The organism is Ruficoccus amylovorans (assembly GCF_014230085.1).
Taxonomy (GTDB): domain Bacteria; phylum Verrucomicrobiota; class Verrucomicrobiia; order Opitutales; family Cerasicoccaceae; genus Ruficoccus; species Ruficoccus amylovorans.
Window position 1 is genome coordinate 115,344 of the sequence record NZ_JACHVB010000060.1, and the last position, 89,489, is coordinate 204,832.

The window sequence follows — 89,489 nt, forward strand, 5'->3', positions numbered from 1 at the left end:
CGGCACGGGCGGCGTTGTCACGCCCGTTCTGGCATCAGGTGGCGGCAGGACCGGGTCCGGCACCTGTGACTCTGCGGATCCCTTTTTTCAGGAATGCGCCACGAGCTATTTTGCCCACACGACTCAGGGGTCACGTTAGCTTGGTTCTTGGTCAAATATTCTCACCGCAGATGCGCAAAGGCGCAGAGCGGTTCTGCCATTTATGGCGCATTTTATACTTTTTTGTAGCCAATCAATTATTCAAAGGACTTGGCTAACAGCTCCTAGTTCTGCTGCTTAAGGATGCGTTCGAGGATTTCGGTCATGTCTTCGACCGATTCCAGCACCTTGCGGGCGACGAAGATCGGCTGCTTCGCCTGCAAGGCTAATACCATCGAATCGCTGGGGCGGGCATCGACTTCGAGCACCTTTTTGCCCAACTCATTTTCCATCGAGAGGATGAGGCGGGCAAAGAAAGTGCCGTCGTCCACGTCGTTGATGATCACCCGGCGCAGTTGCACACCCAGGCCGGTGAAAATGCTCGTCACCAGATCGTGCGTGAGGGGACGCTCCTTTTTGACGTTGTTGATCGTCATGGAGATGGCGTTCCCGATGCCTTGGTCAACATAGATGACGAAGGTTTTCTCCGGGCAGCCCAGGAAAATCGCGCAGCCGTTCGAGGTCGGCATCACACCCTTGATCGTTACTTCCACCACATCGGTGCTCATGTCTCCCAATGTCGCAGATAAAGCCCTTCCCCGCAAGTGCTTTTCCCGATTCCCACGGCAACACAGGCCGTGCCAGAAGCACGGTTCACTGGCCTCTGGCTGTAGGCATGCGGTCAGTTTCGGCTCACAGGGAACAGCCCTCCCCCCGCCCTCTTCGACGGCAACGAACGGCACCGACGTTCTCATTTGCACCCGGCATGTATTTTATTCTTGGTCGCGGGCGGGTGGAAGCGTTCAATGCCCACCGAAGAATCACCTATGAGCCGCTCATGCAAAACGCCCCGCCCAAACCTGTATCTGGTGGGTTTCATGGGTACCGGCAAGACCACCGTCGGCCGGACGCTGGCGCGGCGGCTCAGGATGGAGTTCATCGACTCGGACCACGTGATCGAGGAGCAGGCCGGGCAGCCCATCCCCGAGATTTTCGCGGAAAAGGGCGAGGCTCATTTCCGGGGACTGGAACGAGCCTTTATCGAGTCCGGGCACCCCGCCAGCGGTTGCATCGTAGCCTGCGGGGGCGGGCTCGTCACCCAGCCGGGCATGGCCGAGGCCCTGCGCGCGCGGGGCGTGGTCGTCTGCCTCTTCGCCTCCCCCAAGACGATCCTCAAGCGCACCTCCTCCAATTCCAACCGCCCCCTGCTCAACGTGCCCGACCCCGAAGGCCGCATCCGCGAACTGCTCGCCCAGCGCGAACCGGCCTACCTCAACGCCGGTACCTGCATCTACACCGACGAACGCCCCTTCGCTGACGTTATCAGCCACCTGGAGCGTTTCTACCGCCGGGCCGCCAACGAATACGCCCGCAAACACTGAAACACCACAGGGCAGCCCGTTTCCCGCCGGCTCTGGCATGCAAAAGGATTTTAAACGGAAAGGTCGGGAAGTACAAAAGCGGGGGCACAAGGCGAACGCCAGCCGTCTGACCTGACGTCAACTGCCGTTATCCCATGTCGCAGGTCCAGGGCCATACCCCAGCCGCTCAGGCAAAATGCGAGCCCATCAGGTCGATCAGGGGCCGGGGCGGGCGGACAGGCTCGCCCTGCGGGTTGATAAAGCCGTGGCGGGACCAGCCGGTGGCCAGCAGTTCGTCGTGGCGGAGCACTTCGTAGTCGCAGTGGATTTTGACCAGCGGCTTTTCCTTGATCGTGACGCGCACGCTCAGCCGGTCGTCAAAAAAGGCCGGGCGGCGATAGCGGACATTGATTTCCAGCACCGGCAGGAAGAAGCCCTCCTCCTCCAGTTGCTTGTAGGGGTAGCCGATGATGTCGAGCATCTCGACCCGCGCGGCCTCGAACCAGGTCAGGTAATTGCCGTGGTAAACGAGGCCCATTTTATCGGTTTCGGCGTAGCGGACGCGGATGCTGGTTTGTGTCTGAATCATGTGGCTGCTCTTGCTATCGGGAAAAAGCTGGTTTAAGCCGTGTGGCTTGTCCGAAGAAAAAACAAGCCCAACTCTCACCTCCGGGGCAAGCGTGGAAAGCGCCCCCGGCACATCCGGCCGCTCCTCCGGCCGGGCCTTGCGCGTGCTCGGAGCCGTTTTTCACTGGATCGGCTGGTGGGCGATCTTCACCTTTTCCTTTATCCTGGCCGGAGGGATCATCGGCGGGGGGATTTTTCTCACCATCGGCCTGCTGACCCATCCCGAGCTGGAAACCAGCTACCGGCTGAGCAAGGGTTTCCTCAACGGAGCCGAGTACTTCGGCATCTGGGCCGGGGGCATGGGCATCGTCCTGTGCTGGATCAAGGCGCACCGGGAGGGTCGTTTTCTGTGAAATTCGCCGACCGCCTGAAAATTTTTGCCGTCGGCTTCACCGTCGGTATGGTGCTCCTGTTCTTTATCCTGAGCAAGCGCCAGGGCGACCGCAACGAGTTGACCGCCCCCCGGACCGCCGAGGAAGTCCAGCTCGAAGCCGTGCCGGGCATCCTCCATGCCTACCGGGACCGCCGGGTGGCCATGGACTCGAAGTTCATCACCGAGCAGCACCGCGAGCCGCTGCCGGACAATCGCTGGAAGCGCACCCTCATCCTGCGCGGGATGGACCCCGAACAGGTCGTGCGGGTCGTGGAATTCACCCACGAGGAAGCCGGGTACGACCTGGTGGACCGGGTCGTAGTCATGGCCCCCGACCGGCTGACCGTCACGCTGCCCGCAGGCGTATCCCCGCCTCAACTGGCAGAGGCCGTCCACCCCTGGGGCTACCGCCTGACGGAGAAAACCGCCGACGGCACAGGCGTGCTTGTGGCGATCGGGGGCAATTCCCTCGCCGACTACCGGCAGGCCGTCGAACGCCTGCAATCCCTCTCCGACCTCACGACCGACGTGCAGCCCGTCATTTACGGCGAAGCCGAGCCCTTCGCTGGGGAGTCATTGTAACCGGTGGCGTCCGCGTAGAGCGTTATTGCACAGGCATCGCAAGTGCAGGCTAAAATGCTGGTCCAAGTACGGGGCTTGGGGGCGCAGAGAGCCCCAAAATTCAATGTAAGAACTTCGCTCACGGTAGCCTAGCGGATTTCCAGCGAGTAGGGCAGTCGGGCATAGAGGCCCTTGGGGTCATTGAAGCTGCGGACGACGGCCAGTTCGGCCTCCAGGCGTTTCATGGCCTGGGTCAAGAGGTCGCCCCGGCCCTTTACGACCGGCGCCTGCTCGCCGGTCTGCTGGAGAAACTCCTCCAGCGCCTGCGAGAAGTTCTTCCGCTCCGGAATCTGGGTCACGGTGTAGTCGTCGGCCACGCCCGCCTGACCGGCGGCGTAGCGAATGGCGTCCCCAAGGCCGCCAATCTCGTCCACCAGGCCGATGCCGACCGCGTCCGTGCCGGACCAGACCCGGCCCTGCGCGATGCGGCGCACCTGCTCGTCGGAAAGGTCGCGCCCCTCGGCCACCTTGTCGATAAAGGCGTCGTAGAGGAAATCCGTGTATTGCTGGACCAGTGCCATTTCCTGCTCCGTCTTTGGGCGGGAAACCGTGTAAAGGTCGGCGTAGGTCGAGGTTTTTACCCCGTCAAAGGTGATTCCGTGCTCGCTGGCCAGGCCCTCCAGGTTGAAAAACAGCCCGAAGACCCCGATTGAGCCGGTGATCGTCGTCGGTTCGGCAAAAATCCGGTCTCCGTAGGCGGAAATCCAGTACCCGCCGCTGGCGGCGAGCGAGCCCATCGAGACGATGACCGGCTTTTCCTCCGCCGCCTCGCGCATTTCGCGCTGGATGACTTCCGAGGCCAGGGCGCTGCCGCCGGGGCTGTTCACCCGCAGGACAATGGCAGCCACGTCGGGGTTAGTCCGCAGGTAGCGCAAATCCCGCGCCAACCGGTCGCCGCCGACCTGCCCGCGCATGCCCTCGCCGTCCACGATGTCGCCCTCGGCGTAAACCACCGCCACCTGGTTACCGCCGTAGCGGTAGCCGCCGGAAAAGCCCTCGATGCGGACGTAATCGGCCAGCCCGATCTGCCGGAACGACTCCAAGTCCGGATCGTAACCGACCTTTTCCTCCAGCAGCCCGATCACCTCGTCCATGTAGGCCACGCGGTCGGCCAGGTCAGCCGACAGGGCCATTTCCCCGGTAAAAAAGCCCTTTTCGTCGCTGAGAGCCCGCAACTGCACGGGGTCGAGCCCGCGTCCCTGCGCAACGTCGCCCAGGATGTCGCCCCAGATGTCGTTGAGCAGCTCGGTTGTCTGCAAGCGGTCGGGCTCGCTCATTTTCGAGCCGGTGAACATCTCCACCGCCGACTTGTATTTGCCCACCCGGGTCGTCTGCACGCCGATGCCGTACTTTTTAAAGGCGTCACCGAAGTAGATCATCTCGCTGGCCAGACCGTTGAGGCTGAGCAGGCCGAAGGGGTGCAGGATGACCTCGTCCGCCACCGACATCAGGTAATAGTCGCGCATGGTCGGATCGACCGCGTAGGCGTAAACAGGTTTGCCCGAGGCTTTGAAAGTTTCGACTGCCTCGCGCACTTCCCGTAGCGCGGCAATGCCGGAGCCGTAGTTCTCGGGGATGAGGCTGCCGTAGAGAAAAAGGGCCTCAATCCGCTCGTCGCGGGCGGCGCGCTCGATCCCGTCCACCACCTCCAGCAGCGACAGGCGCGGCACCTCCGGCCCGTAAACGGCCTGATCCACCACGTCGCCCAGATTCGTTTCGGGCGGGGAGTCGGAGATATTCATCCAAAGATCAACCACGAGCACCGCGCTGCCGGGCACCGAGGGGCGGGGCTTGTTCGCCGAAACCAGCGCGAACATAATCATGAGGAAAAATCCGCCCATGATGCACACGCCCAGGGCGATGGAGAGCGCGGTGAGGTTTGCCGCAACCATCTTCAGAAAGGCTTTCATGGCGGCTCATTATGCAAGCTCCCCCCTCCCCCACAAGCGCTAACCGGTGCGCAAACGCTCGGCGTTTGATCCGGTTGAGGTGGGGACCGACTGAGCCAGCCATCGCTACACCGTCAGAAAGGCTGCCCCCTACAACAGGAACCACTGGAGATGAGCGCCGACAGCTACCACGGAGACCAGAAGTGTGTCCGTACGGTGACAGAAACCGGACAATCCTTGCAAGTTGCGGATCGGGCATTGCCGAACCGGCAGGATATCTGCTTAGGTAGCCCCCGCATGAAGGATCCCCGACTAGAACCCAGCGAACTCACCACCAACCGCAAGGCCCTCCTCGTCAACCTGGACCAGAATGTTTACGGCACTTTCGCCGAAATCGGGGCCGGGCAGGAGGTGGCGCGCCACTTTTTCAAAGCTGGCGGTGCCGCCGGTACCATTGCCAAGAGCATGTCGGCCTACGACATGAAGTTCAGCGACGAAATCTACGGCAAGGCCAGCCGCTATGTCTCGCGGGACCGGCTGAGCCAGATGCTCGACCACGAGTACAGCCTGCTCATTAACCGGCTCAGCGAAAGCCGCGGCGACAACACCACCTTTTTCGTCTTCGCCAACACCGTCGCCGCCGCCAGCTACAACAACAACAAGAACTGCCACGGCTGGATGGGCATGCGCTACCAGATTTCCCCCAACAGCCCGCCCAGCGACATCATCATCCACGTGCGCATGTGGGACAAGACCGGCTCCGCCCAACAGGAGGCCCTCGGTATCGCCGGGGTCAACTTTATCTGGGCCGCACTCGTCTATTACAAGGAGATGGGCGAGTTCATCCCCTCCCTCATCGACAACCTCGGCAACGAACGGCTGGAAGTGGACATGCTGGAGTTCCACGGGCCGGACTTCGAGCAGGTGGAGAACCGCGTCGTCTCCCTCCAACTCGTCGAGCACGGCTTGACCAACGCCGTCATGTTCGGCTCCGATGGCTCCGTCCTCCAGCCCTCCGAGTTCCTTTATAAAAAATCACTCCTGGTCGAACGCGGCTCCTTCCGCCCGATCACCCATGTCAACACGGACATGCTCAAGTGCGCCGGGGCGCAGTTCATGCAGGAGGACTCCGTCCAGGGCGAGCCCGTCGTCGCCCTGCTCGAAATCACCATGAAAAACCTCCTGGCCGGGGGCACCGACATCGACTACGAGGACTTCCTCGCCCGTGCCGACGCCATCAACTGCCTCGGCTACCATGTATTGGTTTCCAACTACATGGAGTACTACCGGCTCAGCGCCTACTTCCGGCGCTACACCCAGAAGATGATCGGCATCGTACTGGGTATCAATCACCTGCAGGAAATTTTCAACGAGGAGTACTACGAAGACCTCGACGGAGGCATCCTCGAATCCTTTGGCCGCCTCTTCAAGGCCAACGTCAAGCTCTACGTCTATCCGATGAAGGGCAACAGCTACAACAGCTACATCAGCGGCTCCGAAGCCAAGGAAAAGCTCCTCGACAGCGGGGCCAACGGCTTTGCCGACGAGATGCTCATCACCGCCGACAACCTCAAGGTCAAAAGCAAGCTGCGGCACCTGTATTCGTACCTGATCGAAAACCACTTCATCGAGCCGGTCATCGGCGCCGCCCCCGGCCACCTCGACATTTTCTCCCGCAACGTCCTGCGCCAGATCACGGAAAAGAACCCCGCGTGGGAAAAATCAGTTCCGCCCCGCGTGGCCGAACTGATCAAGTCCCGCGGCCTCTGGGGCTACGGCCAGTGCGACCTCCCCGAAAAAGAGACCGGGAAGTAAGTTTCCCCGCCGGGCGGCTTGCCGCCAAACGCGTTGCTTGTCGGGCCACGCCAGGAAACACATAGCGCGGTCTGGAAAAGTCCGTCCCCCCTCCCACGCCCCGAAACTGTCACCCGTGCGCTGAGGATTGCGCTTGCCATGCGGCGGCGCGGGATGCACTCCTTTGGGCCATGAGCAAAGTCATCATTGTCGGAGCCGGCGGGGTGGGCAAAGTGGTCGCGCACAAGTGCGCCCAGGCCGAAGACATTTTTACGGACATCCTCCTGGCCTCGCGCACGGTGGAAAAGTGTGAACGCATCGCCGAGGAGATCGCCCACATGCGCGGGCGCGTCCTGCGCACCTGCGCTCTCGACGCCGACAATGTCAGCGCGGTCACCCGCCTGCTCGAAACCGAAAAGCCCGACCTGCTCATCAACGTCGCCCTGCCCTATCAGGATCTCCCCCTGATGGACGCCTGCCTCGCCGCCGGGGTGGACTACATGGACACCGCCAACTACGAGCCGCTGGACAACCCCAAGTTCGAGTACAAATACCAGTGGGCCTACCGCGAACGCTTCAAGGAAGCCAATGTCATGGCGCTGCTCGGCTCGGGCTTCGACCCCGGCGTGACGAACGTCTTCTGCGCCTACGCCCAGAAGCACCTCTTCGACGAAATCCACACCGTGGACATTGTCGATGTCAACGCCGGCAACCACGGCCTGCCCTTTGCCACGAACTTTAACCCCGAGATCAACATCCGCGAGATCACCCAGGAGGGCCGCTACTGGGAAGAGGGCGAGTACAAGGCCGTCTCGCCCATGTCCGTCAAGTGCGACTACCACTTCCCCGCCGGGATCGGCAGCCAGCCCCTTTACCTCCTCTACCACGAGGAGCTGGAGTCCCTCGCGCTCAACCTCAAGGGCCTCAAGCGCATCCGCTTCTGGATGGGCTTTTCGGAAAATTACCTCAACCACCTCAAGGTGCTTGAAAATGTCGGCATGACCTCGCACGAGCCGGTCGTCTTCGAGGGCAAAAAGATTTCGCCGGTCGCCTTTCTGCGCTCCGTCCTGCCCGACCCGGCCAGCCTGGCCGAACGCTACACGGGCAAGATCTGCATCGGCTGCGACATCACCGGCGTCAAGAACGGCCAGACCAAGCGCTACTTTGTCCACAGCATCCTCGACCACGTCGAGACCTACACCGACACCCGCAGCCAGGCCATCAGCTACTCCACCGGCGTGCCCGCCGTCACCGGCGCGGCCATGGTCGTGACCGGCAAGTGGCGCAAGGACGGCGTGTACAACATGGAGGAATGCGACCCCGATCCCTTCCTCGAACTGATGCCCAAGCTCGGCATCCCCTGGGACGTGACCGAACTCGACCCCGCCGGAGCCATCAAGTAGGAACCTTGGGGACTCTAAATTAATGTGGCCACAAAGGGCACAAAGAAGACACGAAGGGCGCAAAGCGTTTCCGCGCCTGAGGCCTGTGTGGCTTTGAGACTTTGTGGTTAACATATCGCTTCTAGCTGAGTTCATGCGCCACTTCACCCATTTCGATCCGTCCCGCGTACCCTCCCCCAGCTACGTGGTGGACCTGCGCGCGCTGGAGAAGAACTGCCAGCTCCTCGGCGAGGTCCAGCGACGCACCGGCTGCAAGATCCTGCTCGCGCTTAAGGGCTACGCCGCCTTTTCCACCTTTGATGTGATCCGCCCGTACCTGGCCGGGATCACCGCCAGCGGGCTGCACGAGGCCCTGCTGGGGCAGGAGTTCTTCGGCGGAGAGATCCACGCCTACTCCCCCGCCTTCAAGGAGGCCGAAGTCGAGCACCTGGCCCGCTTCGCGCACTCGCTTTCGTTCAACTCGCTCGGCCAGTGGCGGCGGATGCGCCCGCTCATCGAGGCGGCGAAAAACCCGCCCAGTTGCGGGCTGCGCGTCAACCCCGAGTACGCCGAGGTCGAAGTGGAGATTTACAACCCCTGCGCGCAGGGGTCGCGGCTGGGGATCACCGCCGCCGCCCTCGAAGGCGAAGACCTCACCGGGCTGGAGGGGCTGCACTTCCACACCATGTGCGAGCAGAACGCCGACGTCCTCGCCCGCACACTTCCGCACTTCGAGGAAAAGTTCGGCCACCTCATTCCCCGGATGAAGTGGGTCAACTTCGGCGGCGGACACCACATCACGCGGGCCGACTACGACGTGGACCTGCTCTGCCGGCTCGTATCAGATTTCCATGACAAGTACGGCGTCCAGGTCTATCTGGAGCCGGGCGAAGCCATCGCGCTGGGCACGGGCGTGCTCGTCGCCACCGTGGTCGACATCGTGGACAACGCCGGGCCGGTCGCCATCCTCGACACCTCCGCCACCTGCCACATGCCCGACACGCTGGAGATGCCCTACCGCGCCGAGATCGTCGGGGCCGGGCTCCCCGGCGAGCATCCGCACACCTACCGCCTCGGTGGCCCCAGTTGCCTGGCCGGGGACATCATTGGCAGCTACTCCTTTGCCGAGCCGCTCCAGCCCGGCCAGCGCCTCGTCTTCCTCGACATGGCGCACTACACGATGGTCAAGAACACGACCTTCAACGGCGTCCCTCTGCCCGCCATCTGCACCTGGTCCCCCGACAGCGACAAGATCACTGTGGCCAAAACCTTCGGCTACGCCGACTACCGCAACCGCCTCTCCTAAGCGGGTTGCACCCGCTGGCAATGAGGGGGCGTTGCCCCCTACGGAGCCAGAAAGGCTCCTACCCCAGTGCGTGTCCGCACAGGACATTGAGGGGCTCTGCCCCTACGCCGCCAGAAAGGCGGCTATCCCAAGACTGGCAGTCTGTACAAGCCTCTCCTCTTAAAACGATATCCCTATCGTTAAGCCGTGGCTTAAGCACACTGGCCTCGGGTCTTTCCGGACAGGCCTAGAGGGCGGTGGTGTCTATTCTTCGACCACGGTACGCGCGCGCTGGTTGCTGGGGCGGTAATTGGGGGACCAGACCCGGTAGCCGGGGATGGTAATCGTACCGCCCTCCTTGAAAATCGCTTCCTGCAGCTCGATTTCGCGTTCGATGATGGCGGCGCGCTTTTTGTCGATCTGCTCGGTCTGGATGCTGAGCTGGGCAAGTTCCTGCTTGCGGCGTTCGATGTCCGCGAGAATGGCCCGCTGCTCATCAGTGAGGCTGGCACCGACGGCGGCCTGGCGCGCGGCGATCTCGGCCTGCTGCTTGCGGGTCGCCTCCAGTTGGGCCTGAATCTGCTGCATCTTGCCCGCGATGTCAGAAGCTTCCCGTTCGGCGGCTTCTCGGGCGAGGGCTTCCTGCCGGAGCTTTTCGTTGAGCGCCTTCAGCCGGGCCTGACGGGCGGCCTCCTCCTGCTCGGCCTTGAGAGCGGCCATGCGCTCGGCCTCAGCCAGCGCCTTGGCCGCGGCGGCGGCCTCCCGCTTCGCATAGGCTTGATGGCTGGCCTCCAAATCGGCCAGTTCCTGCTGTTGGGCAAGGACTTCCTGCCGGGCGGCGTGGTTGACATTAATCAGTACGACGACGCCGATGAGCGCCGCCACCAGGGCGAGCGAAAGGATAATAACGGCTTGTTTCATGGGTTTGCAGGCGGGGGAATTGCAGTCAGGTTATGCAATAAGTCAGCAAACACACAGGAATGTTTCCTGAGGGGCACAAACAGCCTGAAGCATACCCCCCGGCCAAGGCGAGGCCAATCGCGGCCCCGTCTCCACCGCTAGCTGGTTGCCGACACCCGCCGCCAGCGATGCCAGAGCAGTCCCAAACCGATCAGCACGAGCCCCGAACTCCAGGCGCGCCAATCCACCCAGAAGGCCAGAAACACACAACTGGCCAGTCCCGCATAACCAATCAGGCGCGGGTAAAGCGTTTGCTCCGGCCTGAGCCGGAGAGCGGCCAGGTTACAGATCGAGTAGTACACCAGCACCGTGAACGTGCTGAAGGACCAGGCCAGCTTGATGTCGCCCAGGCCGACCAACATACAGATCAGCACCGCCACGCCTACCACCGCAGCGGCAGGCTGCCCGGCGGCTCCGACTCGTCCGAACCGCCCCGGCATATCGCCCCGCAGGCCCATGGCGTAGAGAATCCGCGAGAGCCCGAGCACGAGGTTCAGCAGCACACCCAGCAGGGCCGTCACCTCGCCCACCCGCCACAGAGCCGGATAGGGCGCACCCCGAAGCTGCGCCCAGGCCACCCCGAGGTAGAGCAACGCCGAGGCCCCAAGCGTGAGAAACATTGCCAACGGGATGTTTTTGCGCGGGTCGCGGATCTCGCCCCCCATCGTGGCAATACGTCCGTAGCCGGTGTAACCGACAAAAATCAAAGCACAGACTTCGAAAAAGCTAAAAACATCGCCACCCGCCGGGGTCGTCCCGGGCGCCGCCATCCGCACCCCGCCCAAGACAAAAGCCAGCAGCGCGAGCAGGGTGAGCGACACGATCACGAGGTTGACGAGGCTCGTCCGGCGCAGCCCCCCGAGGATGACAGCCGTCATAAGCACAATCACCCCCAGCGCCACGGGGATTTGCCAGGGCACGTCGGCGAAACGCCGGGCAATCGCCAGCGCGGCAGTCGCCGCCGAGGCGCTCTTGGCCAGCAGAAACATCCACCCGGCCGTAAATCCGAGCGCGGGCGTGAGCAGGCGGTAGCCGTACTCGTAGGTGCCGCCAGCCACCGGGTAGTTCGCGGCGAGCTGGGCGCTGTTGAGTCCGTTACAGGTTGCCACGAGGGCGGCCACGAGGATGGCCGCGAGAACGTAGAGGCCGGTCATTTCCACTCCCAGGGCAATAACGACAAAAACCCCTGTCCCGAGGATCGACCCCAGACCGATCAGAACGGCCCCGGCCACGCCCAGTTCGCGTTTCAACTCACTGCTTGCCATCTTTCGCACAGTGCTCGCCCCCGGTCCCGAGTCAACCCGTTCGGCGCATAGGGAGGCTGTTGTTACCGAACCGTAACACTTCCTTCTCCCCCGGGGTAAAAAAAACGGCCCCCTGACGGGAGCCGTGAAGAAAACTGAAAGCTTTTGAAAAAGCCGAAGCCGAGCTGGGCGCGGAGCTTAGTAGCTCTTGCCGATGACGCGTTCCTTACCGGCAAGGGTGCCGTTGTCCTTGCCGTTGGAGTGGAAGACGCCGAAGACCACGCCGCGGTAGTTGTTTTCGGTGACCAGTTCGGGGTCTTCGCCGCGGTTGTTGATGCCGCGGGCGATCCAGCCGTTTTCGGTCTTGCGAACGAGCTGGTGGCCGACGAGATCGCCGTTGCGGTCGCGGTACACGACCATCATTCCGGCGCTCAGGCTGCTGAAGGAGGCGCGGTCGATCATCAGGATGCTCTTGCTGTCGTAGTAGGGGAGCATGGACTTGCCGTCGGCGGGGATGGCGGTCCAGTTGTCATTCATGGCGGCGACGGCCAAGGCGTCGGAGTAGGCCTGGGAGGGGGCGACGCTGGAGGCGAGCTTTACATCGGCGCGGACGGAGTTGGCGGCGAAGGCGATCAGGGCCACCAGAGCGAAGAAAATCGAAGTTGTTACAGGTGCTTTCGTTTTCATGCCTGCATCATCCCATATTTTCGCGTTTTCCGGCATTAGTCCTCCGACTGATCCTCTTTCGGGGCACACGGCAATCATACGCCATAAACGCTGTATCGGTGATCGGGTTGGCGCTGTATCCGCCCTAAGGTCTTCACTGTATTAAGGACTTTTCTTGCCAACCGACGGAAATCCCCGTAAATGCCTCTCATGCGTTACGGGCTCAGTATTTGTGCGGTTTGCGCGTTAACACTGACCGGCTGTGTGACGGACTCGGGCGGCCAGGCAAACCAGGCTCCAAGCTCCACCGTCAGCCCCAGCAGTGCCCGTTCCGCCGCCTACAAGGTGGAGCGTCTGGGCAACGGACGGATGGCCGCGCAGGGCTCCGGCATGTCGATGGCCCCCCTCTACGGTGACAACACCGTGGTCGTCTTCGATCCGATTGCCTTCGACGACCTCCAACCGGGCATGGTCGTGCTCTACGAGGCCAGTGACGGACGCCTGCTCTGCCACGCGCTTTCGCGCAAAATCGGGCAGACCTGGGAAGTCGAGGGTATCAACAACCCCGACATCGACCCGGAGCGCGTCCACGCCGATAATCTCAAGGGCGTCGTGTACGCGACCTTCCACAGTTGGGAAGCCGCCTCGACCGTCAACAGCCGTTAAACGCGCCGGAAAAGTTCCAAATCCGCTTGCCTTCGGGCGGATGGCGGCATGACCTGTCCTTTTTCTCTCACGTGATTGCCTACGCCGAATTCTCCACCCTCATGCTCGTCCTGCTGCTGGTCGTCGGTCTGGCAGCCCTGTGCTTCGGAGGCGACTGGCTCGCCCGTGGCGCGGCCTCGCTGGCCCTGCTGTGGAAGATCAACCCGGTCGTGGTCGGGCTCACCATCGTGGCCATCGCCACCTCCATGCCCGAGCTGATTACCGCCCTGATGGCGACCAGGCAGGGCAGCGACAGCCTCGCCCTGGGCAATATCATCGGGAGCAACCTGGGTAACATCGGTCTGATTCTCGGCATCGCCGCGATCATCGCCCCGGTCAAGATCCAGTGGCGGCTGATCCGGCAGGAAGTACCCATCCTCTTTGTCGCCACCCTGCTGTTTACCCTGCTATGCCTGACCGGTTATTTGTTCAACGGACGGCTGGGACGGATCGAAGGGGCGGTGTTGCTGGTCGGTGCGGTCGCCTATCTCGTCTTTCTGGTCATTCAAGCCCGGAAGGCCCGCGACGACATCCAGAAGGAGTTTGAGGAGGAAACCGGCGAACCGGTCAAGAGCATCTGGGGCTGCCTGGGCTTCATCGTGCTGGGCGGGTTCGCCCTGTGGCTCGGGGCGGAACTGCTGATCGGCAGCAGTGTGGAGCTGGCTGTGCGCATGCACATCAGCGAGGCCCTCATTGGCCTGACCGTGGTGGCCATCGGCACCAGCCTGCCCGAACTGGCGGCCTCCGTCGCCGCTGCCCTTCGCGGCCAGAGCGACATCGTGACCGGAAACATCGTCGGCTCGAATATTTTCAACATGCTCCTGGTCGGTGGCGGCGTTTCCACCCTCTTCCCGATTCGGATTGACGGGCAGCTCTTCCTGCTCGAATACCCGGCCATGATCCTCATCACCGTGCTGCTGTGGCTGGCGTTCTACACCGGACGCACCGTCACCCGCCGCGAGGGCGTGTGCTTCGTGCTGCTCTACGTCATCATCCTGACCGTCTCGGGCATGACCCAGTAATACCCCTGCCGCCTGCTCCCCCCTGCTGAGCGACCGCCACAGGCCTGGCGAAATGGCGAAAACCGCTCCGTTGAGCCAATCCCTGCGGGGAAAGGCAACCATCGATATTTATTGGTCAGGATTGCAGCCCGGCGTTGACCCCCGGCTGATCTGCGGGCACATTGCCGCCCATGGCCGAGGATACACGCAAACAAGTACTGGTTTTCAGGCACGGACAAACCGAGTGGAGCCTCAATGGCAAACACACCTCGATCAGCGACATCGAGTTGACCGACGAAGGGCATCGGGGCGCTGTCGCCCTGCGCCCGCTGGTGCAGCAGTGGAAGTTCTCGCTCGTGCTCTCCAGCCCGCTCAAGCGCGCCCGCGAGACCTGCGAACTGGCCGGGTTGGGCGACCTGATGGAGATCGACCCCGATCTGATGGAGTGGAACTACGGCCAGTACGAGGGCCTCACCACAGAAGAAATCCGCCGTAAAGTTCCCGGCTGGGGCATTTTCACCCATCCGGTGCCCGGCGGGGAGACCCCCGGCGAAGTCGCCGCCCGCTGCGACCGCGTTATCAACCGCATCCTCGATGCCGCCGGCGACGTGGCCATTTTCGCGCACGGACACTACCTGCGGGTCTTCGCCGCCCGCTGGCTCAAGCTTGCCCCGGAGCAGGGGCAACACTTCGTCCTCGACACCAGCTCGCTCAACCGCCTCGGCTATGAACACGAGACCCGCGCCATCCTTACTTGGAACGCCACCATCGGCGGCTAGGGCGTTCAAAAAATACTGTAGCCACAGTATTTGAATGGCTAAATGGCTAGTGTCCCGTTAGCTTAGTTCCTGATAAAAATATTTTCACCGCAGAGGCGCAAAGACGCAGAGCGACCTCTGTATCCACGAAGTTTTTTGTGCTTCTTGTGCCTTTTTGTGGCCATTAACATTTGTTAAGAACTTAGCTAACACGACACTAGAGCGTTTTAAAAAATACTGTAGCCACAATAATTGAATGGTTAAATTGTTAATTGTTGGATGCGAAACGTAGAAAACAACAATTAGCCATTTAACTATTTAACCATTCCTCCTAATACGCGTACTCGACCGTTTCTCCCGAATCGGTGATGACTTCGAGGGTGCCGCCATCAGCTTCGATGACGAGATCCTCGTAGCTTTCGCCGTTCACCGGTTCGAGGGGCATAACGTACTGCTTCTCAACGAGCGTCGGATAGGCGACTTCGGTTGCCCCCTCTTCGAGCAGGTAGAGCTGCCCGGCCGCCCCCACCTGGCGCAGGTTGTTGGTGATGGTCTTTTCGCGGCTGGTTTCACGGACCTTGTTGAAGGCCGGGATGGCCATCGCCGCGAATACCCCGGTGCTGGCCATCAGGGTGCTGCTGTCGCCAAAGCCCGCGCTGACCGTCGGCCAACGCGCGTCGCTGAAGATCGAATCGGGCCGAATCACAGTGACGGCGGCTGCTCCGGCTTCGGCCTTGTCGAGACTCAGCACCGGGAAGACAAACTCGTACAGGCCGAGCACCCCCGCAGCCTGCGGGAACTGCTCTACGATGTTGTCGCGCAGGGCGATGAAGGTCTGGAAAGCTTCCTGGGAAACAAAAGTCAGGCCGTTGCCCTCAGTGGGGAGACCCTTGACCGCCGCCTGATAGGCAGGCGTGTCCGCGAGACGGGCTTTGCCGCTCCGGCATTCGTCAAAGAAGGCCCGGCTGCTGGCTATGGTCAGGTCGCCCGTGGCGGTATCGAGGATGACGACCACGGTCGGCAGCGGCAGGCCGGTGGGAGCGGAGGCTTCGTCCTGGTAAATCACCAGGTCACCCTCCTCGGTTCGGGTCATCGTGCCCTCACTGACATTCATCTCGATCGGGATAACACCTTCGGATACGAGCCAGCTCATACCCTTTAGCTGCACAAAAAACTCCGTCTGCGGCACAGAGATCGACTCCTCCGCCATCGGGAGCGCCATTTCACTCATCTCGCCGAAACGGACCACCGTAGTCACAACCGTGTCGGACTTATCGAGGGCATCGCCGATGGTCAGCGTGCTCGCCGGGCTGACGGGCTTGCCGAGGATGCTGGCGGCGGCCTGATCGCCATTGCCGGGCATGAAAGCCTCCGCTCCGTCACGGACGACCTGCGCGATGACGCGGCCCCGGATGTCCTGAGTCACAAAAATGTCCGCGTCTGCCGGAGCCAGCGCGAGGGCGTCAAAGGCATGCGGTTGTTCCCCGAAAAGAGCGAACAGGCCCTTGGCCCCACCGGGGAGGTAAACGACACTCTTGTTGCGGAACGTCGTCCCTTCAGAGTAGGAACTGGCCCCGATGGCGGAAAGTTCGGAAATCCCAAGGATTTCGACCGCCTGGTCGTAAGGGAACATCGCGGCCATCATCATGCCCATGTCCGTCGGGGAATGCGCGGCCATCCCGCCCATGAACGCGTTGAGCTGGCCCCCCAGTTCCTGGAAAGCCGTTCCGAAGTCCTTGAAATAGAAGAAATTGCCTCCCAAATCGAGATCCTTCCCGACCGCCTCGAACGCAGGCGAACGGCTTTCCTTCGGTACCAGCGGAAAGGAGTCGGTATCCGCTTTCTCCGGCTCCTCCTTTGGAGCACAGGCGGACAGGGAGAGGAGAACAGCAAGCAGGCTCAGGCCAGAGAGGACGGTTTTCATGGGAACGATGATGACATCGGGATACGGTCCGGGCAAGCCTTACGCGCCGGAAACCGGTTAATTGGTCATTTTCCAGCGGTCATTTATCATTGGGCATTGGAGGGGGGAGCGCGACAGCCGGGGGCGGAGGCGGCGGCTGCTGACAAGCGCTAAAAACGTCCCGCCTCCACGGTGATTACGAAGGGGTCGGGCACAAAAAAGGCGGGCCCGTCAAATCAGGCCCGCCAGGGAAAGTTTGTTGATGTTCGTCCGAAATCAGTCGATCTGGATAACTTCGGCCTCTTCGACGATGACCTGATCACCCGAGGGCTGGATCACATCCACGCTGCGCTCCTGAATGTAGACCCCCACCACGTTGACCGGGATACGGACCTCGGAAAAACCGGGAGCAGAAACGAAAAGGCTGCCAGAACCGGGCATTCCGCCCTCGATCGGGACACTCACGGACATGGCACCGGCGGGGATCGCCACCTCGGGCATAACCACGCTCTGCGGGATGTCGGTCGTCACATCAATGGGCAGGCCGCCCTGCGGGGCCGCGAAGTCGATCTTGACCACGAGCACTTCACGCTGCCCGGAGGAGAGCGAAAGGCTGCTATGGCTGACGCTCAGCTTGGCCGGGTCCACCTGGAAGTTGCCCACAGAGAGCAGCCCCGAACCGGTGGAGATCTCCACGCGGTAGGTGTCACCCGCCGGAAGCGGCGGCACCACGAAACTGAGCGAAGTCGGCGAGTAGTAGGTGGTTTCGGCTTCAAAGCCCCCGATCACGACCTTGTCGGACTTGCTGAAGCCGCGGCCGACGACCGGGATGCTTGAGCCGACCGGCCCGCGATAGGCCTCCAGGGTGATGACGTAGCGGTTGGTCAGGGCGAGGGTGTACACCTTGCCGCTCTGGGCCTGCTTGTCCTTGAGGTCGCCCTTGAAGTCGGTCTGGTAGTCCAGGATGAAGTAGTAGCGGGCAGCGTTGCGGCCCTCGGGCATGGCGAAGTTGTATTTGTAAATGTCCTTGCCGATGTCGCTCTGCTGCATCGGGCGGGCTTCGCCATCAATGACGACATAGGGCTTGAAGCTGCCCTTGACCAGCGAGTTGTCCATATTGTCCACGGACATGCTGATCTCATAGATCCCCGAGGGGTTCTGCGGGACCGGGTTGCTGGTCAGATTCGTGATGGACGGGCCGCAGCCGGCGAGGAGCGCCGCCAGCCCAAGCAACGGGAGGAAAAAAAACTTTGCCTTGCTCATGGGTTCAGGAAGCGCATAGCCAATAGACCTTTTTGTGAGCCTGCAAGCAAAACCCTCGGAACGCCGCCCCCTCGGCCTGTACGTCCACGTGCCTTTCTGCGCGCGGGCCTGCGACTTCTGCGCCTTTTACCAGGAGGCCCCGCGCCGGGGCGACATCGACCGCTACCTCGCCGGCATCGACCGCGAAGCCGCTTCCGCCCTGACCGGACAACCGGTGGAGACGATCTTCTGGGGCGGTGGAACCCCCGGCCTGCTCCCGGCCCGCGACCTGCGCCGCCTGGGGGAAACACTTCTCAAGCACCTGCCAGAGCCCCCACGCGAATGGTCGGTCGAGCTGGCCCCCTCCGCCGTCAAGCCCGACAAGGCCGCCGCCCTGCGCGAACTCGGGGTCAACCGCGTCTCCATGGGCGTGCAGAGTTTTGACGACGAGTTGCTGGACAAACTGGGCCGCCAACACCACGCCAATCAGATTTACCAGGCCTGGGAAACGCTCCGCGCCGCCGGGTTCGATAATATCAACCTCGACCTGATGTTCGCCCTGCCCGGCCAGAGCCGCGAGCAGTGGCTGGCCGCCCTGCGCGAAGCCATCCGCCTCGGCCCCGAGCACATCTCGACCTATTGCCTCACCTTCGAGGAGGACACCGCGCTGTGGGTCAAGCTCAGCCAGGGAAAAATCCGCCGCGACATCCCCCAGGAGGCGGATTTCTACACCCTGAGCTGGGAAACGCTGGCCGAAGCCGGGTACGCCCAGTACGAGGTTTCCAACTTCGCCCGCCCCGGCCACGAATGTATCCACAATATCAATACGTGGCGAATGACGGAGTGGCTCGGGCTCGGCCCCTCCGCCGCCTCGCAGTACGGAGGCTGCCGCTACGCCAACGTGGCCGACCTCGACAAATGGCTGGCGGGCGTGGACGCCGGTCAGCCCGCCCGGGTGGACGAAGTGGATCTGACCCCGGCCATCCTTGCCACCGACACGCTCATCTTCGGCCTGCGCATGAACGCCGGGGTGGACCTCGCCCGGCTCGAACGTGACTGGCCCGGCCTTGACCTCTCCCCCGTCCGCCCCTGGGCTCGCGAACTGGCCGACGAGGGCCTGGCACTGCTTGAAGGCGACACCCTGCTCCTCACCCCCGCAGGCCGCCTTCTGGCCGACCGCGTCGGGGCCTCGGCACTCGAACTGCTGGAAGGTTAGGGTCTGGAATGCGGGCGATTTTTCCCAATGGAGGTTGAGCTGGGCCTGTGATTGTGAAAGGGTCAGGCCCTTCCGGCGGAAACGAGAAACCGATGAAAACCGACTTTGCACGCGCCTGCGAAAAACTAATGGGCATGGACGAGCGCACATGGGAACGCCACGCCAACCCGTGGAGCGTGTACTCGCGCTTCACGGTGATGCCCCTGCTCACGTTGGCAATCGTATCGCGAGTCTGGATCGGGGGCTGGGCCTGGTTGGCCACGGCGGTGGTCCTCCTGTGGATCTGGCTGAATCCACGCCTTTTCCCCGCCTGCAGCCGTAAGAGCGGCTGGGCGGTCGAGGTGACACGGGGTGAGCGCCTTTATCTGGCGCGACAACGGCAGCCCATCCCACCCCATCACGCGCAGGCGGCCCGGTTGCTCCAGATGCTTTCGGTCGCGGGCCTGCCCATTTGGGTTTACGGCCTGTACACGCTAAACACATGGGCGCTCGTGCTCGGGAATGTCTGCATCATCGCATTCAAGGCATGGTTTGCGGACCGCATGGTCTGGCTCCACCGCGACATGCAGATGGGCGGGTAATATCGCTCCCGGCTTTTGGTCAAAATGTTCGACCCGCCTGTCAACACACGCGGCGAACCGCCGGGCCCTCTGGCGAAAAATAATCATCGCTAAGCCCGGTCCCGGCTTTGTAGGTAAACGCTGGCGGCTCGACCGCATTCTTCCCCACGGAGGATGTTTGCCTTTCCCTGAAAACAATTTCCCAGACTCGGACGATGCTCACTTCCTGGCTAAAGCGTTACCAAATCGACGGCTTCCTGCTGGTACTGATCGGCACGGTGGTGCTGGCCAGCGTCTTGCCCGCCCGGGGCGTGGGCGACACGATTTTCCGGCACCTGACCACGGCGGCCATTGCCCTGCTTTTTTTCATGCACGGGGCCAAGCTCTCCCGCAAGGCGCTGCTGGGCGGCATCGGGCACTGGCGGCTGCATGTCACCATCCTGTACTCGACTTTCGTGCTCTTTCCGCTGCTGGGAATGGCCGCCAAGGGACTGGTGCCGACCGCAATCCCGCAGGACATTTACCTCGGTTTCCTTTACCTGTGCGCCCTGCCCGCCACCGTCCAGTCGGCCATCGCCTTTACCTCCATCGCGCGCGGGAACATCCCGGCGGCGGTTTGCGCCGCCTCGGCCTCCAGCATCCTGGGGGTGTTTGTCTCGCCCATCCTCGTCGGCCTGCTGATGGAGACGCAGGGCGACGGCGGCTCGATGGACACCCTCGGGGCAATCCGCTCGATCTGCCTCCAACTCATGCTGCCCTTCGTGGTCGGGCACCTGTGCCGACCGTTGATCAAGGACTTTATCCACAAGTACAAAAAGTACATCAACGTGACTGACCGCACCTCCATCGTGCTGGTCGTCTATACGGCCTTCAGCGAAGCCGTCGTCGGGGGTATCTGGAAGCAGATCGACCTCTACGGCATCGGGGTGATCGTGGTCGTCTCCTGCGTGTTGCTGGCCATCGTGCTGACGATCAACGTCTATGCAGCCCGCTGGCTCGGGTTCTCTAAAGAGGACGAAATCACCATCGTCTTCTGCGGCTCCAAAAAGAGCCTGGCTAACGGCGTGCCTATGGCCAACGTGCTCTTCCCCGCCACCACGGTGGGGCTGATGGTCCTGCCGCTGATGATCTTCCACCAGATCCAGCTCATGGTCTGCGCCGTCATGGCGGCCCGCTACGCCAAGTCCCCCAACCGCCCGCCCGAACCACTGACCGAGCTGAAGCCGGAATAAGGCCCTAAATAGCTTTGAGGATTAATGCGAGAGGGTGTTTTTTGAAAAAAAAACACCCTCTCGCGCTCTCCCCAAAAAACTTTTGAGAGGGAACTTCGTTCCTTGTGAAAGAGCGGTCAGGAGGAGATCCCTCAGCCAGCGGTGCCGTCCTTGCGCTGGTGGAGCCCGACCTGGTTGCCGTCGGGGTCGAGGAAGCCCGCCATGAAGCAGACCGGCGTCTCCATCGGGCCGTAAAGGATGCTCACCCCCTTGGCCTTGAGTTCCTCCACTGCGGCAGGCACATCGTCCACCGCCAGGTAAACCATCCCGCCCGGCTTGGGATCGCGGTTTTCGAGAAGCTTGGGTGGGTAGAGCGAGAGCGTAACGCTGCCGATTTCAAACTCGGCCCATTGAAACTCCTCCCCCATCTCGACCATGCCCGGCGTCAAACCGACCACATCGCGATAAAACTCAACGCTACGGGCCACATCGGAAACCTCGTAACAGACAAAATCGACGGCGATGACTTTCATTTTAAAAATGTGAACATTTTTTCACCATAATTCAAGCCAAAAAGATCGGTAATCTGACACCAGGTCCATCATTCTTTTCTGGCAATGCGGAATCACTCTTCACCGGCCTTGCAGGCGAGACTTCCCCGGCTCGTCGGCCGGTTCGAACCAGGCGGCGTTCCGGCATGGGCCCGGCAGTTGCCAGACTTCGCGCTTGCGGGTGTCAGCCACGCACAGGCAGTGGTCGTGGCGGTAGAGCGGCGCATCCGGTTCGCTCCCGGCGGAGCGCTTGACCCGGCGCGTCAGGCACACCGCCAGGTAGCGCCCGTCGCGGGTCGCCACCGGCGGGCGGGCATAGCGAATGTCCGGATGAGCGTTGGCGGCGAGCGCCAGCACGCGCTCGGCCCGGCCCTCGGCGAGCGAGTAGTGAAAAAGATCCCCGCTGCTCTCACTGAACCAGAAACCCTCGCCACTGGCATCCCAGAGCGGGTGGTGGCCCCGCGGATGAAGCGGCACAAGACGGTCGGCGGCCAGATCCCAGAGGACAATACCCGAGCCTCCGAGCAGAATTTTGTCACCACTTGGGTGATAACACCCGCCGCGTCCCTCCGGCAGCCCTGAGCCGGCAAGTTTTCGCAACCGCTTGCCCGAATATTCGACCACCTGATACCCCTCAACCCCGTAAAATAGCACCTCCTTGCGCGTCGGGTGAATGTCGAGCGGGAGAAAAGCGTCACGCGGCAGTGACACAAGGAGCGTCTTCATTTTCCCGAGGTCGAATATCCCAAGCTGATGCTGGATATTCACACCCTCGCCAGGCATGTCGGTGGCCACGAGGCCAAGGAGGGCGTCGTGCCGGGGCAGGTAGCGCAGCAGCCACAAAGTCCACTGGTTGAGCCCGAGCCGGAAGAGCCGACTGCCCGTTCCCTGCTCCAGATGCCAGGCGCGAAGTTCGCTGAAATCCTTCTGCTGGCGGCCCTGCGGAGAGGCGTAGCCGTAGGCCATGCGCCGTACCGGATCGACCGCCACCGGACAATCCACCAGCCCGACCTCGCCCAGGTCCGCCGGTTCGGCGAAATCCGTCTCCGAACACAGCAGACGGGAGCCGGCCTGCCAGAGCAGTTTTGCCCCCACCGGGCGCGGCGACACGGCCTGCCACTCGGAACCAAGCAGCAGGGGTAACTTCGTCGCGGGCATGCTTCCACCGTGCAGAATGCCGGAGCCGAAGTCAAACCGTGACAGCGACTTGCCCACTTTCAGGCCCGGTTTTTAGACAAAAACGACACCTCACGGTCAACAAACAGTTTTCTCATTTGCCAGGATGTCGGGCATCGGGCAATGAAGCAGGATGCTGGAGCGAGTCTTCCACCTGAACCACAACGGCACAAACGTCCGGCGAGAGCTGATCGCGGGCCTGACCACTTTCGCCGCGATGGCCTACATCCTCGCGCTCAACCCCGCCATTCTGGTCAGTGGCGGAGCGACCGGCATGGAGCTCAAAGGGCTGATAACCGTCACCGCGCTGGCCGCCGCCGCCGGTTGCTTCCTCATGGCGGCCATGACCAACTACCCCATCGCACAGGCTCCCGGCATGGGGATCAACAGCTATTTCGCCTCCATCATCGTCGTCCACATGGGCATCCCCTGGGAGGGAGCACTGGCCATGGTTTTCTGGAACGGCGTGCTCTTCTTCGCGCTCTCCATCACCGGCCTGCGCACGCGGATCGTCCACGCCCTGCCCCGCCCCATTCACATCGGTATCCAGAGCGGAATCGGTTTTTTCATCGCCTTTATCGGCTTAAAGAACTCCGGACTGGTGGTGGGCTCGCCCATCACACTGGTGGCCGAGGGCGACCTGCTCTCGCCCGGTCCGCTGGTCGCGCTGGCCGGGCTGGCACTCATCGTCGTGCTGACCCGCTTCCGCGTTGCCGGGTCCATCATCCTCGTCGTCCTCCTGCTCACCGTGGCCGGGTTGTTCATCCCCACCGGGGAAAGCACGCTAACGGCCCAACCCACGGGCCTGTTTTCCATGCCTGCAGGCATCGGCCAGACCTTCCTCGCACTGGACTGGCTCTATCCTTTCCGCCACTTCGAGGCGGCGCTGCCGGTCATCTTCACGCTGTTGCTGCTGGACCTGTTCGACTCGATCGGAACCCTCGTCGGGCTGGCCCGGCAATCCGGCCTGATGGACAAAGACGGTCACATGCCCAAGCTCGGGCGCGCCCTCAGCGCGGACGCCGCCGCCACGGTGATCGGCGCGCTGCTGGGGACCTCCACCACCACGGCCTACCTGGAGTCGGCCACCGGCATGCAGGCCGGAGGGCGCACCGGGCTGACCGCTGTCGTGACCGGACTATGCTTTTTGGTAGCGTTGTTTTTCACGCCTGTCATCAGCATCATCCCAACGGCGGCGACCGCCCCGGCCCTGATCTTTGTCGGGCTGCTCATGGCCCGTTGCTTGAGCGACCTCGACCACGACAACATGCTCGAAACCGCCCCGGCGGTCTTCACCGCGCTGCTGATTCCCCTGTGCTACAGCATCACCGGCGGGATCGCCCTCGGGCTGCTCCTGTACTGCGCAGCCATGATCCTGAGCGGACGCGGGCGCAAGCTCTCCTGGCTGACCTACGCGCTGGCGGGCGTGTTTATCCTGTTCTTTGTCCTCGGACAAAAGGCATGAGCGCGACCTTTCGCTTCAACTAGCCTTACCTTTTCGGCATCCGTATATCACCAACAGCCGACACCTCAGAAACTGTCGGCGGGCGGGCTTCCCAGGTTGAACGCGGCGATGAGGGCGGCCTTACAGACCAGCGCCACCCGCCAAACCAGACGCGCAAGCACGCCGCGGGGCCGCCTCTCGTGGAGGCTCCGCTTGTGGGAAATAGCTCTGGTTGATCGTCGCATGGCCGTTCTGGTATGGGAAAAACGGGCCACAGAAGCGATTTCCGGGCCAGAAGCAACCGAAAAACGTAAAAAATCCGGCTAGAGCCTTGCCGACTGGCACCGAACCGGCTTAGTTCAGGCGACTTTCACGCCACCCCTTTTCTCCGCTGTCATGACAGAACCGATCCTGAGCTACTGCGGCGTCACCAAGCGCTACGAACGGGGCAAGCCCGTGCTCGAGAGCCTGGACCTGGACGTGCAGGAGGGAGATTTTGTGTCCATCATCGGCCCCAGCGGCTGCGGCAAGTCCACCCTGCTGCGCCTGACCGCCGGGCTCAGCCCTTTGTCAGAGGGGCAGATCGTCTTCCGCGACGGAGAACCGGCCCGGCGGAATCTGGGATTTATTTTTCAAGACGCGACGCTGCTGCCGTGGCTGGATGTCCGCCGCAACGTCGAGATGCCGCTCAAGCTGGCGAGCCGCCCCCGCGCCGAGCGAGAGGGAGCTGCTCGCGAGGTCCTTGGCCTGGTCGGGCTCCGGGCCGTCAGCGACCGCTTCCCGCGCCAGCTCTCCGGCGGGATGAAAATGCGCGTCTCGCTGGCCCGGGGATTGGTGCAAAAGCCCTCGCTCCTGCTGCTCGACGAGCCCTTCGGCGCGCTCGACGCCATCACCCGCAACCAGCTCAACGCCGAGCTGTTGGCCCTGCGCGGTCAGTCGCCTTTTACCGCGCTCTTCGTCACCCACTCAGTCAACGAGGCGGTCTTTCTCTCCAACCGCATCGTCGTGCTCTCCGCCAACCCCGGCCGCATCGCCCACACCGTCGAGGTGCCTTTCGCCTACCCGCGAGCGGCCTCCCTGCGCGAAGACCCGGCCTTTCACCGGCTGTGCGCCGAACTGATGCACGCGCTGGCCGAAGCCGCCCCCGCCCGATGAAACGCTCCCTGCACTGGATTCTGCCACTGGGCACCGGAATGGTCATTCTGGGGCTGTGGTGGGCCGTCACCACGATTTGGGCGGAGCAGTTGATCTACTTTCCCGGCCCCTGGGCAGTGGTCGAAGCGGTCTGGAGCGAGCGGGCCGAACTGCTGCCGGCCACCTGGAAAACACTCTGGATGGCGCTGGCGGGCTTCGCGGCGGCTACGGCGGGCGGGAGCATCCTGGCACTGGCGCTGGCCTCGACCCGGCCCGTACGCCAATCGCTCTACCCCTGGGTGCTGGCCCTGCAAATGGTGCCCGTTGTCATCATGATCCCGATTTTCCAGATCTGGTTCTCCTACGACTCGGTTAAAACCATCGTCAGCATGACGTTCATGATCAGCTTCTTCCCCATCGTGGCCAACACGACGATGGGCCTGGTCTCGACCGACCGACGCCTACGCGAGCTATTCCTGACCTGGCACGCCCGCCCCTGGCAGGAGTTCCTGTATCTGCGCATTCCCTTCGCGTTGCCCTACTTCCTGACCGGTCTGAAAATCGCCGCCGTGCTCGCGCCGGTCGGGGTCATCACCGGCGACATGCTGGCCGGGACCTCCGAGGGCACCAGCGGCCTCGGCTTTCTCCTCTATAAATACCGCTCGGAGTTCCGTCCCGACGCGGTCTTCGCGGTCGCCCTGCTCTCGGCGCTGCTGGGCTTTCTCTTCGCCGCCGCCATCCAGGCCCTGAGCTGGCTGCTCCTGCACCGCTGGCACGACTCGGCCACCGGGAAAGAATAAAGGGGGGAACGCGGCGCTGCCGCCCTGCCGTCAGCTAGAGCTCAATGTCGTCCCGGCGGTTAACGCCCTCCGAACGCGGCAGGCCGAGAACCTCGCGCCGCAGGCTGGCCCAACGCGCCTCCCCGGCCAAGGCCCCGTCCGCCAGCAAGTCCGCCAGCGGCGCGACGACAAAGGCCCGCTCCCGCCAACGCGGATGTGGCAGCACCAGCCCCGGCTCGTCGAGGCATTCGTCAGCGTAAAACAGCAGGTCGATGTCGAGCGTGCGCGGGCCGTTGGGGATGTCCCGCTCGCGGCCGTGTTCGCGCTCGATTTGCAGGCAGGCAAGCAGCAACTCCCGCGGAGCGAGCGTCGTTTCCACCGCCGCCACCTGATTCAAAAACAGCGGCTGGTCCGCGTAGCCGACCGGCTCGGTCTCGTACACGGGCGAGGCCCCCAGCAAGCGCGTGCCCGGCAGCGCAGCCAACGCCCGGCGGGCCGAGGCCAACAGTTGCGCCCGGTCGCCGAGATTCGAGCCCAGCCCGAGAATAGCCTGGCGGGCGGCGTTCATTCGCCGCGCTCCCGCACGACCGTCACCGAGACCCGGCCTCCGAAGTTCTCAATCGGGGCCTCGGGCTTGACCACGGTCAATTCCACCGCGCAGACCAGCGGAAAACGTTCCAGAATCAGCGCCGAAGCTGTCTCGGCCACCGCCTCCAGCGTGTCGAAAGCCGGGCCGCTCAGCACTTCGCGAACGACGGCGATCACTTCGACGTAGTTGACCGTGTCGGCCAGCGCATCGCTGCGACCGACCTTACCCAAGGGCAGGGAAAGCTTGGCGTGCGCGGTGAAGTTTTGCCCGTTCTCACGCTCGTGCGCGTACACGCCGTGGAAGCCGAAAGCCTCGATACCGTCGATCTGAATGCTGTCCATTTCGGCCTCTTACTCATGCCCCCGCTCGGGAGAGTGGCGAGTCATTTCTCGAAATTTAAGCCCGCCGCAATGGCATCGGCCATGAGCAGCGTCTGGCGGGCGCGGGCCACATCGTGCACGCGAACCATCCGGCAGCCCTGCGCCACGCCCCAGACGTGCGTGACCTGCGTCCCGTCCTCGCGTTCGCCGATCTCGCGGTCGAGCACCAGCCCGATGGTGGACTTGCGCGAAGTCCCCAGTAGCACCGGACAACCCAACGCGCAGACCCGTTCCAGACGCCGCAGCACTTCGAGGTTATGCGGGGGCTTTTTTCCAAACCCGAAACCCGGGTCGAGCCAGCACTGCGCGACAGGAAGTCCCGCCGTCCGCACCTGCCCGAGGCTCACGCGCAGGTCGAGGAGGACGTCTTCCCAAAAATCATCATAGATCGGCGCGGGCCGGTTGTGCATGAGGACGACCGGGCACCGCAACCGACCAGCAGCCTGCGCCATCGGTGACAAGGGCAGCCCGACCAGCGGCTCCCCGGCCCTCACAGCCTCTCGCCAGCGCGCCCACTCCTGCTCGTCGAGTCCGTGACGCACGCCCCAGATGTCGTTAATCATGTCCACCCCGGCGTGGATGGCCGCCTCGGCCACCTCGGCCTTGTAGGTGTCAACCGAGAGCGGCAGGTCGGGAAACTCCCGGCGCAGGGCCTCGATCACCGGAAGGATGCGTCCGACCTCCTCCGCCGCCACGACCGGCGGCGCGCCCGGACGGGTGGACTCCCCGCCCACGTCGATCACATCCGCCCCCGCCCCGGCCATGAGGGCCGCCTGCTCCAGCGCCCGCTCGACGGTAGCGAAACTGCCACCGTCCGAAAACGAGTCGGGCGTGACATTGAGAATGCCCATCAGCAGCGTCCGAGCGCCCGCCGAGGGCAGCGGACGCCCGTGCGGGCTTTGCCAGGTAAGAGGAAGATGGCTCATTGCGGGAGAGAGGCGTGGTACAACTCCACCATGCGTGAAAACGCCGCCGGGGCAACCGCATTGCGCCGCCAGAGCGGTTTCCCGTCGAGGCCAAGGATTTCCCGTACCGATACCGGACCGGTCGCGGCGTTAATCACGCCCACGGCCTGAGCTTGCTCCAGCACCGACAGCGGCCACTCGCCTTCGCGCACCTCCACGCCCGCGCCCTGAGCCAACTCAAGCAGGTGCCCCCGGTGGACGCCTGCCAGCAGGCCAGTGTCCAGGGACGGTGTGCAGAGCGCTCCATCCTGTATCCAAAAAATATTACAGGTCACGCCCTCGCAGATACTCCCCCGCACATCAAGCATCAGCCCCTGCTCGCCGGGCTCGCCGTTGGCCTGTAATTCGCGCCAGGCGAAGAGGCTGTTCAGCCAGGCCAGGCTCTTGCCCCGGGGGCGCTGCTCGCCGCTGTCGCGCCGGGTCTCCAGCAGGCGCAAGCGGATGCCCTCCGGCGGAGGCGCGGGCGGCAGGGGGCGCAGCGTGAGCATGTCCCAGGGCTCGCGGTACGGTCCGGCGGGCAGGCCGAAACCGGCGCTCCCGGCGGACACGGTGTAGCGTAGCACGGCGTCACCGCCACCCGAGGCGGCCAGCAACTCGGCCACCGCCCGCTCAAGCCGGGGCAGGTCGGCTACCAGAAGTGTATCCGTATTTTCAATACACAGCGGCTCCAGCGTCCGCCACAGCCGCTCCCGGTGCCGCTCCAGCAGAAAGCACCGCCCGCCCCAGGTGCGGAAGGTCTCGAACGCGCCCGCCCCATAGAGCAGACCGTGGTCGTCCGCCGGGATATGGGCCTCATGGGCCTCCCTCAGTTCGCCGCGAAAGATCAGCATGTCGCCTCCTCCAGCGCCGCCCACAGGGCCCGCGCCTTGTTTAAAGATTCCTCAAACTCACGCTCCGGCACGGAGTCGGCGACGACGCCCGCCCCGGCCTGCACATGCGCCTGCCCCCGACCGGCCAGCAGCGTGCGAATGACGATGTTCAGCTCGAAATCGCCGTTGTAGCCGAACCAGCCGACCGACCCCGTATAAAAACCGCGCCGCACCGGCTCCAGCTCCTCGATGATCTGCATGGTGCGGACCTTGGGCGCGCCGGTGATCGTCCCGCCGGGAAAAGCCGAGGCCACCACGTCCACTTCGTCGCGTTCCGGGGCGAGTTCCCCGACCACATGCGAAACGATGTGCTGCACGTGCGAATAGCCCTCCGCCACCATGTAATCGCGCACACGCACGCTGCCGTAACGGCAGACCCGGCCCAGGTCGTTGCGGATCAGATCGACCAGCATGAGGTGTTCGGCCCGCTCTTTGGGGTGGGCGAGCAGTTCCCCGCGCAGGGCCGCGTCACTGTCGCCACAGGCTCCGCGCGGGCGGGTCCCGGCGATGGGGCGCGCCTCGACGCAGCCGTTGACCGACTTGACCAGCAACTCCGGCGAGCCGCAGACCAGCGTCCACTCCCCCGCAGGCACGTAGGCCATGTAGGGCGAGGGATTGATCCGGCGCAGCGCATCGTAAACCGCCGCCGGGTGAGCCGTCAGGGGGCGGGTTTCGCGCAGCGAGAGGTTGACCTGATAGGTGTCGCCCGCGCCGATGTATGCCTGCACCCGCCGGACCGCCGCCGTGTAGGCCGCCCGGTCCAGCGACAGGGTACGCATGGCCGGAGCAGGGGCGGCGACTGGCGGGCCGGAGGAATCGCCCCCCGCCGTCTCCGACACTGCCGACGGCAAGGCCGCCGCCCGTTCGGATGCTCTTTCTTCGCAAGCGGTCTGAAAATCCTTCACCAGCGCCGCGCAACGCTCGCGGGCAACTTCGAAACGCTCCCGCAAGTGGCCCGAAGCGCTATCCACCACCGGACTTTCCGCCACCACGACCGCATACGCCGTCCCCGTCTCGCGGTCGAAAACCAGCACCTCGTCCGCCACCGACAACACCGCCGGGGGCAGCCCGAGATCGTCTTCCGCGCGGGCCGGGAGATTTTCGATTTCCCGCGCCAGGTCGTAGGACAGCGCCCCGACCAGCCCCCCGGTAAACGGCGGCAATCCCGGCCAACGCGGAGCCCGGTGCTTTTTTAAGAACGCCCGCAGCGCAGCCAGTACGCCCGGCCCCGTTCCCGCCGGGCGGGACAGCTCCGGCCAGGCCAACGGCTTCGGCCGGGGAATAAAGTAGGTGTAGCGCCCGCCCCGGGCACTCTCCAGCAGGACGGCGCCCGTCCCGGCCAGCAGCGGTTCCCAGCGCTCCGGCAGGCGGACCCCGCCGACACGGCGTACGTACGGCAAGCGTTCATACTCCCCGGCCGCGGTCTCCCACTGTTGCAGACTCACCAACTCCATAGACTCGAAAACAGACCACGACAAAATCCGGCATTGATCTTGTCAGCAAGCCCTACATGGCGCAAGATGCCACGCCATTATGGGAAAACAATACAACAAAGTTATAAAGCGCAAACGTCTCCTCGCCTACAAGGCCCGCAAAAAGGCTGCCGCCAAGGCCGCCATCCCCTCCAAGGCCAAAGCGTGAAGCGTTTGCTGTCCATCAGCCTGACCTGCCTGTTGGCGACTTTCGCCGCAGCGCAGGCAAAGGATTTTCCACAGATCGACTACGTCAAGAGCCGCCATGTGGAGGCGGAAACGTTTAAGCGGATCTCCGAATATTTTGACGGTAAGGAAAACCAGGGCGACAAGATCGTCCTGCGTACGGATCCCTCCGTACGCGAGGGCTGGTACCTCGTCCTGATGCTCGACGGTGACGCCGACCAGTACCCCGCCGGGACGCGCGTCGGCCTGAAAGTTCTCCTGCCCGGGCAGAAAGAGGAAGTGGTCAAGGCGACCAGTCTGCCCACTCCGATCCCCTCCTCCAGCGAAATCTGGATCGGCCTGACCGGCAAGGACGAACCCGCCAATGGCAAGCCCCCTGTGGCCTGGATGGTTGTCATCTATAGCCCGCAGGGCAAAGTGTACTCGGCCTACAAAAGCTACCTGTGGGAAAAGCCCGACGAGGAAGCCAAGCCCGCCCAACAATAACCGGGGCCCCGCATGAAGTGGACCCCGTGGCGGACTCTTCCGTCAACCACCCGATTTTCCGCCCCCGTGCTGCGCGAGCTGCTCGACGGCGGACAGGCTTTTCGCTGGTACGAAACCGGCGGCGTCTGGCAAGGCGCCTGGGGTACCGATCTGGCCCGGCTACGCCTCAGCGCAGAGGGTATGCTGGAATGGTCCGGCCCGCAGACCGCCGGCAAGCGTACCGGGGAAGCCCTCCGCCACTACCTCGCGCTCGACGCCGACTGGGACCACGCGATGGACACCCTGCCCTGGCGCAGCGACCCCGTACTCGCAGCCGCCATGAAACAATGGCCCGGCCTGCGCATCCTTCGCCAGCCACTGGCCGAGACTCTGATGGTTTTCCTCTGCTCCTCCACCAAGCAGATCGTCCAGATCAAGCAGATCTGCGCCGACCTCGCCGACACCTTCGGTGAACCGCTGACCGACGCGGATGGACACCGCCAGCTACCCACTTGGGAAGCGATTCACGCGGCAGACGAAGACCGCCTGCGCGCCTGCCGCCTCGGCTACCGAGCCCGCTATCTGAAGGGAACTGCCGCCATCCTGACTGCTCGGCCCGGATGGCTCGACACGATCCCCGCCCTGCCCTACGCACAGGCGAAAGCCGAATTGATGGCCCTCCCGGGCGTGGGGGCGAAAATCGCCGACTGCGTGCTGCTCTTCGGGGCAGGCATGCTGGAAGCCTTTCCCGTCGATACCTGGATTCTCAAGGTCATGGCTCAGCACTATCGCCTGCACGGGTGGAAGCCCGACCACGTGGCCACCTTCGGACGCACGCATTTCGGGGCGCTGGCTGGAGCTGCCCAGCAATTTCTCTTTTCCGATGCGCGACTGCGCCGGGACAGCTAGAGCATTTTCCCACTCCAAGACTCGTAGAGAAATCCCGGATCAACCGCTCCCCTTGCCGGTTATGTTCTGAAGCGCCTTCATTCCCTGGAGCACACGGAATTTACCGTGATGGCCCTTGGCAAGCTCCTCGAAACGCCGGGCGTTGCTGTTGTTTTTCTCGTCTTCATCGGCGCCCAGAAACAGGACCACATTCACCGGCGGATCGCTCCTGTCCTGGTTGGCGTAATATTCGCGTTCGAGATTATGAAGGAACTGGTCGATCTCCTCCTCACTGTAAACATCGGAGGGAGGACGGGCTGTCCTTGGCTCAAGCTCGCGAACAATGGTGCCAATCCACTGGACAACCCGTTCGGGCTGGCCGGCTTTTTTACGCTTCTCGTTCTCGTTTTTAAGCCATTCCTGGGCTTTCACTACCGCAGCGTCCCAGGCGGCCTGCTTTTTTTCGTCCCAGCCTTGATCCTTGTAATATTGCGCCCGTTCCTCGGTCGTCATGCCGCGACCATGATGCTGCCAGCCGGCCACCAGGATATTAATGGTGTCGCTGCCCTGTTCCATCGCGATCTGAACGGCTCTCAGCCACTGGGAGGCATCATCGGTCAGGGGTTCCAGGGTCTTGTTCTGGATGGAAACGTTGCTCGACAGCTTGCCGACGCTGGCGAAGTCCTTGTTGATCGGCTTGATCCACTCCTTGAAAAGTTCCTTGTTCTGGCGGGTGGCGGGCAGAAGCTTGTCCGAGTAGATCTGGACCTTGCTGCCGTCGTAGAACATGGCGTTGAAAAGCGTCCCGGAGGAAAGCTTGCTCACCATGGCGGAAATTTCATCCTTAATGATGTTGTAGGCGGGCAGCCCGCCCTTCTGGTCCTCAAGCATGTAGCGGGAGGCATCGACGATGAACATCACGCGCTCGCCAGTGGACTTGATCCCGAAGAAATCGACCGCCGACTTACTGAAGTCGATCCCGCCGCCGCCGAAATCGTCTCCGACGCGACCGGCTCCGTAGTTACCGCCGACGGCGACCTTCGTATCGACGGTGGGCATGCTCACGCTCAGGTCGGGCAGGTTGATCGACGAGATATTCGTCACGGTGATTTTCTGTACCGGACGGGAGCTTTTTTTCTGCTGCTGCTGAAGGCGCACCTGCTGCTGGAGCTTCTGGGGCTCGATCTTCTCGGGCGGGGGCGGCGCCTCCATTTCCGGCTCATCCGGAATCAGCGCGGTATAAATCGTGTAACTGCCCAGGCCGATGATAAGAATAAGGTGAACAATCAGGCTGACGCCGATCACCTCGATCAGGGGCAGGTTAATTTTGCGTCGTTTCTTCATGCGGGGGCAGATTCGGGGCTGTCGGGCAAGGAGGTGTGGTTACTCGGCGGCAAAGGAAACATACTTGATCTGGGCGGCGGCGCAAGCGTTCAGCACATCGATGGAGCGCTGGTGCAGCGAGGCCGGGGCCGCCACAATCGTGACCGAGGTCTGGATCTCGGAGCGGTCAGCCGAGGTTTTGAGCCGTTTGAGGGTGTTGACCAGCTCGGGCATGGTGCGGCTGTTGATGCTGTCCATAGGCGCGCCGTTGAGGTAGACGTCGCCACTGGGCATGATATCGACCACATGCTCGTTGGGCAGTTCGACGTTCTTGGGCGGGGGCACGTTGGCGGGCAGCCGCAGGCCCAGGTCGGCCTCCTCCTGGAAGTTGGTCGTGACCATGAAGAAGGCCAGCAGCAGGAACACCACGTCGATCATCGGCGTCAGGTCGGTCTTGTCCTCTTCGGCGAGGGGGGAAGCGCGTCTTTTTCTAGCCATGGTCAGGCATCCTGGAGGGTAGCGAAAATGATGTCGAAAACGCCGTTTTCGGCACAGGTTCTCATGATGGTCTGGATGTACTCGTGAGGGGTGTTAGCGTCCGCGCGCACGTAGACGCGGAAGCCCGGAACCTCCTCATTTTCCACCCGGATGCGTTCGGAGAGCTCATCGAGCGTGACCGGCATCATGCCAACATAGGCGTCACCGTTTTCAACCACTGTGACTTCCAGGCGGTTGCTGTTGTCGTCTGGGACAACGGCGCGGTCCGCCTCCGGCATCATGATCTCGATCTTGTTCGTAATCTCCGCCGCCACGACCATGAAGAACACGATCAGGAGAAACACCACGTCGATCATCGGCGTGATGTCCATGGGCTGATCGGGCGTATCTGGGCGATGGGTTTTCATCGGTCAGGGGCAGTCAGTGGGAAAGGCTCAGGAGGTGTGGCGGCGGATGCCCTTCATCATGCGGTGGAAGAGGTCACCGACCTGCTTGTCCACCCGGGAAGAGATCTTGCCGTACACGTTCTTGAAGAAGATGTAGAAGAACATCGCCGGCACCGCCACAATCAGGCCGGTGGCCGTGGTGATGAGCGCTTCGGAGATGTTGTCGGCCAGCGCCTGCGGTTGACCCATACCCTGGGCGGCGATGGCGCGGAAGGCCTTGATCATACCCGAAACCGTCCCGAGCAGACCGACCATCGGTGAGAGGGTCGCCACCAGCGAAAGCATGTTGATCATGACAAAGGGCGCGGCCAGTTCCTCGGTCGAGGACTCCTCCATCGCCTCCTTCATCGACTCCGGGTCGATGTGCTGGCCGTCGATGCGATCCAGCCCGGCGCTGATGATATTCGTCAGGACGGCAGGATTGTCTTCGCAAATCTTACGGGCGCCGTCGAAGTCCAGGCTCTCCATGGCCGGAGCCAGCTTCTGGGCCAGGTCCGGGCGCAGGAAGGGCTTTTCGCGGATCATGAGCAGGTTGTAAATAATCAGGCCCACCCCGCTGATCGAAAGCACAAGCAGGATGTACATGGCCCAACCACCGGCCTGGAACAAGCCCCACAGGGACATGCTGACGCCCACATCGTCCTCGGCCTCGACAGTCTGTTCGGTCTGCGCGGCAGGCGGCTCATCCTGAGCCAGGACGGGAACCGGCGCGGCGAAAAACGCGGCCAGCCCCAGCGAGAGCATGAGTATGAATTTCTTAAGGTCGTGCATACGGGTAGGGTTTTGTGGTTGAAAGAAAAGTGTCAGGTTAAATGAATCCCGGCGCAGGCTTTAACTTCCCTGCGCGGGCAGCTTGGCCAATTGTTCGCGGCTTTTTTCACCCCAGGGGGTGCTGCCGTAGAAAAGATCAACTTCGCCGTAAATCTCGCGGGCGACATCGTTGCGGCCTATCTTCTGGTAAAGGGTACCGGAGCAATAAAACAGCTCGGGGGTCCAGGGATAGCTGATGTCCGCGGTGACAACGCCCTGGCTGATATTGCCCATGGCCAGCTCGGTATTATCGGCGGCCATAGCCAGACGGCCCTGCACGAGCTTGAGCAGGGAAAAGGCGCGCTCCTCAGGCTCGATTTCCCCGGCTTTTTCGACGAAAAGTTCAGCCGTCTGGCTGCGTCCGGTTTCCAGGTTGCAGTAGGCTGTCCAGAGAATGGCCTCCTTCTGCACCCGCGTGTCCGGAATATCCTGAATGCGCTGGTAGAGGAAAAGGGCCTCGGAAACATTGCCCGTCTCGCGCAACTGATTGGCAAAGCGCATGATCTTGGGCAGGAGCGCCTCGTATTTCTTGCTCAGCGGGATGCGGTTGAGCAGCTTGAGGGCTTCATCGGTCTTGCCCGCATCCACCAGCCGCTCCGTCAGGATAAAGGCGTAGTCGATGTACTGCGGGGGCAGCTTGGTCAGGGGCAGGTACGCCATCAGTGCGGATGCCTCGTCCAGGTCGCTACTGCGCACCAGCGCAAAGGTGAAACGGTCCACCACCGAGTGGATATTGATATTATCGGGCGGGATTTGCAGGTAGCGCACCAACGGATAGACGTACTCGCGCATGGAGCCCACAGCGCGGTCATAATCGCCCGCGTTGATAATATCGACGTGGTCCTCGTACTCGCGTGGCGGGGTGTAAAGGATCGACAGACCGGGGGTGTTCAGCGGCAGGATGATTTCCTGGCTGTCCTTCGGATTGTACCGGAAGATCAGCTCGCCGTTCTCCTCACCCATGAGGTAGAGCTTGTTGTTGGCGCCACCGGTGCGGTTAACCACAGGCACGGGCGTATTGCCGTACTTGCTAAGGTTGTCCTGGCCCTGCGCGGGCAGGACGGAGGCGAACACCAGGAGGGCCAGAGCGTATTTGAGGGAAGTCATCACAGGGCCGACCTCGCTTGTTTGATTTGATCGTAATAGGCGGAGCCCTCCAGGGAGGGGTTGGCGAGAAACTCGTCGTAGGTGCGGCGCGCGTCATCGCGGCGGCCCATGCTTTCGAGCGCCTGCCCGCTTTGGTAATAGGCACCGGAAGCCCACTCGGGGAAGCCGGAATAGCCGATATAGACCCGTTCGAAAAACGCCTGGGCCGAGGGCCAGTCCTGCTCCTCCATGTAGGTCAATCCGGTCTTGTAAAGAGCCTCGGCCTGCGGTTCGCCGCGCCACTCGCGGCGGGCGATGACCTCCTGGTACTTTTCGCGGGCCCGGTCGAGGTCGCCCTGCTTGCGCAAGGCATCGGCCTCGCCCATGACGGCCAGCACGATCCCGGCCGCACCGGGGAACTGGTCCTGTGCCTCGCGGTAAAAGTTGACCGCCTCGTAGGTCTGGCCGTTGGCCATGCTCAGGGCGCCGAGGGCGAGGTAGGCGTTGAGAAGGCTTTCGTGCGATTCCGGATGCGCCTCGATCACGGTCAGATAGGCTTGCCGGGCGAGCTGCCGATCGAAGTCCTCGGCCTTGCCGCCGATCCAGATCAGCGTCTCGGGACTGGCGAAGCGCAGTTCCTGATCGGTGTAAATGTGGCCGCCGTCGGCGGGAGCCCCCATGTTGTCGAGTGTCATGGCCAGACGCATGGCCAGGGTCATTTCCTGGTTGAGCATCGCCTTGTCATAGGCGCGCCGGAGCGTGACGGCGGGGGATTCCTTGGGGAAGGCTTCATTCGTGCGGCGGGCCTGGGCCAGCCACTCGTCCACCGGAGTCATGTCCTGCGCCAGTCCCTCGCGGAACTTTTTCGGGTAAAAGGCCTCCTGAATGGACATGCTGATGTCCGGGTTCTGCTTGAAATAGTCGAAGAGAAACTGCCGGTCCAGGATGATCTTTTCGCGGAAGGCGGTGTCGCTCTTGAGCTTTTCGAGGAAGGCGAGGTTGGCGTCGATTTCCGCGCGGTTCTCGTCGTATTTTTGTCCGTAAACCTTGAGGATCAGGTCGATACCATAAGAGTTCGGATCGTTCCCGAAGCGCATAACCCCGTCGAGATAGGCATCAAGCATGTCTTGCGGACGGCCCTGAAGCTCACGCGCCCGGCCCAGCTCGAAGAGCGCGCCGGTGAAGTCCCCCTCCTCGCGGTAGGTGTTCATGTAGTCTTGAAAATTGACAACCATCTCATCGTAGCGGTGGTTGGCCTCGTAAAGCTTGCCCTTCTGGAAATAGGCGTTGCGGATGAAGCTCGGGCTGGTGGTGAACTTCTCGACGTTGCTGTAGTGCTTGAGAGCCCGGTCCACATTGCCGGTGGCCGCGTAGATGTCCCCCAGGAAGTACTCGACCTCGCCGCGAAGGCTGGTCTTGGGGTACTTTTTGACAAATTCGATAAAGTCCTTTTCGGCCTCCGGGTACTGCTCCAGCCCAAAGTAGCAAATGCCCCGGCGGTAGAGCGAATCCTCCGCGTAGGCGCCGGTGTTGTAGTGCTGGAGGATCACGCTGAACTGCTTGATCGCGTCCTCGTAGTTGCCCATAAAGATGTCGCCCAGTCCGACCCAGTAGTGGCAACCTTCGGCCATCATGCCCTTGGGGTGCTTCTGCAGGTAGCCTTCGAAGACGTTTATCATGTCGCCGAAACGCTCGAGCTTCACGTAAGTGGATCCCATCAGGAACACCACTTGTCCGGCATAGGCCGACTCAGGGTTTTCGGCCAGGAAGCCCTTGGCCAGGTCGAAAAACTCGTCATACTGCCCCTTCTCCAGGTAGAACTGGCAGAGCTTCACAATAATGTCGTCGGCATACTTGTGCCAGGACTTGTTGCTAACGTAACTCTCGCCCATCGCGATGACCTCATCGGTGAGCTTGAGCTCAGTCGCCGCACTGAAGGCCGCGTAGAGAAAGTCCTGGGCGGCAGCGTGCTCGGGGTACTCCTGCACCAGTTCCTTGTAGGCAAAAAAGGATTCCCAGTCCCGGCCCGTGAGCAGGTAGGTCCGCGCGATACGTACTTTCAGGTCCGCCGTGTAGTCGTCCAATTTCTTGAGCGCGTCGAGTTGCGCCTGGGTGTTGGCCACCTGGGTTTCCAGCTCGACCAGTTGGTCGCCACCGCCGGTGCTGCTCGTGATCTTGAGCAGTTCGTACTGCGAGCGCAGGTCGGCGAGGTAAGACTCCTGCCAGTCCACAATTTCCTGCACGGTCAGCACCATCCGGTACATGAGCATGGCCTCGTTGAAGCGCTGGAGCTTGGAAAGCTTGTCCCCGGCGTCGAGCAGGGCGACGTTGAGCTGGAGGCTGTAGCGGGCGGGCGATTCGTTAACCAGGTACGGCAGGAGTGTCATCGTCTCCTTGAACTTACCCTGGGCGATATAAGCCTCCATCAGGGCGGCGGCGGCCTTGGACTGGTCGTCCACCGTGCGGCCTTCGCGCAGGTAGAGAGCGAACCAGTTCTGCCCGGCGGCCCAGTTTTTCGCGATGTAGAAGCAGGCTACAATCTTGCGCAAGGCATCCTGGCGTTGCTCGGAGTTCAGGCGCATCTCCAGGGGCGGAGTCAATAGCTTGGCGTAAACCTCACCAGCCTCGTTGAATTTCTGCTGCCCCCGGTAAGCGTCGGCCATGGCAAAATTGGCGTTGACCGAGTAAGTGCCGTTCGGGAACTCTTTTTCCAGGCGCTGAAACCACTTGATCGCCTCGTTCAGATACGTGGTATTATCCTCTTCGCTGTACTGCACGAGGTAGCCCAACCCGAGGTAGAAATAGACCCCGTTGAGACTCTTGCGCATTTCCTCGCCTTCGCCTTCGAAGCGTTTGACCATCTCCATCAGGTACGGGCGCGCCCCCAGATAGTCCCGAGCCTCGATCAATGACCCGGTCTCCCGCTGGAGCTCGCTGAGAGTCATGCGAGACGTATCCACGCTCTGTCCCCAGCACAGCGACTGGAGGCAAACGAGGATCAGAAATATAGGAAAGCAAGGGTTGAATCGAATACGGGCCTTACGGATCACGTCATCAAATCGGTCGGGGGTAAAAGCATTGGAAACATCCAGCCAAGGAGATTTCAAAGCATATTGCCAGAAAAAAGCTTGGTCAGAGATAGTATCACCTGAGGGAAGGACTTAACCTATAAAAATGCGCTCAAGTCAACAGGCAAGCCCCACAAACAGCCTAAAGAAGCAAAGCCAACCCTTCACACCCGCCGTCACAGGAGAAGAAACAGCCCCCCTCAACCAACACCCGCAACCGAACACATGCTGAACGCAAAACTGCACTTGTCAGGAAGCACGACGGTAGCCAAAGTTTGCCCATCCTACTACATCGGTACATTTTCAGATCTGTCCTGGTGGCGACCGTCATGGCCGTCGCCATGTTCGTGTTCGTGCTGGTCGCCGGTAATGCGATCAAGGAAGTCCTCGGGCTTTTGGCCTCGGGTCGGGTGAGCTGGGGGCAGTTCTTCTATATCATGATGATCCTCATCCCCCGGGTCATCCCCTACGCCTTCCCGCTGGGCATTCTCACCGGCGTACTGCTGGTCCTCGGCCGACTCTCGGCCCAGGGCGAAATCCTTGCCATGAAGGCCGCCGGTATCAGCCTGTACCGCATCGCCGCCCCGATCTTCCTTATCGCCATCGGCGGCACGGTTTTCGCCGTGGCCATCGCCTTTTACTACGCCCCCATGGCCGACACCCTCTACAAGCGCACCCTGGCCAACATCGTGCGCGAGGACCCGCTGCGCTTTTTCCAGACCCGTACCTTCGTGAAGGAGTTTCCCGGCTTCGTCTTCTACTTCGACTCGCGCGACGGCCCCACCGTCCACAACCTGCGCGTCTGGGTCATCGACGAAAGCAACCGCATGACCCGCTACCTCCAGAGCGACAGCGGCGTCATCACCTTCGATGCCGAGACCGACTCCATCAAGCTGACCGTTGACGCCGCCGCCGCCGAAAACCGCAGCGGCAGCGATGTCGAGGACGCCGGGGGCCTGCACACCGTCACCTTCGGCGACTCCAGTTTCAGCATCCCGCTGGACGGACTCTTCGGCTCCAGCAACCAGGAGCGCAAGCTCTCCTACCTCAACCTGAACGAGTTGCTGGGCAAGCGCCAGCAGTACCTCGATAACACCGAGGGCCTCCCCGCCGAGGAGCAGGCCTCCCTCGTAAACAAGGTGCAGACCGCTATCCAGAAAAAGGCCGCCATGGGCGTGGCTGTGCTCTCCCTGTGCGCCATCGCCATCCCCCTCGGCATCAAGGCCAGTCGCTCCGAAACCTACGCCAATCTCGCCATCGCCCTCGGCCTTGCCCTGACCTATTTCTTCCTCCTGGTCATCGTCTCCTGGCTGGAAAAAAAGCCCGAATTACGGCCCGACCTCCTGATCTGGCTCCCCAATTTGCTCTATCAGGGACTCGGTTTTTACCTGCTCAACCGCGTCAACAAACACTGAGCCCGCGCAAAAGACGCGCCAAAGCGAAAGTTTTCCCTTGCCTTCGGCTGGGAATCCGCTTTTATCCAGCGCTTTTTCCCATGTCTGAAGAGAAATCACAGAGCAAGACACCGCAAGGACTCGACTTCAACGACGTTGATATCCTCAAGCGCTACGTCACCGACACCGGCAAGATCCTTCCGCGCCGCATCACCGGCCTGACGGCCCTCCAGCAGCGCCGCATCACCAAGGCGATCAAGCGCGCGCGCAATCTCTTGTTGATGAAGTAGTTCTCCGCCTCGGGCGGCACTTTTTTGTCATGCCGACCGCGAGCATACTCGGCGAATCGGACGATCATGTCCGCATGGCCGCACGCCTCCTGCGAGAAGGCGAACTCGTAGCCCTGCCTACGGAGACCGTTTACGGACTGGCAGGGAATGCCCGGCTCGAAACCACCGTCCGGAGCATTTTCACCGTTAAGGGACGCCCCTTAATCGACCCGCTGATCGTGCATGTGCACGATTTTTCGCAGGTCGAGGAGCTTTGCGCCGACGTCCCGCCGATCGCCCACCAATTGGCGGAGGCATTCTGGCCCGGCCCCCTTACCCTGATCCTTCCAAAGGCCCCGCAGGTCAGCGACCTGCTCACGGCAGGCCATCCGACCGTCGCGGTCCGCATGCCCGCTCACCCGCTGGCCCGACGCATCCTCCAGGCGGCCGATGTCCCCCTGGCCGCGCCCAGCGCCAACCCCTTTGGCTACATCAGCCCCACCTGTGCTGAACACGTGCAGGAATCGCTCGGCGAACGCATCGGCTGGATCGTGGACGGCGGCCCCTGCCAGAAGGGCATCGAATCGACTATCATCGACGTCTCCACCCCCGGTGAAATCCGTCTGCTGCGCCCCGGCCCGCTGACCGGCGAGCAAATTTCGGAGGCCCTGAACGGTTTACCTGTCACCACCCCGGCCGCCACGTCCAGCGACAAACCTGTCGCCCCCGGCATGCTGACGCGCCACTACAGCCCTCATACGCCACTGACCCTCGTCCCCAACGGCCAACTCCCCCCTGCCATCCCCCCGACCGCGCCCGAAGGCTCCAGCGCCTGGCTGGCCACCGCCCGCCCGCGCGCGGACGCGTCCTCCCCCGCCTATACCCGCTACTGGTTCAGTGAAACGGGCGCACTGGAGGATATTTCCCAATCCCTTTTCGGCATGCTGCGCAAGCTCGACCAAGCCGGCCATTCCCATATCTACGTCGAACTTCCCCCCTCCGACGGCCTCGGCCTCTCCCTCATCGACCGCCTCAACCGCGCCGCCGCGCGTTAGAGCACGCTCCAAGTAGATTTGCAGGTTATGCGAGAGGGTGTTTTCTGAAAAAAACACCCTCTCGCGCTCTCCCCAAAAAACTTTTGAGACGGAACCTCGTTTCTTCGCAAGAACGGTAGCCGCTAAACACCGAGGAGGTGTACGCCACAAAAAAAGCGGCGAGGCCGAAACCTCACCGCTTTATAAAACAGCGTTACCAGTCGAAACTCAGACCTGGCCGTCGTCATCCGCCGGGGTGGCAATTGGGGCACGCTTGGTCTTTTTGCCCTTACCCTCCACCTGGACATCCTCGCCATCGTCCGTGTGATAATAATCCTGGTATGATTTATCGTAGTAGTTGGCGTAGTAGTAACTCGCCACTGCCACGCTGATCTGGTTGAGCACCGCGCCAAAGACCGGGGTGTTCGACTCGATAATACGGCGCAGGTTAGCCTTGGCCGTGCGGCGCTTCACCGCGTTGAATTTGATCACATAAATGATACCATCAGCATGCGGCAGGATGGTCAGCACGTCACTGACAGCACCGATGGGCGGCGAGTCGATAATGATCCGGTCGTAGCGCGAACGCAGCTCGTGCAGCATTTCCTCGTAACGCGGGCTGTTAAGAATCTGCGTCGGATTCTTCGCCTTCCCCCCGGCCATGAGCACGTCAAGGTTCGGGTAAAGTTCGCTCACAATGGCCTCGTCGAGTGAAAGCTCATTGTTGAAGTACTGGATGATCCCCTTCTGCTCGCCATCGATTTCGAGCGACTTGCCCACATTCGGCATGCGAAGGTCACCGTCTACGATGAGGGTCTTTTCGCCGTGAATGGCGAAGGTCAACGCAAGGTTGGTCGTGACAAAGGACTTACCTTCACTGGGCGAGGTACTGGTCGAGACGATAACCTTGGCATTTCGGCTGGCCTCGTTGATCTTGAGGGCGGAGTGGATGGCTCGGAAGGATTCCGTCACCCGTCGGTCCACATTGGCCGCCACCGCGCGCGCCTTTTCCAATGAATTGAGACGCTTGATGCGAGGAACAATACCGATCAAGGGCAGGCCCACAGCCGTTTCAACGTCGAAAGCCGACTTGATGCGGTCATCGAGGAACGCGATCACAAAGACAAAACCGAGACCGAGCGCAATCCCACCGAAGACCCCGAGGGCCAGATTCATCGGGACATTCGGCTTGGCCGGTTCGGGGGTAGGGAGAGCCTTTTCGACAATACGGGCATTCGGCAGGATGAGCGGGATATTATTCCGCTCCTGCTCCAGACGATAGACGATCTGGGAAAGCACACCGACGTTAACCTCAAGGTCCTGCTCCAACGACTGGTAACCAACCGCCAAACGCTGCAGTTGCTTAATATCGTCTTCCTTCTCGGCCAGACGTTTCTGGGCCTGCTCGTATGCGTTTTTGCCTTCCAGGTACTCGACGCGGATCTCTTGAACCGCAGAATTGATGGCCGCATCAAGCTCTTGCTTCGTCTGTTCGTGGCCGCGGACAGCCTGCTCCAACGCCGGCCACTTGGGACCGTAGCGCTTGCGCATGGAGGACAATTCAACCTCCTGTGTGCTGAGCTGCGCAAGCAGATTTGAAATGCGCTGGCGCATCGAGATGAAAGGCAAATCCCAAAGCTGTTTTCCTTCGGCCACATACTCCTGAACCAGTTGCCACCGGCTCTCACGGGTGTCCAGTTCAGCCTTGGCCTCAGTCACCAGTTGATTGAGCTGGAAAATTTCCTGGGTCTCGATGTTTTCATCGGGTTTGAGAGATGTGCGGTTCGCCTTCTCGCGATATTCAACCAGCTTTTCGCGGATCGAATCCACCTCGGCCCGCTGCTTATCAGCACGGATGCGCAGGTCTTCCACCGCGCGCATGGACGATTCCACGTTCAGGCGCACATTGTAGGTGATGTACTCGTCAGCGTAGTAATTAGCGGCCATAGCGGCCATTTCCGGGTCCGGGTGGTAAAAGCCGATCCGGATCAGCAAAGTCGAGCGAATGCCGTCCACGCGCTTGTTTTCATAGAGCTTCTCCACCAGAGTGGGCTCACGAGAGGTAAAGCGGATCTCGTCAAGAAAAGGAGCCATGAAGCGCTCGCGGTCCTCATCCTTGAAGCGGTTGGCAACGGCCTCCGCCATAGCGATAGTATTGAGAATACCAACCTGCGTCATGAAGTCGTCCACCCCCAGGATGCGGTTTTCCTCAATGTCCATCTTACCCAGAACATTCGGTGCGTCACGCAGGAGCTGCACCTGGGCCTGCGAGTAGTAAATGTCAGTGGTATTGAGCGTGTAGAGCAGCGTGCCTACGAAAACGATGAAGAACGTCACCAGAAAATGCCAGATGCGTTCGCGCAGGATCATCAGGTAGTCCTTGATCCCCCGCTGCGGCGTTGCCTGCTGGCCTCCTCCATAACCACCACCGCCTGCGCCGTAGTTGTAACCACCATAGCTGTAGCCACCATAATAACCACCGCCGTAGTTGGAGTACCCCTGGCCGGAGCCATAGCCACCATATCCGCCACCACCGTAGCCGCTGCCCGATTGGGATTTGTCGTCGCTCATACTGCGAAGAAATTTCTAAAGTTTAAATAATGCGCTCGGCCACGATGACGTGGTCGCCATTTTTCAGCTTGATGTCGGAAACTTCCGGACTTTCGAGAATATCGTCAAAATCGACGGTAATAACCTCGGTTTTCCCCTCCGGATTGACCCGGCGAATCTTGATATTACCACGACGGGCCAGACGGGTCAGGCCCCCAGCACTGTTGATCGCCTCACTCAGCGTCAATTCCCGCTCCGGCGGGATCGGAACCGGGCCGGGCCTGTTAACCATGCCATGAACATAGATGAAGCGTTCCGTGTACTGGAGAACAAGGATCGTTACATGGGGATTAATCAGATAATCGCCTTTGTAGGCCTGAGTAACGAGCTTCTGTGCGTTATCAACCGTCATCCCGCCAATGACCAACTCCCCAACCAAGGGCAGGGAAACCGTGCCATCCGCCGAAAGGCGGGTCTGAACCTGAAGTTCAGGCTCCTGAAAGACATCCACCTGAACAACATCCAAAGGCTGAAGAACGTAATTACCGGCCACAACCCCCGCAGATACACCGGTAGCACCCAAAGGGCTAGTAGCTGGTGCAGTCGCGCCCCCACCGGAAGAATCTCCCCCTGTGCCGGAAGCACCTTCATTTTGAGCGGAGAGAAATGGGACGAGGAAACAGACGAGCGGCAGCAACAGTGTGACGCGCAATAGAGAGCTCATGATAGATTCGCGGGTTTTATAGACAAGTTACGGGAAGGAACCGATAGGACCTTCCCGCAACCAAAAAGTTCAGCCAGATTGGCTAATTAGTAGCGAATGACCGCCTGGAGATTGACAATATTGTTGTCGTAGGTGAGTCCAGCACGGTTGGAGTCATTCTTAAAGTAGGAGTAACCCAAGCTCAGGCTGATGATCGGGTCCGGAGTCCAGGTAACCGAAGCACCAGCGATATAGGTATTGTCCTCACGACCGGCATTGGTACCGGCACCAGTCTGGTTCTGATATTCGGTGTTGTAATAGTCGAAGTCAGCCTGGGCTGAAACATAGGGGGTGATGGCGTAACGAGCGCCCACACCAACACCAATCTCGTCGATCGAGGTACCCTGACCGCCGACACCGAAGTCCTTGCCGATATCGAGAAGGAGGGTCAGCTTTTCCGAGTAGTTATAGCTGAAGGTGGAATCCATGGCGAAACGCCCGTCATTGCTGACACCGCTACCGTCACGGAGCTGGTAACCGATGTTCAGCTTGGCATTGAGCTTCGGCAGGACTTCGCCCGTGAGCGCCAGATTAAAGAAGTAGTCGCTGTAATGGCGGGCCGGCTGTGTAGAGGTACCTTGCGTATCTGTGTAGCGGTAGCGGAACCCAGGACCGATGCTCCACTTCGGAGTCACACGATAGAAAAAGTCCACCGGTACAGAGTACGAATCATAGTTCGAGTAGGCGTCTCCAAAAGTAGCGTTATTGGTGTACTCGACGCGATTCCAGGCAAAGCCGCCAGCCATCCAGTACTTCTGGGAGAAATCATACTGGCCATTTGCATAAGCGTTGTAAAGGTCGCGCTTAACGAGGTTGGCCTGAGTGGCGAGGTTACCCGGAATCAGCGTGTTCTGGGTATTTTGCTGGGTCTGAACGTAGGAGAACCCGGCCTCGGTCGAAAGCGGACCGTTCGCGTAGCTGCCATCAATATAGAGGTTGGCGCGCTGGGTATTCAGGCTATCAAACCGATTATAAAAATAGAAGTCTTCGCGGAACATGACGCGGAGATTCGCCATGCTGTTGCGCCCGACGTTCATCTCAACGCCGGGGCCGAGGATGAAGAGGAAGTCGTCCTCTGTGTTCGGCGAGTTAAAAACATTCGTCTGGAAGCGTCCGGCAACCAGGCCGTTAAAGAATACGTCAACCGTATCGGCGACGGTTACGAGTGGAGCCGCTTGCGCCGAAGTACCACCCGCGAGGAGGGCAGCAACTCCGATTAGGGCTGAGAGTGTAGATTGTTTTTTCATAGACGGTTTGCAGCAGGTAGTGTGATTTAGGTGTTAGGAGCCACTTGTACCCGACAGGTTGTTGAAAACCTTAGAGCAAAGCAAGACTAACTATGCCAAATATAATTTGAACAGATATATCCCCCGGTTTGCCACACTCTAACTGACGAGTCAAGAGAGTTCTACACCCGGAGACGAGTCAAAAAAACCCTATTCGCGCCAATGATTAGTAAAATCCGCATTGATTTTCATGAAACGTTACCAAAGATGACCTGTCCCCTTATCTCAATCCATCTCTTCCAATAAAAAACTGAACGGTGATCTCCGGACGCCGCCTCCACCATGGCCAGACAATCTTCCAAAGCATCCTCCCGGAATAACCGCAAAACCATCCTGCTTGGACTCGCCCTGCGACAACGTGGCCCCAGCGGCAAATGGCGCATCCGCTTTCTATGGGGGCGGATCTTCGGCATTCTGGCCCTGCTGGTTATTGCGGGATACCTGGCCGGAGCCACCGCCATCTACTTCTATTTCAAGGAAAACAAGGGCTACAAGGGGGTTTCCTTTGGCCAAGTCATGGCCCTGCCCTTCAATATGGAGAAGTTCCAGCAACAGCGCGGGGATTACGAAATCCAGGAGGCCAAAAACTACCTCAAGGAAAACGACGTACGTAAAGCCTACTTCTACCTGCGCTCGGGCGTAGCCCACAACCCGACCAACCTGGAAGGACGCACCCTGCTCTCCGAATTCGCCCTTCTGGCCAAGCGCCAACCCGAGGAGGCCATTAGCCTGATGCGCGGCGGTATCCCCTACGCCGGTAACGACAAGGACTACCTCAAACGCTACATCCAACTGCTCCTGCGCTATCAGCAGGACCAGGAAGTGATGGATGTCGCCGACACCATTTTGAGCAAAAACCCGGATGCGGAAGTCCAGCGCCTGCTCGCTCTGGCTGCCGCTACCGCCCACTACTACCGCGGCGACTTCGACCAGGCCGAGGACTACATCCGCCAGTACGACCTCGACAACGACCTCGAAGGCACCCTGCTCTCCGCCCGCATCAGTTGGGACCGGGGACAGCAACAGGCCGCGATTTCCAAGCTGGAAACCTCCATCGGCAAATATCCCAACGACGAACCGGTTTACGCCCTGCTCAGCCGCTTCTACCGCGACATGGGAGCCCACGCCAAGGCACGTCGCTACGCGGTTTTGCGTAACATCAACGCCCCGTTGAGCGTCACCCCCCGGATCGACCTGCTCTACAGCCTGGATAACACCGACAAGCCCGAACGCGCCGACCGCGAGGCCGAAGCCATCCTCGCCCAGTTCGGGGATGACGACAAGGCCCTCATCGCCCTGGCCAACTACGCCACCGACTCCGGCCGCGTCGATCTGGCCCGCCGCATTTACGAAACCGCCCTGGAAAACGACTTCAACATCGCCCCCTTCGCCCTCCTGCTGGTCGAGGCCCATATCACCGGCGGCGACTACCAGGGCGCCATCGACTTCACCGAGGAGCTCTCCAAGGAAAAGCCCGAGTGGATGGAGCGCAACATGGGCGTGTTTAACAGCCTGCGCTCGGTCGCTTACCACGGCATCGGCAACAAGGACTACAGCGACATGTACCTGGAGCAGTTCCTCAAGCAGGGCAACGTCCGCGTGGATACGCTGATCGCCGTCTCTCGCCGCTTCACCGAAATGGGCGGCAAGGAGCAGGCACGGAAGATTCTGGTCAAGGCCATCCACGACAACTCCGACAATCAGGCCGCCCTCTCCCGCCTGATCGAGCTGGAGATCGACATGGGCAACTCCGCCCAGCTCGGCACTTACCTGAAAAAGCTTCTGCAAATGCGCCGCCCCTCGGTGGAACTCCTCCAAAAGGCCTATCGCAGCCTCGGGAGCGACCGGTTCATCTTCACTCAGGACCGCGAGACCCTGCTCATCGAGCTCGATACGATCATCCACCCCGACAAGCAGCGCCCGAGCTGAGCCAACCGGCAGCCCCCCGCCAGCAAGGGCCGGGCCGATACCGGCAGCGCATTTCCAATAAAGGTCTATTTCGTCCAAAACTGCGGCTTAATCTTGGACAAGTATTGGGGCTGCGCGCCCCAAACCTGCGGCAGGACAGAGTCCTGCACCTGTGATCCTGCGGATCACTCCTTTTTGTGCGGGGCGATGGTCTTCTTCAAACCGCTACCGAGAGCAGGCATTTCCTTCTTAATCTTCCCCCAAAACGGACTTCAATCCTCATCCTCGTCGTCAGCTCGCACGCGCACCGTGGCCGAGAGGATACGCTTTTCGTCCACTTCAAGGATGGTGACTTCGAGCGGGGGCTCGTCGATCTCGAAGCTCTCGCCCGCGTCGGGCATGCGCCCAAGCTCGTCCGTAATCCAGCCGCCGAAAGTCGAGACCTCGGTGTCGCCCACGTCGATGTTGAGCGCTTCCTCCAGATCATGCAGGGGCGTGAGACCATCCACATGGAAGGCCTCCTTGCCCATCGGGCGGACCATGGCGGCCTCGTTGACATCGAACTCGTCCTGAATGTCTCCGACCAGCACTTCGAGAATCCCCTCCAGGGTAATCAGCCCCAGCGTACCGCCAAACTCGTCCTTGACCACGGCCATGTGGAATTTCTGCTGGAGCATCGTTTCCATGGCATTTTCCAGCGGGTCGGACTGGCTGAAAGCAGGCATATGGCGACGGATGCGCAGCAGATCCGAGATCTGCCCCTTGCGACGGAAGATGTCCTTGATATGGATCAGCCCGATGCAGTGGTCGAGATCCTCCTCGCACAGCGGGAAACGCGTATGACCGCTCTCGCGGCCCATGGCCAGGTTCTCATCCACCGGGAGCGTGATGTCCATGTACTTGACCTGGTTGCGCGGCAGCAGCACGTCCGAGACTTCCAGGTCGCGGATGCGCAGTGCGTTGCGCAGGAGGTTGCGGATGCGCGGGCTCAGGGTAATGTCTTCCTCACCCAGCGCCCGGATCTGCACCTCGTAATCGAGCACGTTGAAGTCTTCCTTCAGCTTGAGCTGGAAGGGCTGGAGAATGAGCCCGGCGACCTTGCGCAGCAGGCGCGACCAGGGTGAGACCAGCGTGACAAACCCAAGGATGAACCACGAGGAGAAGCGCAGCGAGTCCTTCGGATGGGCCATGGCAATGGCGCGCGGCACCAGAAAACCGAAGATGCTCGTGAGCGAGACCGTGAGCACGAAGGTGAAAAAGATCAGCAGGATCTTGCCCGGCTGAACGGAAAACCACTCGATCTTCCCGATGAGGAAAAAGATCGTCGGCACCAGCACCAGCCCGAGCCCGACCGTGGTCAGGAGCACGCCGAAGCGCAGCACCTGGGCGATCTGGCCGCCACGATCCAGCAGCAGGGCCACCCGGCGGCTCTTGCGCAGGCGCTCCATCTCCTCGTCGTCCAGCAGGCTGTAACGCAGCTTGACCATGCTGATCTCACAGACGACCAGCATCGCGTTAATAAACAGCAGAAGGAGGAGAAAAACTCCGTACAACAGGATATCGATGGCGGTCAGGTTCACCGTCGCTCGAGCGCCCCTTTCACGGATGCGGCCTGCGGGCCGGCCAGAATCTCTTCCAGAGCCGACAGCAGCCGTTGGTTTTCCTCAGCCGTCCCCACCGTTACCCGCAGGTATTGCGAGAGGCCGTAGCCGTGCAGCGGGCGGACAATGATCCCCTGCGCCTCCAGCAGCTCAAAGACGGTCCGCGAATCGGCCACGCCCATGAGCACGAAGTTCGCCCGGCTCGGCGGGCACTCCAGCCCGAGACGCTCCAGCCCCTCGGTCAGTTGCCGCAGTCCGGCGGCATTGGAGGCGCGCGAGCGAGCCACGAACTCGTGGTCGTCGAGCGCCGCCAAGGCGGCCGCCTGGCCCACGCCGGTGCTGTTGAAGGGCTGGCGCACCTGATTCAGAAGCGCGATCAGCTCGGGGTCGCCGTAGCCGTAGCCCACGCGCAGCGAGGCCAGGCCGTAGATCTTGGAAAAGGTCCGGGTGCAGAAAACCTTGTGCCCCTCGTCGATGAGCGGACGCAGGTCCACCGGGTTTTCCAGGTACTCGGCGTAGGCTTCGTCGAAGCAGAAAATCACGTGCGGCGGCAGTTGCCGGATAAAGGACTTGAGGTCGTCCGGGTCGGTCAGGGTGCCGGTCGGGTTGTTCGGGCAGGGCAGGAAGATGATCTTCGTGCGGTCGGTCACGGCGCCCGCCATGGCGTCGAGGTCGTGCGCCAGGTTGGGCATCGGCACGGAGACGGGTTTCGCCCCGAAAAGCAGCGCCGCCAGCTTGTACACGATAAAGGCGTACTCACCGAAAATAATCTCGTCGCCGGGGCCCGCGAACGCCTGCGCCAGCAGCACCATGACTTCGTTCGAGCCGGTGCCGACAAAGATCTGCTCCGGCTTGAGCCCGCGCACCTCGGCCAGCTTCTGGCGCAGCGCGAGTGCCCCGCCATCCGGATACAGGTGGGCGTGCCGCATGGCCTGGGCCGCGGCTTCAACCGCCTTGGGCGAGGGGCCCAGGGCGTTTTCATTGGAGGCGAGCTTGAGCACGCCGCTGGGGTCGAGGCCGAATTCGCGTGCCACGTCCTCAATCGGCCGACCCGGCTCATAAACCGGCAGGGAGAGCACTCCCGGCCTGACCAATTCACGGTATTTCATTTGAAAAAGACCCCCTAGGCTGTCATACCTCCTCCCGCTTGCAATCTTATAATATGCGCGAGCACAGACCACGCCAATCGTACCCCGAATAAAAACCGCAGGGCGATATATCCGCCCTGTTGTTTTAAATATTACTGGAAACGTCCCCGTCGTTACCCCCTGACAACCCACCCGCCACCAACCTTTTAGCCCTTTAACCTCATACCCGCCATGAAAATTGCCCTGACTGGAGCCTCCGGCCTGGCCGGTTTCAACACCGCCCGCGCCGCCCGCGCCCGCAACCACGAAGTCCACGCCTTTTACCACTCGCGCCAGCCGGAACTGCCCGGGCTGGAGCTGCACCAGATCGACCTCTCCGAGCCGGAGAACGTCGTTGGGCCGTTGCTGGAGATTTTTCCCGACGTGATTATCCACGCCGCCGCCGTCTCCAGCCCCGCCGACTGCGACGCCGACCCCGCCCGCGCCGAGAAGCTCAACGTCGCCCTGCCCCGCCGACTGGCGCAGGTCGCCCATCACCTCGGCTGCCGCCTCATCCACCTCTCGACCGACATGGTCTTCGACGGGCAGCAGGGCACCCCCTACCGCTCGACCGACCTGCCGATCCCGATGGGCCTCTACGGCCAGCTCAAGCTCCTGGCCGAGCGCGAAGTCCTCGAACACGGCGTGGACGAGGCCACTGTCCTGCGCATCCCCATCCTCACCGGCAACAGCCCCTCGGGCAACCGCTCCGTCCACGAAAAGCTCTTCCACGCCTGGGCCGCCGGAAAGCGCCCCACCCTCTACACCGACGAAATCCGCCAGCCCCTCTCCGCCGCCAATCTCGGCGAACTCCTCGTCGAGCTGTGCGAACGCCGCAACCTGCACGGCATCTTCCACTGGGCCGGGAACGAAACCGTCACCCGCTACGAAATGGGCCGCCGCATCCTGGAGCGCTTCGGCCTGCCCGAAGACCTCATCGAGCCCGTCACCTGCGACGACGCCAGCCGACCGACCGACCTGCGCTTCGAACTGGCCCCGCTCGTGGGCAAGCTCAAGACCGTCCCCCTCTCCTACGAGTTCCAGCTCGACGAAATGCTCGTCCCCGCCGACTGCCGCGACTGGTACGAACAAGCCAGCGGCCGCTCCGCCGCCCCCGTCCGGCTCAAGAAGGGCGTGGATTTTTGATCAGAAGAGATTAACCACAAAGACACAAAGGCGCAAAGTGAGCCAATAATCGGTACCACAGGGATTCACGAGAGCGGTAACGAGATAAAGCTCAAGAAGCCGAAACACTGCCGCCTCCGCCGCTTCCTTTGTGCCTTTGCGTCTTTGCGGTTAAATCACATTCCCCCGATGCACATTCTGCCCACACGCACCGCCTCAGCCGCCGCCAACATGGCCACGGACCTGATGCTACTGGATGCGTATCCAATAATGGATACACCGCGCTTTCGGCACTACGGGTGGAGCGGCCCGGCGTGGAGCTTCGGGCTGTCGCAGGCGTTTAACCAAACCCACGAGCACATCCTCGCCCGAGGTGCCCAACTCGTACGCCGCCCCACCGGCGGCGGCCTCGTCGGGCACCTCGACGACTGGACCTACGCCCTCGTCGTCCCGCCGGGCGGTCGCGGCTACCGCGACGGCCCCGCCGCGCTCTACCGGCTGGTCCACGAGCAAATCGCCGCCGCCTTTGCCGCGCAGGGGCTGGCCTGCGGCCTGCACACGGTCAAAAGCGCCGACGGCCTGCACGCGGTCTGCTTCGAACAACCCGAGCAACATGACCTCACCCTCCCCGGCGGCGAAAAAATCGCCGGAGCCGCCCAGAAGCGCACCCGCAACGGCCTCCTCGTGCAGGGCAGCATCACCCGCCGCCTGCCCGTATCCATAAACTGGATACAGTTTGCCGACGACTTCACCGGCGCCCTGTCACAGCTTTTCAATACGACCCCGACGCCCACCCCCTGGCCCGACTGGGACGAACAACGCCTCGCCCGCGAAACCGCCCGCTTCGCCTCCGATGCGTGGACCAGGAAACGTTCACACTAGCTGTTTTTCCTGGGCTTGTGCAGCCCGGACCCGCCCCCGGTTGCACCCGGAAGCGATGAGGGACGCTACCCCTTCGGCACTGCGTGCCTACTCCAAGGTATGCGCTCATAAAATGGTGGCGACCCAGTTTTGATACTCCTCAGCGTTTGTTGAAAAGAGCCGTGCTTTTTTCAACAAACGCTGACGCGATACGCAGTATCGAAAGTGCAGGCTATGCCTGCTGCGGGTCTGGGCTGCACAAGCCCAGTATCCCCCCTCCCTCCCTATCTCTATCCCAACCGGAGGACGGCAACGTTTTCGATGTGGCGGGTTTGCGGAAAGAGGTCGAAGGGCTGGACTTCCTCCAGGGTGTAGCCGCCGGTGAGGAGCATTTTCAGGTCGCGGGCCTGGGTGGAGGGGTCGCAGGAAACATAGACCACGCGGCGCGGGCCGAGCGCGAGCAGTTGCCGGATAAAGGCTTCGTCGCAACCGGCACGGGGCGGGTCGATAATCATGGCGGTTTCGTCGCCGGGGAAGTTGATGGCGGAAAAGATCGACTCGGCCTCGCCGATGTAGAACTCGGCGTTCTTAATGCCGTTGATGGCGGCGTTGGCGTTGGCCCACTTTACCGCACTGGCGTTGACCTCGACCCCGGCCACGCGCTCGAAGCGCCGCGCCCCGCACAGCGCGAAGACCCCGACCCCGCAGTAGGCGTCTACCAGGTAACGCACACCGTCGATACAGGCGCGCTCCATCACAAAGTCCACCAACTCGGGCAGGATAAAAGGGTTGTTCTGGAAAAAATCGCCCGCCAGAAATTGAAACACAACCGGCCCGATTTTCTCGGTCACGGAGGCGTTGTTGTCCGTGGTCACGCCATCCAGCGTGTGCCGCAACAGGAGCGTACCGCCTTTTTTCAGCTTGGCCGAACGCTCCCGGATACGCTTGCGCTCGGTCGGCAGGGCCTCGTTGATCGCCTCAGTGGCAATGGGGCAAGCGGGTACATCGACGATGCGGTTGCGCTGCCCCTGATGGAGAAACCCGATGGGCATCTCGCGCTTCGGCGTGGCGGCTTCGCCGGGCTTTGGCTTAAAGGGCTTCGGGTAGTGCGGGGTCAGCTTGGAGCGGTAGTGGTACTCGCGCGGGGAGCCGTGGGTCGGGTTGACCGGATGGGTAATCCCGGCCAGGCGCACGAGCAGTTCCGAGACTTGCTGGCGCTTCCACTCACGCTGCGCGGCGTAACTCATGTGCTGGTACTGGCAACCGCCACAGGTTCCGAACAGCGGGCAAAGCGGGTCCACCCGCTCGGGCGAAGGCTCGATAATTTCCAGCAGGTCGGCGTCGGAGTGCTGTTTGTGGTTGCGGTAAACACGCACGCGCACGCGCTCGCCGGGGAGCGCGAAGGGCACCATCACGACCCAGCCGTTGACGCGCCCGAGGCCGGAGCCGAGGTTCGTCAGTGTGTCCACGCGCAGTTCCAGCTCCTCGTGATAGGCGAAGGGCTCGGGCTTGAAGTTCTTCGGGGCCTGAGGCGAAGTCATAACAGTCAGGGTCGGTTATATTCACGCCCGCCCCCGCCGCGTCAAAGCAAATGCAGCAGCAGCAGGACAGAGTCCTGCACCTGTGATCCTCCGGATCACTGATGCCTCCGCTCGGAGCTGCGGCATGGAATGCGGCTCTTGCCGCCAACACAAACGAACTTCCCCTCCCCCCGGTTTCCCAGACTACTGAGTAAAATCTGGACCCCACCTTATCGTTGCGTCAAATTACACGGTCTAGCCATTTCCGACGTTTTCCCAAGCTATGCCCGTGACCGAAATCACCTCGCGCCAGAACCCCCGGCTCAAACAAACCATGCGCCTGCACGAACGCAAGGGCCGCGCCGCCGCCGGACAATTTCTCGTCGAGGGACGGCTGGAGCTGGAGCGCGCCCTCCGGGCCGGGCTCACCTGCGCCGAGAGCTGGCAATGCCCGGAGCAGGCCGGGTACGATTCCGCGTTGGCCGGGCAACTGGCCACGGCAGCGGCGGAAACCTTCCGTGTTCCCAAGTCGGTTTTTGAAAAACTCTCCCGCCGTGAAAATCCGGACGGGCTGGCCGCTGTCTTTACCGCGCCCGAAATCGCCCCCGACGCCCTCACCCTCAAGCCCGCCCCGCTTATCGTCGTGCTAGAGGGTGTGGAAAAGCCGGGCAACCTCGGCGCAATCATCCGCAGCGCCGAAATTGCCGGGGCCGACGCCGTCATCGTCAGCGGTGGGGCCGACCTCTATAACCCGCACGTCATCCGCAATTCGCGCGGGCTGGTCTTCACCTTTCCCGTGTTGGCAATGGAACCCGAGGCCGCCCACGCCTGGCTGGCCGCCCACGGAATCAAGCTCTACGCCACCACCCCGGCAGCCACGCTCCCGCACTGGAGCGCGGACCTCGCCGCCCCCTGCGCGCTGCTCATGGGCAGCGAGGCCGAGGGGCTGAGCCCGTTCTGGCTGGAAAAGGCCGACGCATGTATCCAGATTCCACTACAGGGAAGCGGTGACTCGCTCAACGTCTCCGTCAGCGCCGCCGTCGTCCTCTTCGAGTCCGTCCGCCAACGCCAGAGCAGGACATAGTCCTGCACCTGTGATCCTTCGGATCACGGATGCCTTTGCCTGGGGCAAAGGCATGGGAGCGGATACATTTTCCGCTCTCATCATCTGGACGCGAAAGTCTAACGAGACGCGGCTTCGGTCGCGTCAACCATACCCGAGCGAGAGTTTTCCAAGGGTGACGCCGATAGCCAATCAATGTGCAGGCGATAAGAATAGTTCGTATCGTCCCACGAGATATCTTTTCCGTTAACCACCAGATGCTGCAACTGCGGCTTGGGCGATTTCACTCTCATATCGGATCGAAAAAGGATAACCGCATAATCCAAGGGCTCCTCCCCAGTAAACTGAATCCACTCTGCCCCCATAGGCAGCAAATCAGGTCCCGATCGGTCGACACCCGAAACGACTTTAATCTCCCCGAACTCAAAGGGGATGGCCTGTATTTCCCGCTCTTCGTAGCGATGCCCATGAAAAAAAGCTCCTCCCCAGTAGCTGAGTACGCAAAGGAGAAAAACGGCGATAAATTTACCCACTTTCTTCATGACATCCAATCCTCAACCAGTTCATCCAAACCCGCTTCGGTCGAGACTTCGGACGCGTAGCCGAGGTCGCGACGGGCGGCGGAGATGTCGTACCAGTGGTCCTTGGACAGCTCGACCGCGACGAAGCGCGTCATGGCCGGTTCGCCCGGCAGGCGGAATTTTTCGTAAATCCACTCCAGCGCCCGGCCCGCGCGGTAGGCCGTGCGGGCGGAGATGCGGCGCTTGACGACCGGCTCGCCCAAGCGCGAGAGCAAGTTGTTGATCCAGTCCCACAGGACGACCGGCTCGCCCTGTGAGAGAAAATACGCCCGCCCGGCGGCGGTGCCCTTTTCCAGCGCGTCAAAGGCCAGTTCGTGAGCGAGGGCGGCGTTTTTGACATGGGTGATGTCCACCCGGTTCGTGCCGTCGCCGACGATGCGCAGGCGACCCCGGCGGGCGCGGTCCACCAGACGCGGGACAATGTGCGGGTCGCCCACGCCCCAGATCAGATGCGGGCGCAGGGCGCAGGTCAACAGGCCGTCATGGCCGCTGGCGGCGAGGACTTCGCGTTCGGCTTGCGCCTTGGTTTCGGGGTAGGGGCAGAGCCAGTTTTTCCCGTAGGGCAGCGACTCGTCCGCGCCGGAAAACGCCTCCCCGGTAAAGACCACGCTCGGCGTGCTCGTATAGACAAGCCGTCCCACGCCGTGGCGCACGCAGGCGGCGAGCACGTGGCGCGTGCCCAAGACATTGGCGCTGAAGTACTCCTCACGCGGGCCCCAGACTCCGGCCTTGGCCGCGACGTGGAAGACCGCCTCTGTCCCGGCCACCGCCCGGTCCACCGCCGTCGCGTCGGCGATGTCGCCCCGAACAATCTCGACGCCGCGCTTCTCCAGCTCCGGTTGAGCCGAGCGCCCAAGCACGCGGACCTCCAGTCCGCGCGCCAGCAGCCGCTCCACCACATGGCGGCCGAGAAAGCCGCCGCCTCCCGTGACCAGTACCTTCATAGGGGCGACGGTGGGGAGTGCGGGCTTGCTTGCCAACCTTTTTTCCCAAGCATGGAGCGGATATGGAGAAATCCGCCCGTCCCCTGCCCCGCTGGCCCTTTGCGCTGGCCGTCGCCGTGCTCGCGCTGCTGCCGCTGCTGCCCGCGCTGGAAAACGGCTTCGTCTGGGACGACGAGATGAATCTCACCGCCAACGAGCACTTTCGCGGGCTCGGGGCAGAGCACCTGCGCTGGATGGCCACGAACTTCCACGGCGGGCACTACCAGCCGCTGACCTGGCTCTCCTACGCGCTCAACCACGCCGCCGGCGGCCTGCACCCGCGCGGCTACATCGCGGTCAACCTCGCCCTGCACGCGCTCAACGCCGCGCTTGTTTTTATCCTCTTCACGCACCTGCTCCCTCGCGACGGCCACGAACGCCGACGCCTGGCCTGGGCCGTGCTCGGGGCGCTCTTTTACGCCCTGCATCCGCTGCGGGTCGAGTCCGCCGTCTGGGTGACGGAGCGCCGCGACGTGCTATCGCTGTTCTTTCTGCTACTGAGTCTGCTGGCCTGGCTGCGGGCGCAGGACGGGTCGCACCGGCGAGGGCTTTTTTACGCCTTGAGCCTGCTCACCTTCGCGGCCTCACTGCTCTCGAAAGCCTGGGGCATCGTTTTTCCCGCCGTGCTGCTGATCCTGTATTGGCGGCCGCTCCATCGGCATAGCTGGAAAAAAATCGCGCTGGAGCTGGCCCCTTTCGCCGTGCTCGCGGTCGGCTTCGCCCTGCTGGCCGCCGCCGCCCAATCCGAGGAGGCCATGGCCTCTCTCGATGCCCACGGCTGGGACGCCCGGCTCATGCAGGCGGCCTGGAGCCCGGCTTTTTATCTAGAAAAAACCGCCCTCCCACTCGACCTTTCCCCCCTCTACCTGCTGCGGGGCGACTTCAACCCGTGGTCCCCGGCCATGATCGCCGGGGCCGCCGTCACGGTCGTAATCACGGGGACGTTGATCCTGCGGGCGAGGCGCTTTCCCGCCCTGCTGGCCGGTTGGCTGGTCTTTCTCGTGCTGCTGGCCCCCATCTCCGGACTGGCGCAGAGCGGCTCCCAACTCGCCGCCGACCGCTACACCTACCTGGCCGGTATCGTGCCCGCGCTCGGCCTGGCCGCCGCCGGGCTGTGGGCCAGCCGCCGCTGGCCGCAGCAGAAGAAGCTCTTCGCCGTGGGCATGGTCGTGGTGGTGGCGCTACTGACCTTTGCCACCACGCGCCAGACGCAGGTCTGGGAGAGCGCCGACACCCTCTGGAGCCAGGCCATCGAGGCCGACGAAACCAACTACGTCGCCTACTTCAACCGTGCCACGACCGGCAAACTCGGCGGCTACGAAGGCGCACTGGCCGACCTCGACCGGGCCATCGAACTCGACCCCGGCTACGCCGCCGCCTACGCCCGGCGCGGGGAGATCCGCGTCAACGCCCGGCAGGACGCCGCCGCCCGCGCCGATCTCGACACGGCGATTTCCCTCAACCCGGCTCCCGCCCAGCCCTACAACAACCGGGGCATCCTCAACCTGCGGGCCGGAAAAACCGCCAAGGCTGAAGCCGACTTCGGAGACGCGCTGGAGCGTGACCCGGAGCTTTACGAAGCCTATGTCAACCGGGGCCTGCTTTATCACCAGCAGGGCAAATCCACCGCCGCGCTGGCCGACTACGGCGCCGCCCTCGCGCTCCGCCCCGACGTGTGGCAGGTGTATTTTAACCGGGGTCTACTCCTGGCCGAGACCGGCCAGACCGAGGCGGCCATTGAAGATTTTACCCACGCGCTCTCACTCAACCCCGACTTTGCCGGAACATACGAGCAGCGGGCCTTACTCTATAGAAAGCTGGGGCAGACCAAAGCTGCCGAGGCTGACCTCGCAGCCGTCCGTCGCCTGACAACCCTGCCCTGACCCACCCAGTTCTCTTTCATGCGATTACTTCCCTCTCACCTGATACTCGCGCTCGCCTGCGCTTCGACTCTGCCCACGCTCCACGCCGTCCAGGATCTGGGCGGCGGATTCTGTCTCAACGACAACTCCGCCCAAGTCGAGACAACCGCAACCACGACCGAACTCGCCAACCGCCTCGGCTCAGTGGTCTTTCCGGGGGAGGAAAAAATCATGCTGACGATTATCGGCCTCACCGAGGCCGACAAGGCAACGGCGAAGTCCGAAGCCGCCCTCGGCCAGCGACAACGAAAAATCTCTGCCATGCTGACCGGCAGCCCCTTGAACGAGGTGCAAAAAGTCGCCTTGGGAAAAGAGACGAAAGCCCACTTGGCCGCGCTCGGGCTGAATACCTTCAGTTGCTATACGGCCGGCAGCGGGCAGAATGCCGCCACCCTGTTTGTCAGTAACGACGAAGCCCGGCTACAGGCGCTCTGCGCACCGATGGCCTTCGGTACCAGCCCGCAGACCGCGACCAGCACTCCGCTCAGTACGATTGAGCACTTCGCGAGCGCGCTCGGACTCACGGAAGAAGCGAAAAAGTCATCCGCCCCAAAGTCCACCGACATCCGCCCTGGCACCGCGATCAGTCAAGGTACCGGAACCCCTGATACGACTAAAGCGCTTTTGAAAACTTCTTCGCCAGAGTGAGGCGGTGAATCTTGGCATTGTGGCGCACGTCCACCGGGAAGCGTTGCTCGAAAAAGACCCGTTTGACCGGAGACGTAACCGGGTGCGTGGCGGCGACGGCGAGGATTTTTTTCTCAAAGGCTTGACGGGCGCTGGGCGTGGAGGGGAATTTCCCCGGCTCGGGCTCGATCACGATGGCCGGGACCTGCTTGCCGGGCTGGCCCAGCCCGATGAGCGCGCTGCGGTAAACGTCCGGTTGCCGGTTGAAAATCGCCTCGCAGCAGTCCGTGTAAAGGTCGCCCTGCGCCGTGCGCACGCGCTCGGCCTTACGCCCGCAGAACCAGAGCCGCCCGCGCTCGTCGAAGTAGCCCAGATCGCCCATGCGGTGCCAGATTTTGGCCGGGTCGGCGGGGTCGCTGAGCTTGGCGGCGGCGGTAGCGTCAGGCCGGGCCTCGTAGCTCCTGGTCACGCTCGGGCCGCAGACGGTGATTTCGCCGATCTCGCCCGGCGGCAGGCAAAGCGCGTCCGACATTTGCGCCAGCGGCTCGTCAGTCAGGCGGATAATCCGCGCCTGCATTTCCGGAAAAACCGCCCCCACGCAGGTGCCGCGCCCTTCGTCAGTAAGGGGCTGGGTCTCTTCAAGAACTTCGCGCCCACTGATGGTGGCCACGGGGAGCGCCTCGGTCGCACCGTAGGGGGTATTGATCTCGCCCGCGGGCAGGAGCGGCTTCATCCGGCGGATCAGCCCCGGCGGGACCGGTGCCCCGGCCATCTGGATGCGCCGGACGGAGGGCAAGGTCTTGCCCTCGCGCTCGCAGTAGCGGGCGATCAGGCTCCACAAAGCAGGCGAGCCAAAGCTGTTCGTGACCCCAGCCTTCTGAATGGCCTCGACGATCTTGGCCGGATCGGCGGCGGCGGGCCGGGAGGGATCCATTTCAGGGACCACGGTACACATCCCCAGCGCGGGGTTGAAAAGCGCGAAAACCGGCAGCAGGGTCAGGTCCACCTCGCCCGGCTCGACCCGGTACTGGTTTTTCAAAAGCCGCACCTGCGCCTCGAACATCCCATGCTCGTAGCGGACGCCCTTGGCCGGCCCGGTCGAGCCGGAGGTAAACAAAATCGCCGCCAGGTCGGACGGGGCGGCAACCGCTACTTGCGCATCCGCACTTCTCCCGGTCTCCTTCGCACCGGAGAGCGCCCCGGCAAGCAAGGTCCGCCAGCTCCGGGAGCCGACGGTGATTTTTGAGCGAAAGCGATAGCCACGAAGCAAGAGCGGTGAGAGCCAGGTCGCCGCCGGGATGCCCACCAGCGCCTCGGGCTTACTCTGGCGCACGCAGGCGCGGAAATGCCCCCAGCCCATGCCGGGATCGATCACCACGGGCACAGCCCCGAGCTTGAACAGGGCAAAAACGGTAACAATCAGGTCGAAGCCGGGCTTGACCATCAACAGCACCCGCGTGCCACGGTCAATTCCGCGGGCACGGAGATGAGCAGCCGCCACACGGACACACGCCTTCAGTTGACCGAAGGAAACAGCGTCGAAGCGCAGCTCACCCTCGCGCCGATGCGGCAACTTGACCGCAGGCGCATCCGGGGCAGTCTCGGCAGCCAGCGCCAGATAGCGAGCGACATTGGCGTTGCCAATTGCCATCGGCGGGGCCTCGGGCCGTCAGGAGCCGGGCTTAGTAATCAGCGACGACGATCGTGCCCCAAAGGAGGCTCAGATTGTCACCGGAGATGTTCTTGCGCGGGTAGAGCTCGTCCGTGTGAACGTTGAAATTATCGTCCCGGAGCTTTTTGTAGGAACCGGGCTCGTAGCTGACGAAGCCGGCGGCATTAAAATCCTGATTTGCGCGGGCGTAGGCGGGGTGAACGCCTTCCGGCACGTTGCTGCAGCCAGAGAAAACCAGCGCGAACAGGGCGGAAGTACCAACGAGGAGGGAAGCAGAAGACTTTTTCATGTACTTAGTGTGAAAGGTCAGTTGACGTGAATTTAGGTAACACTTCAAGTATAAATTTTCCGTCTAAATTGCGCCAAAGCCTTAATTTCCGCTTCTGGCCGTGCTTTTCGGGACCGTCACGCTGCGGATCACCCAACTGATCTGCTGAATGGTGTAGGGCTTCTGGATCGTTCCGGTAAAGCCGTATTGGGCGGGATTGAGCAGGACAGGGTTATTCGTGTAACCGCTGGTGACGATGCTCCTGAGGTGCGGATAACGGGGCTTGAGCCGCTCGACCACCCCGCACGCACCGAGGCCACCGGGGACGGTCAGGTCCGCGATCAGGACATCGTAGGGATTCCCGGCCTGCTCCGCCTCCTCGAAGAGACGGACGGCTTCCTCCCCATCGGCGGCAAAGGCGACCTCGTAGCCCAGGTGCGTGAGCATGTCTCCGGCAATTTGCCGGATCATCTTCTCATCGTCCATGAGCAGGATGCGCCCCTTGCCGTGGTAGAGCTTCTGGTCCGGCTCCTCCACCTGGACGGCCCCGCTGGGCAGAGCGGGCAGGTAAAAGACAAAGGTCGTGCCGACGTCCGGGGTAGAATCAACCAGGATATGCCCATCGTGGTTTTTGACGATGGAGTAGCTCGTGGCCAGGCCGAGGCCGGAACCGGTCTTCTTCGTCGTGAAGTACGGGTCGAAGATGCGGGCCAGGTTTTCGGGCGGAATGCCCGGCCCGTTGTCAGCGACGACGATTTTTACATAAAACCCCGGCTCAAGCGGGATCGACGGCTCGGCCCCCAGCTCGGTGTTTTCGGCCCGGATCTCAATGCGCCCGCCCTTTTTCATCGCCTGGGTGGCGTTGATGAGGAGGTTGTTAATGACCTGGGCGATCTGCCCCTCATCCACCTCGACCGCCCAGAGGTCGGCGGGCACATTGAGCTGGCAGCGGCAGTTCGAGCCGCTCAGGATGAAACCCGAAGACTCGCGGATGAGGTCATGCAGCGAGGTCCGCGTCTTGACCGGCACCCCGCCCTTGGAAAAGGTCAGCAACTGCTGGGTCAGATCCCGTGCGCGCATGGCTGCCTTTTCCGCCGACTTGAGGATGGAAAAGAGCTGGTCACCCTGCTCGCAGCGGTTGCGGGCCAGCGAGATGTTACCGAGAATCCCGGTCAGGATGTTGTTAAAGTCGTGGGCAATCCCCCCGGACAGCAGCGCGATGGACTCCATGCGCTGGTTTTTCTGGAGTTCGCGCTCCAGGCGCACCTGATTGGTGATGTCGGAAAAAACCAGCACGCAACCGGTGATCCGCCCTCGCCCATCGAGAATTGGCGAGAGCAGGAAGTTCACTTTGCGCTCGATCCCCTCGGCGGTAACCAGCAGCCGGTCGGCCAGCGGCCCGACGGCCTGCCCGCTGCGGAAAACCCGCTCCAGCGGCAAGGGATTCTCCGTCTTTTCTTCGGCGTCGAGCAGCCGGAAAATCTCCTTCAACGGACGTCCCCGCACCGACTCCAAGCGGCGGCCGATCAGGCGTTCGCCCTCGCGGTTAACGAAGTCCACCGCACCGTGCACATCCGTGGTGATGACCCCCTCCCCGATGGAACTGAGGGTGACGGAGAGCTTCTCCCGGTCCAGATCGCGCCGGGCCTGCTCCGAGCGGCTGTCCGAGAGGTCGCGCAGCACAACGGCCCATTCGGACGACTCCCTCTGCGGCTCCAGTAGTTGCGCCTCGACCCAGATTTCGCCGCCGTCGGGACGGGCAAAAAGCAGTTCGCGGCTCCAGGGTTGGCGGCGGGAGAGCGCGGCAGCAATTTCTGCCAGCGCGGTACAGGAGGACGCCCCCAGGTTGAGGGCGTTTTCGAGCGGTCCCTGCTCCAATCCGGTCAGACGGGCCCAGGCCGGATTAACGTAGTCCACGGCAAAGCCCACCTCCGCTTCCACGGAGTGTCTGACGATAGCGATAGCGACATCCAGGCGATCCGCCAGCAGACGGAGCGTTTCATATCCAGGATCTCTTGGCATGAATGCAGGTATGTTGGCCGCGCCCGGTCAAGAGGTTACAGGTTTGAACGGGAGCGGCGGAGGAGACCACGCGGTGGCTTCCGTCAGCTAATAAATTAATACTCGGCAAGAGTGCCAGAAGAAAAACCGTCTGCATATGCAAAAAAGAAGGCCCGCAACCCTCCCAACTCCGAAGGCCGATGAGACTTGACCCGGCGGGCCGGGCTTTCATGCTGGTCCGCTTATGGCCACCGATAACGCCTCCACCCCCACGATGGACACCCTGATCGCCCTGTGCAAACGGCGCGGTTTCGTTTTCCCGTCTTCGGACATCTACGGCGGCTACAACGGCTTTTTCGACTTCGGGCCGCTCGGCGTCGAGGTGAAGAACAACATCAAGCAGGCCTGGTGGAAGGACTTCGTCCACCGCCGCGACGACATCGTCGGCCTCGACTCCACCATCATCATGCACCCGAAGATCTGGGTCGCCTCCGGCCACGTCGGCGGCTTCTCCGACCCGATGGTGGACTGTAAGGAGACCAAGCTGCGCTACCGTGCCGACCAGCTCTTTTTCCAGGAGTTCACCTTCACGCCCGACGGGGAGGGTGACGCCATGAACCACTTCGTCGTCGTAGTGGAAGCCGACGACATGAACACCGCCCTGGCCGAGCGCGCCTCCAAGGTCGCCCGCCTCCTGGGCAAGCAGGCCGAGGGCAAGGTCCGGGCCGCCCCTGCCGACGGTGCCGCCGTGATCGAGTTCACCGAGTCCACCGCCGAGCAGCGCGAAGCCGCCTTCGGCCCCGACGCGACCACCGCCGGCACCCTGACCGAGCCGCGCGACTTTAACCTCATGTTCGAGACGAAGGTCGGCCCGCTGGCAGACAAGTCCGCCACCGCCTACCTGCGCCCCGAAACCGCTCAGGGGATTTTTGCCAATTACCGCAACATCGTGGACACGGGCCGGGTCAAGGTGCCCTTCGGCATCGCCCAGGTCGGCAAGGCCTTCCGCAACGAGATCACCCCGCGCAACTTCCTCTTCCGCTCGCGTGAATTCGAGCAGATGGAGATCGAATACTTCATCCAGCCCGACGCCGACTGGAAGACTCTCCACCGCGAGTGGATTGACAAGTGCATTGACTGGCTCGTCTCCATCGGCCTGCCCCGCGAGGGCATCGGCGAGGATGTCCACCCCGCCCACAAGCTTTCCCACTACTCCAAGGGCACGACCGACCTGACCTTCCGCTTCCCGCACGGGGTGCAGGAGCTGTGGGGCATCGCCTGCCGCGGCGACTTCGACCTGACCCAGCATCAGGAGCACTCCGGCAAGTCGATGGAGTACTTCGACGAGCAGCAGAAACAGAAGTACATCCCGCACGTGATCGAGCCTTCGCTCGGCGTGGACCGGACCTTCCTGGCCGTGCTCGCGGCCGCCTACTGCGAGGACGAGATCCCCAACGACAAGGGCACGCCCGAAAAGCGCAGCGTGATGAAGTTCCATCCGCGCATCGCCCCCTACAAGGTCGCCGTCTTCCCGCTGGTCAAGAACAAGCCCGAGCTGGTCGAGCACGCCCGCAAACTCTACGAGCGCCTGCAAAACCGCTGGAATGTCTTCTGGGACGTGTCCGGGGCCATCGGCCGCCGCTACCGCCGCCAGGACGAGATCGGCACGCCCTTCTGCGTCACGGTGGACTTCGATACCATCGAGCAGGGCACCGGCGTCACCGTCCGCGACCGCGACACCACCCAGCAGATCCGCCTCTCCGAAGACGAGTTGTTCAACTACCTCTCCGAGAAGATCGACGGGTAAGGAAAAGGCAACCCCTTCCTTACCAGCTAACCCCATCTGACTTGCCACAGATTTAGTGTTGACATTGTGCATTTTACATCTAATTTGTTAGATGTGGCCCGAGATATCAAACACCTTTACCGCCCCAAAATCCCACAATATCAGTTGCATGATACCCACATAGCAAAGTGGAGCATTCCAACATTATCTGAGGGACACGTACCTTTCCCTAAGAAGCTGATACGATGCATGCACCGCATACTGACTTGGGATGGTGCGCTCCAAGACATGTCGGTGCTATTGGCGGTAATTGACTATATCCGCCCCGATAAAAACGCTGTCCCAAGCATCGAATATGTCGCTTATGTATCAGGCCTCAGCATCAAAGAGACATCTGAAAGCTTAAAAAGATTATCTCAAAATGGCCTCATAACGATCGAAGAAGTTAATGATCGTTTAAAGATAGATACTACCCCCCTATTGCGTGCTATTGAATTGGCGGCAGAAGCCTACGACACAAAGCCAACAGATACCTGCGAAGAGAAAGCATGGCAATGAGGTGGAAATACCACATCGATAAGCGAGCTATCAGCGACCTAGAGAAGTTAGGAACACCTGCAGCAGAGCGTATCTTCAGTTATCTGGAAAAAAGAATGGCAACAGACACGGATCCTAGACGCTTTGGCAAACCCCTCAAAGGTGGGCTGAAGGGGCTCTGGCGCTACCGCGTCGGTGATTATCGTATTATCAGCCAAATCAAGGACGACGAGATGATGGTTCTAATCATAAAGGTCGGACACCGTCGAAACATCTACGGCTAGCCATCCCAGTAAATCCAGCTTGCAGAAAGTCCAATTTCGTGCGATTTTTTATGTATGTTGACCGTACAACTTAATTCCAGAGCCGAAGCGCAATTGCAGCGTCTTGCCAAGAAATCAGGCCGTACGGTAGACGAATATGCCCGCGAAGCGCTTCTCCAGCACTTGGAAGATTTGGACGACATCCGCGAAGCGACCGAACGCTTAAAAGAGCCAAGTCAAATATTTTCCCTTGAAGAGGCCAAGCGCCAACTCAGTCTATAATACTTGCCCAGAAGAGGAGGCCAGGTGCCGAGTCCTCTTTATACTGCTCCAGCGGGTGTAACCCGCCGCCAGTCCACCAGTTCCAGCCGGGGGGAGCGGTGGCCGTTCCAGACGTTCCAGGTGAAGCGGACGGCAAGGTCGATGGGCTGGCCGGTGGGGGGCGGATTGGTGGCCCCGTTCCAGGCGATGCCCTTGATCTGGCGGCCGTTGCCGCCGGTCAGTTCGAAGCGCAGGTGCTTTTGGGCAAAGACTTCCGGGCGGCGCGAAAGGACCGCACCCTTGAGGCCGAGCACGGGCTCGGGGTTTTCCTGCCCGTAGGGGCGGAGGCGGTCGAGTTCGCCCAGCAGGCGCTCGCCGAGGTCGCCGGGCTTGATCCAGGCGTCGATGGTCAGACTGGGCTCGGGCGGGGCTTCGGAAAAAAGCTTACCCACGGCCTCATTAAAGGCGGCCCGGAACTCCGGCAGGCGGTCTTTGGCGAGGGTGATGCCCACCGCCATGCGGTGGCCGCCCCACTCCTCCAGCAGGCCGTCGCAACCGTGCAAAATCTCCTGCAAATCTACTTCGGGGATGCTCCGGCCCGAGCCGCGCAGCAGGTCGCCGTCCTGACTCAGGACAATGGCGGGCCGGTAAAAGCGGCGGGCCAGACGGCCAGCGACAATCCCGACCACCCCCGGGTGCCAGTCGGCCCCGGCGGCGACGAGCCCGGCGGGAATATTCTCCTCGGAAAAATCCGCCACGGCGGCGTCGAAAACATCGCGCTCGATGGCCTGGCGTTCGCGGTTGAGCGCGTCGAGTTCGGTGGCGGCGGCAACGGCACGGCCCCGTGATTCGCTTAAAAGCATTTCCACCGGCAGGGCGGCGTCGGCCAGACGGCCTCCGGCATTGAGGCGCGGCCCGAGGCGGTAGGCAACGTCGGCGGCACAGATCGGGTGCTCCTTGACCAGCCCCGAAACCTCCAGCAGCGCGGACAGACCGGTCCGGCGGCCCGAGGCGAGCTGTTGCAGCCCTTCGCGGGCAAAGATGCGGTTCTCGCCGCGCAGGGGGACGAGGTCCGAGATCGTGCCCAGCGCCACCAGGTCGAGCGAATACTTGAGCTTGAGGTCGAAGGCGCGCGGGTCGTTGAGCTGGCGCAGGCGCTTGACCAGCGCGTGCACGAGCTTGAAGACCAACCCGGCGGTGCACAATTCGCGGGCGGCCTCGTCGCCGGGGCCGGGGTAGAGCTTCGGGTTGACCAGCAGGCAGTCGGCGGGAACGGCTTCCTTGGACTCGTGGTGATCGACGATGATAACGTCAATCCCCCGGGCCCGCAGGCGGGCCACCTCGGCCACGGAATTGGTGCCGCAGTCCAGCGCCACCAGCAGGTCCGGCGGGGTACCGGTCAGGACGCGGTCGAGCATGGACTCGCTCAGGCCGTATCCCTCCTCCAGCCGCCGGGGAACCCGGTAAACCGGATCGGCCCCGAAGTGACGCAGCATGCTGACCAGCAGCGCGGTGCTGGTCATGCCGTCCACATCGTAGTCGCCGATGACGAGAATGTCCTCGCCCTCCCGAATTGCGACCAGCAGCCGCTCGACCGCCTCGGAGATGAAGCTCAACTCCTCGGGGTCGCGCAGGTGGCGCAGGCGCGGATCAAGGAAGGCGGCGGACGGTCCGGTCCGCTCCAGCCGGGCGGCCAGGAGCGCGGCCAGCACGCCGTCCACCCCGTGCTCCGAACGCAGCAGGCGCACTGCCGATTCCGGAGGCGGGGTGAAAGACCAGCGCATGGACAAGGGGATCAGGACTTGGCCTCGGACTCGGCGTCGCGGGCCCGGCGGGTGGTCGTTTCCCACTCGTAGGTCGGGCGCGTCAGGTGGCGTTCGGTCACGTGCTTGCGGTTGCCTTTGTGCCACCAGTAGAAGACCGGGCTGGCGATGAAGATCGACGAGAACGTACCGGTGATAATCCCGATGATGAAGATCAGCGCGAAGTCCGTGACCACGCCCGCTCCAAAGATGTACAGCGCGAGCGCCGCCAGCAGGGTGGTGACGGAGGTCAGCAGGGTACGCGAGAGGGTGCGGTTGATAGCGTAGTTGCAGACATCGAACAGCGTCATGTCCGGGCGCAGGTCCAGCTCCTCACGGATACGGTCGAAGACGACGATGGTGTCGTTGATCGAGTAACCGACGATCATGAGGATCGCCGCCACCATCGGGGCGGTAAACTGCCCGCTGCCAATCCCGAAAAACTGCCCCACGATGACAAAGATCCCGATCGACATGAGCACGTCGTGGACAGTCGAAACCACGGCCCCGACCCCGTAACCGAGTTCGAAGCGCAGCGCCACGTACAGGAGGATACCGGCCAATGAAACCAGGATCGAGAGAATGGCGTTGAAGGTAATTTCGTCGCTGACGGTCGCCCCGACCGCGCTCTCGCTGACCTTGACCAGTTGCGCATCGGGGAAAGCTTTTTGCATGGCGGCAACCACCTGGTCAACGCGCCCTTCCTCCAGGTCCACCTGGAGCTTAAGCCGTTCCTTATCGCTGCCGAGCATGCTGAGGTAGCCGGGCTGGATTTCGCCCAGATCGGGATTGGCATCGGCCAACTGCTCGATCTCGGTCAGGCCTGGCTTGCTGGCCTGCTCGAAATCCATCGTCACTTCGACGCCGCCCCGGAAGTCGATCCCGAGAATGTGCTCGCGGTGCGTCCAAATAACAACCACCCCGGCCAGCACGATCAGCCACGAGCAGATGAAGGCCGGACGGCGGTAGGCCAGGAAAGTGAACTTCGCCTTTTCCAGCAGGCTGAAGGGCGAAACCGACTTGAGCAGATTCAGGCTGACAAGTATTTCCAGCATGAAGCGGCTCACCACCAGCGCACCGAACATGGAGGCGCCGATACCGATGGCCAGCGTCACCCCGAAGCCCTTGACCGGACCAGCCCCGAGCCAGATCAGGATGGCGGCGGTCAACAGCGTGGTGATGTTCGCGTCAATAATGGTCGAAAAGGCCTTGGCATAACCGCCGGCGAGGGCGTTTTTCATGTTCTTGCCCGCCGAAAGCTCTTCGCGCATACGCTCGAAGATGAGGATGTTCGCGTCCACGGCCATCCCGATGGTGAGCACGAGCGCGGCCACCCCCGGCAGGGTCAGGGTGCCCCCGACGCTCATGAGAACGCCGAGCACGACGATGACGGACAGTCCGACCGATGCGACCGAGACGATACCCGCCAGCAGGTAGTAAAGGATCATGAAGACCACGACCGCTCCGGCACCCAGCAGGGCGGCCTCGATGGAGGAGTCGCGGGCGTCGGCGGCCAGCGTCGGGCTGACGACGTACTTTTCACCCACCTCCAGTTCGAACTTGAGCGGGTTGTTGAGGACATTGGCCAGTTCCTGGGCCTCAAGCTGGGTAAAGGTGCCGGTGATGCGGGCGGAGCCGCCGGTGATGGGCTGGCCGTTGTTCAGGCCGAGGGCGCTGTAGAGCTTGCCGTCGAGCACGATGGCCATCTTGCCCGAGCCAAGGGCGTTGCGGGCCTTGTCCTCGGCCGCAATCTTGCGGGTCATGTCCGCGAAGACATCGCCGCCGTCGCTGGTCATGTTAAGGAGAATCTCGTAGCCACCGTACTGGCCCTGGATCGGGAAGGCACGGTCCACGATTTCGCCGGTGGCCTCGGGGATGATTTTGACAAAGTAATGCTCCTCAATCGGGTTGCCCTCGCGGTCGGTGTCTTCGATGACCATCTCCTCGAAGCCGAGCGGAGCCTGCACGCCGGGACCGGGCACGATGTCGCGGTGCACGAGGCGGAACTCCAGGTGGGCCGGTTTCTTGAGTGCGTCGGCGGCTTCGGGGTTCTTTTCCAGGTCGAGTCCGGGCAGTTGGACTTCGATCTGGTTATTACCGACCGGGCGGATGATCGGCTCGGCCACGCCCAGGCCGTTGACACGGCTCTCCATGATGCGGACGGCCTCCTTGAGCTGGGCGCTGGCGACCTGATCGTTCTCGGGCTGGTCCTTGAGCTTGAGCGTGAAGGCCACGCCCCCGGCCAGATCGAGGCCCTTGCGGAGCTTGCCGCGGGACTCCTCGTAGAGGACGTTCATGATGACGTCGTTGCGCTTGTCCTGATTCTTGACCAGCACGAGGTCAACATCCGGGTAGAACTTGTGGTAGAGGTCCACCTTCTCGGCCTTGGCCTGTTCCTTGATCGCCAGAAACAGCGGCGTGGTGTCGTTCACCCGCTCCTCGGCCCGCTCAAGAAAGGCCTGGTAGTCGGCCTGGTTGGCGGTGGCGCGGGTCAGGATGAACTCGTCAAAGTCCTTGTCCTCCATCGGGAGGAGGTTGAGCACGGCCCAACCGACGATAACAACGCTGAGGATCAGTTTCCAGATGATGGAACTTTTCATGGGGAAAGAAGGTGGCGGAGCGTTTTCTTACTTGGCCTGCTCGGCCGGGACGGTCGGCTGGATGTCCTTGCCCTCGTCGCCGGGGGCCAGCACGCTGGTGACGAAGTTCTTGGCCAGTTCAGCCTTGGTGCCGTCCACCAGCTTGATCACAAGGCGGTCGCTCTTGACGTTGGAGATGGTGGCGTAGAGCCCTCCGTTGGTCACGATGCGGTCGCCGATCTTGAGGGCTTCGATGCGCTTCTGGTGCTCCTTCTGCTTCTTGCGCTGCGGGGCGATGACCAGAAAGTACATCCCGCCGAACATCAGAATGAGAATCAGAAAGGTACCCCCCATGCCGCCGCCGGGTTGATCGGTGGCCGCCTGGGCAAGTGCGGTAATAAATGCGGTTGTGCTCATGATTTAAATTCAGGAAAACCGTCGAGGTAAGAGCAGCGCCCCCCAAAAGGCAAGAGGATTGTCAAGCCCTCCGGCCTCTCCCGGCCAATGGCCAAACGCCCCCGCAGCCGGAACGGACGAAGCCGCGACGATAGAGACGAACCGCGCCTGCTCCCCCGCCCCGCACGCCCGGCGACCTTCACGCACCGCAGCAGCACAGGCGCGGGACGGGATTGGCGGGACGGATTCTGTCACTCCCCGGCCCCGCCGAAACCGGAAGTTTACACTTCCGAGTGCCTGCGGCCTTGATTCGCCGGAGAAATTGCACTAGCGGATGGGCTTGCAAAACGGTGAGCAGGATAACTGGTCGGCCTCATCGGCCGACGCCTACTACGGCTTTTCACGCTGGGGAAAGGGACACTTCTCCGTCGATCCCGACGGGGCGCTCTGCGTCCACCCCATGGCTGACGCGCGCAAGATCCGCCTGACGGACGTGCTCGAAGAGGCCCGCCAGATGGGCCTCTCGGCCCCGCTGACCATCCGCGTGCAGGATTTACTGCGGCGGCGGGTCGTCGAGCTGAACGAGGCCTTTGGCGCCGCCATCGAGGCCGAACAGTATGAGGGGCGCTATCAGGGGGTCTTCCCGATCAAGGTCAACCAGTTGCGTGAGGTCGTGGACGAAATCCTCGACGCGGGCAAGCCGTGGCACTTCGGCCTGGAGGCCGGGAGCAAGCCCGAGCTGCTCATCGCCCTGGCCATGCTCCAGACCAAAAACGCCCTGCTCGTGTGCAACGGCTACAAGGACGCCGACTACATCCGCCTGGCCATGCTCGGCACCCGCCTGGGCAAAAAAGTCGTCGTCGTGATCGAGCAGCCCTCCGAGGCGGACATGATTATCCAGCTCTCGCGCGAGACGGGTGTGACCCCGATCATCGGCCTGCGCCTCAAGCTCAGCACCACCGGCGAGGGCCGCTGGTCCACCTCCAGCGGCGACCACGCCAAGTTCGGCCTCTCGGCCCCGGAGCTGGTCTCGGTCGTCAAAAAACTCCGCCGGGCCGGGCTCAAGGATTTTATCCAGCTCGTGCATTTCCACATCGGCTCGCAGGTGCCGAGCATCATTACCTTGAAAAAAGCCGTGGTCGAAGCCGCCCGCTTCTACTGCGAACTGCACCGCATGGGGCTGCCCATGAAGTACCTGGACTGCGGCGGCGGCCTCGGGATCGACTACGACGGCTCGCGCAGTAACTTTGACAGCTCGGCCAACTACTCCCTCCAGGAGTACGCCCGCGACATGGTGTTCAACATCAAGAGCGTGTGCGAAAGCTCCGAGGTGCCCGTGCCCGACATCGTGACCGAGAGCGGCCGGGCACTCGTTGCCCTGCACTCGATCCTGATCGTCGAGGTGGTTGACAACATCGCCAAAAACGACGAGCCCGCCGACATCTCCAAGCGCAAACGCAAGCCCCGCGAGCCGCAAGTGCTCAAGGACTTGCGCGAAATCCTCGACGGCGACGAACACTGGACCCCGCTGGAGCGTTTTCATGACGCCCAGCAAAAAAAGGAGGAGGCGCAGTCACTGTTCAGCCTCGGCTACCTCGACCTGGAAAGCCGCGCCGAGACCGAGCGCCTCTACTGGGAAATCTGTCGCCGCCTGCGCACCGCCACCAGCGTGCGCGGCTACGTGCCCGAGGAACTGGCCGAACTCAACGCCACCCTGGCCGAGCAGTACGTGTGCAACTTTTCCGTCTTCCAGTCCCTGCTCGACCACTGGGCACTGGACCAGCTCTTTCCCATCGCCCCGATCCACCGGCTCGACGAGGAGCCGACCGTCGAGGCCACGCTGGTGGACATCACCTGCGACTCCGACGGCAAGGTGAACCAGTTCATCGACCTGGAGGACGTCAAGCAGTCCCTGCGTCTGCACCCGCTCGAACCCGGCAAGCCCTACCACCTGGGCGTGTTCCTGGTCGGGGCCTATCAGGACATCATGGGCGACCTGCACAACCTCTTCGGCCGCGTCAACGAGGTCCACGTCTTCCTCGAAGACGACGAGGAGGACGGCTACTACATCGAGGAAACCATCAGCGGCTTCACCACCGACGAGGTGCTCGGCTTCATCCAGCACAAGGGCTCGGACCTCATCCGCCAGATGAAAAAGCAGATCGACCGCGCCACCCGCAACGACCAGGTCAAGCCCCGCGAAGGCGTCCGCATGCTCAGCCTCTACACCGACCTCATCGGCGAAAAGACTTACCTCAAATCACCGGGCCAGCAGAAAGCCCGCCGCCGCCGCAAGGGGAGTTGATTCTTTTTTTGGGGAAAATCCGTAGATTGGGAAATTTGTAAGTTCGTAGATTCGCGGGCCGGGGGCGCTGAGTGGGCTTGAATGCCGAGTGGATTTGAATCCCACCTGCAAACGTCGTCCCTTTACGAACCTGTAAATTTATAAATTTACGAATTCCCCAAAAATCCTCCCTCCACGGACGGGCTTGCTTTTGCGGGGCGGATGCGGTATCCGGCTGGCATGAAATTCCTCCCCGCCGCCCTGGCCGCGCTTCTGGCGCTGGCTGCCCCCGCTTTTTCCCAGACCGCGCCTGACGCCGACAAAACGGCCCCGGCCAAGGCCCAGCCCGCCGACAGCGAACCCGCCGACAGCCTCGTCAACGATGGCGAGATGCGCCCCTATCTGGGAGGCTGGCTCGGCGAGTACGGCGGTATCTGCGCCTACACCAACGAAGGCCCCAAGCCGGCGGAAGTCTCCGTTCAGGTAAACATCCGGCAGACGATGGAACCTTCTCACATCAGAATTGACACCCCCGCAGACGGAAGCGCTCCCATCATTACCATTTTCATCAACAACTCCCCCACCGCCACCGACGAGCGCATGAAAGTCACGGCGGAAACGCTGGAAATGGCCCCCAAGTACGCCGACCCGGTCTCCTTCGAGGCCAAGCGCATCACCGGCGGCTTTGGCGGCACCGAATCGCTCATCGACGGCGAAATCAAGATCTACCGCATCTCCCTCAACGCCGCCCCCAAGCCCGTCGAAACCTACCGCTTCCGCATCGGCGAGGAGTGAACGGGGAAACGGGCGAACCACGTCTTTCGGCTTTTTATTTTCTGGCCACAGAGCACACAGAGAAGGCACTGAGTGCACAGAGAGGTCGCTCTTTGATTTCTCCCTCTGCGTCTTTGCGCCTCTGCGGTTAAAAAAACAAAAAGTATCCGGGCCGCAGAAACGGAGCGTGCCCGGCACTCGGGCCTATCGGCGACATTCTCCAGCCGTCGCTTTAATCGGCCTTGGGCTTGATGGCCACGTAAGCGCCGAAGCAGGAGTTCTTGTGTAAAACATCGACCTGGGCGAAGCCGACTCGCCGCAGCAGCTCGATTTGAAACGTCATGCCCCGGGGCGAATCCTCGGCCTCGATGTAGTCGAACACCTTTTGCCGGTACTCCTCGCCCCCAAGTGAGCGCAGGTAGTCGCCGTAACGCGCCCACATGGCGGCGTGAACCTGCGGGTCGTCGTGGAAAAATATGTCGCTGACAAAGAGCGCCCCACCCGGGGCCAGCAGATCATAGATCTTTTGAAAGGCCCGGAGCCAGTCCTCGTCGTCGCGCAGGTGGTGGAGCACGGCGGCGGCCACGATCAGGTCGTAATGCCCGGCGGGCAGATCCAGTTCGCGCAGGTCCCCGCAAAAGGTCCGCACCTCCCCCGATTCCTCGGCCCGGACCCGCTCGGCGGCCCGCTCCAGCATGCGGTCGCTCAGGTCGAGCAGGTCGCAGTCCAGCCCCGGCCGGGACCGCAAAATTTTAATCGTGTTGTTGCCTGCCCCGCAGCCGATGTCCAGCAGCGTCCGCGCGCCGGGGACGATCTTCGGCGCGAGGTCCGAAATCAGGTCGAGCATGAGCGGGGCGTCAATCACCGCCTGCTGGCCGGTTTCGAGGTTGGAGAAGCGCTCCACGTCGTTGTCGAAGCGTTCCTTGATCTGCGCGTTGGTAGATTTTTTGTCGAGTGGTGTGCTCATGGGTAAATGGCTAAATGGTTAAAATGGCTAATTGCTATTTTTTACGTCCCCTCGGCCCCACAATAGGTATTCAGAGATCCAAAGAATAAAGCCTCTGCGCGCTCAGTGCCTCCTCTGTGTGCTCTGTGGCCAGAAATATTAAAACCAAAGCGGCAAGCTCAGCCCCACCCCCGCTAGACCGAGGCGGCGCGGCGCTTGCGGGCCTGCGCGTAGAGAACCACCCCGAGCCCGAAGGCGAAGGTCAGCACCGAGTAAAACGTCCCCCGGCTCAGCCCGAGGATCAGGCTGATCCCCTCGTCCGGCTCGCGGAACAGCTCGCTGATGACCCGGCCCACCGCGTACACCATGAAAAATTCGCCCAGCAGGGAGCCGGGGGCGCGCTTTTTCGGGTCGGTCAGCCAGAAACGCGCCTGAAGGTAAACCAGCAGGACCAGCCCCTCGAAAAACGCCTCATAGAGCTGCGAAGGATGCCGGGGGGGGATCAGCACCAGCGGTGTGCCCTCGGGCATGCTTTTGGGAAAAATAAAGGCCCAGGGCACTTCGGCGATTTTGCCCCACAACTCGCCGTTGATAAAATTCGCCACCCGCCCGAAAAGGATGCCCGCCGGGGCCAGGGTGACGGTGATGTCCGCGATTTTCCAAAAACTCTGCCCCACTTTTCTGGAAAACAGCAGCACCCCCAGGTAAATCCCGACAAAGCCGCCGTGACTGGCCATGCCCCCCTCCCAGACTTTGAAGAACGAGAGCGGGTTGCTGAAAAACGCCCCCGGCGTGTAGAGCAGCATGTACCCGAGCCGCCCGCCCACCAGCGTGCCGATGATGATGTAGGTCATCAGGCTCATCTGCTGCTCGGGATTCAGGGGCGAGCGACCGCGCTTGAAGTACAGGCGCAGCAGCAACGCCCCCACGACGAAGCCCATCACATAAGCCAACCCGTACCAGCGCACGCCCGGCAGGGGCATCCACTCGGGGAAATGGATCAGGATCGGGTCAAAATCGCAGACCGGATATTGCAGCTCGGCGGCGTCCATAAAGCCAAGCACCATGACGCCCGCCCGCGCCCGCGTCCAACTCTTTTAGCCGGAAGATTCGAAGGGCTGGATTTACCGCTTCAGCCGGGCGCCGGTGTAGAGCTCTCTGAACGTGTCCGGCTTGGAGATATTTTCCCGCAACGCCTGCTGAAGCGCATCGGAATTGGCAAATTCGCCCTTTAACATCAGCAGGGACAGATTCAGATGATCGCCGTTCCGGTCGAGCTTACCCAGGAGATAGACTTTTTCGTTCTTCTTGAACGTACCATCGTTGAGCCCTTGCAGTTGCAGGTAGCGCACACCGTCAAACTCGACCGGCCACGCACGGTAACACTGCGTTTTCTCGGCATAACCGGTCGTGGCCACCACGTACTCGGTGGCTGAGAGCTGCGAGACCACGGCCGTGATGGAGTTGGCCGGGTCATCGGGCTGGACCAGCGTCCAGGTGCCAAGGAGAGCGGGATCGACGGGAACATTGGCCTCTTCTGCCAACGGCACTTCATAGACGCAACCTCCCAGCAGGAGGGCTACTCCCAGCCCAAGCGCGGCCAGGAGGGAAACGAAACGCGTTTTCATCGGTTTTTCAGGGTTGGATAAAGAGAATCGTACGGATCGGCGCCGTTCAGGGCCAGCCGTCCTTAAAGGCATACGCAAGGAGCCAACAGCCGGTCAGGAAAAGCGCGACACAGCCAAGCAGGACCAGAACCAAAAGCACAAGGACAAGATATGCCCCCGCCGGGCGAGAGTCAAGCAGGCGTCACGCCTCATGCTGGCGGTTCCCGGTCGAAGCCCCACTGTCGGAGGCCTCCTGAGGGGCGGAGTGGCCGTTCTCGGCCTCCTCGTCCTCGTGGCGCTGGCGGGCAAGCTCGCGCATGTCCACGGCCATGTCGTCCTTTTCAAAGATTTCCTGCCCGAGAATGTGCTCGATGATGTCCTCCATCGTGATGACCCCGGCGGTCGAGCCGAACTCGTCCACCACCACCGCGAGCTGCTGATGACTGGAGAGGAACTTCTCCAGTGCGTGCGCGCCACTGGCGTTTTCCTGCACAAAGATCGTGGAGTGCATGATCTCGGACAGCCGCTTGCCGTCCTCGTCGTTGGCCTTGGCCTTGAGCAGGTCGCGGCGGCGCACGAGGCCAACGATGTTGTCGATGTTGCCCTCGTACACCGGCATGCGGGCAAACGGAACGTTCGGGTGCTCGGCGAAGACCTCGCCCACGGTCTCGTCCTTATCGAAGGCGAGCACGACCGTGCGCGGAGTCATCTCGTCGATGACGCGGATCTCGTCCAGCTTGAGGGCGTTGGAAATAATCAGGCTCTCGTCCTCGGTCAGCGAGCCCTCCTTGGCGCTTTTTTCGGCTAGCAGGCGGATTTCCTCGTCGCCGATTTCCTCCACATTCTTGCGCCCTGCAATGAGCAGGATGAACCAACTGCACAGGCCCGAAATCGGCCGCATCGCCACGCGAACCGCGTGCAGCGGCATGACCATGTGCGGCTGCATCGCCGGGCGGTAAAGCACGCCGAGGTTTTTCGGCAAAATCTCCGAAAGCAGCAGGATGCTCACGGTCATGCCCAGGGGGATGACGTACTTGGCCGTCGGGCTCGCGCTGCCCCAGATGCTGGCCGCGAGCACGCCGCAGATGGTCGCCCCGAGGGTGTTGGCCACAGTATTGAGCGAGAGGATCGCCGAGGAGGTTTCCTCGATGTTCTGCTTGAAGGTCTCAAGCATCTCGCCCTTGCGCCGGTTGCGGGCCTTGAGCGTCTCGATCTCGGCCGCGGTGGTACTGAGAATCATAGCCTCCAGCAGCGAGCAGAAGGCGGAAACGCCCAGCGTGAAGATGACTGCCAACCAGAACGCAGTCATCGCGAGAAAACCGCTCCGGGGCGGCTACCAGGAAAAGGATCGTCGTCGTCCATGATGTGCGAAGCGGCAATCGGGGCGCGCCGTTGCGCTGGCCACCCGGCTGGGTCGCCTTCCGTGCTGGAACCGTGATTGCATCTTCATCGAGAGGTGGCGGGCGGGAAAAATATTTTTCTCAGCCTTTTGCCGTTACAAGTGATAGTAAGATAAGAGTCCCGGTCGCGGGCAAGCAAACATTTAACCGTTTACAGTTTTACAAATCCTTAGTAGCTAAAAGCCTTGACCGTTCTTGGAAGCCGGTCGTACCATCCACACTATTGATACCCTCTGCCATGTTCAAAAAAGTCAACCTGCTTGTTCCTGCCCTTCTAATTTCAGTCTTCGCCACCGGCTGCTCAACTTTTGAGAAAGGCTCTCCCGAGGCCGTCGAGGTGCAGAGCTTCCCCCCCGGAGCTAACGTGTACGTAAACGGTGACCTCGTCGGTCAGACCCCGTACACCGTCGAGCTGGGGCGCAAATCCACCGCCACCGTCGAGGTCGAGAAAGACGGCTATCGCACCAAGACCGTCAGTGTCGCCCCGATCGAAAACGAAAACTCGCGGGATGTGGTGCAGTTCGGCCTGCTCCACGAAGTCGGCTACTACCAGAGCCTCTCCCCCAACCCCATTTCCGTCCAGCTCGTCCCGAACGAGATCCCGACCTCCCGCAGCGCCGACCAGTACGGCGAAATGCTTGAACTGATCAGCGTGGTTGACCAGCAGCGCGAAAGCGGTCAGATCGACCCCGTCGAGCACAAGTACAAGGTCGAAAAGATCATTGAATTCTATACAGAGTAAGTTGTTGCTTGTTGTTATACCCCCGCGAAACCCGGCCCTTGTGGCCGGGTTTCGCATTTCTGGGGGTCAGGATATTTTTAACCTTTCCAGCCGGGCAACGGTGCGCCACGCTCACCTCCATGAGTGACATTCCCAGCGAGCTGAAGTACACCGAAGACCACGAATGGATTCTCGTCCAGGAGGACGGAACGGCCCTGATTGGCATCACCGATCATGCCCAGGAAAGTCTGGGGGACATCACCTTCGTTGACCTGCCCCAGGCCGGGGACAGCTTCGCCCAGGGCGAGACCTTCGGCGCGGTCGAATCGGTCAAGGCCGCCTCGGACCTGTACATGCCCGTTTCCGGCGAAATCATCGAGTCCAACCCGGACCTCGACGCCGCTCCCGAGTCCGTCAACAACGACCCCTATGGCGCCGCCTGGATGATCAAGGTCAAGGTCAGCGATCCCTCCGAGCTGGACAAGCTCCTCAACGCCGCCGCCTACGAAGCGATCCTGTAGGCAGCATTTTTCCGGCAAGCTCATTGCAGGAGTATTGGACAGTCGCCTTCCACGGAACGGGAAGGGGGGACAAGCGCATCTCTGCGCGCCGGGGCGTCTCCATGCTTACGTGCGGTCACTCATTGCGGGTATCCCTGCGAATACCGTACCGTCGCCCGAAATCACATATTGGTAAAATTTCTGGAAAGTGGGACGGCTTCCGTCCAGCTCTCTTCCAATTCGAGTGTTACGATCCGACGAATCGAACGTGAAGAGGTGCCGACCTGTATCTCGTAACTTCCAGCGTCGGCACGCCACTGTTTGCCGTCTGCATCAAAATAGGCGAGATCCCTTGGAGACAGCATAAGGACCACGGTTTTCATTTCACCGGGCTTGAGCGCAACTTTTCTAAAGCCCTTCAGTTGGCGAACGGGTTTGTCAACCCGCGGCTTTGGGTCGTGCACATAGAGTTGCACCACCTCTTCTCCGGCACGGTTGCCGGTGTTGGCCACCTGAATGTGGACTTCAACTGTGCCATCGGCTTTCAAGCTCGCCTGGGAAAGGGCGATCTCACCGATATCAAAGGTGGTATAGGATAAGCCGTGTCCGAAAGGAAAGAGCGGCTCGATCCCCGCTTTATCAAAGTGACGGTAGCCAACATAGATACCCTCTTCGTACTTGGCCACACTTTCATTTTTCGAGTAATCGCCCGTCCCTGGAAAATTGCCATAATCCGGGTAATCGCTACGCTTGAGCGCCAGTGTGACGGGGAGCTTACCGGAGGGATTGACCTCACCGAAGAGGATGCGTGCGATGGCCGCTCCGCCGTTTTCGCCCGGAAGCCAGGCTTCGAGCACGGCCGGGACAGCATCAACCCATTCAGACATGTCGACTGGCCCGCCATTGTTCAGGACCACCACGGTGTTCTGATTAGCTGCGGCAATTGCGCGGATCTGTTCAGTCTGTCCCATCGGAAGGTTCATCGTACTGCGATCAATCGCCTCGCCCTCGGTTTTCAGCGTGGATGCACATACGATGGCGATATCAGCCTCTCGCGCACCAGTTACCGCCTCGGTTGCGCCCGCTGGAGCCGGCGGCATCCACTCGAGTCTGGCGAGCATCTTGTTCCGCTTGTAAAGGTATTCGAGCTCAAGCTTATAGACTTCTCCAGACTGTAGCGGGATGTCTACAAACATCAAGCGCTCACGGGAAGCCCAATTACGCTGGCGCTCGAGCACGGTTTTGCCATCGATTTTCAACTGGAAACCGTCATCGGCCATAAAGCCGAAATAGTAAACCCCAGAAACAGGCACCGAAAGATCCGTCGTCCATCGGACGCTATACCTCTTGAGGGGGATGCCCATCTTTTGGGCAGTAATGCCTTCGAAGTCGATTTCAGGTTCAACACGGGTCAGAACAGGCTCCCCCTGATAATTCATATTCTCGAAATACTCCGCCCTGAAGCCGGAGTCGTCCGTTCCCGGCACTCTCACATAGTTGCCGGCCAATAATGTCGGTTGACGGAAAGGGTAGTAGTGGACTTTAATGGAATTACCCGCTTCCTGCTCAATACCATCGAGTATCTGAACGGTTTTAAACGGCTCTACCCTGGGGCTGCCCTCGGCGCCAATCATCAGGTCCTTGGCTGGCTGGCCGATTACGGCGATGGAACGGACTTTCTTTCGCCCAATGGGCAATACCCCCCTCTCGTTCTTGAGCAAGACGATGCTTTTTTCTGCGACTTCCTGGGCCAGTTGACTGTGTTCAGGTGCGTTTATGCGGGAGTTATCCGGCTCATGCACATGGTCGAGCAAGCCAACACGAATAATCGTCCTGAGCATGCTCTTGGCCGAGGCGTCTATGGCCTCTTGCGTGACAATCCCATTCCGTAAAGCGGTTTTGATCTCAGCGGGCGTGGCGTATTTGCCATCCGGCATTTCCAGATTGTTCCCAGCCTGCACCGAAGCGACATCATGAACCGCATGCCAATCGGAGATAACGACGCCATCAAAGCCCCAACCTTTCCGAAGGACATCCGTAAGCAGATAAGAATTTTCCGAAGCCTGAACACCGTTAACCTTGTTGTAGGAACTCATGACGGTCCAGGCACCCGCTTCCTGCACGGAGGCCCGGAAAGCTGGTAAATAGATTTCACGCAGAGCCCGCTCACTGACCTGGACATCCACAAAACTACGATCTGTTTCCTCGTTGTTCGCCGCAAAGTGCTTGGCGCAGGCTGCCACGCCGTTTGACTGCAAGCCCCGGATGTAGGGCACAGCCATGAGTGCAGTCAGGTAAGGGTCTTCGCTGAAATATTCCCCGTTGCGTCCGCCCAACGGTGAGCGGTGGATATTAATGGCTGGCCCGAGCAGAATTTGTGAACCGGGTCCCTTGTTCAGTGTTTCGACGGCCAAGGTCTCCCCAATACGGCGCAACAGCTCGGCATCCCAGCTTGAGGCCATGGTAACACCAGAGGGAAAAGCTGTAGCTGGTCCACGCGTCTCTTTCGCTCCACCCCGGACACCTTGCCCGGCATCCACCATCGTCATCGAAGGCACTCCGAGACGTGGAATCGGTGTCGAACCGAAACTACTACCCGCCATCAGTGATAGTTTTTCATCCTCCGTCAGTCTGTCGAACAAATCATCCACACGATCATTGAGGGGGGCGTCAGGGTCCTTATAAACTGGGGTTTTTCCGGATACAAGACCCAAACTCGCCACAAATGCCATAGCAGCGATTACTACGCAGGGCTTGACGTGTTTATTTAAGGACGAGGGTATAGTCGTAATCATCGTAAATTGATTGAAAATTGACTCAATAGTGACGCTGATCTACTCCCAAACAGCATAGCGCGGGACGATCAGAGTTCTGGCGATTCCGGTCCCCTCCCATTCAATCTTGGCGCTCTCCAGCATGATGAGCGGTTCTCACAAAGGATCCCCACAGGGGCTGAAAGTTAAGCAACGGCAAGGGCGGCACTGGGGCAGATTCTCGCATGACGATATAGAAACAGCTTCTTGAGGATAACAAGGAAGGCATTACAGGTCCAGTCACGGAATAACGTGACTGCTGCGGACCCATGCAAAGGCAATAGCAGGGCTATGTTTTAAAACTTCGAAAACGAGTAGCCACAGTGAACTTTTCAGACTAGAGCATTTTCGCTTTAATCTGTCGCCTGAGGCTGAGCTGCTTTTGAGTTCCGGCAAGGCGCTTTCATGGGAGGTTGGGCTATCAGCCCTGCCCCCATGAAAGGAACGCCGCCAAGGCTCAAAATCTGCCAGTCCTTCGGATGGGGCCTGTCTTGAAGCCCGCAGCCGCCTGGCGAGGCTTCAAGACATTTCCCCACCTCAGACGACAGATTAAAACGAAAGTTCTCTAGGTACGTCAGAAGCGTTGCTAAGTCCTGCGAAGAGAATACCGTACTTGAGCCTCTTGCTAGCGGAAAAGCAGGATCGGCACGCGACAGCGGCGCAACAGGTCGCTGGTCGTGCTGCCGATGAGCAACTGCCGGATGCGGCTGTGCCCGTAGGCCCCCATGACCAGCAGGTCCGCGTCAACGTCCACCACGTAGTCCTCGATCGAATCCTCGACATTGCCGGTCAACACCTGGGCGTGGACATCGAAGCCGGCGGCCCGCAGCTTCGGCTCAGCCTTGGCCAGATGGCCCGAAGCCTCACCCTTACCGTGACCTTCACCCACGCTGATCAGGTGCAGTTCGAGCCCCTTGAGGAGCTTACTCTGAGCCATCCATTCGAGGGCCTTGAGGCAACTTTCCCCGCCGTCATAGGCGAAGACCACCCGTTTGACCTCGCGGTACTCGCGGTTGGTTACGAGGCAGGGCATTTTGCTGGCGCGAACCACGCGTTCCATGTTGTGCCCGAGGTGTTCCATCGCAGCCTCGGCGTTCTCACCGCGCTTGCCCAGGATAACCAGACCGGCCTCCTGCTCCTCGTAGTCCTGAATCGCATCGACCAGGATGCCGACCTCATGGTGGAACTCGACCGGACAGTTCACTCCCGCATCGGCGAAAATCTTCAGGCCGTACTCCTTGATCATTCCGGCCTTCTGCTTCTCGATCTCGTCAAGCTGCCCCATCACCGCGGTATAGGGCGAGGCCCCAAGGCTGGCCCCAAGGTCCATCAGGAACGGAGCCTCATACTGGTGAAGGTTCGAGACGTAGAGCATATCCACCCTCGCTCCGGTCCGTCCGGCTACCCAGGCAGCATAACGGCAAGCCGTTCCGGAATAAGCGGATCCATCCGTACACAACAGCAATCGCTTCATAGGGGTAAGATAAGTTAATAACGCGCAGGAGACAAGTGCTTTGCAACGATATGCCGCCCCATTTCCACGCCTGAAACCACCTTCGACATGGCCTCAACGCCGGGTCAAAGGGCCTTCGTGGGCAGCCCCGATCTGTAATCAACATTCAAGAAAACCGGCACGCCGCAGCCCCATCCGGGACCGGGCCGAGGTCAGTCCTCCTGCCGGGGCAGGTGCCCCTTGCGGAAAGAGTCTTCCTCCTTTTGCAAATGGCGGCGCAGCAGGCCCATTGCGGCGAACACCTTGAGGGCGCCGAGAAAGAGTCCCAGCGCCATCAGGGGCCCGAGCAGGTTATTGAATTCGAAAGGCTGAGCGATTGTCGCGAGGAGTGAGAGCATGGAGGCTAAGCTTGAACAACCGTTCCGCTGGGCACAACTCCCTTTTTCATCACGATAAGCACGCCGTCACGCACGTAAACCGAACCCTCTTGCCAGTTGTCGGGCTTGCCCGCCGGGTCGAGCACGACGTTGTCGCCGATGCGGGCGTTTTTGTCGATGATGGCGTTGCGAATGCGGCAGTTGCGCCCGATCCCGAGCGGCAACTGGTGCCGGGCGGCCTCCTCGGGGGATTCCATCCAGTCCGCCCCCATCATGACGACGTTTTCCAGGTCGCAGTTCTCACGCACCACTCCTCGGACGCCAAGCACCACACGGCGCATACGGCCGGTATCGACCAGACCGCCACCAGCGGAAAGCACGTGGTCCAGGTGGCAGTTATTAAACTTGGACGCAGGCAGGTAGCGGGCGCGGGTATAGACGGGGCGCTCCGGATCAAAGAAATTGAAGGGCGGCACATTGTCAGTCAGCGCCAGGTTGGCGTCGAAGAACGAGCGCACGGTCCCGATGTCCTCCCAGTACCCGTCGAACAGGTAGCTGACCAGCTTCTTCTTGCCCAGCAGGCTGGGGATGATCTCCTTGCCGAAGTCGGTCTGGTCGGTTTGCAGGGCCTCGTACATGACCTTCTTGCTAAAGACGTAGATCCCCATCGAGGCCAGGCACACATCCCCCTTACCCTTGGACTCACTCAGGGATTCGCGCAGGCGCTCGCTGATCAGCAGGCCATCGATCACGGCGGGATCGGTCGGCTTTTCCACAAATTCCTGGATCGTGTAGTCATCCGAAACCTTCATCACGCCCAGGCCGGTAACTTCGCTCTTGAGCACGGGCTTGGCGGCGATGGTGATGTCGGCCTTGGTCTCCAGGTGGTGCTCGACGATCTTGCGGAAGTCCATCCGGTAAAGCTGGTCGCCGGAGAGGATGAGGAAAAGGTCTTCGTCGTTGGCCCCGTAGTGGTGGAGGTTCTGGCGCACGGCGTCCGCCGTGCCCTGATACCAGTTTTCGCCGTTCTCGGTCTGTTCGGCCGAAAGAATGTCCACGAAACCGCCGCCAAAGGGGTCGAACTGGTAGGAGGACTGGATGTGGTTGTGCAGCGAGGCGGTGTTGAACTGCGTGAGGATGTGAATCTGGTTGTAGCCCGAGTTCAGGCAATTGCTGATCGGGATGTCCACCAGCCGGTATTTGCCCGCCAGAGGCACAGCCGGTTTGCAACGTTCCTGGGTGAGGGGGTACAGACGCGTGCCGCGTCCGCCACCCATGATTACACAAATGACTTTTCTCTTCATGGCAGGGCAGTAGATAGGGGTTGGCTTGATGGATACGAACGGAGCCGGGATCGTCAACTTCCGCTGGTAAAATGGCTTGCAGTCAAATTGCTTGAAAAAAACGGCGATTTCCAGATTCTTTTGAGGACCAGCCGAATTAATTAGTGAATCGTCCGCCACCGCGGAACCAAACGGACGAGCCGGCTCTCTCTAAAACCTTTTTAGCTATCATATGTGCGGAATCGTAGGTTACGTCGGCAAGCATGCCGCCAGCTCCATTTTGGTCGAAGGACTCAAGCACCTCGAATACCGGGGCTATGACTCCTCGGGCCTCGCGCTGTCCGAGGGCAACGACATCGAAGTCATCAAAAAGACCGGCCGGGTGGCCGTGCTGGCTGGGCTGGCGCAGAAGCGCGCCTCCAAGGCCCGGATGGGCATCAGCCATACCCGCTGGGCCACCCACGGCGGTGTGACCGACGAGAACGCCCACCCCCACCTGAGCTGGGACGGCAAGATCGCCCTCGTCCACAACGGCGTGATCGAAAACTACCAGGCGCTGCGGACCTTTCTGGAGGGCGAAGGCGCCACCTTCCGCTCCGAGACCGACTCCGAGGCGCTGGCCAACCTCATCGCCTACCACTACGCCCGCCGCGACAAAAACGACGCTGCCCACAACCCGCTGGTAAGCGCCGTGCGCCAGAGCCTGCTCCACGTCGAGGGCACCTACGGCATCGCCGTCATCTGCTCCGAGCTGCCGGACGAGATCGTCGGCGCGCGCAAGGGCTCCCCCCTGTGCATCGGCGTCGGCCAAGGCGAGAACCTCATCGCCAGCGACGTGGCCGCCTTCGTCGGGCGCACGCAGAACGTCGTTTACCTCGACGACGGGCAGATTGTCCACCTCACCCGCGACGACTTTACCATCACCACCATCGGCGAGGAGACCGTCAGCCCGGTCATCAACCAGATCGACTGGAAGATCGAGGAAGCCGAGCTGGGCAGCTTTACCCACTTCATGGAGAAGGAAATCTTCGAGCAGCCCCAGGCGCTCGAAAACGCCATGCGCGGCCGCTTCTCCGACGACGAGTCCACCGCCAAGTTCGGCGGGCTCAACCTCGACGCCCGCGAGTGGCGGCAGATCGACCGCATCGTCTTCTGCGGCTGCGGCACCGCCTGGCACGCCTGCCTCGTGGCCGAGTACCTGATCGAGCGCTACGCCCGCATCCCGGTCGAAGTCGAGTACGCCAGCGAATTCCGCTACCGCAACGCCCCGCTGGACAAAAACGCCCTCTTTTTCGTAGTCAGCCAGAGCGGCGAGACCATTGACACCCTCGAAGCGCTTCGCGAGGCCCAGCGCAAGGGCTTCCGCGTGCTCGGGATCACCAACGGCGTCGGCGCGACCATCGCCCGCGAATCCGACGGCGGCGTTTACCAGCACTCCGGCCCTGAGATCGGCGTCGCCTCGACCAAGGCCTTTACCGCCCAGCTCCTCATCTCGGGCATGCTCAGTCTCTACCTCGGGCGCATGCGCGACCTGTCCTTCGGCGACGGGCGCGAGATGGTCCAGGCTTTCAAGTCCGTCCCCGGCCTCGTCAGCCAGATCCTTGACCAGGCCGACAAGATCAAGGCCATCGCCGAGCGTTACGCCGACCATCAGGACTTCCTCTTCCTCGGACGGCAGAGCATGTTCCCCATCGCGCTGGAGGGGGCGCTCAAGCTCAAGGAGATTTCCTACATCCACGCCGAAGGCTACCCGGCAGCCGAAATGAAACACGGCCCCATCGCCCTCATCAGCGAACAATGCCCGAGCGTCGTCCTCTCGCCACACGGAGACACCCTGCAAAAAGTCCTCTCCAACATCGCGGAAACCCGCGCCCGCAAGGGCCGCGTCATCGCCATCACCAGCGCGGGCAAGGACTTCCCCGAGACGGCGGCGGACGACATCATCCGCATCCCCTCGGCCCACAGTTGCGTCATGCCCATCCTGGCCACCATCCCGCTCCAGCTCCTGGCCTACCACATCGCCTGCAAACGCGGCTGCGACGTGGACAAGCCGCGCAACCTGGCCAAAAGCGTGACGGTGGAGTAAATTTCCTATAACAAAAAGAGATTGGGGAATCCTTATCTCTTTTACGGCAATGCTCAAGACCCAGCGACTGTCGGTCAACTACGTCGGGAACAAGCGTACGTGTCGCCAAACACTTATCATTGAGCTACATAGTCAAGGACTCAATGACCGTCAAATAGCCGATCACCTGAACGGATTGAATATTACCTCACCTACAGGGAAAAGGTACTATCCTGAGCTTGTATTCGCTGTTCGTAAAAAGCTAAAGGCACGCCAGCAGAGACTTGAGGAATCAAAGCTATCCATTGGGAAAATGGACATTTGTAAATTAATTGTAAAAAATAAAGAAATGCGATAAATTTTCAAAAAAACCCAAAATCCGGAATCGAGGCCTATAAATACTAGTAAAAGGGCCCAACAATGACTTCGGATAGTATACGCAATGCAACCAGATTATTCCTAAACAGTAGGATAGAAGACTATTCAAATTGCATAGCTCTCACCTTAACGATGAAACAGCATTCAGGGGGCTTTAAATTAGACGAAGTGCGTGCCAGCAAGAACTTTAGGCACTTCATGAATATACTAAATAAGAAGACATTTGGCAAGGCTTTTCAACGTTTCGGGAAACGAATATCAGTCGTACCAGTGATGGAAAACTCAGAAAACGAACGTCTGCACTTTCATGCCTTACTTCAATGCCCTGATAAATACTCTTCGACTGCGGGCCAGGCCATTTTTGCGCTAAAAGCACAGTCTTTATGGAAAAAGACACACTTTGGATATGACCAAACGTCCAGTCGGTTGGCGGCCGACGAAGGCTGGACAGGTTACATAACCAAACTCAAAGGACAAGCCGATCAGATAGACTGGGAAAATTTCCACTGGAATTGACGGGTATAAACCCCTTTTCCATTTCCGAGTAGCATATCAAGGAGGGCGGATGCCAACATCTAGGGAATAAAAAGGTGCGGAGGGCGAGAGGGTGCTTAAGCATGGCGGTTTGCGAGAACCAACATGTCAACAAGAAGCTACCGTCGCCTCCGCGTGGAGGATCGTCCCATTATTTATCGCATGCGTAAAGCCGGAAAGAGTCAGCGCGAGATCGCCCATTTTCTGGGGTTTTCTCAATCGAGCATCAGCAAGGAGCTGAGTCGTAATCGGGGGCTGCGCGGGTATCGTCCTGGACAAGCGCATGCCAAGGCGCTTGGGCGTCAGCAGTGCAAGCGTCGTCGTCACCGCGTGATCGAGGGAGAGTTGGAGGCCCTCGTGCGGGAGCGGATTGAGTGCAAGCACAGCCCCGAGCAGATCAGCGGAGCTCTGCGGCGGCAGGGGCGTCCGGCGCCTTCGCGTACGAGCATCTACACGTTTATCCAGGCTGACCGTGATCGCGGGGGCACGCTTTACCGGCACCTGCGCATCAACGGCAAACGCCGCTACCGGCACAAGAACAAAGCCAGCCGCCACAAGCTCCCGGCCCGCGTGGACATTGAGCTGCGGCCTGCGATCGTGCAGCGGCGCGAGCGTTACGGCGACTGGGAGGCGGACCTCATCGCCGGTTGCCGGGGTGGAGGCTACCTGCTGAGTCTTTACGAGCGCAAGAGCCGCTATGGGCGGCTGGCGCTGCTGCAAAGCAAAGATGCCAACGAGACCGCTGAGGCCATTATCGGCGTCCTGCAAGGCTACCGCGTGCACACCATCACCTATGACAACGGGCTGGAGTTCGCCGGACACCGGCGCGTCAGTGAGGCCCTCGGCGCAGCCGGATTCTTTTGCAAGCCCTACCACTCATGGGAAAAAGGCGGCGTCGAGAACTTCAACGGACTCGTCCGACAATACTTCCCCAAGGGCACAAACTTCCTCGATGTGGGCGAGCCTAGGCTCGCCCACATCGAAGCCCAACTCAACCAACGCCCACGCAAAACCCTACACTTCCTTTCTCCCAACAACCTCAAACTACACTTCGCCGCTTGACCACCTCAACCCAGCACAAAAATGATTCCTTAGAAGTTGGAATCCGCG

Annotated in this window: 81 protein-coding genes; 37 read left to right on the forward strand and 44 right to left on the reverse strand. The window is 61.4% G+C overall.

The genetic code is table 11. From position 1 onward, the window contains the following. Nucleotides 1-263: 263 nt before the first annotated feature. Complete coding sequence (locus H5P28_RS17385; protein ID WP_185676960.1) at nucleotides 264-707, reverse strand: bifunctional nuclease family protein; 444 nt, start codon at nucleotides 705-707, stop codon at nucleotides 264-266. Between the two features lie 258 nt (nucleotides 708-965). Between H5P28_RS17385 and H5P28_RS17390 the strand changes: the two genes are divergently transcribed. Then, a complete protein-coding gene (locus H5P28_RS17390; RefSeq protein WP_185676961.1) occupies nucleotides 966-1,520 on the forward strand; it encodes a shikimate kinase in 555 nt (184 codons plus the stop codon). A gap of 166 nt (nucleotides 1,521-1,686) precedes the next feature. Here the strand turns inward: H5P28_RS17390 and H5P28_RS17395 are convergent, their stop codons facing one another. Continuing rightward, nucleotides 1,687-2,088 carry an acyl-CoA thioesterase gene (locus tag H5P28_RS17395; protein ID WP_185676962.1) on the reverse strand — a complete coding sequence of 134 codons (402 nt, stop codon included), beginning with the start codon at nucleotides 2,086-2,088 and terminating at the stop codon, nucleotides 1,687-1,689. Between the two features lie 46 nt (nucleotides 2,089-2,134). On the opposite strand from H5P28_RS17395, the gene H5P28_RS17400 reads away from it, so the two are divergent. Then, nucleotides 2,135-2,479 carry a hypothetical protein gene (locus tag H5P28_RS17400; RefSeq protein WP_185676963.1) on the forward strand — a complete coding sequence of 115 codons (345 nt, stop codon included), beginning with the start codon at nucleotides 2,135-2,137 and terminating at the stop codon, nucleotides 2,477-2,479. After that, the gene (locus H5P28_RS17405) at nucleotides 2,476-3,081 is read left to right on the forward strand and encodes a hypothetical protein (protein WP_185676964.1); all 606 of its coding nucleotides are present in this window, start codon (nucleotides 2,476-2,478) and stop codon (nucleotides 3,079-3,081) included. The genes H5P28_RS17400 and H5P28_RS17405 overlap by 4 nt, the downstream gene beginning before the upstream one ends. A gap of 128 nt (nucleotides 3,082-3,209) precedes the next feature. Here the strand turns inward: H5P28_RS17405 and sppA are convergent, their stop codons facing one another. Next, nucleotides 3,210-5,030, reverse strand: a complete 1,821-nt coding sequence (sppA, locus tag H5P28_RS17410) for a signal peptide peptidase SppA (protein WP_221773472.1) — start codon at nucleotides 5,028-5,030, stop codon at nucleotides 3,210-3,212. A 276-nt stretch (nucleotides 5,031-5,306) separates the two neighbouring features. On the opposite strand from sppA, the gene H5P28_RS17415 reads away from it, so the two are divergent. The 3 genes from H5P28_RS17415 to nspC all read left to right on the forward strand — a co-directional run bounded on the left by H5P28_RS17415 (nucleotide 5,307) and on the right by nspC (nucleotide 9,491). Continuing rightward, entirely contained in the window at nucleotides 5,307-6,824 is a 1,518-nt protein-coding gene (locus H5P28_RS17415) for a TonB-dependent receptor (protein WP_185676965.1), read from the forward strand. Nucleotides 6,825-6,994: 170 nt separating this feature from the next. Then, complete coding sequence (locus H5P28_RS17420; protein ID WP_185676966.1) at nucleotides 6,995-8,206, forward strand: saccharopine dehydrogenase family protein; 1,212 nt, start codon at nucleotides 6,995-6,997, stop codon at nucleotides 8,204-8,206. Between the two features lie 133 nt (nucleotides 8,207-8,339). Further along, nucleotides 8,340-9,491: a carboxynorspermidine decarboxylase gene (gene nspC, locus H5P28_RS17425; protein ID WP_185676967.1), complete on the forward strand. Its 1,152-nt coding sequence runs from the start codon at nucleotides 8,340-8,342 to the stop codon at nucleotides 9,489-9,491. Nucleotides 9,492-9,734: 243 nt separating this feature from the next. Here nspC and H5P28_RS17430 read toward each other — a convergent pair whose 3' ends face one another. From H5P28_RS17430 to H5P28_RS17440, 3 genes are all read right to left on the reverse strand, one after another. Next, nucleotides 9,735-10,391, reverse strand: coding sequence for a hypothetical protein (locus H5P28_RS17430; RefSeq protein ID WP_185676968.1), 657 nt, complete (start codon nucleotides 10,389-10,391; stop codon nucleotides 9,735-9,737). 137 nt (nucleotides 10,392-10,528) lie between these two features. Next, nucleotides 10,529-11,695 (reverse strand): APC family permease, encoded by a 1,167-nt coding sequence (locus H5P28_RS17435; RefSeq protein WP_185676969.1) that lies wholly within the window; start codon nucleotides 11,693-11,695, stop codon nucleotides 10,529-10,531. Nucleotides 11,696-11,872: 177 nt separating this feature from the next. Then, complete coding sequence (locus H5P28_RS17440) at nucleotides 11,873-12,361, reverse strand: S24/S26 family peptidase (protein ID WP_185676970.1); 489 nt, start codon at nucleotides 12,359-12,361, stop codon at nucleotides 11,873-11,875. Between the two features lie 180 nt (nucleotides 12,362-12,541). Here H5P28_RS17440 and H5P28_RS17445 point away from each other — a divergent pair, with 180 nt between their 5' ends. The 3 genes from H5P28_RS17445 (at nucleotide 12,542) to H5P28_RS17455 (ending at nucleotide 14,825) form a co-directional block, all read left to right on the forward strand. Continuing rightward, nucleotides 12,542-13,006, forward strand: a complete 465-nt coding sequence (locus tag H5P28_RS17445; protein WP_185676971.1) for a S24/S26 family peptidase — start codon at nucleotides 12,542-12,544, stop codon at nucleotides 13,004-13,006. A 71-nt stretch (nucleotides 13,007-13,077) separates the two neighbouring features. After that, complete coding sequence (locus H5P28_RS17450) at nucleotides 13,078-14,067, forward strand: calcium/sodium antiporter (protein WP_185676972.1); 990 nt, start codon at nucleotides 13,078-13,080, stop codon at nucleotides 14,065-14,067. Between the two features lie 170 nt (nucleotides 14,068-14,237). Beyond that, a complete protein-coding gene (locus H5P28_RS17455; protein WP_185676973.1) occupies nucleotides 14,238-14,825 on the forward strand; it encodes a histidine phosphatase family protein in 588 nt (195 codons plus the stop codon). A 310-nt stretch (nucleotides 14,826-15,135) separates the two neighbouring features. Here the strand turns inward: H5P28_RS17455 and H5P28_RS17460 are convergent, their stop codons facing one another. Together H5P28_RS17460 and H5P28_RS17465 are read right to left on the reverse strand one after the other, a co-directional pair. Then, nucleotides 15,136-16,728 carry a hypothetical protein gene (locus H5P28_RS17460; protein ID WP_185676974.1) on the reverse strand — a complete coding sequence of 531 codons (1,593 nt, stop codon included), beginning with the start codon at nucleotides 16,726-16,728 and terminating at the stop codon, nucleotides 15,136-15,138. Nucleotides 16,729-16,983: 255 nt separating this feature from the next. Further along, a complete protein-coding gene (locus tag H5P28_RS17465; RefSeq protein WP_185676975.1) occupies nucleotides 16,984-17,970 on the reverse strand; it encodes an IPT/TIG domain-containing protein in 987 nt (328 codons plus the stop codon). 34 nt (nucleotides 17,971-18,004) lie between these two features. Here H5P28_RS17465 and hemW point away from each other — a divergent pair, with 34 nt between their 5' ends. The 3 genes from hemW to H5P28_RS17480 all read left to right on the forward strand — a co-directional run bounded on the left by hemW (nucleotide 18,005) and on the right by H5P28_RS17480 (nucleotide 20,957). Then, nucleotides 18,005-19,165 (forward strand): radical SAM family heme chaperone HemW, encoded by a 1,161-nt coding sequence (gene hemW / locus H5P28_RS17470; RefSeq protein ID WP_185676976.1) that lies wholly within the window; start codon nucleotides 18,005-18,007, stop codon nucleotides 19,163-19,165. 92 nt (nucleotides 19,166-19,257) lie between these two features. Beyond that, nucleotides 19,258-19,746, forward strand: a complete 489-nt coding sequence (locus H5P28_RS17475) for a DUF6653 family protein (protein ID WP_185676977.1) — start codon at nucleotides 19,258-19,260, stop codon at nucleotides 19,744-19,746. A gap of 194 nt (nucleotides 19,747-19,940) precedes the next feature. Continuing rightward, a complete protein-coding gene (locus H5P28_RS17480; protein WP_185676978.1) occupies nucleotides 19,941-20,957 on the forward strand; it encodes a bile acid:sodium symporter family protein in 1,017 nt (338 codons plus the stop codon). 131 nt (nucleotides 20,958-21,088) lie between these two features. On the opposite strand, the gene H5P28_RS17485 is transcribed toward H5P28_RS17480, so the two are convergent. Continuing rightward, complete coding sequence (locus H5P28_RS17485) at nucleotides 21,089-21,469, reverse strand: VOC family protein (RefSeq protein WP_185676979.1); 381 nt, start codon at nucleotides 21,467-21,469, stop codon at nucleotides 21,089-21,091. A 99-nt stretch (nucleotides 21,470-21,568) separates the two neighbouring features. Next, nucleotides 21,569-22,702, reverse strand: a complete 1,134-nt coding sequence (locus H5P28_RS17490; RefSeq protein WP_185676980.1) for a hypothetical protein — start codon at nucleotides 22,700-22,702, stop codon at nucleotides 21,569-21,571. Nucleotides 22,703-22,796: 94 nt separating this feature from the next. Between H5P28_RS17490 and H5P28_RS17495 the strand changes: the two genes are divergently transcribed. Then, complete coding sequence (locus H5P28_RS17495; protein ID WP_185676981.1) at nucleotides 22,797-24,128, forward strand: NCS2 family permease; 1,332 nt, start codon at nucleotides 22,797-22,799, stop codon at nucleotides 24,126-24,128. Nucleotides 24,129-24,193: 65 nt separating this feature from the next. Here the strand turns inward: H5P28_RS17495 and H5P28_RS17500 are convergent, their stop codons facing one another. Continuing rightward, entirely contained in the window at nucleotides 24,194-24,352 is a 159-nt protein-coding gene (locus tag H5P28_RS17500; RefSeq protein WP_185676982.1) for a hypothetical protein, read from the reverse strand. A 151-nt stretch (nucleotides 24,353-24,503) separates the two neighbouring features. Between H5P28_RS17500 and H5P28_RS17505 the strand changes: the two genes are divergently transcribed. Both H5P28_RS17505 and H5P28_RS17510 read left to right on the forward strand, forming a co-directional pair. Then, nucleotides 24,504-25,262: an ABC transporter ATP-binding protein gene (locus tag H5P28_RS17505; protein WP_185676983.1), complete on the forward strand. Its 759-nt coding sequence runs from the start codon at nucleotides 24,504-24,506 to the stop codon at nucleotides 25,260-25,262. Next, nucleotides 25,259-26,041 carry an ABC transporter permease gene (locus H5P28_RS17510; RefSeq protein ID WP_185676984.1) on the forward strand — a complete coding sequence of 261 codons (783 nt, stop codon included), beginning with the start codon at nucleotides 25,259-25,261 and terminating at the stop codon, nucleotides 26,039-26,041. The genes H5P28_RS17505 and H5P28_RS17510 overlap by 4 nt, the downstream gene beginning before the upstream one ends. Nucleotides 26,042-26,075: 34 nt before the next feature. Here H5P28_RS17510 and folK read toward each other — a convergent pair whose 3' ends face one another. The 5 genes from folK to H5P28_RS19935 are packed head-to-tail and all read right to left on the reverse strand — an operon-like array spanning nucleotide 26,076 to nucleotide 30,277. Then, the gene (gene folK / locus H5P28_RS17515) at nucleotides 26,076-26,588 is read right to left on the reverse strand and encodes a 2-amino-4-hydroxy-6-hydroxymethyldihydropteridine diphosphokinase (protein WP_185676985.1); all 513 of its coding nucleotides are present in this window, start codon (nucleotides 26,586-26,588) and stop codon (nucleotides 26,076-26,078) included. Beyond that, a complete protein-coding gene (folB, locus tag H5P28_RS17520) occupies nucleotides 26,585-26,950 on the reverse strand; it encodes a dihydroneopterin aldolase (RefSeq protein WP_185676986.1) in 366 nt (121 codons plus the stop codon). The genes folK and folB overlap by 4 nt, the downstream gene beginning before the upstream one ends. 41 nt (nucleotides 26,951-26,991) lie before the next feature. Next, on the reverse strand, nucleotides 26,992-27,915 hold the full coding sequence (locus tag H5P28_RS17525; protein WP_185676987.1) for a dihydropteroate synthase: 924 nt from the start codon (nucleotides 27,913-27,915) through the stop codon (nucleotides 26,992-26,994). After that, a complete protein-coding gene (locus H5P28_RS17530; RefSeq protein ID WP_185676988.1) occupies nucleotides 27,912-28,784 on the reverse strand; it encodes an aminotransferase class IV in 873 nt (290 codons plus the stop codon). Before H5P28_RS17530 ends, H5P28_RS17525 begins: the two co-directional genes overlap by 4 nt. Then, nucleotides 28,778-30,277 carry an anthranilate synthase component I family protein gene (locus H5P28_RS19935; protein ID WP_185676989.1) on the reverse strand — a complete coding sequence of 500 codons (1,500 nt, stop codon included), beginning with the start codon at nucleotides 30,275-30,277 and terminating at the stop codon, nucleotides 28,778-28,780. Before H5P28_RS19935 ends, H5P28_RS17530 begins: the two co-directional genes overlap by 7 nt. A 183-nt stretch (nucleotides 30,278-30,460) precedes the next feature. Between H5P28_RS19935 and H5P28_RS17540 the strand changes: the two genes are divergently transcribed. Further along, nucleotides 30,461-30,967: a hypothetical protein gene (locus tag H5P28_RS17540; RefSeq protein ID WP_185676990.1), complete on the forward strand. Its 507-nt coding sequence runs from the start codon at nucleotides 30,461-30,463 to the stop codon at nucleotides 30,965-30,967. 12 nt (nucleotides 30,968-30,979) lie between these two features. Then, nucleotides 30,980-31,855: a DNA-3-methyladenine glycosylase 2 gene (locus H5P28_RS17545; RefSeq protein ID WP_185676991.1), complete on the forward strand. Its 876-nt coding sequence runs from the start codon at nucleotides 30,980-30,982 to the stop codon at nucleotides 31,853-31,855. Nucleotides 31,856-31,894: 39 nt separating this feature from the next. Here the strand turns inward: H5P28_RS17545 and H5P28_RS17550 are convergent, their stop codons facing one another. The 6 genes from H5P28_RS17550 to H5P28_RS20055 are packed head-to-tail and all read right to left on the reverse strand — an operon-like array spanning nucleotide 31,895 to nucleotide 38,957. Beyond that, entirely contained in the window at nucleotides 31,895-33,178 is a 1,284-nt protein-coding gene (locus tag H5P28_RS17550; protein WP_185676992.1) for a vWA domain-containing protein, read from the reverse strand. A gap of 39 nt (nucleotides 33,179-33,217) precedes the next feature. After that, the gene (locus tag H5P28_RS17555) at nucleotides 33,218-33,655 is read right to left on the reverse strand and encodes an ExbD/TolR family protein (RefSeq protein WP_185676993.1); all 438 of its coding nucleotides are present in this window, start codon (nucleotides 33,653-33,655) and stop codon (nucleotides 33,218-33,220) included. A gap of 2 nt (nucleotides 33,656-33,657) precedes the next feature. Further along, nucleotides 33,658-34,062 (reverse strand): ExbD/TolR family protein, encoded by a 405-nt coding sequence (locus H5P28_RS17560; RefSeq protein WP_185676994.1) that lies wholly within the window; start codon nucleotides 34,060-34,062, stop codon nucleotides 33,658-33,660. 27 nt (nucleotides 34,063-34,089) lie between these two features. Continuing rightward, nucleotides 34,090-34,872 carry a MotA/TolQ/ExbB proton channel family protein gene (locus tag H5P28_RS17565; protein ID WP_185676995.1) on the reverse strand — a complete coding sequence of 261 codons (783 nt, stop codon included), beginning with the start codon at nucleotides 34,870-34,872 and terminating at the stop codon, nucleotides 34,090-34,092. 60 nt (nucleotides 34,873-34,932) lie between these two features. Beyond that, entirely contained in the window at nucleotides 34,933-36,021 is a 1,089-nt protein-coding gene (locus tag H5P28_RS17570) for a tetratricopeptide repeat protein (RefSeq protein WP_185676996.1), read from the reverse strand. Then, complete coding sequence (locus H5P28_RS20055; RefSeq protein WP_185676997.1) at nucleotides 36,018-38,957, reverse strand: tetratricopeptide repeat protein; 2,940 nt, start codon at nucleotides 38,955-38,957, stop codon at nucleotides 36,018-36,020. The genes H5P28_RS17570 and H5P28_RS20055 overlap by 4 nt, the downstream gene beginning before the upstream one ends. A 383-nt stretch (nucleotides 38,958-39,340) precedes the next feature. Here H5P28_RS20055 and H5P28_RS17580 point away from each other — a divergent pair, with 383 nt between their 5' ends. From H5P28_RS17580 to H5P28_RS17590, 3 genes are all read left to right on the forward strand, one after another. Next, nucleotides 39,341-40,480, forward strand: a complete 1,140-nt coding sequence (locus H5P28_RS17580) for an LptF/LptG family permease (RefSeq protein WP_281398262.1) — start codon at nucleotides 39,341-39,343, stop codon at nucleotides 40,478-40,480. Nucleotides 40,481-40,560: 80 nt separating this feature from the next. Further along, entirely contained in the window at nucleotides 40,561-40,749 is a 189-nt protein-coding gene (rpsR, locus tag H5P28_RS17585; RefSeq protein WP_185676999.1) for a 30S ribosomal protein S18, read from the forward strand. A gap of 29 nt (nucleotides 40,750-40,778) precedes the next feature. Continuing rightward, the gene (locus tag H5P28_RS17590; RefSeq protein WP_185677000.1) at nucleotides 40,779-41,783 is read left to right on the forward strand and encodes an L-threonylcarbamoyladenylate synthase; all 1,005 of its coding nucleotides are present in this window, start codon (nucleotides 40,779-40,781) and stop codon (nucleotides 41,781-41,783) included. Between the two features lie 207 nt (nucleotides 41,784-41,990). On the opposite strand, the gene H5P28_RS17595 is transcribed toward H5P28_RS17590, so the two are convergent. The 3 genes from H5P28_RS17595 to H5P28_RS17605 form a co-directional block, all read right to left on the reverse strand. Continuing rightward, entirely contained in the window at nucleotides 41,991-44,333 is a 2,343-nt protein-coding gene (locus H5P28_RS17595; RefSeq protein WP_185677001.1) for a GumC family protein, read from the reverse strand. Between the two features lie 22 nt (nucleotides 44,334-44,355). Further along, nucleotides 44,356-45,036, reverse strand: coding sequence for a polysaccharide biosynthesis/export family protein (locus H5P28_RS17600; RefSeq protein ID WP_185677002.1), 681 nt, complete (start codon nucleotides 45,034-45,036; stop codon nucleotides 44,356-44,358). Nucleotides 45,037-45,122: 86 nt separating this feature from the next. Continuing rightward, nucleotides 45,123-46,322: an outer membrane beta-barrel protein gene (locus H5P28_RS17605; RefSeq protein WP_185677003.1), complete on the reverse strand. Its 1,200-nt coding sequence runs from the start codon at nucleotides 46,320-46,322 to the stop codon at nucleotides 45,123-45,125. A 321-nt stretch (nucleotides 46,323-46,643) separates the two neighbouring features. Between H5P28_RS17605 and H5P28_RS17610 the strand changes: the two genes are divergently transcribed. Then, nucleotides 46,644-48,290 carry a tetratricopeptide repeat protein gene (locus tag H5P28_RS17610; RefSeq protein WP_185677004.1) on the forward strand — a complete coding sequence of 549 codons (1,647 nt, stop codon included), beginning with the start codon at nucleotides 46,644-46,646 and terminating at the stop codon, nucleotides 48,288-48,290. A gap of 251 nt (nucleotides 48,291-48,541) precedes the next feature. On the opposite strand, the gene H5P28_RS17615 is transcribed toward H5P28_RS17610, so the two are convergent. Both H5P28_RS17615 and hisC read right to left on the reverse strand, forming a co-directional pair. After that, nucleotides 48,542-49,849 carry a CNNM domain-containing protein gene (locus tag H5P28_RS17615; protein WP_185677005.1) on the reverse strand — a complete coding sequence of 436 codons (1,308 nt, stop codon included), beginning with the start codon at nucleotides 49,847-49,849 and terminating at the stop codon, nucleotides 48,542-48,544. After that, the gene (gene hisC / locus H5P28_RS17620) at nucleotides 49,846-50,979 is read right to left on the reverse strand and encodes a histidinol-phosphate transaminase (RefSeq protein WP_185677006.1); all 1,134 of its coding nucleotides are present in this window, start codon (nucleotides 50,977-50,979) and stop codon (nucleotides 49,846-49,848) included. The genes H5P28_RS17615 and hisC overlap by 4 nt, the downstream gene beginning before the upstream one ends. 210 nt (nucleotides 50,980-51,189) lie before the next feature. On the opposite strand from hisC, the gene H5P28_RS17625 reads away from it, so the two are divergent. Both H5P28_RS17625 and H5P28_RS17630 read left to right on the forward strand, forming a co-directional pair. Further along, complete coding sequence (locus H5P28_RS17625) at nucleotides 51,190-52,143, forward strand: SDR family oxidoreductase (protein ID WP_185677007.1); 954 nt, start codon at nucleotides 51,190-51,192, stop codon at nucleotides 52,141-52,143. Between the two features lie 168 nt (nucleotides 52,144-52,311). Beyond that, nucleotides 52,312-53,004: a lipoyl protein ligase domain-containing protein gene (locus H5P28_RS17630; protein WP_185677008.1), complete on the forward strand. Its 693-nt coding sequence runs from the start codon at nucleotides 52,312-52,314 to the stop codon at nucleotides 53,002-53,004. 269 nt (nucleotides 53,005-53,273) lie between these two features. Here the strand turns inward: H5P28_RS17630 and H5P28_RS17635 are convergent, their stop codons facing one another. Beyond that, nucleotides 53,274-54,524: a class I SAM-dependent RNA methyltransferase gene (locus H5P28_RS17635; RefSeq protein ID WP_185677009.1), complete on the reverse strand. Its 1,251-nt coding sequence runs from the start codon at nucleotides 54,522-54,524 to the stop codon at nucleotides 53,274-53,276. Nucleotides 54,525-54,786: 262 nt separating this feature from the next. On the opposite strand from H5P28_RS17635, the gene H5P28_RS17640 reads away from it, so the two are divergent. Further along, nucleotides 54,787-55,587: a TrmH family RNA methyltransferase gene (locus H5P28_RS17640; RefSeq protein ID WP_185677010.1), complete on the forward strand. Its 801-nt coding sequence runs from the start codon at nucleotides 54,787-54,789 to the stop codon at nucleotides 55,585-55,587. Between the two features lie 98 nt (nucleotides 55,588-55,685). On the opposite strand, the gene H5P28_RS17645 is transcribed toward H5P28_RS17640, so the two are convergent. Continuing rightward, complete coding sequence (locus H5P28_RS17645; protein WP_185677011.1) at nucleotides 55,686-56,108, reverse strand: BTB/POZ domain-containing protein; 423 nt, start codon at nucleotides 56,106-56,108, stop codon at nucleotides 55,686-55,688. After that, nucleotides 56,105-57,091 (reverse strand): NAD-dependent epimerase/dehydratase family protein, encoded by a 987-nt coding sequence (locus tag H5P28_RS17650; protein ID WP_185677012.1) that lies wholly within the window; start codon nucleotides 57,089-57,091, stop codon nucleotides 56,105-56,107. Before H5P28_RS17650 ends, H5P28_RS17645 begins: the two co-directional genes overlap by 4 nt. A 62-nt stretch (nucleotides 57,092-57,153) precedes the next feature. Here H5P28_RS17650 and H5P28_RS17655 point away from each other — a divergent pair, with 62 nt between their 5' ends. Further along, nucleotides 57,154-59,013 (forward strand): tetratricopeptide repeat protein, encoded by a 1,860-nt coding sequence (locus H5P28_RS17655; protein WP_185677013.1) that lies wholly within the window; start codon nucleotides 57,154-57,156, stop codon nucleotides 59,011-59,013. A gap of 18 nt (nucleotides 59,014-59,031) precedes the next feature. Further along, a complete protein-coding gene (locus H5P28_RS17660; protein WP_185677014.1) occupies nucleotides 59,032-59,700 on the forward strand; it encodes a hypothetical protein in 669 nt (222 codons plus the stop codon). Here the strand turns inward: H5P28_RS17660 and H5P28_RS17665 are convergent. From H5P28_RS17665 to H5P28_RS17675, 3 genes are all read right to left on the reverse strand, one after another. Then, complete coding sequence (locus H5P28_RS17665) at nucleotides 59,666-61,330, reverse strand: fatty acid CoA ligase family protein (RefSeq protein WP_185677015.1); 1,665 nt, start codon at nucleotides 61,328-61,330, stop codon at nucleotides 59,666-59,668. The two genes, H5P28_RS17660 and H5P28_RS17665, sit on opposite strands and share 35 nt — an antisense overlap. A 31-nt stretch (nucleotides 61,331-61,361) precedes the next feature. After that, the gene (locus H5P28_RS17670) at nucleotides 61,362-61,640 is read right to left on the reverse strand and encodes a hypothetical protein (protein ID WP_185677016.1); all 279 of its coding nucleotides are present in this window, start codon (nucleotides 61,638-61,640) and stop codon (nucleotides 61,362-61,364) included. Between the two features lie 81 nt (nucleotides 61,641-61,721). Then, a complete protein-coding gene (locus tag H5P28_RS17675; RefSeq protein WP_185677017.1) occupies nucleotides 61,722-63,641 on the reverse strand; it encodes an ATP-binding protein in 1,920 nt (639 codons plus the stop codon). A gap of 223 nt (nucleotides 63,642-63,864) precedes the next feature. Here H5P28_RS17675 and H5P28_RS17680 point away from each other — a divergent pair, with 223 nt between their 5' ends. From H5P28_RS17680 to relB, 4 genes are all read left to right on the forward strand, one after another. Beyond that, entirely contained in the window at nucleotides 63,865-65,427 is a 1,563-nt protein-coding gene (locus tag H5P28_RS17680) for a glycine--tRNA ligase (protein ID WP_185677018.1), read from the forward strand. A 228-nt stretch (nucleotides 65,428-65,655) separates the two neighbouring features. Continuing rightward, complete coding sequence (locus H5P28_RS17685) at nucleotides 65,656-65,964, forward strand: hypothetical protein (RefSeq protein WP_185677019.1); 309 nt, start codon at nucleotides 65,656-65,658, stop codon at nucleotides 65,962-65,964. Further along, nucleotides 65,955-66,227 (forward strand): type II toxin-antitoxin system RelE family toxin, encoded by a 273-nt coding sequence (locus H5P28_RS17690; RefSeq protein ID WP_246456523.1) that lies wholly within the window; start codon nucleotides 65,955-65,957, stop codon nucleotides 66,225-66,227. The genes H5P28_RS17685 and H5P28_RS17690 overlap by 10 nt, the downstream gene beginning before the upstream one ends. Before the next feature lie 54 nt (nucleotides 66,228-66,281). Continuing rightward, nucleotides 66,282-66,488 (forward strand): type II toxin-antitoxin system RelB family antitoxin, encoded by a 207-nt coding sequence (gene relB, locus H5P28_RS17695; protein ID WP_185677020.1) that lies wholly within the window; start codon nucleotides 66,282-66,284, stop codon nucleotides 66,486-66,488. Between the two features lie 38 nt (nucleotides 66,489-66,526). Here relB and recJ read toward each other — a convergent pair whose 3' ends face one another. The 3 genes from recJ to yajC are packed head-to-tail and all read right to left on the reverse strand — an operon-like array spanning nucleotide 66,527 to nucleotide 71,265. Further along, the gene (gene recJ, locus H5P28_RS17700; RefSeq protein ID WP_185677021.1) at nucleotides 66,527-68,251 is read right to left on the reverse strand and encodes a single-stranded-DNA-specific exonuclease RecJ; all 1,725 of its coding nucleotides are present in this window, start codon (nucleotides 68,249-68,251) and stop codon (nucleotides 66,527-66,529) included. 11 nt (nucleotides 68,252-68,262) lie between these two features. Beyond that, nucleotides 68,263-70,869: a protein translocase subunit SecD gene (gene secD / locus H5P28_RS17705; protein WP_185677022.1), complete on the reverse strand. Its 2,607-nt coding sequence runs from the start codon at nucleotides 70,867-70,869 to the stop codon at nucleotides 68,263-68,265. A gap of 27 nt (nucleotides 70,870-70,896) precedes the next feature. Continuing rightward, nucleotides 70,897-71,265, reverse strand: coding sequence for a preprotein translocase subunit YajC (yajC, locus tag H5P28_RS17710; protein ID WP_185677023.1), 369 nt, complete (start codon nucleotides 71,263-71,265; stop codon nucleotides 70,897-70,899). A gap of 313 nt (nucleotides 71,266-71,578) precedes the next feature. On the opposite strand from yajC, the gene speA reads away from it, so the two are divergent. Further along, a complete protein-coding gene (gene speA, locus H5P28_RS17715; RefSeq protein WP_185677024.1) occupies nucleotides 71,579-73,549 on the forward strand; it encodes a biosynthetic arginine decarboxylase in 1,971 nt (656 codons plus the stop codon). A gap of 219 nt (nucleotides 73,550-73,768) precedes the next feature. Then, nucleotides 73,769-74,323 (forward strand): hypothetical protein, encoded by a 555-nt coding sequence (locus H5P28_RS17720; RefSeq protein WP_185677025.1) that lies wholly within the window; start codon nucleotides 73,769-73,771, stop codon nucleotides 74,321-74,323. Nucleotides 74,324-74,534: 211 nt separating this feature from the next. On the opposite strand, the gene H5P28_RS17725 is transcribed toward H5P28_RS17720, so the two are convergent. The 4 genes from H5P28_RS17725 to H5P28_RS17740 all read right to left on the reverse strand — a co-directional run bounded on the left by H5P28_RS17725 (nucleotide 74,535) and on the right by H5P28_RS17740 (nucleotide 78,164). After that, nucleotides 74,535-75,269, reverse strand: coding sequence for a class I SAM-dependent methyltransferase (locus H5P28_RS17725; RefSeq protein WP_185677026.1), 735 nt, complete (start codon nucleotides 75,267-75,269; stop codon nucleotides 74,535-74,537). Nucleotides 75,270-75,442: 173 nt separating this feature from the next. Then, the gene (lgt, locus tag H5P28_RS17730) at nucleotides 75,443-76,300 is read right to left on the reverse strand and encodes a prolipoprotein diacylglyceryl transferase (RefSeq protein WP_185677027.1); all 858 of its coding nucleotides are present in this window, start codon (nucleotides 76,298-76,300) and stop codon (nucleotides 75,443-75,445) included. A gap of 72 nt (nucleotides 76,301-76,372) precedes the next feature. Further along, nucleotides 76,373-76,876, reverse strand: coding sequence for a hypothetical protein (locus tag H5P28_RS17735; RefSeq protein WP_185677028.1), 504 nt, complete (start codon nucleotides 76,874-76,876; stop codon nucleotides 76,373-76,375). Nucleotides 76,877-77,057: 181 nt separating this feature from the next. Beyond that, entirely contained in the window at nucleotides 77,058-78,164 is a 1,107-nt protein-coding gene (locus tag H5P28_RS17740) for a CNNM domain-containing protein (protein WP_185677029.1), read from the reverse strand. Nucleotides 78,165-78,493: 329 nt separating this feature from the next. On the opposite strand from H5P28_RS17740, the gene H5P28_RS17745 reads away from it, so the two are divergent. Then, nucleotides 78,494-78,997, forward strand: a complete 504-nt coding sequence (locus H5P28_RS17745) for a PEGA domain-containing protein (protein WP_185677030.1) — start codon at nucleotides 78,494-78,496, stop codon at nucleotides 78,995-78,997. 119 nt (nucleotides 78,998-79,116) lie between these two features. Then, the gene (gene gcvH / locus H5P28_RS17750; protein WP_185677031.1) at nucleotides 79,117-79,497 is read left to right on the forward strand and encodes a glycine cleavage system protein GcvH; all 381 of its coding nucleotides are present in this window, start codon (nucleotides 79,117-79,119) and stop codon (nucleotides 79,495-79,497) included. 161 nt (nucleotides 79,498-79,658) lie between these two features. Here the strand turns inward: gcvH and H5P28_RS17755 are convergent, their stop codons facing one another. The 4 genes from H5P28_RS17755 to H5P28_RS17770 all read right to left on the reverse strand — a co-directional run bounded on the left by H5P28_RS17755 (nucleotide 79,659) and on the right by H5P28_RS17770 (nucleotide 85,423). Continuing rightward, nucleotides 79,659-82,271 carry a glycoside hydrolase family 3 C-terminal domain-containing protein gene (locus H5P28_RS17755; protein WP_185677032.1) on the reverse strand — a complete coding sequence of 871 codons (2,613 nt, stop codon included), beginning with the start codon at nucleotides 82,269-82,271 and terminating at the stop codon, nucleotides 79,659-79,661. A gap of 643 nt (nucleotides 82,272-82,914) precedes the next feature. Further along, nucleotides 82,915-83,763, reverse strand: a complete 849-nt coding sequence (locus H5P28_RS17760) for a universal stress protein (RefSeq protein WP_185677033.1) — start codon at nucleotides 83,761-83,763, stop codon at nucleotides 82,915-82,917. Nucleotides 83,764-83,954: 191 nt separating this feature from the next. Next, nucleotides 83,955-84,140: a hypothetical protein gene (locus tag H5P28_RS17765; RefSeq protein ID WP_185677034.1), complete on the reverse strand. Its 186-nt coding sequence runs from the start codon at nucleotides 84,138-84,140 to the stop codon at nucleotides 83,955-83,957. Between the two features lie 5 nt (nucleotides 84,141-84,145). Continuing rightward, nucleotides 84,146-85,423, reverse strand: coding sequence for a glucose-1-phosphate adenylyltransferase (locus tag H5P28_RS17770; protein ID WP_185677035.1), 1,278 nt, complete (start codon nucleotides 85,421-85,423; stop codon nucleotides 84,146-84,148). A gap of 211 nt (nucleotides 85,424-85,634) precedes the next feature. Between H5P28_RS17770 and glmS the strand changes: the two genes are divergently transcribed. The 3 genes from glmS (at nucleotide 85,635) to H5P28_RS17785 (ending at nucleotide 89,441) form a co-directional block, all read left to right on the forward strand. Further along, nucleotides 85,635-87,488, forward strand: coding sequence for a glutamine--fructose-6-phosphate transaminase (isomerizing) (gene glmS / locus H5P28_RS17775; protein ID WP_185677036.1), 1,854 nt, complete (start codon nucleotides 85,635-85,637; stop codon nucleotides 87,486-87,488). 399 nt (nucleotides 87,489-87,887) lie between these two features. Further along, nucleotides 87,888-88,361: a rolling circle replication-associated protein gene (locus tag H5P28_RS17780; RefSeq protein WP_425504485.1), complete on the forward strand. Its 474-nt coding sequence runs from the start codon at nucleotides 87,888-87,890 to the stop codon at nucleotides 88,359-88,361. A 123-nt stretch (nucleotides 88,362-88,484) separates the two neighbouring features. Further along, nucleotides 88,485-89,441: an IS30 family transposase gene (locus H5P28_RS17785; protein WP_281398168.1), complete on the forward strand. Its 957-nt coding sequence runs from the start codon at nucleotides 88,485-88,487 to the stop codon at nucleotides 89,439-89,441. The last annotated feature ends 48 nt before the right edge of the window (nucleotides 89,442-89,489 follow it).

What these genes read in the sequence shown, in the direction of transcription:
- H5P28_RS17385 (WP_185676960.1), bottom strand. Translation starts at nt 707, where the DNA reads ATGAGCACCGATGTGGTGGAAGTAACGATCAAGGGTGTGATGCCGACC.
- H5P28_RS17390 (WP_185676961.1), top strand. Translation starts at nt 966, where the DNA reads ATGAGCCGCTCATGCAAAACGCCCCGCCCAAACCTGTATCTGGTGGGT.
- H5P28_RS17395 (WP_185676962.1), bottom strand. Translation starts at nt 2,088, where the DNA reads ATGATTCAGACACAAACCAGCATCCGCGTCCGCTACGCCGAAACCGAT.
- sppA (WP_221773472.1), bottom strand. Translation starts at nt 5,030, where the DNA reads ATGAAAGCCTTTCTGAAGATGGTTGCGGCAAACCTCACCGCGCTCTCC.
- H5P28_RS17415 (WP_185676965.1), top strand. Translation starts at nt 5,307, where the DNA reads ATGAAGGATCCCCGACTAGAACCCAGCGAACTCACCACCAACCGCAAG.
- H5P28_RS17420 (WP_185676966.1), top strand. Translation starts at nt 6,995, where the DNA reads ATGAGCAAAGTCATCATTGTCGGAGCCGGCGGGGTGGGCAAAGTGGTC.
- nspC (WP_185676967.1), top strand. Translation starts at nt 8,340, where the DNA reads ATGCGCCACTTCACCCATTTCGATCCGTCCCGCGTACCCTCCCCCAGC.
- H5P28_RS17430 (WP_185676968.1), bottom strand. Translation starts at nt 10,391, where the DNA reads ATGAAACAAGCCGTTATTATCCTTTCGCTCGCCCTGGTGGCGGCGCTC.
- H5P28_RS17435 (WP_185676969.1), bottom strand. Translation starts at nt 11,695, where the DNA reads ATGGCAAGCAGTGAGTTGAAACGCGAACTGGGCGTGGCCGGGGCCGTT.
- H5P28_RS17440 (WP_185676970.1), bottom strand. Translation starts at nt 12,361, where the DNA reads ATGAAAACGAAAGCACCTGTAACAACTTCGATTTTCTTCGCTCTGGTG.
- H5P28_RS17445 (WP_185676971.1), top strand. Translation starts at nt 12,542, where the DNA reads ATGCCTCTCATGCGTTACGGGCTCAGTATTTGTGCGGTTTGCGCGTTA.
- H5P28_RS17455 (WP_185676973.1), top strand. Translation starts at nt 14,238, where the DNA reads ATGGCCGAGGATACACGCAAACAAGTACTGGTTTTCAGGCACGGACAA.
- H5P28_RS17460 (WP_185676974.1), bottom strand. Translation starts at nt 16,728, where the DNA reads ATGAAAACCGTCCTCTCTGGCCTGAGCCTGCTTGCTGTTCTCCTCTCC.
- H5P28_RS17465 (WP_185676975.1), bottom strand. Translation starts at nt 17,970, where the DNA reads ATGAGCAAGGCAAAGTTTTTTTTCCTCCCGTTGCTTGGGCTGGCGGCG.
- H5P28_RS17475 (WP_185676977.1), top strand. Translation starts at nt 19,258, where the DNA reads ATGAAAACCGACTTTGCACGCGCCTGCGAAAAACTAATGGGCATGGAC.
- H5P28_RS17480 (WP_185676978.1), top strand. Translation starts at nt 19,941, where the DNA reads ATGCTCACTTCCTGGCTAAAGCGTTACCAAATCGACGGCTTCCTGCTG.
- H5P28_RS17485 (WP_185676979.1), bottom strand. Translation starts at nt 21,469, where the DNA reads ATGAAAGTCATCGCCGTCGATTTTGTCTGTTACGAGGTTTCCGATGTG.
- H5P28_RS17495 (WP_185676981.1), top strand. Translation starts at nt 22,797, where the DNA reads ATGCTGGAGCGAGTCTTCCACCTGAACCACAACGGCACAAACGTCCGG.
- H5P28_RS17500 (WP_185676982.1), bottom strand. Translation starts at nt 24,352, where the DNA reads ATGCGACGATCAACCAGAGCTATTTCCCACAAGCGGAGCCTCCACGAG.
- H5P28_RS17505 (WP_185676983.1), top strand. Translation starts at nt 24,504, where the DNA reads ATGACAGAACCGATCCTGAGCTACTGCGGCGTCACCAAGCGCTACGAA.
- H5P28_RS17510 (WP_185676984.1), top strand. Translation starts at nt 25,259, where the DNA reads ATGAAACGCTCCCTGCACTGGATTCTGCCACTGGGCACCGGAATGGTC.
- folK (WP_185676985.1), bottom strand. Translation starts at nt 26,588, where the DNA reads ATGAACGCCGCCCGCCAGGCTATTCTCGGGCTGGGCTCGAATCTCGGC.
- folB (WP_185676986.1), bottom strand. Translation starts at nt 26,950, where the DNA reads ATGGACAGCATTCAGATCGACGGTATCGAGGCTTTCGGCTTCCACGGC.
- H5P28_RS17525 (WP_185676987.1), bottom strand. Translation starts at nt 27,915, where the DNA reads ATGAGCCATCTTCCTCTTACCTGGCAAAGCCCGCACGGGCGTCCGCTG.
- H5P28_RS17530 (WP_185676988.1), bottom strand. Translation starts at nt 28,784, where the DNA reads ATGCTGATCTTTCGCGGCGAACTGAGGGAGGCCCATGAGGCCCATATC.
- H5P28_RS19935 (WP_185676989.1), bottom strand. Translation starts at nt 30,277, where the DNA reads ATGGAGTTGGTGAGTCTGCAACAGTGGGAGACCGCGGCCGGGGAGTAT.
- H5P28_RS17545 (WP_185676991.1), top strand. Translation starts at nt 30,980, where the DNA reads ATGAAGTGGACCCCGTGGCGGACTCTTCCGTCAACCACCCGATTTTCC.
- H5P28_RS17550 (WP_185676992.1), bottom strand. Translation starts at nt 33,178, where the DNA reads ATGAAGAAACGACGCAAAATTAACCTGCCCCTGATCGAGGTGATCGGC.
- H5P28_RS17555 (WP_185676993.1), bottom strand. Translation starts at nt 33,655, where the DNA reads ATGGCTAGAAAAAGACGCGCTTCCCCCCTCGCCGAAGAGGACAAGACC.
- H5P28_RS17560 (WP_185676994.1), bottom strand. Translation starts at nt 34,062, where the DNA reads ATGAAAACCCATCGCCCAGATACGCCCGATCAGCCCATGGACATCACG.
- H5P28_RS17565 (WP_185676995.1), bottom strand. Translation starts at nt 34,872, where the DNA reads ATGCACGACCTTAAGAAATTCATACTCATGCTCTCGCTGGGGCTGGCC.
- rpsR (WP_185676999.1), top strand. Translation starts at nt 40,561, where the DNA reads ATGTCTGAAGAGAAATCACAGAGCAAGACACCGCAAGGACTCGACTTC.
- H5P28_RS17590 (WP_185677000.1), top strand. Translation starts at nt 40,779, where the DNA reads ATGCCGACCGCGAGCATACTCGGCGAATCGGACGATCATGTCCGCATG.
- H5P28_RS17595 (WP_185677001.1), bottom strand. Translation starts at nt 44,333, where the DNA reads ATGAGCGACGACAAATCCCAATCGGGCAGCGGCTACGGTGGTGGCGGA.
- H5P28_RS17600 (WP_185677002.1), bottom strand. Translation starts at nt 45,036, where the DNA reads ATGAGCTCTCTATTGCGCGTCACACTGTTGCTGCCGCTCGTCTGTTTC.
- H5P28_RS17605 (WP_185677003.1), bottom strand. Translation starts at nt 46,322, where the DNA reads ATGAAAAAACAATCTACACTCTCAGCCCTAATCGGAGTTGCTGCCCTC.
- H5P28_RS17610 (WP_185677004.1), top strand. Translation starts at nt 46,644, where the DNA reads ATGGCCAGACAATCTTCCAAAGCATCCTCCCGGAATAACCGCAAAACC.
- hisC (WP_185677006.1), bottom strand. Translation starts at nt 50,979, where the DNA reads ATGAAATACCGTGAATTGGTCAGGCCGGGAGTGCTCTCCCTGCCGGTT.
- H5P28_RS17625 (WP_185677007.1), top strand. Translation starts at nt 51,190, where the DNA reads ATGAAAATTGCCCTGACTGGAGCCTCCGGCCTGGCCGGTTTCAACACC.
- H5P28_RS17630 (WP_185677008.1), top strand. Translation starts at nt 52,312, where the DNA reads ATGCACATTCTGCCCACACGCACCGCCTCAGCCGCCGCCAACATGGCC.
- H5P28_RS17635 (WP_185677009.1), bottom strand. Translation starts at nt 54,524, where the DNA reads ATGACTTCGCCTCAGGCCCCGAAGAACTTCAAGCCCGAGCCCTTCGCC.
- H5P28_RS17640 (WP_185677010.1), top strand. Translation starts at nt 54,787, where the DNA reads ATGCCCGTGACCGAAATCACCTCGCGCCAGAACCCCCGGCTCAAACAA.
- H5P28_RS17645 (WP_185677011.1), bottom strand. Translation starts at nt 56,108, where the DNA reads ATGAAGAAAGTGGGTAAATTTATCGCCGTTTTTCTCCTTTGCGTACTC.
- H5P28_RS17650 (WP_185677012.1), bottom strand. Translation starts at nt 57,091, where the DNA reads ATGAAGGTACTGGTCACGGGAGGCGGCGGCTTTCTCGGCCGCCATGTG.
- H5P28_RS17655 (WP_185677013.1), top strand. Translation starts at nt 57,154, where the DNA reads ATGGAGAAATCCGCCCGTCCCCTGCCCCGCTGGCCCTTTGCGCTGGCC.
- H5P28_RS17660 (WP_185677014.1), top strand. Translation starts at nt 59,032, where the DNA reads ATGCGATTACTTCCCTCTCACCTGATACTCGCGCTCGCCTGCGCTTCG.
- H5P28_RS17665 (WP_185677015.1), bottom strand. Translation starts at nt 61,330, where the DNA reads ATGGCAATTGGCAACGCCAATGTCGCTCGCTATCTGGCGCTGGCTGCC.
- H5P28_RS17670 (WP_185677016.1), bottom strand. Translation starts at nt 61,640, where the DNA reads ATGAAAAAGTCTTCTGCTTCCCTCCTCGTTGGTACTTCCGCCCTGTTC.
- H5P28_RS17675 (WP_185677017.1), bottom strand. Translation starts at nt 63,641, where the DNA reads ATGCCAAGAGATCCTGGATATGAAACGCTCCGTCTGCTGGCGGATCGC.
- H5P28_RS17680 (WP_185677018.1), top strand. Translation starts at nt 63,865, where the DNA reads ATGGCCACCGATAACGCCTCCACCCCCACGATGGACACCCTGATCGCC.
- H5P28_RS17685 (WP_185677019.1), top strand. Translation starts at nt 65,656, where the DNA reads ATGCACCGCATACTGACTTGGGATGGTGCGCTCCAAGACATGTCGGTG.
- H5P28_RS17690 (WP_246456523.1), top strand. Translation starts at nt 65,955, where the DNA reads ATGGCAATGAGGTGGAAATACCACATCGATAAGCGAGCTATCAGCGAC.
- relB (WP_185677020.1), top strand. Translation starts at nt 66,282, where the DNA reads ATGTTGACCGTACAACTTAATTCCAGAGCCGAAGCGCAATTGCAGCGT.
- recJ (WP_185677021.1), bottom strand. Translation starts at nt 68,251, where the DNA reads ATGCGCTGGTCTTTCACCCCGCCTCCGGAATCGGCAGTGCGCCTGCTG.
- secD (WP_185677022.1), bottom strand. Translation starts at nt 70,869, where the DNA reads ATGAAAAGTTCCATCATCTGGAAACTGATCCTCAGCGTTGTTATCGTC.
- yajC (WP_185677023.1), bottom strand. Translation starts at nt 71,265, where the DNA reads ATGAGCACAACCGCATTTATTACCGCACTTGCCCAGGCGGCCACCGAT.
- speA (WP_185677024.1), top strand. Translation starts at nt 71,579, where the DNA reads ATGGGCTTGCAAAACGGTGAGCAGGATAACTGGTCGGCCTCATCGGCC.
- H5P28_RS17720 (WP_185677025.1), top strand. Translation starts at nt 73,769, where the DNA reads ATGAAATTCCTCCCCGCCGCCCTGGCCGCGCTTCTGGCGCTGGCTGCC.
- H5P28_RS17725 (WP_185677026.1), bottom strand. Translation starts at nt 75,269, where the DNA reads ATGAGCACACCACTCGACAAAAAATCTACCAACGCGCAGATCAAGGAA.
- lgt (WP_185677027.1), bottom strand. Translation starts at nt 76,300, where the DNA reads ATGGACGCCGCCGAGCTGCAATATCCGGTCTGCGATTTTGACCCGATC.
- H5P28_RS17735 (WP_185677028.1), bottom strand. Translation starts at nt 76,876, where the DNA reads ATGAAAACGCGTTTCGTTTCCCTCCTGGCCGCGCTTGGGCTGGGAGTA.
- H5P28_RS17740 (WP_185677029.1), bottom strand. Translation starts at nt 78,164, where the DNA reads ATGACTGCGTTCTGGTTGGCAGTCATCTTCACGCTGGGCGTTTCCGCC.
- H5P28_RS17745 (WP_185677030.1), top strand. Translation starts at nt 78,494, where the DNA reads ATGTTCAAAAAAGTCAACCTGCTTGTTCCTGCCCTTCTAATTTCAGTC.
- gcvH (WP_185677031.1), top strand. Translation starts at nt 79,117, where the DNA reads ATGAGTGACATTCCCAGCGAGCTGAAGTACACCGAAGACCACGAATGG.
- H5P28_RS17755 (WP_185677032.1), bottom strand. Translation starts at nt 82,271, where the DNA reads ATGATTACGACTATACCCTCGTCCTTAAATAAACACGTCAAGCCCTGC.
- H5P28_RS17760 (WP_185677033.1), bottom strand. Translation starts at nt 83,763, where the DNA reads ATGAAGCGATTGCTGTTGTGTACGGATGGATCCGCTTATTCCGGAACG.
- H5P28_RS17765 (WP_185677034.1), bottom strand. Translation starts at nt 84,140, where the DNA reads ATGCTCTCACTCCTCGCGACAATCGCTCAGCCTTTCGAATTCAATAAC.
- H5P28_RS17770 (WP_185677035.1), bottom strand. Translation starts at nt 85,423, where the DNA reads ATGAAGAGAAAAGTCATTTGTGTAATCATGGGTGGCGGACGCGGCACG.
- glmS (WP_185677036.1), top strand. Translation starts at nt 85,635, where the DNA reads ATGTGCGGAATCGTAGGTTACGTCGGCAAGCATGCCGCCAGCTCCATT.
- H5P28_RS17780 (WP_425504485.1), top strand. Translation starts at nt 87,888, where the DNA reads ATGACTTCGGATAGTATACGCAATGCAACCAGATTATTCCTAAACAGT.
- H5P28_RS17785 (WP_281398168.1), top strand. Translation starts at nt 88,485, where the DNA reads ATGTCAACAAGAAGCTACCGTCGCCTCCGCGTGGAGGATCGTCCCATT.